Origin of the sequence: Bradyrhizobium cytisi, assembly GCF_008123515.1 — a bacterium.
Taxonomy (GTDB): Bacteria; Pseudomonadota; Alphaproteobacteria; order Rhizobiales; family Xanthobacteraceae; genus Bradyrhizobium; species Bradyrhizobium cytisi.
In genome coordinates, this window is record NZ_VSSR01000047.1 from 1 (window position 1) to 115343 (window position 115343).

Below are 115343 nucleotides of genomic sequence, written 5' to 3' on the forward strand. Positions count from 1 at the left end.
ACAGCTTCATCAAGCCGGCAACATCGCCGGCCGTGAGGCTATGCCTGGACATCTTCTCGCCTTTGCCAGGCGAAAGCGAGGTTATCAGCCAATTCGAACGACTCAGTTCCAGCGACACAAAAATTGCGCCAAACTGCGTGCGGATAGCGGTCGGTCCGTCGGAAGGATGATCGAGCAACATCGTCGTCTCCAGGTTGGGTGGTTTTGCAACCTCAGTCTGGCCTCAGACCTGGTCGCTATCCACTCCCCATGGAATCTTCGTCGCAAGGGCTCCTCGCAATGACGGGGAGGCGCGCTCGCCAACCTATCGCTTCTTCTTTTCCTTCGGAGCGGGAGCTGACGCAGGCTTGTGCGGCGCTGCGGGGCGTTGCGCGGCGGGCAGGTGCTGCTGCAGGCCGGGCTGGCGCGGTGCCGCGCCTTGTTGCGGCTGCATGCCGGGCTGCAATCCGGTGCGCGGCGTTTGCGGCTGTGGCGTCGTGCCCGGCCGGGGCGCGATCGCGCCGGGCGCTCGCGGAGATTGTCCGCTGCGCTGTGGCTGCGTCTGCGGCGCGCCGCCGGGCTGCGTGCCTTGTCCGGGACGCGGCTGGGTCGCGCCGCCTTGTCCCGGACGCTGCGGCTGTTGCGTGCCCGGACGGTTGTTCTGACCGGGCTGGCTGTTCGGTCGCTGCGGCTGCTGGTTCGGCGCCGTGTTCGGACGCAATTGCTGTTGCTGCGGCGGCTGCGCCGGTCGCGGAATGCGGCTGATCGCGGCCGGATTGGCGCGGCGGAAGTCGCGCTGCTCGGTGACGATCTGGCGGCCGGTGGTCTGCGCCGCGTGCACCTGGCTAACGAAGCCGCGGTCGCGCGCGATCTGCTGCGGTGGGATCGTGATCGGCACCGCGGCAAAGCGCATGCCGCCCGGGCCGGCCGCACCCGGCCGGATCGCAAAGCCGCTCGCGGCTTGCGTCAGCGCGCCGAGCCGCGTGCCGCTGGTGCGGTCGTTGACATCGATATGGCCGACCCGGCCGTCGGCGTCGGGATAGAGTTTGATGTTGACGTTATTCGCAGTGTTCGCGGTCGCGTTCTCAGGCACGTCGACCACGCCGGTGGTGCCGCGAATGCCGAGCGTTGCAGTCGGCGTTGCGATCTTCATGTCGCCGGTCTTCGCCACCGCCGCCGCGACGAAGGCGACCGTGCCCTTGCCGATGTCGTAGATCGCCGAGTTCTGCTTGCCGCCGTCCTCATAGACGTAATTGTCGATGGTGATCTTTGAGCCGGCGGAGAGATTGAACGTGGTTGCGTCGTTGAAGGTGATGCCGAGCGAGGAGTTCGAGGACGTCTGCACGACGTCGTTGAGATAAATGTCGTCGCGCACCTTCAGCGGATAGGAGTTCTTGTCGCGGATCACGGTCGCGATCCCCGTCACCGTCGCGACGTTGCCGATCGGCTCCACAGTGGCGGGCTGCGCATCGCCGGCCGGCGCAGGCGAGGCCGATGGCGTGGGGGAGGGGGCAGGCGCCGGTTGTGCCTGCGGCTGCGCTTGTGCCTGGGCTTGCGCGAGCTCGATTGCGTCGGACGCGCACGCCCTGTCCACGCCGGCCAGCGGCAGCGCCAGCAGCGGCAAAGCAAATACGACGCGGCGCCAAGCCACCATCAAAGTCACGAATGAGGTCCCGGTGAGAACAAGAGGCGAGATCGGTCGATATCAGCCGGAGCTGACTGAATGGCGGATGAACGTCTGTCGCACGGGACGGGCGAACGTACAAACGCCACGTCCCGGTGTCAGGGACGTGGCGCCATCTTGGGAACAAGAACGTTTGCCGGCGGCGAGGCCGTCGGCGTCAGCCCACCCGCTTCCAGGTCTGGCCGCCGCAGAACATGCCGCCGAAGGCGCAGCCCTGCACACGCATCGCGTTGGGACCCTTCATCGCGATCGTCGAGTCGTAGTTGCGGCCGGAGTCGGGATCGTGGATGCGGCCGCTCCACTTGGCGCCGTCGGGCTTCATGTTGATCAGGATCCGCTCATTGCTCTTCTCGGCATAGCCGCAGAGGTTGGTGCCGCACTGCTCGACGCGGACGTTGCCCTTGTTCTCTTCGGTCGCCCACACGCCGAGCGGCGTGTTCGCGGCCTGCACGGGCGCGACGGGAGCCGGAGCAGGTGCCGGAGCCGGCGCATAAGCGGGAGCAGCGGCGACCGGAGCAGGAGCGGCACCCGGCGCAGGCTGCGTGGTCGTGTCGACAGATGGCGCGGTGGCAACGGTCGTGGCGGGGGCAGCGGCAGCGGGTGCGACTGGCGCGGTGGCCTGCATCGGCGCGGGCGCCACGGGCTGCTGCTGCACCGGAGCCGGCGCGGGCTGCGCGGTCGTCGTCGACGGCGTGGTATCGTCATCGTCCTTGGAGCCGCCAAGGCCGTTGAGGTTGATGTCGTTCAGCTTGATCGGCTTGTTCGACAGGCCCGGCGCCACGATGGTGACGCAATCGAGCGAGGCGCAGTTGCGCGGCGTCTCGATGCGGATGCGCTGGCCTTCGATCTGGAACGAGAGCGAATTGCCGGCATGTGCGACGGCGGTTGATGCGAGGAAGACGGCGGTGGCGGCGATGGTGAGCTTGTTCATGACAACCTCCGAAATGGCGTGGTCCCGATATGGACTGAAGTCTGTCGTGGACCGGATGTGGTTCGACCCTATGCCCAATGCCTCCGCCCATCTGTGATGGACCTCACAACGGCTGCCTGGGTGAGACTGTGCAACGCTGCTGATCTGCAGCGCGATTTCAAGATTGGTGGCATCACCGGATCGAACCGTTCGAATTTCTGAGCAACGCAAAACGCCCGGCGGCCAGACAATCTGGCTTCAGCCGGGCAGGCCCGCGATGCGGTCGGTGGACGCTGCTAGATCATGCCGAGCACGATGGCGCCGACAAAGGCCATGGCAAGGTACGCGGTGACAACGCTCAGTCTCCCGACGAACGTCATGACGTTGCTCCTGAGATCCCGCTTGGGATCGCTCCCTCTGCGCGCCGCCTTGCGCGCAATCATTATGGTTAACAAAAACTCACCGCTGAAAAAAGTCAGCCTCATTGTCGTTCGCCTGCGGCCGCGGACGCGTCATGGTAAAGGAAAGCTGAAATCGACACGTTGAAGAGTCTTTAAGTAAATTCACCGAACGTGCGCGCATGACGCGCGGAGTTCGTTTGTATCTCGTCGGCTCCATCGTCCTTGTTTCGCTCGCGGGTTGCGGACGCGGCTTGTTCCAGGCCGAACGCGAACCGTGGCGGGCCGAGGCAGAAGCGGCGTGCCTGAAATCGGGCGCCGTGAAAGAGAGCGCCGACATCGTCCGGATCGAGCCGATCTCCGGCCCCGGCATGTGCGGCGCCGAGTTTCCGCTGAAGGTCGCCGCGATCGGCGAGGGGGCGAGCAGCTACGGTTTCGCCGATGAGGAGCTGCGCCCGCCCGGCAGTATCGGCAATCAGCCGCGCTGGCCGGTGACGCAGCCGCAATCGAATTATCCGGCGGCTGGCTATCCGCAGCGGTCGAACTATCCCGAGAGCGTGGCGCGCCAGCCGTCCGGCTATGGCGCCTCCTCCGGCCCGGTGTCGCTCAGCGCGCCCGGCGTGGCGCCGCAGGAAGACGAGATCGACCTGCCGCCCGAGGGCACCGACGCCGCGGGTGCCGCGCGCTACATGAATGCGCCGAGCTATCCGGCGCGGCAGCCCGGTCCGGCGCCTTATTCGCAGGCCCCCGCACAGCAGCCGCTGCCGCGTCTCGGTCCGGCGCAGGGCAATCCCGTCACCGCGGTCGGTCCGGTCGCGGTGAAGCCGCCGGCGACGCTGGCCTGTCCCATCGTCTCCGAGCTTGACCGCTGGTTTGCCGACAGCGTGCAGCCTTCGGCGATGCGCTGGTTCGGCGCCCGCGTGGTCGAGATCAAGCAGATCTCCGCCTATTCCTGCCGCGGCATGAACGGCAACCCGAGCGCCCATATCTCGGAGCACGCCTTCGGAAACGCGCTCGACGTCGCCGCCTTCGTGCTCGCCGATGGCCGCCGCATCAGCGTGAAGGACGGCTGGCGCGGCATGCCGGAAGAGCAGGGATTCTTGCGCGACGTACAATCCGGCGCGTGCGCGCATTTCACCACCGTGCTCGCGCCGGGCTCGAACGTCTATCACTACGATCACATCCACGTCGACCTGATGCGCCGCGCCAGCCGCCGCCTGATCTGCCAGCCGGCCGCAGTCTCCGGCGAAGAGGTCGCGGCGCGGGCGCAGCGGCGCAATCCGTATGCGAGCAATCGCGATCCCTCCGTGACCGGCGCGCTCGGTGCGCGCAAGAGCAAGCACGAGAAGATCAACGAGGAAGACGAGTTCTCGGACGATTAGACGGACACATTCCCAGAATGCCCGCCGACATCGTCGGCTATCTCACGCATCCGCAGGTGCAATCGATCCCGCCGGGGCGTAGCCCTGCACCGCGAGCGACCACACTTCGGGTCAGAACACGTCGACTGTCGGGAAGCGCGGCTCCCCGGTGATACAATCCCAGAGGTAGATCGCCAGGCCGACGTCGCCGGTCCAAAGCGAATAGCGTCCGCGGTCAACGACCGTCTTGGCGCCGCGATACTGCACAATGGCCGTCATGGCGAATTGGCGTGCACGGTCGAGCCAGACCGGATCGTTTGTGCGGCGGTAAAGCTTGAGGAATGCGTAGCCGTTCCCGCCGGCGCCGTGGCACAGGTTCGAGCCCTTGGTCAGCGGTCCGGCGGTCCAGGTCAACCGGCCGGCATCCAGCAGAAGTTCGTCAAAGTCCGGCGTCGCGAACGGCGCGTCGGCAAATGTCGTCACCATGCCGGGGGCGCCGTGGCAGTGCTGACACAAAGTCGGTGGCGTCTCGCGCTTGCTTCTCGCGCCCCAATTGGTTCCGAGCTCGGACGACCACGCATTCGCGGCCAAGGTCTGGGGCACAACATCGGCCAATTGCGCCTGCTGTGCCGGCGTCAACCAGTCCCATCCACGCAGCAACGGGATGATGTTGCCGGCGAAGCCATGCACAGGCCCGAGCCAGCGGTCCTTGGCGCCGTACAGATCCTGGGTCCAGAGCCGGCCTTGCGGCGTTTCCTCCAGATCATCCAACAGCCGGGCCGCTTGCGTTTCGAACAGGCCACGCCATCGCGGCTCCCGTGTCATCTCGGCCATGTGGATCGCAGCCAGCATGGATCCGGGCATGCCCCACATCAGTTCACGGATCGGAAGTTCGGTATTGGCTTCGGCGCGCGCATGGACGAGATCGGCCAAGCCCGGCGTGGGATCAAGGCGCATGGCGAGAAGTGCGGCTCCCATGTCGCCAAATAGCAGCGAGCCGTGCTTGGCATAGCCGGCCGGCGAAACCCTCTCGAACCCTGCGGTTGTCCGTTCGAGGAGTTTTGGCAGGACCGCACGAAAGTCCTTTGCAGCAGGGCTGGCGCCGACACGATGCAAATAATCGAGCGCCCAGATGACGCCGGCCGCGCCAAAGTAGAAGCTGGGGTTGCCGTCTCCCACCCCGTCGTCGCCGGGGTGACCGGGCCAAAACGTCTCGGGATCGAAATCAGCGTTGGCATCGGCAACGATATCTGCAATCGCGGTGCGGACGGCCAGCTCGCTCCAGGCATCTTGCACAAGTGCGCGGTGGCGACCGGCGGTGATCATGACCTGAGTTTTCCGACATCCGTCGACGGCGCCAACCCCATGCATAGCTGCACCTCGGCCGGGACGTTGTAGGTCCGCATGATGTGGCGGCTGTCGCGCAGGCCGGTCGCTTCACGTTGCACCACGAACATCCAGAGCGCCTGGCCGGCGGCCATCACCAGCTTGCGCCGGGCCGGCTGCAGCGAGGCCGGTATCTCCGGGCGCGCGTGCGTGGCATCGAATGCGCGCAATTCCGCGAGGGCCTGTTCGAGCGTGCGGCCCATTCGTCCAAGCGCTGAGGCCTGTTCCTGGACGATCTCATAATGGAGAATATCGACCGGCGGGCGAAGATCACGGGACATGGCGCTCAATATAATGTAGCGCGAACCGGATGCGCAACGCGTGGCCTGCCGCCGCTACTTCGCCTTGTACGCGGCCAGGAACATCCGCGTCGCGCTGTCGATCACTTCCATCATGCGCTGTTCCGACGGCGGCGGCGCGGCCTGGAAGACGAAAGGCAGAAAGAGTGAGGCCTTGCACAGTTCCATGAACTGCGAGGCGGCAAGGTCGCAATCATCGATCGCGAGATCGCCGGGGGCGACATGGGCTTTGAGATATTCGGATAGCCGGTTGATGGTCTTGTCCAGCACGCAGAAATAATAGCGTCGGCCGACGTCGGGCATGCGTTCGGCAATCGCCATCACGGTGCGGATCGCCGATCCGCCGCCGGGCCGGCAGAGCAGATGAAGATAGGCCGCGCCGAAATCCCTCAGCGTGGTCTCGGCGTCGCGCGCGGGGTCGAAATTGAACACGACCTGGCCGTGCTGGAGCGCTTCCTCCTCGAGGATCGCTTCGAACAGCGCACTCTTGTCGGCGAAGTAGACGTAGAGCGTGCCCTTGGAGACGCCGGCCGCGCGCGCGATCTCGCCCATGCTGGCCCCGTCGAAGCCCAGATCCATGAACACCTTGCGGGCGCCGGCAAGGATCTGGCGCCGCTTGGAGCTGTCCTCGTCCGGGAGGGCGTGCAATTGTTCGCGGTTTGCTGCAACCATTGGTTTAGCGTCTCGAAAGGTTTTGGGTCGGTGCTCGGTCCATGAAACCCAAATAGAGGATTCGGCCAGTAGGGTCAGCTCGGGAACATTAAGTATATTGACCGAACCGTTCGGTCAATGATATTCGGGATGGGCGAGCGGGACAGCGGCCGTGCGACGGCCGCCCCGGTTCGCGATTCTGTTGGGGAGGCCTTTATGGCCACATCGAGAGACCAGGCTGCGCGCGTCCTTCGCCAGGAAGCGGTGGAGACGACGACGGCGGACGGTGAAGCTGCGACCGGGCCGTCCGCAGTGCTCGCCGAGCAGCTGCGCTCTCATGGGGCTGAAGAAACCAAGCGCCGCACCGGCGAGGCGCCGGAGAAGCCCGTGACCGACAAGCCGGCTCCGACCGCACCCGCCGCTGCCGCGCCGAAATCCGGCAAGCGCAAATTCGTCATGATGGGCATCGGCCTCGTGCTGGCGCTCGCGGCGGCAAGCTATGCCGGCTACTACACGCTGGTCGGCCGCTTCTTCGTTTCCACCGACGACGCTTATGTTCGCGCCAACAACACCATGCTGGGCGCGCGCGTGGCCGGCCATATCTCCTCGATCCTGGCCCGAGACAACACGCTGGTGCATGCCGGCGACACCGTGCTGCGCATCGACGACGGCGACTACAAGATCGCGGTCGACGCGGCTGCGACCCGGATCGCGACCCAGCAGGCCACCATCGACCGCATCGGCCGCCAGGTCGCGGCGCTCGACAGCCAGGTCGCGCAGGCCAAGGCGCAGCTCGTCTCTGCCGAGGCGGGCCTCAAGCGCGCCGATCTCGACTATGAGCGCCAGCAGGCGCTGAGCAACAAGGGCTTTGCCTCGCGCGCGACCTTCGAAACCTCGGAGGCCGGTCGCGACCAGGGCGCCGCCGCGGTCAAGGCCGCTCAGGCCGCCTACGACGTTGCGGTGAGCAATGTCGATGTCGCCAAGGCGCAGCAGGCCGAAGCCCAGGCGCAGCTCGCCGAGCTCAAGACCACGCTCGCCAAGGCCGAGCGCGATCTCGCCTTCACCGCGGTGCGCGCGCCGGTGGACGGCATCTTCTCCAACCGCCTCGTCAGCGCCGGCGACTTCGTTGCCGTCGGCCAGCGCCTCGGCAATGTCGTGCCGCTCGACGACGTCTATATCGACGCTAATTTCAAGGAAACGCAGCTCAAGCGCATCCGTCCCGGACAGCCGGTGACGATCAAGGTCGATGCCTACGGCATGCGCAAGTTCTCCGGCGTCGTCGACAGCATCGCGGCGGGCTCCGGCTCGGTGTTCACGCTGCTGCCGCCTGACAACGCCACAGGCAACTTCACCAAGATCGTGCAGCGCGTGCCGGTCCGCATCCGCGTGCCGAAGGCGGTTGCCAAGCAGAACCTGCTCCGCGCCGGCATGTCGGTCTACGCGACGGTCGACACCAACAAGGGTGCCGCCGACGCCGACAGCGAGATCGATCTCGACGATCCAACCATGGTCCATCCGCAGTAAGCGCGCGACCCGGCGCTGCGAGGTCAGACCATGGCGAACGCCACCACCGCTTCACCTGCCATGATGGCGGCCGCCGATTCGGAGCGGATTGCGCCGAAGCGGATGATCGCCTTCATCATCATGGTGTTCGGGATGTTCATGTCGATCCTGGACATCCAGATCGTCTCGGCGTCCCTGAGCGAAATCCAGGCCGGCCTGTCGGCGAGCTCGAGCGAGGTCTCCTGGGTTCAGACCGCCTATCTGATCGCCGAAGTGATCGCGATCCCGCTGTCGGGATTCCTGTCGCGCGCTTTCGGCACACGGCTGCTGTTTGCGATCTCGGCGGCCGGCTTCACGATTTCGAGCCTGCTCTGCGGCTTTGCCACGACCATCGAGGAGATGATCCTCTGGCGCACGCTGCAGGGCTTTCTCGGCGCCGGCATGATCCCGACGGTGTTCGCCTCGGCCTACACGGTGTTCCCGCGGTCGAAATTCCACATCGTCGGCCCCATCATCGGGCTTGTTGCGACTCTGGCTCCCACGATCGGCCCGACGGTCGGCGGCTACATCACCGATCTGATGTCGTGGAACTGGCTGTTCTTCATCAACGTCGTCCCCGGCATCGGCATCACCCTCGGCGTGCTGGCGCTGGTCGATTTCGACGAGCCGCACTTCGAATTGCTCGACCGTTTCGACTGGTGGGGCCTGATCTTCATGGCCGGATTCCTCGGCACGCTGGAATACGTGCTGGAAGAGGGCCCGCAATATGAATGGCTGCAGGACACCTCGGTGGCGATCTGCGCCTGGATCGGCGCGGTCTCGGCGATCGCCTTCTTCGTGCGCGTCTTCACGGCGGCCGAGCCGATCGTCAATCTGCGTGCTTTCACCAACCGCAATTTCGCGGTCGGCTCCACGCTGCAATTCTGCATCGGCATCGGCCTCTACGGCCTGACCTACATCTATCCGCGCTATCTCGCCGAGGTGCGCGGCTATAGCGCGCTGATGATCGGCGAGACCATGTTCGTCTCGGGCATCACCATGTTCCTGGTCGCGCCGCTGGTCGGCCGGCTGATGGCGAGCCTCGACATGCGCTACATGATCGCGTTCGGCCTGATCGTGTTCGCGATCGGCTCCTACCAGATGACCTGGATCACGCGCGACTACGATTTCTACGAGCTCTTGATCCCGCAGATCCTGCGCGGCATCGGCATGATGTTCGCGATGGTGCCGACCAACAACATCGCGCTCGGCACGCTGCCGCCCGACAAGGTGAAGAATGCGAGCGGCCTGTTCAACTTGATGCGCAATCTCGGCGGTGCTGTCGGGCTTGCCGTCATCAACACCGTGCTCAACGATCGCGCCGACCTGCACATCACGCGTCTGCAGGAGCGCGTGACCTGGGGCAACGCAACCGCGACCGAAACCCTGACCATGCTCCAGCAGAAGTTTCAGGGGCTTGGGGACTCGACGCTGATGGCGATGAAGCAGCTCAGCCAGATCGTGCACCGCCAGGCCGTGGTGATGAGCTATGGCGATGCGTTTCTGATTCTGACCTTGTTCTATCTGAGCCTCAGCGTCCTGGTCACGCTGTTGAACAGGCCGGCCTCGCCGTTCGGTGCCGGCGGCGACTCGCATTAAGAGCTACACGCGGTGTCGTCGCCCGGCTTGACCGGGCGGCTGCGCACCAAAATGCAACACTCGTGCGTGATCTCGCGCAGGGCCCGTTGCAAATTGCGAATCGTGCATCTATAAAGCGCACCTCATTCATTCGAGCCGGGGAGAGATTTGCATGATTTCGTCGCATTCGCAGATCGCGTTTCCGCGCTCGATGATGATCTGGCTCGGTACGTTCTCGGCCTGCTAGAGGCCGCTTCCGCCAGCTTCGATGGGGCCAGGGTTTCGACCAGACGCCCCGATCGCTCCGCTTCCCAAGTCAAGTTCAGCTTTAAGTGACGCCGTCCCGGCCCTCGCGGCTGGCCTGCGTCCATCGATGGAGCCGGCCCGCGGCAATGCGGCCGGATGACGCCATGACCGCTTTGTCAAAAAAGCCCGCGGCTATCCGCGTGGTCCTGCCCTTCGTGTTCCGGCACTGGCTGAATCAGCCGGGGCGCACGCTTGCCATTGCCGTCGGTTTGTTAGGGGCGACCGTCGCCGACCTGTTCATGCCGGTGTTTTCAGGACAGCTGGTCGACGCGCTGACGCGTGGCCCGTCCGACCCTGCCGCCCGCCACGCCGCGCTGATGGCGCTGGGCGGCATCGTGGTGCTGGGCGCGGTGTCGATGGTGTTGCGCCTGACCGGGCTGCAAGTGATCGTGCCGTTCACGCTGAAGATCATGTCCGACGTGGCGCAGGACGCATTTCTGCGCGTGCAGCGCTTCTCGACCGACTGGCACGCCAACTCCTTCGCGGGCTCGACCGTGCGCAAGATCACGCGCGGCATGTGGGCGCTCGATTTGCTGAACGACACCATCCTGCTGGCACTGCTACCGTCGCTGGCGGTGCTGATCGGATCGATGATCCTGCTCGGCGTGCACTGGGCCTCGCTCGGCGTGGTGATCGCGCTTGGTGCGGCCATCTATGTCACGATGACGGTGCTGTTCTCGACGCGTTACATCGCGCCGGCTGCGCGTGTGTCCAATGCCTGGGACACCAAGGTCGGCGGCACGCTGGCGGATGCGTTGACATGCAATGCGGTGGTGAAATCGTTCGGCGCGGAGGCGCGCGAGGATGCGCGGCTTGGGCGCGTCGTCAAGCGCTGGCGTGCGCGGGTGCGGCGGACCTGGTTCCGCTACAACTACACCGCCATGGCGCAGCTCTCCCTGCTGCTATGCCTGCGGGGGTCGGTGATCGGCGGCGCGGTGCTGCTGTGGATGTACGGGCATGCCTCGCCCGGCGACGTCACCTATGTGCTGACGAGCTATTACGTCATCCACGCCTATCTGCGTGACGTCGGCATGCACATCAACAACCTCCAGCGCTCGGTCAACGACATGGAGGAGCTGGTGGGGATCCATGACGAGCCGATCGGCATCGCCGATGCAGCCCACGCGCGGCGGATCGCGATCGAAGGCGGCGAGATCGTGTTCGACGACGTCACGTTCCACTATGGCGGCCATCGCGCGCCGCTGTATGACGGGCTGTCGGTCAGGATCCGCGCCGGCGAGCGCGTCGGTCTCGTCGGCCGCTCCGGCTCCGGCAAGACGACGTTCGTCAAGCTGGTGCAGCGGCTCTACGACGTCACCGGCGGTCGCGTGCTGATCGACGGGCAGGACATCGCACTGGCCACGCAGCAATCGCTGCGCAGCCAGATCGCGATCGTGCAGCAGGATCCGATCCTGTTTCACCGCTCGCTCGCCGAAAACATCGCCTATGGCCGGCCCGGTGCCAGCCTCGAGGCGATCGAGCAGGCGGCGCGGCTGGCGAATGCGCACGACTTCATCCTGCGCCTGCCGAAGGGCTACGGCACGCTGGTCGGCGAGCGCGGCGTGAAACTGTCGGGCGGCGAGCGGCAGCGCGTGGCGCTGGCGCGCGCCTTCCTGGCCGATGCGCCGGTGCTGATCCTGGACGAGGCCACGTCGAGCCTCGATTCGGAATCGGAGGCGCTGATCCAGCAGGCGATGGAGCGGCTGATGAAAGGCCGCACCTCGATCGTGATCGCGCACCGGCTGTCGACGGTTCGCAGCCTCGATCGCATCCTGGTGTTCGACCGCGGCGAGATCGTCGAGCAGGGCACGCATGCCATGCTCGCGGGCAAGCCTGGCGGAATCTATCGCAGCCTGTTCGAGCGCCAGGTGGTGGAGCTCGGGCACATCGCAGCAGCGGAATGACGCGCGGCGGCAGGGCCAAGGCCCCGCCGTCACGTCGTCGAGGATGGAATGAGATGAAGGACCTGACGCGCGGCTCGATCGTGAGCCACATCGTGAGCATGGCGCCACCGATCGTGGTCGGCATGATCACGATCATGATCTGCCAGCTTGTCGACCTGTACTTCGTCTCCGGGCTCGGCGATGCGGCCGTGGCCGGCGTCGCCGCGGCCGGCAACGCCGGCTTCCTCGTCAACGCGCTGATGCAGATGCTCGGCGTCGGCACGGTTGCGCTGGTCGCGCATGCCGTGGGCCGCAAGGATCGCGATGACGCCAATCTTGTGTTCAACCAGGCGGTCGTCCTGTCGGTGCTGTTCGGGTTGCTGACATTGGCGGGCGGGCTTGCACTGTCGCGCCCTTATATGCGCGCGATTGCGGCGGACGAAGCCACGATCGAGGCCGGCACGACCTATCTGCTCTGGTTCATGCCGGCGCTGGCGCTGCAATTCGCGACACAGGTGATGGCGTCCGCATTGCGGGCGACCGGCATCGTGCGGCCGAGTATGCTGGTGCAGGTCCTTGCCGTGGCGATCAACATCGCGCTGGCGCCGGTGCTGATCACGGGCTGGGGCACCGGACATGCGCTTGGTGTCGCCGGAGCGGGCCTTGCAAGCTCTATCGCGGTCTTCATCGGCGTGCTGATGCTGCTTGTCTATTTCCTCAGGCGGGAGCGTTACGTCGCCTTTCATCCCGCGCAATGGCGGCCGCAGCTTCGGCAGTGGAAAAGAATCCTCAATGTCGGGCTGCCGGCAGGCGGCGAGTTCGTGATGGTCTTCATCATCATGGCCGTGGGCTATTACGTGCTGAGCATTTTTGGTTCGGCGGCGCAGGCAGGATTTGGCATCGGGACGCGTCTGCTCGGCTTGATCCAGATGCCGGCGCTCGCCATCGCGCTTGCTGCAGGGCCCATCGCCGGCCAGAATTTCGGTGCAGGCAATGGGGCGCGCGTGCGAGAGACCTTTGTCAAGGCGTCGCTTATTGCGACCGCCGTAATGATTGCTTTCCTGATCGTCGCGCAGTTCGCGCCCGGCCTGCTGCTTGCTGGGTTCTCGAACGATCCGGAAACGATGGCGGTTGCGTCGCTTTTTTTGCGCATCATCTCGTTCAACATGGTGGCGCAGGGGCTGATCTTTATCTGCTCCAGCATGTTTCAGGGGCTTGGCAACACCACGCCGGTGTTGTGGACCTCGGCAATGCGGGTCCTCACCTATTCTCTGCCGTCGGTCTGGCTCTCCACGTGGCCGGGCTTCCGGATGGAGCATGTCTGGTACTTGTCGATTGCGACCACCACGCTGCAGGCCGCCCTGAGCCTGTGGTTGTTGCGCCGCGAGTTCAGGAAGCGGCTGGTGCCTTCGAAGGAGAAAGCCGCAGAACTGGCGAGCCCTGAGCCCGTCGTGCCGCTCGCACGCGAGCCCGCGTAACGACAGCATGCTTCATCCCTGCAGCTCCGGCTTATTTGCCGGGCTGTCAGGCAGCTAAAGCGTGCTGATGCTGTTCCAGACGAGGGTGGCGCCCGACAGAAACAGCAGGCCGAGCACCACATCGCCGAAATGCTTGTCGCTCAGCGCGTGATAGACGCGCGCGCCGGCCCATGCGCCGATCAGCGTGCCCGGGAATGCGACCATCGCGAGCCAGACCACCTTGAACGCGACCAGGCCTGAAGCCGTCTGCAACACTAGCGCGGTCGCAAGCACCGTGAAATTGAAGAGCTGGAAGATGCCGCGCCGCTCGTGCTTGTTCCAGCCGCGGATGTTGGCCCACAGAATCGGCAGCGGCCCGGACAGTCCGGCGAGCCCGCCCAAAATGCCGCCGGCAAATCCGATCGCGCCGTCGGCGATGCGGCCGCCGAAGGCGATGGCGAATTGCTTCTTGTTCAGGTACAGCGCGCTCGAGAAGATCAGCAGCAGCACGCCGACGCTGAGCTTGAACACTTTTGGATCGGCGGAGGCGACCAGCATGGTCCCGAGCGGTACGCCGATCAATCCGCCGATCAGGAACGGCCACACCAGCGACAGGTCAAAGCTCTTCCACATCGAGGGCAGCGTCGAGGTCTGCGCGATCACCGAACAGATCAGCACCAGAGGCACCGCGAGCGAGGGCGGCAGCACGTAGAGCCAGATGCCGAGCGCCATCAGCGCCGTGCCGAATCCGGCCAGTCCCGACACGAAGCCGCCGGCCAGCGCGCCGAACAGGAGCAGCGCGTAAGTGAGCGTTTCCACCAATGAATCCCTGTCGCTACCGGCGATCCCAAAGCCGTGGTCGCATGGCGCATAGCACAGATGCGGCGCGGGAGGTCAATTTCAGAACCCTGCGTAAACGTGATTCCCTGGTTTGCTAGACGATCTGCCTGATGTCGGCGGGCTTCTGCAGCGCGCCGACCAGGATGCGCAGCGCCTCGGACAATTCCGATCTGTTGCGCGCTGCGCCGAGTGAAACGCGCGCCGCATGCGGCGACGTGCCGTCGACGGTGAAGGCGTCGCCGGCAACGATCGCGAGCCCGTTGCGCAGCAGATGCGCGGCGACGTCCGGTCGCCCCTCCGGCAAGTGCAGCCACAAATGATGTGCGGCGGGCTTCGCCTGGAACGGAAAACCCTTCAACGCGCGCTGTGCCAATTGCTGGCGTCCGACGGCCTCGTTGCGGATCGCTGCGATGATGCGGTCGGCGACGCCGGTTTCGAGCCAATGCGTCGCCAGCGCGACCATCAGCGGTGCCGGCATCTGCACGGTCGCCTGGAGATGGCCGCGCATCTGACGCTGCGCGCCGCTGTCGGGCGTGAGCAGATAAGCGAGGCGTAGCGCCGGCGCGATGCATTTTGACAGTGTGGTCGCGAGATATGTCCGCTCCGGAATGAGATTGGCGATCGGCGATGCCGAACGATCGAGGAGCCCGTAGGCGTCGTCCTCGATCAACATCGTATCGGCGTCGCGGATGATCTTGGCGATCGCGCTGCGCCGCTCGGCAGAGAGCGTCGCCGTGGTCGGATTGTGCAGCGTCGGAATGAGATAGACGGCCTTCGGCCTCTGCGTGCGGCAGGCCTTCGCCAGCGCATCGGGCAGCACGCCGCCGTCATCCATGGCGACGCCGACGAGCTTGACGCCGAGCTGTGCTGCTGCGGCCTTGATGCCGGGGAAGGTGAGGGCCTCAGTCAGGATGACGTCGCCCGGCCGCGCGAGATGGGCGAGCAGGTTGAACAGGATGGTCTGCGCGCCGGGAAAGATCGTGAGCTTGTCGGCGTGCGCATGCGGAACGCGCGTACGCATCCAGCGCGCGGCGACCTCGCGCTCATGCGCGCTGCCGCCGGGCGGCTGGTAGTTCAGGAATGCGGTGAGCCCCGATTGCGCGCGAATGGCTTCGAGGCCAGCGATGATGCGCTCGTCGAGCTGCGCTTCGAGGGGGTGCGGCGGCACGTTCATCGAGAGGTCGATCGCCACCGGATGCGGCAGGTCGACCGCGCGGCGTGCGCTGGTCTCCGACACGAACGATCCCTGGCCGACGCGGGCCTCCATGATGCCGCGGCGCCGCGCCTCGGTGTAGGCGCGTGTCACCGTGGTCAGGTCGATCCCGAGCGCCTTTGCGAGCGCACGCTGCGTCGGCAGTTGCTGTCCGCGCACCAGCCGGCCGGCGGCAATGTCGGCCTCCATGGCCTCGACGATACGCTGATAGCGCGGCCCGCTCAGCTCCGAGATTGTAGGGGTCCAATCCATGCAATTTAGGCTCGTATCCTTTGAATGTATGGATGCAAGAGATTATTGTATGGATCAGCAAAATGGAAGAGGTGTCGTCATGGCGACCGGTTCAGTCTCTCTGGCAAAGGCGATGTGGCGCGGTTTTCGCGGCAAGTGCCCGAACTGCGGCGATGGGAATATGTTCGGCCGCTTCCTGAAAGTGGCGGACAGCTGCGACCATTGCGGCGAGGAGCTGCTTCACCAGCGCGCCGATGACTTTCCGGCCTATCTGGTGATGGTCGTGGTCGGTCATCTCGTGGTGCCGGCGATCCTCGCGGTCGAGACCGCTTATGCCCCACCGGTCTGGCTCCAACTCGCGGTGTGGCTACCGGTGACGCTGTTTGCTTCGCTCGCTTTGCTGCAGCCGACCAAGGGCGCCATCGTGGGCTTGCAATGGCGGATCGGCATGCACGGCTTTGAGGCGGGCAAGCTGCGGCGCGAAGCCGGTCAGCTTGCGACCGTGCTCGTGAAGGCGCCGCGCGCGGCTTGACGCCCGGCGGCGTTTACATCGGGCGGCTGCCCGTTACACTCCATCGTATCCAACAAGAACGATGGAAACGCCGATGACTGAACGCGCGAAGACTTTCCTGCTCTGTCATGGCGCGTGGTCCGGCGGGTGGGCCTGGACGAAGATGCATCCGCTGATGGCGCAGGCCGGCCATCGTCTGATCGCGCCGACCTACACCGGGCTCGGCGAGCGTTCACATCTCGCCAATCCCGCGATCGATCTTGAGACGCATATCCAGGACATCCTCAACGTCATCACGTTCGAGGATCTCGGCGATATCGTGCTGCTTGGCCACAGCTATGGTGGCATGGTTGCAACGGGCGTTGCCGACCGCGCAAGAGAGCGCGTGAAGCAATTGATCTATCTGGACGCCTTCGTGCCGCGCGATGGCCAGTCGCTGTTCGATCTCAACGAGGCCGGGCGCGAACCGATGCGCAAGGCTGCTGCCGCCGGCGACGGCTACCGCATCCCGCCAAACCCGCCGCCGCCGGACACGCCGCAGGCCGATCTCGACTGGCTCAACGCGCGCCGCGTCAACATGCCGCTTAAATGTTTCGAGACCAAGCTGAAGCTTCAACACGGCGAGCCAGCGATGCCGCGCAGCTATATCTACTGCAAGCGCATTCCGCCGGGCGATGTGTTCGGGCAATTCGCAAGACGCACGAACAGCGAGGAGGGCTGGCGCTATTTCGAGCTCGATGCGAGTCATGCACCGAATGTCACATTGCCGGAGGCGCTGATGGGTGTGTTGCGGGAGATTGTGGCGTAGCTCTCGCCGTCATTCCGGGGCTCGCGAAGCGAGAGCCCGGAATCCATTCACCCACCGTCTCTGCCGCTTGATGGATTCCGGGTTCGTGCTCCGCACGCCCCGGAATGACGACCATTGAAAATTGGTGAGGGGTCCGATGCGCTAACATCGAACCCCTCGTCGCAAGATATCAGCCGGCCTGTAAGCCGGGTTCTGTAGGGCACCGTCCGCTTGCGCAAACGATACGTGACGGCCATTCCTCTGGGACCATGTTTGCACATGGCCTCGAGCAACCTACCCGGACGGCGGGCCTGACATCGCCCCGCGGCGTTATCGCTTGCGCGAACGGCCCGCGACGCCGTCCCTATTCGGTTTTGCTCCCGGTGGGGTTTACCATGCCGGCTCCGTTGCCGGACCCGCGGTGCGCTCTTACCGCACCTTTTCACCCTTACCCGCCTGCGCAGCTTGCGCTGCGTCGGCGGGCGGTTCGTTCTCTGTGGCACTTTCCCTAGGGTTGCCCCCGCCGGACGTTATCCGGCACCGTATGTCAAGGGAGCCCGGACTTTCCTCCCCGGCGGCCTTTCGGCACTTGCCGGAGCGGCCGTCCGGCCGACTGACGGGGTACGCATGGGCCATTTGTGACGGTTCCGTCAAGCGGAGATCGCCGCGCACGCCGCAGCGTAAATAATTTATCCTGAAGATGTCGTGGGGTGTACGCCCGGTTCGACTGGATGTCGGCATTCCAGCCGAGCAACAGGAGTTAGGCGATGCAGTATTTGCTGCTGATCTACCGAAACGAAGCTCAACAGAGCAAGATGGGCCCCGCTGACTACCAGAAACTGCTGGCGGAGTATTCCGCCTACACCCAGTCCATCGTTCAGAGCGGCAACTTCAAGGCTGGCGACGGGCTCCAGCCGACCTCGACTGCGACCACCGTTCGCGTTCGTGAGGGCAAGATCCTGGCGACCGATGGTCCCTTTGCCGAGACGCGCGAGCAGCTCGGCGGCTATTATCTGGTCGAGGCCAGGGATCTCGACGCCGCGATTGCAATGGCTGCGCGGATTCCCGGAGCCAGGGACGGGTCGATCGAGGTCAGGCCCGTCATGATCTACAAATGATCTCGTCCGCCGGCATCGAATAATTATCCCGAGGATGTCGTTTGAAGTTGGCCCCGTTCGACTGGATGTCGGCGATCAAGCCGAACAACAGGAGTAAGCCATGCAGTACCTGCTGCTGATCTACCGGAACGAACAGAAACTGATCAATATGGACGCGACCGAGCGTCAGAAAGTGTCGGCGGAGTACGGCGCCTACACCCAGTCCATCATCCAGAGCGGCCATTTCAAGGCCGGCGACGGGCTCCAGCCGAGCACGACGGCGACGACCGTGCGCGTGCGCGAGGGCAAGACCCTGACGACTGACGGTCCGTTCGCAGAGACCCGCGAGCAGCTCGGCGGCTACTATCTGGTCGAGGCCAAGGATCTCGACACCGCCATTGCGCTGGCCGCGCGGATTCCCGAAGCCAGGGAAGGATCGATCGAGGTCAGGCCGGTCATGATCTACAACAAGTGATCTCGTCCACCGACATCGACAGGATCTTCCGCGACGAGGCGGGGCGGGCGCTGGCTACCCTGATCCGCCTCGTCGGCGATTTCGATCTGGCTGAGGACGCGCTCCAGGACGCCTTTGCGGTTGCCCTTGAGCGCTGGGCCGCGGGCGAGGCCCCTGACAATCCGCGCGCCTGGCTGGTCAATGTCGGCCGCAACAAGGCGATCGACCGCGTCCGGCGGCAGGCCGTCTTTCGCGGCAAGCAGCAGGCACTCGTGCACGAGCTCGAGCTCAACGCAGACACGCCAGCCGAACCGCCAGCGATGCTCGACGACGACATGCTGCGGCTGATCTTCACCTGCTGCCATCCGGCGTTCGCCGCAGAAGTTCAGGTGGCGCTGACGCTGCGCACCGTCTGCGGGCTTTCGATGGCCCAGGTCGCTCGTGCCTTCCTCATCAGCGAGGAGGCGATGGCGCAGCGCCTCGTTCGCGCCAAGCAGAAGATTAGGCTCGCCGGCATTCCCTACGAAGTGCCGGAGCACGCCGCGCTGACGCCGCGGCTCAATGGCGTGCTCGCCGTGATCTATCTCGTCTTCACCGAAGGCTATGTCGCGACCTCCGGCGCGGATCTGATGCGGCCTGACCTTGCGGTCGAGGCGATCAGGCTCGGCCGCTTGCTCGACCGGCTCATGCCGGACCGCGCCGGGATCAAGGGACTGCTGGCGTTGATGCTGCTCCACGATGCGCGCCGTGCCGGTCGCGAGACCGCGGCCGGAGATATCGTTCTCCTGGAAGAGCAGGACCGCTCGCTCTGGGATCGCGCGCAGATCGAGGAAGGCCTGCGTCTCGTCGATGACGCGCTGCGCGTGCCGGGCCGGCCGCAGCCTTATGCGGTGCAGGCGGCGATCGCCGCGCTGCATGCCCGCGCACCGAGCTTTGAGGAGACCGATTGGCCGCAGATCGCCGGCCTCTATGAGGTGCTGCTGCGCATCAGCCCGTCTCCGGTGATCGAGCTCAACCATGCTGCCGCGGTCTCGATGGTCGACGGTCCGGCGCGCGCGCTCGATCTCGTCGACGCGATCACCGCGCGCGGCGGGCTGGACGGCTATGAGATGTTGCCGGCGGTACGTGCCGATCTGTTGCGGCGGCTCGGCCGCAACGACCAAGCGCGCGAGGCCTACGCGGCCGCGGCGGAGGCGACGCAGCTCGATCCGTTGCGGCGGCTGTATGCGCGGCGGGTGCGGGAGATGGATTGAGTTTCCGTCATGGCCGGGCTTGTCCCGGCCATCCACGTTCTTCGCGCGCGGAGACAAAGACGTGGATGCCCGGGACAAGCCCGGGCATGACGGAGCAAGGGGTCACGTTCTCGAAGACGTCTGCTATTTCGACGCGACTGTCGCCCCATCCGCCGGCAGGCTCGCCAGCAGCGCCTGCAACGTCGACAGGGTCGAATGATCGGCAACGCCATCCAGCCGCGCCGGGCGGAAGTGCCGCTGGAATGCTGTGATGACTTCCATCGTCGATGCGTCGTATTTGCCGGTCAGCGGCACGCCATAGCCGTAGCGCGCCAGCGCCTGCTGCAGGCTCAGCACCTCGTCGCTGATGGTGCCGAGCATCAGGCTTTCGCCGCGCACGACCGGCGCCGGCGTCACCCAGTGACCGACGCCGGAATTGGCCAGCGAATGCCAGGGAAATTTTTCGCCGGGATCCTTCTTGCGCGCGGGCGCGACGTCGGAATGACCGAGCACCCGTTGCGGCGCGACCTTGCGGCGGAGCATGATTCCGCGGCACAGCGCGATCACGGCGGCGATCTGGCGCAGCGGATATTCCGGATAGCCCCAATCATGGCCGCGATTGATGATCTCGATCCCGATCGAGCACGAATTGATGTCGTCCTCGCCCGCCCAGGACGAGACGCCGGCGTGCCAGGCGCGCCGCGCTTCGGGTACGCATTGCACAATGCGACCGTCTTCGAGCACGACGTAATGGGCCGACACCTCGGTGCCGGCCGTGCACAGCCGCGCCAGCGCGCCCTCGACGTCGGGCATGCCGGTGTAGTGCAGCACGATCATGTCGGGCTGCCGCCCCTTGGTGCGCTCGCCATGATTGGGCGAAGGGATGATGTCGGAAACGATCGACGAATCCGGCTCGAACGTCCGCATGTTCGCCGCGGCCTTGGGAACCGGAAGAACGCGCTGACGCTTCGAATCAGTTCCAGACGGCGTTGACGGACCGGACGACATAGACAGCTCAAGTCGGATAGGAGAGTGGGCCAGCCCTTCTCTTTACTATTTCTTTACTGTCCGGTCCGCGCAATCGCGCGGTGCGGTTAACGGCTGCATTTCGGGTGGGTGTGTGGATAGGGCATCACCGCCCAGCCACCTTTTCGACTTGTAACCAGCCGATCAACGTTTTCTTAACGCTAAGGGCCGTTACTGAGGGGTGAAGAGCCGACCCGCGTCCGGAGGCGGCCAAAAGCGTTTTTGGCTCGAAATCCCATGGCTGCCCGACATAATCCGCTGGGAACACCGGGTCTGCCGCCTGGGACGACCGGGCTCGGCGCGCATGCTGGCAAGCATGCTGGAGAGGGTTTGGGTCGTGGAACCGCCGCGACGCGGAGTTATTCGAGGCGTGATGGGCTGCTTCGCCCCCGATTTCATTTGGCCGTTCGCCTGCGCACCCGGCAGGCGCGACGCATGAGCGCCGCGCCGCACATTCCCGTGCTTGGCCGCGAGGCGATCGAGCATCTCGCGCCGCGCGAGGGCGGCATCTATGTCGATGCCACCTTCGGGGCCGGTGGCTACAGCCGCGCCATCCTGGATATTGCGGGAACTCGTGTCATCGCGATCGACCGCGACCAAACGGCGATCGCCGGCGGCGCGGAGCTGGTTGAGCGCGCCGCGGGCCGGCTGACGCTGGTCGAGGACCGCTTCTCGAATCTCGCCGAGGTGTGCGCGGCGCAGGATGTCGACGCGGTCGACGGTGTCGTGATGGATGTCGGGGTGTCCTCGATGCAGCTCGACCAGGCCGGTCGCGGCTTCTCGTTCCGCCTCGACGGTCCGCTCGACATGCGGATGGGGCAGGTCGGACCAACGGCGGCCGACGTCGTCGCGCGCGCCTCGGAAAGCGATCTCGCCGACATCATCTATCTCTTCGGCGAGGAGCGGCATTCGCGCCGTGTCGCCCGCGCCATCGTGGCTGATCGGCAGGAGACGCCGTTCACCACGACGCGCGCGCTCGCCGATCTCGTCGGCCGGGTGGTGCGCTCGAAGCCCGGTGACATTCACCCGGCAACGCGGACATTCCAGGCGCTGCGCATCTTCGTTAACGAGGAGCTCGAGGAGCTCCAGACCGCGCTCGCGGCGGCCGAGCGCGTGCTCAAGCCCGGCGGCCGTCTGGTCGTGGTCTCGTTCCATTCGCTGGAAGACCGCATCGTCAAGAATTTCCTTAGCCTGCGCTCCAAGACCGGCGGCGGCTCGCGCCATCTGCCGGAAGTGGCGCAAGGCGCACCGAGCTTCCGGCTTTTGACGCGGCGGCCCGTGGTCGCCGGCGAGGCGGAAGTTGCGCATAATCCGCGTGCCCGTTCCGCAAAGCTGCGCGCCGCCGAGCGCACCGCGGCGCCGGCGCATGACGATGCCGAGCCATCGTCCTGGCCCAAACTCTCCGACGTGATGAGGGGCGGCTAGCACATGCGCTTCATCCACCTTCTCGTCATCGGCGCGCTGATCTTCGCGGCCGCCTATGTCTACCGGATCAAGATGGATTCCACCGCCCGCACCGAGAAGGTGCTGCGGCTGCACGCGGAGATCCGCGAGCAGCGCGACGCGATCGCGCAACTGCGCTCCGAATGGGCCAGGCTCGATGCTCCGCTGCGCCTGCAGGGCCTCTCCGAGCGGCATCTGCCGCTCAAGCCCGTCAACGGCACGCAATATGATGCACTGAAGAACCTGCCGGACCGTCCAGCGCGGATGTTCAGGCCGGGCGAGCCTGATCCGATCGGAGCCATGCTCAATACCATCGAAGCTGCGAGCGATCCCGATACGGTGACGGGCTCCGTGCCTCACCCCGAGGACAAGCAATGAGCGCTGTTCCGGCCAAATCCACCGAGCGGCCAGCTGAGCCGTGGCGGCAGCGTCTGATCCGCAGCCTGCTCTACGGGCGCAATGTCGATCGCGCCGCGAAGGCGCGCGCGCGCGTCGGCCTCGCAATGCTCGCCTTTGCCCTGGTCTATGCCCTGATCGGCAGCCGGCTCGTGATGTTCGCGATCGGTGCCGACGCTCACAGTGCGCGTCGTGCCGCCTCGCAGGAAGTGGTTGCGACCGCGCGGCCCGACATCGTCGACCGCAACGGCGCGATCCTGGCGACCGACGTCAAGGCGGCCAGCCTGTTCGGCGAGCCGCGCCGCATCATCGACAAGGACGAGGCGATCGAGCTTCTGACCGCGACGGTGCCCGACCTAGATGAGGCCGAAGTGCGCGAGCGCCTGTCGTCGCGGAAAGGCTTCGTCTGGCTCAAGCGCGAGATCACGCCGAAGCAGCAGCAGGACATCCACAAGCTCGGCCTTCCCGGCATCGGCTTCCTGCGCGAGAACAAGCGCGTCTATCCGACCGGCAACGAGGTCGCCCACGTCATTGGTCTGGTCAACATCGACAACCAGGGCATCGCGGGCATGGAGAAGTGGCTCGACAATCAAGGGCTCGCCGATCTCCACCGCGCGGGCTTTGCCACCGACCGGCTGCAAAAGCCGATCGAGCTGTCGGTCGATTTGCGCGTCGAGCACGCGCTGCGCGACGAGCTTCAGAAGGCGAAGGAGAAATTCCACGCCAAGGCGGCTTCCGGCATCATCTCCAACGTCAAGACCGGCGAGATCGTGGCCATGGTCTCGCTGCCGGACTTCGATCCCAACAATCCGAAGGAAGCGCACGACCCAGACCGCATCAACCGCCTGACCACCGGCGTCTACGAAATGGGCTCGACCTTCAAGGCCTTCACGCTGGCGATGGCGCTCGACTCCGGCAAGATCAACCTGAACTCGTCGTGGGACGCACGTGGAAACCTGCACTACGGCAAGTTCACCATCCATGACAGTCACAACCTGGGACGTTTCATCAATACGAAGGAAGTGTTCACCTACTCGTCCAATATCGGCGCCGCGCGGATCGCGCTCAACCAGGGTGTCGAGGCGCACAAGGCGTTCCTGGCCAAGATGGGACAATTGACGCGGCTGCGCACCGAGTTGCCGGAGAGTGCGGCTCCGCTGGTGCCGCGCCACTGGGGTGAGCTGAACACTGTCACCATCGCGTTCGGTCAGGGCCTGTCGGTAGCGCCGCTCCAAGCGGTGATGGGCATCAACGCCCTGATGAACGGCGGCTATTTGATTCCGCCGACATTCATGAAACGCAGCGAAGACGAAGCGCGGGCGATGGCCAAGCGCGTGATCAAGCAGGAGACCAGTGACAAGATGCGGTATCTGATGCGGCTCAATGCCGAAATCGGTACCGCCAAGAACGCCGACGTGAAGGGCTATTACGTCGGCGGCAAGACCGGCACTTCCGAGAAGGTCATCAATGGCCGCTACGCCAAGAAGCGGGTGCTCAACTCCTTCACCGCGATCATGCCGTCCGACGATCCGAAATATCAGATTCTCGTCATGCTGGACGAGCCGCAGGCGTTGCCTGAAACGCATGGTTTCATCACCTCGGGCTTTAACGCGGTGCCCACGGGCGGCAAGGTGATCGAGCGGATCGCGCCGCTCCTGGGGGTCGAACCTCGGTTCGATTTGCCGCCGTCCGACCGCCTTATTCTTGCGGCATCCAGGGCAACCCAGTAATCAACGGGGTGGGCCACTGCCGCTGCTGAGTCGGGATTTTCCCGAAGATTCGGCTTTCCGGCACGGCATGTCGACTGGATGACCATGAAGCTGCGCGATCTTCTTGGCAATGATGCCGCAATCGAGCCCGCTGTCGCGGCGCGCGAGGTGATGGGGCTCGCGCTCGACAGTCGTGTAGTGAAACCCGGCGATCTCTTCTTCGCGCTCGCAGGCAGCAAGACCGACGGCGCGCGCTTCGTCGACGCTGCCATAGCCGCAGGCGCGGCGGCGATCGTCGGCGACCATGCGCCGGCCCCCTGCAAGGTGCCGTTCATCGCAACCGCCAATCCGCGCCGCGCGCTGGCGCTGGCCGCGGCAAAATTCTTCCCCACGCAGCCTGCGACCATCGCGGCGGTGACCGGAACCAGCGGCAAGACTTCGGTTGCCGCGTTCACGCGCCAGATCTGGGAGCGGCTTGGCCATGCCTCGGCCAGCATCGGCACCATCGGCCTCGTCTCGCCGAAACGCACGGTTTACGGTTCGCTGACGACGCCCGATCCGATCGCGCTGCATCGGCAGCTCGATGAGATCGCGCGCGAGGGCGTGACGCATCTCGCCTTCGAAGCATCGTCACACGGGCTCGATCAATATCGCCTCGACGGCGTGCGGGTCTCCGCCGCAGGCTTCACCAATCTCTCGCGCGACCACATGGATTATCATCCGACCGTGGCGCATTATCTCGCAGCAAAACTCCGGCTGTTTCGCGAGCTCGTGCCGCCCGGTGGCGCCGCGGTGATCTCGGCCGATCATGAATGCTCGGCGGAAGCGATCGACGCCGCGAGGACGCGCGGTCTGCGCGTGATGGCGGTGGGCCGCAACGGCGACGGGGCAGGTGAGGGCATTCGCCTCGTCAATGCCGAGGTCTCAGGCTTCTCGCAAGAGCTTTCGCTCGTACATCGCGACAGGGCCTATGCCGTCCGGCTGCCGCTGGTCGGCGAATTCCAGATCGAGAACGCGCTGGTCTCGGCCGGTCTGGCCATCGGCACAGGCAGCGATGTGGCCAGTGTCTTTGCGAGCCTCGAACATCTCGAAGGCGCCAAGGGCCGGCTCGAACGCGTCGGCGAACGCAACGGCGCGCCGATCTTCGTCGACTACGCGCACAAGCCCGATGCGCTGGCGAAGGCGTTGCAGGCGCTGCGTCCCTACGCCAGGCGCAGGCTGATCGTCGTGTTCGGCGCCGGCGGCGATCGCGACGCCGGCAAGCGTCCGATCATGGGCGAGATCGCGGCCGAGAATGCCGATCGCGTCATCATCACCGACGACAATCCGCGCAGCGAGAAACCGGAAGCCATTCGCGCCGCGATCCTCGCCACCGCAAAGGGCGCGCGCGAAATCGGCGACCGCGCGGCCGCGATCCGCGCTGCGATCGAGGAACTGGAAGACGGCGATGCACTGCTGGTCGCCGGCAAGGGCCACGAGACCGGGCAGATCGTCGGCGGCGAGGTCCTGCCGTTCAGCGATCACGAGGCGGTTGCCGCCGCACTAGCATCGAGGGTGGCATGAGCGCGCCATTATGGACGCTTGCCGAGGTGGCGCGTGCGCTTGGGGCGGCCGGCTCATTCCCGGACACGCCGATCGACTTCGTCACCCAGGACAGCCGCTTGGTGAAGCCGGGCAGCTTGTTCGTGGCGTTGAGCGGCACGCCGAGCGGCGGCTTCATCTCGGCCTTCGCCAGCGCGCGCGACGGCTGGGAGTTCGCGGACAAGGCGGAAGCGTCGGGCGCGGTCGCGATGATCGTACCGCATGAAATCGCGGGTGTTGGTATTCCGCAGATCGTCGTGAAGGACACGCTGATCGACGGCCTCTGGGGCCTCGCGCGCGCCGCACGCGCGCGCTTCAACCGGCCGGTGATCGGGCTCACCGGCAGCGCCGGCAAGACCAGCACCAAGGAGTATCTCGCGGCCTATCCCAATGCCTATGCGAGCCCTTCGAGCTTCAACAATTTCTGGGGCGTGCCGCTGACGCTGTGCAACGCCCGGCCCGATGCCAGCCTCTGGGTCGTCGAGATGGGCATGAATCAGAAGGGTGAGATCGCGCGACTCAGCGAATTGACGCGGCCGACCGTAGCGCTCGTCGTCAACGTCCAGCCGGTGCATCTGGAAAAGCTCGGCTCGCTCGACGCGATCCGCCGCGAGAAGGTGTCGATCGCGCTCGGCCTGCCGGAGAATGGTGTGCTGGTGCTGCCGGCCGGGATCAAGGCGCCCGACTGGAAGGGCAAGCTGGTGCGCTTCGGCGAGAAGGCCGAGGTGCACGAGGTCGCACACGCCCCGCATGGCGAGAGCTGGCAGGTCGTGGCCGCGATCGGCAAGAAAGAGATCGCCTTCAGCCTCACGCCGGGTGCACCGCACCGCGTGCAGAATGCGCTCGCCGCGCTCGCCTCGGTTCATGCCGCGCATCTCGATGTGGCGACGCTCGCGATCAAGCTCGATCGCGTCGGCATCATGACCGGCCGCGGCGTCGAGCAGGCAGTCGGCGGTGTCACCGTGATCGACGACAGCTTCAATGGCAATCCGGCGAGCATTGCCGCCGCGCTGCAAAGCCTGCAGGCGCGCAACGTCACCGGCGGCCGCCGCATTGCGGTGCTCGGCGACATGCTGGAACTGGGCGACGACGCACCAAGCTACCACACCGCGCTGGCCACGCATCTCGACGGCGTCGACGGCATCTATTGCGTCGGGCCGCTGATGCGGCACCTCTATGACGCGCTTCCCGCCGGCAAAGGGCTCGGCTGGCACGACGATCCTGCCACGCTGAAGCCGGGCGAGGTCGCGGTCCTGCTGAAGGCAGGCGATGTCGTGGTTGTCAAGGGCAGCAAGAAGATGTTCTGGGTCAACAAGTTTGTGCCGGGCCTAGTGGCCGCCTTGCAGGCAAAGGCGTAAACTGCTTGGAAGGCGCTGTTCCCGAATCCCACCGTTTTGCGGCGCCGAGCCTGCAGGTTTCTTGCCGGCAGGTTTCTTAAAGGTCGCCCGACCGATAATGAAGACCGGCGAATGCGCGTGAGGCGAAATCTGCGTCTGAAAAAGCCTGCGTGCGAAAGGCGCCATAGGACCGTCTGAATGTTTTACTGGCTGATCGAGCTCTCCAACACATTTCCGGGCTTCGGTGCAGTGCGCACCGTTCTGAACGTCTTCCGCTACATCACCTTCCGCACCGGCGGCGCCGTGGTCACCGGCGCGCTGTTCGTGTTCCTGTTCGGGCCCTGGATCATCGATCATCTGCGCATCCGCCAGGGCAAGGGCCAGCCGATCCGGACCGACGGTCCGCAATCGCATCTGGCCAAGAAGGGCACGCCCACCATGGGCGGGCTGATGATCCTGTCCGGCCTCACGGTCGGCACGGTGCTGTGGGCCAATCCGCTCAATCCCTATGTCTGGATCGTGCTGGCGGTGACGCTCGGCTTCGGCTTCGTCGGCTTCTATGACGACTACCTCAAGGTCACCAAGCAGACCACGAGCGGATTCGGCGGCAAGTTGCGCCTGCTGATCGAGGCGGTGATCGCGCTGGTCGCCTGCTATGCGCTGGTGCGGCTGAACCGCGATCCCGCCTCGACCGCGCTGACTATACCCTTCCTGAAAGACACGGTGCTGCATTTCGGCTGGTTCTTCGTCGTGTTCGGCGCCTTCGTCATCGTCGGTGCCGGCAATGCGGTGAACCTCACCGACGGTCTCGACGGCCTCGCCATCGTGCCCGTGATGATCGCGACCGCGAGCTTTGCGATGATCGCCTATCTCGCCGGCAACGCGGTGTTCGCCGATTATCTCCAGATCAAATATGTCGCGGGCACCGGCGAGCTCGCGGTGCTCTGCGGCGCGCTATTGGGCGCCGGCCTCGGCTTCCTCTGGTTCAACGCGCCGCCGGCCTCCATCTTCATGGGCGACACCGGCTCGCTCGCGCTCGGCGGCATGCTTGGGGCGATCGCGGTCGCGGTGAAGCACGAAATCGTGCTCGCGGTGATCGGCGGCCTGTTCGTGCTGGAGGCGGTCTCCGTCATCGTGCAGGTGGTGTCGTTCAAGCTCACGGGCAAGCGCATCTTCCGGATGGCGCCGATCCACCACCATTTCGAGCAGCTCGGCTGGACCGAGCCGCAGATCGTGATCCGCTTCTGGATCATCTCGGTGATGCTGGCGCTCGCCGGCCTCTCCACGCTGAAGCTGCGCTGACGGTACCACGATGATCCCGGTCACATCCTTCGCCGGCAAGACGGTCGCGGTGTTCGGCCTTGGCGGCTCGGGGCTTGCCTCCTGCCACGCGCTGAAGGCCGGTGGCGCCGAGGTGATCGCCGCCGACGATAGCGCCGAGAACGTCGCCAAGGCGGCGCAGGCCGGGTTCATCACCGCAGATTTGCGCAACGTTTCCTGGGGCAATTTCGCAGCGCTCGTGCTCGCGCCGGGCGTGCCGCTGACCCACCCGGTACCGCACTGGAGCGTGCTGAAGGCGCGCGAGGCGGGCGTCGAGGTGATCGGCGACATCGAGCTGTTCTGCCGCGAGCGCCGCCGCCACGCGCCGAACGCGCCGTTCGTTGCCATCACCGGCACCAACGGCAAGTCGACCACGACGGCGCTGATCGCGCATCTGACCAAGGTCGCCGGCTACGACACCCAGATGGGCGGCAATATCGGCACCGCGATCCTGTCGCTGGAGCCGCCGCGCATGGGTCGCGTCCACGTCATCGAGATGTCGTCCTACCAGATCGACCTCACGCCCTCGCTCGATGGCTCCGTCGGCATTCTGCTCAATGTCAGCGAGGACCATATCGATCGTCATGGCACCATCGCGCACTACGCCGCAGTGAAGGAGCGTCTCGTCGCCGGCGTGCAGGCAGGTGGCACGTCGATTATCGGCGTCGATGACGGCTATTGCCGCGACATCGCCGACCGGCTCGACCGCGCCGGCAAGAACGTGGTGCGCATCTCCGTCAGGAATCCGCTGGCGAGCGGCATTCATGTCGAGCATGGCACCATCGTGCGCACCTCGGGCGGCGCGCGTAGCGAAATCGCAACGCTCGGCGGCATCGGTTCGCTGCGCGGCCTGCACAATGCGCAGAACGCGGCCTGCGCCGCCGCTGCCGCGCTTGCGATGGGCATCAGCCTGGACGTGTTGCAGGACGGCCTGCGCAGCTTTCCGGGCCTGGCGCACCGCATGGAGCAGGTCGGCTGCCGCGGCAATGTGCTGTTTGTCAACGACTCCAAGGGCACCAACGCCGATGCCACCGCGCATGCGCTGTCGTCCTTTGCCGACATCTTCTGGATCGCCGGCGGCAAGCCGAAGGCGGGCGGCATCACTGGCCTCGCCGGCTTCTTCCCGCGCATCCGCAAGGCCTATCTGATCGGCGAGGCCGCGCAGGAGTTTTCCGGCACGCTCGGCTCGGTCGCGCACGAGATCAGCCAGACGCTCGACGTTGCCGTCGAGCACGCCGCGCGCGATGCGGAAGCGTCGGGGCTTACCGACGCGGTCGTGCTGCTGTCGCCGGCCTGCGCCTCCTTCGACCAGTATCGCAATTTTGAGATCCGCGGCACCAGGTTCCGCGAGCTGGTGCAGGCGCTGCCGGGTGTGAAGCGGGTGGTGTGAGAATGTCGCGGCGACGCTGGATCGGAATTGCCGTCGCTGTTCTTGCTGTTCCGGTCGCCGCGGGTTTCGTCTGTGTTGTCCTCATTGACAACATCATGGACGAATTCGGCGCGTGCCGGGTCGTCCGCCAGAGATCGTTCGCCTCCCCAAGCGGCAGCAAGCTGGTTGTCGTGGTCTGGAAGGAGTGCGGAGCGACGGTGCCGGATAGCACACAAGCCAGCATCGTGGCGCGGGGACGGACATTCTCGCCCGAGAACACGCCGACTTTTCTCAGCGTGCGTGAGCATCAGGATGTTCTCGTTGCCTGGAGCAGCGAGCAGGCCGTCAGGATTGGATTCATTCCCGGGACGGTCCAGATTTACAAGCGTGAGCGGAGTGCCGGGGGCGTCACGATCAATTACGACTAGGTCTCTCGTGTCCCGGACGCGCTGCAGCGTGCAACGCTGCGGCGCAGAGCCGGGACCCATAAAGACTGCTGGGCCCCGGCTCTGCAGCGCACCGCAAGGGCGCTGCGCTGCGTCCGGGGCACGAGACTCTCCACAACTTCATCCACTTCCTTAACCCCCCGGTAACCAACCTCGGCGACCAATGGGCCGACCTCTGTCCGAAAGCGGCCGCCCATGCTCTCCCGTGAAGAACGCACCCCCTTTACCGAGTGGTGGTGGACCGTCGACAAGCCTCTGCTCGGCGCGATCCTTGTGCTGATGCTGACCGGCGTCATCCTGTCGCTGGCGGCGAGCCCGCCGGTCGCGACCCGCATCGGGCTCGATCCCTTCCACTTCTTCAGCCGCCACGTGATGTTCCTGGCGCCGTCCTTCATGGTGCTGGTCGGCGTCTCCTTCCTGTCGCCGCGCTCGATCCGGCGAAGCGCGCTGATCATCTTCACGATCAGCATTATCCTGATCGTGGTGACGCTCGCGATCGGCCCCGAGGTCAAGGGCTCGCGGCGCTGGATCACGCTGCTCGGCGTCAACATTCAGGCCTCCGAAATCGCAAAGCCGTCGTTCGTCGTCATCGCCGCCTGGCTGTTCGCGGAATCGACCAAGCGGCCGGAGATGCCGGCGACCTCGATGGCGCTGGTGCTGCTGCTGATGCTGGTGTCGCTGCTGGTGATGGAGCCCGACTTCGGCCAGACCATGCTGATCCTGATGGTGTGGGGCTCGCTGTTCTTCATCGCGGGCATGCGCATGATCTGGGTGTTCGGCCTTGCCGGCGCCGCCGCCGCCGGTCTGTTCAGCGCATACCTTTTTGTTCCCCACGTTGCCGGACGCATCAAGCGCTTCATGAACCCGGCCTCCGGCGACACTTTCCAGGTCGATACTGCGATGGAGGCCTTCTACAACGGTGGCTGGTTTGGCCTCGGACCGGGCGAGGGCATCGCAAAACGCAGCCTGCCGGACAGCCATACCGACTTCGTGTTCGCGGTTGCCGCCGAAGAGTTTGGCATCATCCTGTGCCTGGCGATGCTGACGCTGTTCGCCTTCGTCGTCATTCGTACGCTGTCGCGCGCCTACGCCAATGAGGACATGTTCTCGCGCTTTGCGGCTTCCGGCCTTGCAATCCTGTTCGGCGTGCAGGCGGCGATCAACATGTCGGTCAACCTCCAGCTCATCCCTGCCAAGGGCATGACGCTGCCCTTCATCTCCTATGGCGGCTCCTCGATCATATCGCTGTCCTATGGCGTCGGCATGATGCTGGCGCTGACGCGGCTGCGCCCACGCACCGAGGTCGAGGCCAGCGGCCATGCCGAGGCGATGCGCAGCTACGCGTGACAGGTCTCGTGTCCCGGACAAGCGAAGCGCAGATCCGGGACCCAGAATGCCGCGACCATAGGCCCCGGTTCAGCAGCGCACCACGCCGAAAGGCGGCGCGCTGCGCTGCGCCCCGGGGCACGTGCACCCGGCTCGCAATGCCGGGAAAGTCCTTGTAAGATTCTTCATTATGGACAATTCCCCCTTGATTCTTCTCGCCGCGGGCGGCACCGGCGGCCATCTGTTTCCGGCCGAAGCGCTCGGCGTCGAACTGATCCGGCGCGGCTTTCGCGTGCGCCTGGTTACGGATGAGCGCGCGCTGCGCTATAGTGGGCTGTTCAGCAAGGACATGATCGACGTCGTCGCGAGCGAGACGGCGCGCAGTCGCAATCCGGTCCAGCTGGCTTATGCCGGCATCACGCTCGCCACCGGCACGCTGTCCGCTTACCGCCTGATCAAGCGATTGAAGCCCGCTGCCGTCATCGGCTTCGGTGGCTATCCGACATTGCCGCCATTGATCGCGGCAAAATTCGCCGGCGCGCCCGGCATCATCCACGAGGCCAATGCGGTGCTCGGCCGCGCCAACCGTTTCTTGTCGAGCCGCGTCCGCGCCATCGCGACGTCGTTGCCGGGCGTGCTCGATCGCGATCCAGCGCTGGCAGCCAAGACTACGACGGTTGGCACGCCGATGCGGCCGACGGTTCTCGCCGCTGCGGCCGAGCCATATGTCGCGCCCGAAGTGAATGGCTCGCTGCGCCTGCTCGTCGTCGGCGGCAGCCAGGGCGCCCGGATCATGGCTGACATCGTGCCGGGCGCGATCGAGCGGCTCGAGCCCGCGTTGTGGGGCCGGCTCATCCTCACCCAGCAGGTCCGCGACGAGGACATGGCGCGCGTGCGCGCGGTCTACGACAAACTCAAGATCAATGCCGAGCTCGCGCCGTTCTTCACGGATCTGCCGGCGCGGCTCGCTTCGAACGACCTGGTGGTGTCGCGCTCCGGCGCCGGCACGGTCGCCGAGCTCGCCGCGATCGGCCGACCCTCGATCCTGGTGCCGCTGCCGGGCGCGATCGACCAGGATCAGTTCGCCAATGCCGGCGTGCTGGCCAATGTCGACGGCGCCATTCGCATCCCGCAGACCGAGTTCACCTCGGATCGTCTCGCCGCCGAGATATCCGGTTTCGCGGCCGAGCCGGCGCGCCTTGCCGCCATGGCGGCCGCGGCGAAGGGGGCGGGCCGGCTCGACGCCACCGAGCGGCTGGCCGATCTGGTGGTCAAAGTCGCGGGAATCTGAGCCTAAACGGACCGATTTTCGTATTTTTGCCGTCATGGCCGGGCTTGTCCCGGCCATCCACGTCTTGCATGAAGTAGCTTGGGATTCGTGGATGCCCGGGACAAGCCCGGGCATGACGACGGAACCATGGGATAGAGCATGAGACTGCCGCGCGAGATCGGACCCATCCACTTCGTCGGGATCGGCGGGATCGGCATGAGCGGCATCGCCGAGGTGCTGGTCAATCTCGGCTATTCCGTGCAGGGCTCGGACGCCTCCGACAATTACAATCTCGACCGTTTGCGCAAGAAGGGCGCGAAAGTTTCGGTCGGCCATAAGGCCGAGAATGTCGACGGGGCCGAGGTCGTCGTGGTCTCCACCGCGATCAAGCGCGACAATCCGGAACTGATGGCGGCGCGTGAGCGGCGCATTCCCGTGGTGCGCCGCGCCGAGATGCTGGCCGAGCTGATGCGGCTGAAGAGCTGCGTCGCGATTGCCGGCACGCACGGCAAGACCACCACGACCACGATGGTCGCAACGCTGCTCGATGCCGGCGGGCTCGATCCGACCGTGATCAACGGCGGCATCATCAACGCCTATGGCTCCAACGCGCGTCTCGGCGCCGGCGACTGGATGGTGGTAGAGGCCGACGAGAGCGACGGCACGTTCCTGAAGCTGCCGACCGATGTTGCCATTGTCACCAATGTCGATCCCGAGCATCTCGATCACTTCAAGACCTTCGAGGCCGTGCAGGATGCCTTCCGGCATTTCGTCGAGAACCTGCCGTTCTACGGCTTTGCCGTGATGTGCATCGATCATCCCGTCGTGCAGACCCTCGTCGGCAAGATCGAGGACCGACGCATCATCACTTACGGCGCGAATCCGCAGGCCGATGTGCAGTTTGTCGATCTCACGCCGATGGGGGGCGGATCGAAATTCAAGGTCGCGTTCCGTGATCGCAAAACTGGGGCTGTGCACGAGATCGCCGATCTCATGCTGCCGATGCCGGGCCGTCACAATGCCTCCAACGCGACGGCCGCGATCGCGGTCGCGCGCGAGCTCGGCGTTTCAGATGACGCGATCCGCAAGGCGATTGCCGGATTCGGCGGCGTCAAGCGCCGCTTCACCAAGACCGGCGAGTGGAGCGGCATCACCGTGATCGACGATTATGGCCATCACCCGGTCGAGATCGCGGCGGTGCTGAAGGCGGCGCGGGAATCCACCAACGGCAAGATCATCGCCGTGGTGCAGCCGCATCGCTACACCCGCCTGCAATCGCTGTTCGAGGAATTTTGTACCTGCTTCAACGATGCCGATGCGGTCGTTGTCGCCGACGTCTATGCCGCCGGCGAGACGCCGATCGACGGCATCGACCGCGATCATTTCGTAGCTAGCCTGCGTGCGCATGGCCACCGCGAGGTGATCCCGTTGCCGGCAGCCTCCGAGCTTGCGGACATCGTCAAAGGCGTGGCGAAGTCGGGTGATCTCGTCGTCTGTCTCGGTGCCGGCAACATCACGCAATGGGCGTACGCACTTCCCGGCGAATTGAAGGCGCTGGGGTAGGGTGGTGGCATTCCCCGACATCACGCCCGATCTCAAAGCCGCGGTGCCGGATCTTCGCGGGCGGTTGCTGGCCAACCAGTCGCTGGCCGAGCTGACCTGGTTTCGCGTCGGCGGACCGGCGCAGGTGCTGTTCACGCCGGCGGACGAGGATGATCTCGGTTATTTCCTCGCGCATCTCGCCAAGGATATGCCGGTCTATGTCGTCGGTGTCGGCTCCAACCTCATCGTGCGCGATGGCGGCATTGCCGGCGTGGTGATCCGGCTGGCGCCGCGCGCTTTTGGTGAGGCCACTGCGAACGGTGACGTCGTCACCGCAGGTGCGGCTGCGCTCGACAAGCGCGTCGCGGAGGTCGCGGCTTCTGCCAATATCGGCGGGCTCGAATTCTATTCCGGCATTCCCGGCACGATCGGCGGCGCGTTGCGCATGAACGCGGGCGCCAATGGCGGCGAGACCAAGGACGTGCTGATCGAAGCGCGCGGCGTCGGGCGCGACGGCACGAAGCAAGTATTCTCCAACGCCGACATGAAATTCGTCTACCGCAATAGCGGCGTCGACCCCTCCATCATCTTCACCTCCGCACGCTTTCGCGGCGAGATCAGGGACACCGATGCGATCCGCGCGCGAATGGCGGAGGTGCAGAACCACCGCGAGACCGCGCAGCCGATCCGCGAAAAGACCGGCGGGTCGACCTTCAAGAATCCGCCCGGCCATTCCGCCTGGAAGCTGGTCGATGCCGCAGGCTGCCGCGGCCTGCGTGTCGGCGGCGCGCAGGTCTCCGAGATGCACTGCAATTTCCTGATCAACACGGGCGATGCCACCGCGCACGACATCGAGACGCTGGGCGAGACGGTGCGCGAACGCGTGAAGGCGAATTCCGGAATTGAGCTGCACTGGGAAATCAAGCGGATCGGGGTTTCCGCTTGAACGACGAGGCAAACAGGCGACAAGAGAACATGCGCACCACGATCCTCTTTGGCGGCTCCAATCGAGAGCGTCTGGTTTCCGTCGCTTCAGCCCAGGCGCTGCATCAGGCGCTGCCCGAGGCCGATCTTTGGTGGTGGGACGTCGAGGACAAGGTGCACGTCGTGCAGACCAAGCAGCTGCTCGAACATTCCCGGCCCTTCGAGGACGAGTTCAAGCCTGGCACGCGCGGCATTCCGCTGGCGCAGGCGCTCGACAGGGCCAGGACTGAAGACCGCGTCCTCGTGCTCAGCCTGCATGGCGGCAGCGCTGAGAACGGCGAATTGCAGGTGATGTGCGAGGCGCGCGGCGTGCCGTTCACAGGCTCCGGCTCGGCCTCCTCGCATCTCGCCTTCGACAAGATCGCGGCCAAGCGCTTTGCTGCGCTCGGCGGCGTGACGCCACCTGAGGGTATCGCGCTCGAGAATATCGATGATGCCTTCGCCGAGTACGGAAGGTTGATTGCAAAGCCGGCGCGCGATGGCTCCAGCTATGGCCTCATCTTCGTCAACGCCAAGCAGGATCTCGTCGCCGTCCGCAATGCCGCGAAACACGAGGAATATGTGATCGAGCCGTACATCGCCGGCGTCGAGGCGACCTGCGGCGTGCTGGAGCGCACCGATGGCTCGATCATCTCGCTGCCGCCGATCGAGATCATTCCGGGCGAGGGCAGTTTCGACTACGCCGCAAAATATCTTTTGAAGTCGACCCAGGAAATCTGCCCGGGCCGCTTCACCCCCGAGGTCACCGCCGCGCTCAAGACCCAGGCGATGCTGGCGCATCGCGCGATGTCCTGCGCCGGCTATTCCCGCTCGGACTTCATCGTCTCGGAGAAGGGGCTGGTCTATCTCGAAACCAACACGCTGCCCGGGCTGACCAAGTCCTCGCTCTACCCCAAGGCGCTGAAAGCCGAGGGCATCGCGTTTGTCGACTTCCTCCGCGACCTGATCGAGCTGGCGGTGCGGCGGGTGCGGAAATAGTTAGGATTGGTTAACGGCTGAGAGGGCGAAAACGGCCGGTTTGGTGCCTAAAACCGGTAAAATGCCGGATATCGTGGCATAACTGCCTCACAGAGCTGGGCAAAAAGCATTCTCCGTTAACGAACTTTACCTTTTGTTTACCAGGAAGTCCGAAGGTTAACGCTGGCGGCGCATATGGCGTTTTGGCTGCCGGTGCGTGAGCTGTTTCGGATTGTCCCCGACCGGCGAACGCTTTGAAGGGGAGCGGTTTCTTCTGCCGAAGACCCTCACCCGGCCCGGCAGACCGAGACGTCACATTCGCCAGGACCCGCGCGGTGTCGTGGGCAAACTGTTGACGAGCTCGTGCAATGGATGGTGCAGGAAGCCTCACCCGGTCGTTTTTGAGATCGCTGAGGCCCCAAGCTGACCTGAAGGCGGCCGCTATCGGAGCGGTCGTGCTTCTGCGCGAGTGGGTCCAGGACAAGCGCCAGGAAAGACTTGAGCAGACGCGCGCTGCTGCAAAGCAAAGGATCAAGGCCAAGGCTGTCGTCGAGCGCGAGCCGCCACCGCGCCTGGTCGCGCTGGTCGAGCGCTATCTGCCGCGCCGGGTCGGGATCAGCTTGACCGTGCTGCTGCTAATCGGCAGCTGCGGCCTCGGCACCGTCAAGGGCGGCCATCTCCAGGATTTCATCACGGCGGTCAGCGACGCGCGCAACGCCATGGCCAATTCGGCCGGCTTCCGCATCACCTCGGTCGTGATCAACGGCCGCAAGCAGCTCAGCCAGGACGAGATCCTCGCGATCGGCGGCGTCAGCGGCCGCTCTTCGCTGCTGTTCCTCGCTGCCGATGACGTCCGCGATAAGCTCAAGGCCAATCCCTGGATTGCGGACGCGACCGTGCTGAAGCTCTATCCGGGCCGGCTCATGATCGAGATCACCGAGCGCAAGGCGTTCGCGCTGTGGCAGGATGCCGGCCGGCTTTCCGTCATCGCCGATGACGGCGCGCTACTCGAACCCTATGTCTCGCGCCGGTTCCTGTCGCTGCCGCTCGTGGTCGGCAAGGGCGCCGACACGCAGGCCCGCGACTTCCTCGCGCTGCTCGCCCGCTATCCGCAGGTGAACTCGGTGACGAAAGCCGCGATCTATGTCGGTGAGCGGCGCTGGAACCTGAGGCTGAAGGACGGCCTCGACATTCGCCTTCCGGAGCAGGATGTCGGCAACGCACTGGCTGCGCTCTCCAAGCTCGATAAGGACGACAGGCTGTTCTCGAAGGATATCGTCGCGATCGACATGCGCCTGCCCGACCGTCTGGTGGTGCAGCTGTCCGATGACGCCGCAAAGGCGCGCGAGGATCTGTTCAAGGACAAGAAGAAAAAGAAGGCCGGGGACGCCGCATGACCGGTCTTGATCGCACCCAGACGCCGAAGACGCGCCCGATGCCGCACAAGCGCGGCGGTCTCGTCGCCTGCCTCGACATCGGCACCAGCAAGATCGCCTGCATGATCGCGCGGCTGAAGCCGTCGGCGCCGAGCGAGGCCTTGGGCGGCCGGACCCACGCGGTCGAACTGATCGGTTACAGCCAGATCCAGTCGCGCGGCATGAAGGCCGGCGCGGTGGTCGATCTCGCCGAATGCGAGCAGGCGGTGCGTCAGGCCGTCGGGCTTGCGGAGAAAATGGCCAAGGTCCGGGTCGAGTCCGTTTTGCTGTCAGTCTCCGGCGGTCGTCTCGCGGGCCAGCTGGTCGAGGCGGCAGCCGATATCCGCGGCGGCGCGGTGACGCCGGCCGATGTCAGCCGCGTCACCTCCACCGGCATGCGCCACGCCACCGGCGAGGGCCGTACCGTGCTGCATGCGCTGCCGGTCGGCTACACGCTCGATGGCGTCAAAGGCATCCGCGATCCTCGCGGCATGGTTGCGCATCAATTCGGCGTCGACATGAACGTTGTCACCTGCGACGCCACCGTGGCACGGAACCTTATGCTGGCGGTGGAACGCTGCCATCTCAACGTCGAAGCCATGGCGGCGAGCCCCTATGTGGCCGGCCTGTCGGTGCTAACCGACGACGAGGCCGATCTCGGCGCTGCCGTGGTCGAGATGGGTGCGGGCACCACCACCATCGCGGTCTATTCCGGCGGACGTTTCGTGCACGCGGCCGGATTTGCGGTCGGCGGGCAACACATCACGATGGATCTCGCGCGCGGACTCTCGGCGACCATTGCCGATGCCGAGCGAATCAAGACGTTATACGGCACCGTCATCACCGGCGGATCGGACTCGCGTGAGCTGATGTCTGTACCGACAGCCGGTGACGACCAGGATCTGCCGCAGATCGTTTCGCGCGCCACCATCGCCACCATCGTCAAGCATCGTGCCGAGGAAGTCTTCGAAATGGTTCGGGACAAGCTGAAGGATTCGCCCTTCGCGGCAGAGCCCAAGGGCCGTGTCGTGCTCTCCGGCGGAGCCTCGCAGCTCACCGGCCTCGTCGAGCTCGGAACCCAGATTCTCGGCCGGCCCGTGCGGGTCGGACGTCCGCTCGGTTTTGGCCGGCTGCCCAACGAGGCGAAGAACGCCGCGTTCGCGGTGCCGGCCGGACTTCTCGTCTACCCGCAATATGTTCACCACGAACATGTCGAACCGCGGCAAACGCGGCAGCAGGTCAGGACAGGAACAGGCGGTTATTTCGGAAGGGTCGGACGATGGCTACGCGAGGGCTTCTGATGACCGCTTTCCTCAATTGTCGATTTTCACCAACTCCCGCGGCCGCAGGCCGGGGCGAACCCACGCGCGCGTGATCGAGAGGCAAACATGACCATCAGCATCAATGCTCCTGATATTCACGAACTGAAGCCCCGCATCACCGTGTTCGGCGTCGGCGGCGCCGGTGGCAACGCCGTCAACAACATGATCACGGCCGGCCTCCAGGGCGTCGACTTCGTGGTCGCCAATACCGACGCGCAGGCGCTGACGATGTCGAAGGCGCAGCGCATCGTGCAGATGGGCACCGCGGTGACGCAGGGCCTCGGCGCCGGCTCGCAGCCGAACGTCGGCGCTGCTGCCGCGGAAGAAGTCATCGACGAGCTGCGCGATCATCTCTCGGGCGCCAACATGGTGTTCGTCACCGCCGGTATGGGCGGCGGCACCGGCACCGGCGCAGCTCCCGTCATCGCCAAGACCGCCCGCGACATGGGCATCCTCACGGTCGGCGTCGTGACCAAGCCATTCCACTTCGAAGGCGGCCGCCGCATGCGCACCGCTGAAGCCGGCATCAACGAGCTTCACAAGGTTGTCGACACGCTCCTGATCATTCCGAACCAGAACCTGTTCCGGGTTGCCAACGAGAAGACCACGTTTGCCGACGCCTTCGCGATGGCCGACCAGGTGCTCTACTCGGGCGTGGCCTGCATCACAGATTTGATGGTCAAGGAAGGCCTGATCAACCTCGACTTCGCCGACGTCCGCGCCGTCATGCGTGAGATGGGCAAGGCGATGATGGGCACCGGCGAAGCCTCCGGCGACAAGCGCGCGCTGACCGCCGCCGAGGCCGCGATCGCCAACCCGCTGATCGACGACAGCTCGATGAAGGGTGCCAAGGGCCTCCTCATCTCCATCACCGGCGGCAAGGACCTCACCCTGTTCGAGGTCGACGAAGCCGCGACCCGCATCCGCGAGGAAGTCGACCAGGACGCCAACATCATCGTCGGCGCGACCTTCGACGAAGCGCTCGACGGCCTGATCCGCGTCTCGGTCGTCGCCACCGGGATCGAGCAGGCTGCGATCGCCCGCAATACCCAGGGCACCAGCGCTCCGGTTGCGAACGCGGCACCTCAGGTCCAGCAGGCTCCCGCGGCTCCGGCCGCCGCTGCCGAGAGCCGTCTCGCCGACCTGACCGCGCGTCTCCGCGCCGACAACCAGCGCATGGCCGAGCGCGCTCAGAAGCTGGAGTCGCAGATCCCGGGTACCGCGCCGGTCGCTGCTGCTCCGAACGCGCCGCGTTCCAATGTCGAACGTGCGGCGCTTGCGGCCATCGCGGCTGCCGTTTCCGAAGTCCCGCAGGCGCCCGCGCCGATGCAGACCTATGGCGACGTCACCGTGCGTCCGATCGCGCAGAAGCCCACGCTGTTTCCGGAGCCCGAGCAGGCGCCGATGGCCATGCATGAGCCAATGACGCCGGAAACCTTCATCCCGCCGCAGGCCGAGCGTGCCCCGGCGCGCGCGCCGCGGATGCCGCGCCTCGACGAACTGCCGATGCCGGCTCAGGCCGAGCTGCGTCAGGCCCGTGGCGAGGTTGAGGAAGAGACGCCGCAAAAGACCCGCCTGTCGCTGCTCCAGCGCCTCGCCAATGTCGGCCTCGGCCGTCGCGACGAGGAAACCGAGGCCCCGATCGCCGCCCGCACCGCCGGTCCCGCCATGCCGGCGCTGCCCGAGCGCAAGGCGCAGCGAACGGTGCAGCAGCAGATCGCCGCCAGCGAACCGGTGTCGGAATATGCCCGCCGGCCCGCGCCGCAGGGTCTCGACGCCCATGGTCGCCCCGCGCCTGTTGCGCCGGCGCCACAGGGAGACGACCATCTTGATATCCCGGCCTTCCTGCGGCGGCAGGCGACCTGAGGATTGTTACAATAAGGCAGACGCAGAGAGGCCCCGGCGGGAAGCTTGCCGGGGCCTTTCCTTTGGTCCCGTGCATATCCGGATTGGGCGTTCAAGCAACTGATTTTAAATCATTAATTACAGGTTCGGTGCTTCAGTAAAGCTGCCGATAACGGCCCTAAACCCCGGCGCAATTTGGTTAAGCCTTGGCGCGAATACGGCTGGTTTGGGGTAACAATCGGTAAAAAAGCGTGAGTTGGCGCTGTTTAAGGCAGTGACTATGGTTCGGCGTGACTTGGGGATACGGAGATTCGGACGGTCGATCTCGATCGATCAGTCGGGTTTAGTATAAGTCGCAATGGGTCGTAGTGGGGCGGTTCCTGATGAAATTTAGCCGGCAAACAACGCTTCGCGCGCAAGCCAGTGTGGCCGGCGTCGGCGTTCATTCCGGTCTTCCAGTCACCCTTACGCTCGGACCTGCACCTGTCGATACAGGCTTTATTTTTGTCCGCACCGGGCTCGACGGACGTGACCGCGAGATCCAGGCGACCGCCGAGCAGGTGATCGCGACCGACTTCGCGACCGTCCTCGGTGATCGCAGCGGTCCGCTGGTTTCTACCGCGGAGCACGTGCTGGCTGCGCTGCGGGGCATGGGTGTCGACAACGCCACTATCGAGGTCGACGGTCCCGAGGTGCCGATCATGGACGGCAGCGCCGCTGCGTTCATCGCGGCGATCGATCAGGCCGGTATCGTCAACCAGCCGGCGCAGCGCCGGTTCATCCAAGTTTTGAAGCCGGTTTCGGTCAAGATCGGCGACGCCTTCGGCGAGATCCGGCCCTACGCCAACGGCTTCCGCGCCGAGGTGGAGATCGACTTCACCAATCCCGTCATCGGCCGGCAGAGCTGTGGCTTCGACGTGAGCCCCGAGCGCTTCCGCCGCGAAGTCGGCCGTGCCCGGACCTTCGGTCTGATGGGTGATGTTGCCCGGCTCTGGAGCGCGGGCTATGCGCTCGGCGCATCCTTTGAAAATACCGTCGTGTTCGACGACGAGCGGCTGCTCAACACCGAGGGCCTGCGCTACGCCGACGAATGCGCCCGCCACAAGGTGCTGGACGTGATCGGCGATCTCGCGCTGGCCGGCCTGCCGCTGCTTGGCGCCTATCGCTCGGTGCGTGGCGGTCACAAGCTCAACCACGCCGTCCTGACCGCATTGCTCGCCGACCGTACCGCCTGGCGGGTGGTCGAGGGCGAAGCGGCCCGCCGCACCACGCGTCCTGTGGCCGAAGTCGGCAGCGGTATTGTTGGCGGCCGGATCGCTGCGGCCTATGGGCCGGACGTGTCCTGAAGCCTGCTGCGGCTGGCGTTTTGTCCGGGAAACTCCTGGTAACCATGATCGGCTAGCATTGCGGCGTTTTCGCCTTAATCCGGGCGGAATGCCTGCCTATCCGATAGGTTAACAATCGTTTTTCGGTTACACCGACGTGGTCGCATGGCAGGCACCACGGTCACATTTCGCGCCCGTGACGGGGATCATGGGCTGGCGGGCACCGCATCACAGGGCGTCAGGTCTTAAATTCATGTCGGCACAGCGTATGACGCGCGGATATCTCTTGGCCTCTCCAAAAGCTCCGACCGGGATTCGTCGGCTGCTTCAGGCCGCGACCCTCTTTCTGCTCGCCTTGCCGCTGGCCGGCTGCGGCACCGGCTCGCTCTGGGACAAGTTCATCGCCAAGGACGATACCTTCGTCGAGGAGCCTGCCGACAAGATCTACAATGAGGGCTTGTACCTCATGAACGAAAAGAAGGACATGAAGGCGGCGAACAAGAAGTTCGAAGAGGTCGACCGCCAGCATCCCTATTCCGACTGGGCGCGCAAATCGCTGCTGATGTCGGCTTACGCGTCCTACCAGGGCGGCGACTATGACAGCTGCATCGGCGCTGCCACCCGCTACGTCACCCTGCATCCCGGCAGCCCGGACGCCGCTTACGCGCAGTATCTGATCGCCGCCTCGCACTACGACCAGATCCCGGATATCAGCCGCGACCAGGCCCGCACCGAGAAGGCGATCGCCTCGCTGGAAGAGGTGGTGCGCAAATATCCGACGTCGGAATATGCGACCTCCGCCAAGGCCAAGATCGAGGGCGCGCGCGATCAGCTCGCCGGCAAGGAAATGAATGTCGGCCGCTACTACATGCAGAAGCGCGACTACACGGCGGCGATCAACCGCTACAAGGCCGTGGTGACGCAGTACCAGACCACGCGCCACGTCGAGGAGGCACTCTACCGCCTCACCGAGGCCTACATGTCGATCGGCATCGTCGGCGAGGCCCAGACCGCCGCCGCCGTGCTCGGGCATAATTTTCCCGACAGCCGGTGGTACAAGGACGCCTATAATCTTGTAAAATCCGGCGGTCTCGAGCCGAGCGAGAATCAGGGGTCCTGGATCAGCCGGACCTTCAAGGGGATAGGCCTCTAGGTCTCGGCTAGGAAATCTGGTTCCATGCTGGCGCGTCTGTCGATCCGTGACATCGTCCTGATCGAACGGCTCGATATCGAATTCGCCACCGGACTTGCGGTTTTGACCGGCGAGACCGGTGCGGGCAAATCCATCCTGCTCGATGCCTTTGCGCTGGCGCTCGGCGGCCGCGGCGACGCCGGCCTCGTGCGCCATGGCGCGGAGCAGGGGCAGGTCACGGCCGTCTTCGATATCCCGAAGAATCATCCCTCGACGAAAATCCTCGCCGAGAACGGGCTCGACGATACCGGCGAGATGATTCTCCGCCGCGTGCAGCTCGCCGACGGCCGCACCCGCGCTTTCATCAACGATCAGGCGATCAGCGTGCAGACCCTGAAGGCGGTCGGCGCCGCGCTGGTCGAGATCCACGGCCAGCATGACGAGCGCGCGCTGGTCGATGCCGCCACCCATCGCCGCCTGCTTGATGCCTTTGCCGGCCTCGAAAAGGATGTCGCGGCCGTCGAAGCCCTCTGGGACGCGCGCCGCACCGCCAACACCGAGCTGGAAGAGCACCGCGCCGGCATGGAGCGGGCCGCGCGCGAGGCCGACTATCTGCGCCACGCCTCCGACGAGCTGAAGCGGCTCGCGCCGAAGGACGGCGAGGAGACCTCGCTCGCCTCGCGCCGCACCACCATGATGCAGGGCGAGAAAATCGCCTCCGATTTGCGCGAGGCGCAGGAGGTCGTCGGCGGCCATCATTCGCCGGTTGCCGCCCTTTCGACCGCCGTGCGCCGGCTGGAACGCCGCGGTGTCAATTCGCCGGCTCTGGTCGAGCCCGCGGTGAAGGCAATCGACATCGCGATCAACGCGCTGGAGGAGGCCGACCAGCATCTCCAGGCCGCACTTGCCGCGACCGACTTCGATCCGGCCGAGCTCGAACGCATCGAGGAGCGGTTGTTCGCTCTGCGCGCCGCCTCGCGCAAATATTCGACGCCGGTCGATGGCCTGGCGGCACTTGCCGCCAAATACGCCGCCGACGTCGTGCTGATCGATGCCGGCGCCTCGCGCTTGAAGAAGCTGGAGCAGGCCGCGATCGAGGCCGATGCACGCTATGCGGCGGCTGCGAAAAAGCTCTCGGCAGCGCGGCAGAAATCGGCCGAGAAGCTCAACAAGGCCGTCAATGCCGAGCTCGCGCCGCTCAAGCTCGAACGCGCGAAATTCATGACGCAAGTCGCCACCGACGAGGCCGCGCCGGGGCCGCAAGGCTTCGATCGGGTCGAGTTCTGGGTGCAGACCAATCCGGGCACCAGGCCGGGGCCGATGATGAAGGTCGCCTCCGGCGGCGAGCTCTCGCGCTTCCTCTTGGCGCTCAAGGTCGTGCTGTCCGATCGCGGCTCGGCGCCGACCCTGGTGTTCGACGAGATCGACACCGGCGTTGGCGGCGCGGTCGCGGATGCCATCGGCGGACGGCTGGCGCGGCTTGCCGGCAAGGTTCAGGTGATGGCCGTGACCCATGCCCCGCAGGTTGCGGCGCGCGCCGACCAGCATCTGCTGATTTCCAAGGATGCGTTGGACAAGGGCAAGCGCGTCGCCACCCGCGTCAACGCACTCGCCGCCGACCACCGCCGCGAGGAAATCGCCCGCATGCTCGCCGGCGCCGAAATCACGGCCGAGGCGAGGGCGGCCGCGGACCGGCTGCTCAAGGCAGCGACGGCCTGATTTTTTTGTCCCGGACGCGCGAAGCGCGAGCCGGGACCCAGAATGCCGCCCCCGTGGGCCCCGGCTCTGCAATGCACCGCTGAAGAAGCGCTGCATTGCGTCCGGGGAACAAGACCTCCGCCCACCTTTACCCTCCCGCCCGCTCCGTCGTATCCAAGCACCATGGCAAGAGCAGCAAAATCCAAGACGCTTCGTGACGTCGCCGACCTCACCAAGGCGCAGGCCAAGGTCGAGCACATGCGGCTGTCGCTCGAGATCGAGGGACACAACGAGCGCTACTACCAGGACGACGCGCCGACCGTGACCGACGCAGAGTATGACGCCCTGCGCCAGCGCCTCGATGCGATCGAAAAACGCTTTCCGGAATTCGTCAGTGGCGATTCGCCCTCACAGAAGGTCGGCGCGGCGCCATCCGGGCGCTTCAGGAAAGTCCGGCATTCCGTTCCCATGCTTTCGCTCGACAACGCCTTTGCCGAGGAGGACGTCCGCGACTTCGTCGGCCGCATCGTGCGCTTCCTCAAGCTCGACGACGACAAGGTCAATTTCTCGGCCGAGCCGAAGATCGACGGCCTGTCGATGTCGCTGCGCTACGAGGGCGGCGAGCTCGTCACCGCGGCGACGCGCGGCGACGGCGCAATCGGCGAGGATGTCACGGCCAACATCCGCACGCTCGAAGACGTGCCGCAGAAGCTGAAGGGCCGCAACATTCCCGATATCTGCGAGGTCCGCGGCGAGGTCTACATGACCAAGAAGGCCTTTCTCGCGCTCAACGAGCGGCAGAAGGCGGCTGGCGATACCATCTTCGCCAACCCGCGTAATTCGGCCGCGGGCTCCCTGCGGCAGAAGGATCCGACCATCACAGCATCGCGCCCGCTCGGCTTCTTCGCCTATGCCTGGGGCGAGATGAGCGCGATGCCCGAGGATACGCAGAGCGGCATGATCCACTGGTTCGAGCGCTGCGGCTTCAAGACCAATCCGCTGACAAAACTCTGTCACTCGGTCGAGGAGCTGATCGCGTTCCATCAGAGCATCGAGGAAGAGCGCGCCGAGCTCGACTACGATATCGACGGCGTCGTCTACAAGGTCGACCGCATCGACTGGCAGGAGCGGCTCGGTTTCGTCTCGCGCACGCCGCGTTGGGGCATCGCGCACAAATTCCCGGCCGAACGGGCCGTGACGGTGCTGCGCGACATCGAGATCCAGGTCGGCCGTACCGGCTCGTTCACGCCGGTCGGCAAGCTCGAGCCGGTCGGCGTCGGCGGCGTGATCGTGCAGAACGTCACGCTGCACAACGAGGACTACATCAGGGGCATCGGCAACAAGGGCGAGGTGCTGCGCGAGGGGCGCGACATCCGGATCGGTGATACCGTCGTAGTCCAGCGCGCCGGCGACGTGATCCCGCAGATCGTCGACGTCGTCCTCGACAAGCGCCCGAAGAGCGCCAGGGAATACCACTTCCCGAAGAAGTGCCCGTGTCCGCTGCATACCGACGTCGTGCGCGGGGAGACGGCCGCCGGCGAAGAGGAATCCCGCGCCCGCTGCACTGGCGAGTTTGCCTGCCCCTATCAGAAGATCGAGCATCTCAAGCTGTTCGTGTCGCGGCGCGCCTTCGACATCGACGGTCTCGGCGAGAAGCAGCTGCAGCATTTCTTCGATGAAGGATGGGTGAAGGAGCCCTCCGACATCTTCACACTGGAGAAGCGCAACGCGAAGCTCAAGCTCGAGGAGATCGAGGGCTACGGCGCGACCTCGGTCCGCAATCTGTTCGGTGCCATCGAGAGCCGGCGCAAGATCGCGCTGGAGCGCTTCGTCTATGCGCTCGGCATGCGCCATGTCGGTGAGACAACCGCCTTGGCGCTCGCGCGCGGCTACGGCTCCTGGGAGGCCTTTCACGATGCCTGCCTCAAGGTCGCCAAGGGCGACGAGGAGGCGAAGGCGGAGATGGATGCGCTCGACCAGATCGGCCACACCGTGATCAAGAGCATCGCCGATTATTTCGGCGAGAGTCACAATCGCGGCATTGTCGAGCGGCTGACCAAAGAGGTCGAGATCGTCGACGCGGAGAGGCCGAAGGGCAACTCCGCGGTCGCCGGCAAGACCGTGGTGTTCACCGGCTCCCTGGAGAAGATGACGCGCGACGAAGCCAAGGCGACCGCGGAGCGATTGGGCGCCAAGGTCTCGGGCTCGGTGTCGAAGAAGACCGATCTCGTCGTTGCCGGCCCCGGCGCGGGCTCGAAGCTCGCAGAGGCTAACAAGCACGGCGTCAAGGTACTGACCGAGGACGAGTGGCTCAAGCTGATCGGAGAGTGAGGTCTCTCCTCGTCATTGCGAGGAGCCCTTGCGACGAAGCAATCCAGACTGCATCTGCTGTGACAGTCTGGATTGCTTCGCTTCGCTCGCAATGACGAGGAGAGGGCGTACCGCGCCTCACATCATCACGCTCTCTTCCCCCTCCGCCTGCTCGATCAATTCCTCGCTCACCATCAGTTCGCGGCGGGGGACGACGAAGATCATCATGCAGGCGCAGAGCAGCGAGACGGCGAGCACGGCCGAGGTCAGCGGCAGCGTCGTTGCGGAGTGGCCGCCGAGATAGGCGCCGAATTGCGACATCAGCGCGCCGATCCCTTGCTGGAGAAAGCCCATCGCGCCTGACGCGGTACCGGCGGCTTCGGGACGGATGCTAATCGCACCGGCGGCGGAGTTCGCCATCACGAAGGCGTTGCCGACCATCACGATCATCTGCGTGCCGAACAGCCAGGCCGGCGCCTCGTTCCAGCCGGTAAAGCTCCAGAGCAGGTTCAACAGGCTGCCGCAGAGTTGCAGGCCGAGCCCGAACCAGATCAGCTTCTCCAGCGAGTGCCGCGGCGCAAAGCGCACGCAAAGCAGGTTGCCGACCAGATACGCAAATCCCGTTGTGGCGAACCACGCGCCGTATTCGGCACTGGTCCGGCCCATCTGCGTCACGACGATGTAGGGGCCCCCGCCGGCGAAGGTGAAGATGATCTGCGACGCCAGCACCTGGCACATCACATAGCCGATGAAGGCTCGGCTCTTGATCAGGGTGCCGACGTCGCTGCGAAAGCCGCCACTGCCGATCGCGCGGTCGCGGCGCGTCTCAGGCAACGCGATGGCGATGCCGACGGCGACTGCAAGCGCGCCGATCGTGACGGCGTAGAAGATCGCCCGCCAGCCAAACGCGGTCTCGATCAGGCCGCCGGTGAGCGGTGAGACCATCTGGCCGATCATCAGGGCGGCGATCACGAGGCTGATCATGGAGGCGACACGGTCGCGCTCGTAGATGTCGCGGATGATGGCCCGGCTGACCACCATGCCCGAGGCGCCGCCGAGCGCCTGGAAGAAGCGTGCTGCGATCAGCTGCGGCAGGGTTTCGGCAAAGATGCAGGCGACGCTGGCCGCGACCATCAACGCGAGGCCGCCAAGCAGTACCGGACGGCGGCCGAACCTGTCCGACAGCGGCCCCATGATCAGCTGCGACAGCGCGATGCCGACCATATAGAGCGACACCGTCATCTGCGCGATCGAGATGTCGCGGCCGAAATTCGTCGCCAGCACGGGCAGCGCCGGCACCAGGATGTAGAGCGAGATCGGCGCGATCCCGGTCATGACGACCAGCAGCAGCAACACCACGCGCGACGTCGCGATGTTCTTCGTCGCCGCCTCCGGCGGTCTGCTGATCATGCCGTGCATGTGCGTCCGTCTTTCGAATTTCGAATCGGACTGTAGCGTGCTTGCACAAGACGGAAATCGGCGTTTCGGAATGCGGCTATACCGATTCCGGGACGGTTATGCCGACGGTGCGAATGACCGCCCCGGCCTCCGCTGTCATTCCCCGCGAAGGCGGGGAATCCAGTACCCCGCGGCTTTTCCGCAGGCGTTTACTGCCTCTGGAATACTGGATGCCCCGCCTGCGCGGGGCATGACACTTCTCGTAGGATGAGAGTTGCGCAAATCGCGTAGCGCTATGCGCGGCGCTACGTCAGCTCGACCGTGGCCTGATCGAGCCACGCCTTCGTCACCTCGTCCAGCGCCGGCCCCACCTCGGCGCGGACGCGCGCGTGGTAGGCATTGAGCCAGGCGAGCTCTTCCTTGCTCAGCATCGCCGCGTCGATGAGCCGGCGGTCGATCGGCGCCAGCGTCAGCGTCTCGAACGCGTTCATCGATTTCTCGGCACCCTCGATGTTGGCGGCGACCACCAGCTCGAGGTTCTCGATGCGAATGCCAAAACCGTCGGTCTTGTAATAGCCGGGCTCGTTGGAGAGGATCATGCCGCGTTTCAGCGGCGTGGTGCCGAGCTTCGAGATCCGCGCCGGGCCTTCGTGCACACTGAGATAGCTGCCGACGCCGTGGCCGGTGCCGTGCTCGAAATCGACGCCGGCGGCCCAGAGATATTGCCGCGCCAGCGTGTCGAGCTGCGCGCCGGTGGTGCCGTCGGGAAACACCGCACGCGCGATCGCGATATGGCCGCGGAGCACGCGGGTAAAGCGGTCGCGCATCTCCTCGGTTGGCTCCCCCACCGCCATGGTGCGGGTGACGTCGGTGGTGCCGTCTTCATACTGCGCGCCGGAATCGATCAGCAGCAGGTCGCCGCGGGCGATCCGCCGGTTGCTCTTGCGGGTGACGCGGTAGTGCACGATGGCGCCGTTCGGACCGGTGCCGGATATGGTCGGGAACGATACGTCCTTCAGCGCACCGGTGTCGCGGCGGAACGTCTCCAGCGCCTCGACCGCATCGATCTCGGTGAGCTTGCCGCTTCCTGCCTCGCGATCGATGAAGGCGAGGAAACGCGCCAGTGCAATTGCGTCGCGCCGGTGCGCCGTCTGCGTCCCCTTGATCTCGGTCGCGTTCTTCACGGCCTTCAGCAGCGCAATCGGATCGCTGCCGCGCACCGGCTTGCCGCCGCCGCCCGAGATCAACCGGCTCAGCGCGTCGGCCGCGGTGGCGTTGTCGAGCGCAATCGCAGCGCCGCTCTTGGCGAGCGCCATCAGCGTCGGCGTCAGCGCATCGGGCTCGCGCACATCGGCCGACTGCTCGAGATGGTCGCGCGAGAGGTTGGAGAGCTTGCGGTGGTCGATGAAGACGGTTGGCCGGCCGACCTTGGGCACCAGCGCGTAGGACAGCGGCAGCGGCGTATGCGCGACGTCGGCGCCGCGGATGTTGAAGGTCCAGGCGACCGCGTGGCTATCCGACAGCACCAGCGCGTCGGCCCCCAATTTCTCGATCTCGCTCTTGATCTGGGCCAGCTTCTCGGCCTCGGCGACACCGGCATATTGCAGGCCGTGGATCGCGACCGGCGCGACGGGCGGCTGCGGCCGATCCTGCCAGACCGCGTCGACCGGATTGCTGTCGACCGCCACCAGTTCGGCACCGGCCTTCGCACAGGCGGCCGAGAGACGCTCGGTTGCCGCAAAAGTGTGCAGCCACGGATCAAATCCCAGGCGATCGCCGGATTTGAGATGCGCCAAGACCCAGCTCTCCGGCGGCGGATCGATCAGCGACTCCACCGCCCACGCCTTGGCGTCGATCTGCTTGGCCGCCTGGATCGTGTAACGGCCATCGACGAACAATGCAGCTTCCTGGCTCAGCACCACGGCGAGCCCGGCCGAGCCGGTAAAGCCGGTTACCCAGGCGAGTCGCTCTTCGGAGGGGGCCACATACTCATTCTGCTGCTGATCGGCGCGCGGAATGACGAAGCCGGTCAGCTTGCGGCGGACGAGCTCTTCACGGAGTGCGGCGAGCCGCGCCGCCAGTGCGACGCCGGCTTCGGGCTCCTCGAACGTCTGAAAGTGTGCTTCGAACATGGCTCAGTTTAGGATCATGAGGATCAGTCCGCAATGTAGACGCATTTGAGGTCGCATCTGGCATGGACCGTGCTTGAAATAGTTCCATTCGAATTGAGTGGAGTAAAGGATGCAGCAGTTGCGCTTCGTCCGAATAACAGGGAAATTCGAGCAAGTGGTTCATCTCAACGGCGAGGGGACACACGATGCCAGCGTTCACGTTTGAGAAGATTTCGCCGCCGGTGCGCCGCGCACCCGCAGCAACGACACCGAAGAAGCCGCGCGGCCTCATCAGCCAGATGATCGATCGCGTCGCCGAGCGGCGCGCCAAGCGGGCGTTGCGGGATGAGCGCGCGATGCGCCGGGACGACAAGCCGGCGGAGTAAAGCGGCCTTCCTTCCGCGGACGCAGCTTACCCCATCTTCCGCAGCAACAAGCTGCTCCACCCCTCGATCCGCAGATGCCGCAACGGCACGAGGCCGCGCGCGCGATAGGCGGCGATCACGGCGGGGGCCTGGTGGGTCAACAGGCCGGAGAGAATGACACGGGCGCGGGGCGCAAGATGTTGGACCATCGGACCTGCCAGTTGGCGTAACGGATTGGCAAGGATGTTGGCCAGCACCAGGTCGAACGGGCCGCTTTTGGCAAAGTCCGGCGCAGCGAAGCCGGTGGCCCGGATCACCCGCACGTATTGACCAGCTTCGTTCAGGGCCGCGTTCTCGGCCGCGACCCGCACGGAAGGCGGGTCGATGTCGGAGGCCAGCACCGCGCGATGCAGCGCTTTGGCTGCCGCGATCCCCAACACGCCGGTGCCGGTGCCGAGGTCGAGTACGCGCTTCGGCCGTGCGTGTTTCAGGACATGGTCAAGCAGAAGTAAACAGCCACGCGTGGTGCCGTGGTGGCCGGTTCCGAACGCGAGCGCCGCCTCGATCTCGATGGCGAGCTTGTTTTGCGCCACGCGGTCGCGGTCGTGGCTGCCATGGACGACGAATCGTCCGGCCGGCACCGGGACGAGATCCTCCAGGCTCGCCTTGACCCAGTCCTTGGCCTCGATCGTGTCGAAGACAAGCGTGGCGGCGATGTCATTTCCTGCTGAAGTTGCAACGAGTTCGCGGAGCAATTCCTGATCCGGCGCCTCGGCAAAATGCAGCGTGACGTCCCATTGTCCGTCGGGCCGCTCGAAGGCGGCGACCGCCGCATCGCCCTCGAAAAAGACCTCCGTGAGCACGTCGACGACACGCCTGGCGGCAGCCTCGTTGGGAAGCGAAAAATTGGCGCGATGGGTAGGGGAAGGCTGCATTCTAGGGGTCCGTCCGCTTCAATTTTTGGAACTTTTAGTCACAATTTTCCGCGTAACTTGCAGTTCCCAGATTAACCCCGCCGTAGGTTGTGGACCGTACTTTCCCGGATGTTAGACCCAACCAACACACCTTGAGATGGAAATGGAGGCGAATCTTGAAGCGCATGGTTTCGAAGTTCTGGTCCGATGAATCCGGTGCGACTGCGATCGAATACGGCCTGATCGCAGCCGGTATCGCACTGGCGATCATCACCGTGGTTAACAGCCTGGGCACCACCATGAACGACAAGTTCGGTTCGATTAGCAGCTCCTTGAAGTAATTTCTGCCTCCGATTTCCTAGCGGGGCCGCTTTCTTCATAGATGGCTTTTTCGACGACCGCCCGCTGGGGGGAATTGCTCCTGGCGGGTGAAGTCGTTTTTGAGCTCGTTTCGGTAGGAGCTCCACAGGTTGTCCGCTCATGGATCAGCTCGCGACCCGCCGGCTTATACGCGGCTTATCAACCCCTTCTCCACAGCTTGATCCCGGCCTGTACCAAGCCGCCCGGCCAGGTTTCCACGGCTTCACCACAGCTCTGCCAACAGGCCTGTCCACAGCCCGTCCACAGACCTATCCACGGCTTGCGAACAGGCCGCGGTGATCCCGCAAGATCGCCTGCGCCGCGTTGTGGCCTGGCGCGCCGGTGACGCCGCCGCCGGGATGGGCGCCGGAGCCGCAGTGATAGAGGCCCTTCAGGGGCCCGCGATAATCGGCATGGCCCAGCATCGGCCGCGCCGAGAACAGCTGGTTCAAGGTCAGTGCTCCGTGGAAGATGTCGCCGCCGAGGAGCCCGAACTGCCGTTCGAGATCGAGCGGGGAGAGGATCTGGCGCCCGAGCACGCTTGTTCCAAAGCCCGGCGCGTAGCTGTCCACCGTCGCGATCATCAGATCGGCGACCTCCTCGCGGTGGTCGTCCCAGGACTTGCCGTCCGGCAGCTCCGGCGCGACGTGCTGGCAGAACAAGCTCGCGACGTGTTGTCCCGCGGGCGCGAGCGTGTGGTCGAGCGTCGAGGGGATCAGCATCTCGACGATCGGTTGCCGGCTCCAGCCCTGCGCCCGTGCATCGAGATACGCGCGGTCCATATAGCCGAGATCAGGCGCCAGGATGATGCCGGAGGTGAGATGATCGCCATCGCCACGCAACGCGGTGAAAGAGGGCAGGCGATCCAGTGCCACGTTCATGCGGAAGGTGCCGGAGCCGTTCTTCCAGTGACGGATGCGGGCGAGGAAATCGGACGGAAGGGCATCGGCCGCGACCAGCCGGGTATAGAGCAGCTTTGGATTGACGTTGGCCGCGACATATCTGGCGCGGATCGTCGTTCCATTCTCCAGCACCACGCCGACGGCGCGGTCGCGCTCGACGATCACCTCGCGCACGCCGGCATCGGTGTCGATCGTGACGCCGCGCCCGCGCGCAGCGCGCGCCATCGCCTGCGTGATCGCGCCCATGCCGCCGATGGCGTGGCCCCAGACGCCCTTCTTGCCGTTCACCTCGCCAAAGGCATGATGCAGCATCACATAGGCCGAGCCGGCGGCGTAGGGGCTCGCATAATTGCCGACGATGGCGTCGAAGCCGAACAGCGCCTTGACGAGATCGTGCTCGAACCGCTCGTCCAGCATCTCGCCGGCGGAGCGGGTGAAGAGATCGAGCAGGCTGCGGCTTTGCTCCAGCGTCAGGCCGCGCAGGATGTTGGCCGTACTCAACGCGTTCGCGGCCTCGCGGATCGCGCCAATGCCAAAGCTGCCGAGCAGGTTCGGTGGCGCCCGCAGCACGAACTGCCGTAGCACGTCGGCGATGTCCTCGAGCTCGCGCGAAAACCCGTCGAGCGCATCGGCATCGCGCGCACTGAGCCGCGCGACGGAGGCCTTCGTCCGCCCCTCGCCGGTGAGGAGATAGTTGCCGTCAGGCGCGGGCAGAAAATTCTGGGCGCGCCGTTCGACGACGCGCAGGCCCTGCTCGGTAAGGCCCAGATCGCGGACGACCTTCGGGTTGAGCAGGCTCACGGTGTAGGCCGCGACCGAATTGCGGAAGCCCGGATGAAACTCCTCCGTGACCGCCGCCCCGCCGACCACCTTGCGGCGTTCGACCACATGCACGCGCAAGCCCGCCATCGCGAGATAGGCTGCGCAGGTGAGGCCGTTATGGCCAGCGCCGATGATGACGACGTCGGTTTCGCTCATGATTGATTTCAGAATGTTCCACCGTCATTCCAGATGGTCCAGAGGACCGCGCCCGGAATGACAGCTGTATATCAGGCATTTCCTGATGCAACATCACGAGACCATTTATTGCCCGTTCGGGCGCGGTGTGCTCCATTGCGCGCGCCCGGCAGCCGCCGGGGGTAAGCCGGAGCTTCCATGGATTCGATCGTGCAACCCGCCGCCACGGAGCAGCCGTCCACGTCGCGCAACCGGCTGCTGCTGACGGTCTATACCGCCGCGATCTTCGTCAGCGCGCTGCTGCTGTTCTCGGTGCAGCCGCTGTTCACGAAAATGGTGCTGCCGCGGCTCGGCGGCTCGCCGGCGGTGTGGTCGGTGGCGATGGTGTTCTTCCAGTCGCTGCTGCTGGCGGGCTACGCCTATGCGCATCTCCTCATGCAGATCAGGAATCGCGTGGTTCCGGTGGTTGTGCATCTCGTGCTGCTGATCGCGGCCTTCGTCACGCTGCCGCTCGGGATTGCCAGTGCTTATGGCGAGCCACCAGCGTCGGGTTACGCATTCTGGCTGCTCGGCCTGTTCGTGATGTCGATCGGCCTGCCGTTCTTCGCGCTTGCCGCCAACAATCCGCTGCTGCAGGCCTGGTTCGTCCGCACCGGCCATCCTGATGGCCGCGATCCCTATTTCCTCTATGCCTCCTCCAACATCGGCAGCTTCCTCGCGCTGTTGTCCTATCCGTTCCTGCTGGAGCCGATGTACACGCTGCACACGCAGAACCGGCTCTGGACCGGCGGCTATGGCGTCTTGATTCTTCTGATTGCGGCCTGTGGCGTGCTGTTGCTGCGCTCGCCGAAGCTCGCGGTGGCCGACGCGCGCACCGAGGACGCAAACGCGCCGGCGCCGACGCTGGTGACGCGGCTGCGCTGGATCTTCCTCGCCGCGGTGCCGTCAGGGCTTCTCATCGCAGTCACCGCGCATATCTCGACCGACGTCGCGGCGGCGCCGCTGCTGTGGGTGCTGCCACTGTCGCTATATCTGCTGACCTGGGTGCTAGTGTTCCAGTCGCGGCCACTGTTGCCGCACAAATGGATGCTGATGCTGCAGCCGGTCGCGATCGCGGGCGTCATCTTTCTGCTCGCCTTCGGCGGCGAGCAGAATTTGCTGCTCACGCTCGGCGGCCATCAATTGTGCTTCTTCGTCATCGCCATGGCCTGCCACGGCGAACTGGCGCGGACCCGGCCCGCAGCCAAATATCTCACCGGATTCTATGTCGCGCTGTCGTTCGGCGGCATGGTCGGCGGTCTCTTTGCAGGCCTCGTCGCGCCATTCACCTTCTCATGGATCGCCGAATATCCGATCCTGGTCGCGCTCGCCGCGCTCTGCCGGCCGTCGGCGAGCGAGCGTCTTGCAGGCGTCGTGAGATGGTACTGGCTGGCGCTTGCCGTTCTCGCGGCGGCGCTGGTTGCACCGACGTACATGACAGGGGATCTTTCGACCTGGTTCGAGGATCACCGCGTCTGGGTCGCCGGCGCCGTCGGCGTGCTCGCAGCGCTTCTGGCGCTGGCGCTCAATGCGGATCGCTGGAAGATCTTTGCAACAGTCGCGCTAGCGCTGGCCCTGATGCGGATCTATCCGGCCGACGAGGGCCGCGTCACCACGGTGCGCAGCTTCTTCGGCGTGCACAAGATCGTGGTGACGCCGGGCGGCTATTTCCACGTGCTGATGCACGGCACCACGATTCACGGCGCCGAGCGCTTCCGCAACAATGACGGCACGCCCGTCACCGGCCGGCCCGAGCCGATCACCTATTATCATAAGGATGGCGGCATCGGTCAGGCCGTCACCGCGATGCGCGAGCGCAAGGGCGCGCCGTTGAAGGTCGCGGCGATCGGTGTCGGATCGGGCACGCTCGCCTGCGCCGCGGAGCCCGGCGAGGACTGGAAATTTTTCGAGATCGACCAGTCCATGGTCGATGCCGCGCGTGACCCCAAAAATTTCCGCTACATCTCGAGCTGCCTGCCGGACCTGAAGCCGGTGATTGGGGATGCGCGTCTCACCTTCGCCAGGGAGCCCGACGGTGTCTACGACCTCATCATCGTCGATGCCTATTCGTCGGATGCGATCCCGATCCATCTCGCGACCGAGGAGGCGATGAAGATCTACAAGGACAAGCTCGCCCCGCACGGCGCCGTGGTGATGCACGTCTCCAACCGGCACCTCGATCTCGAGCCCGTCGTGGTCGGGATCGCCGATGCCAACGATCTGAAGAGCTGGGTCTACGACGAGGATTCGGGCCGCGACGCCGACTACATCTTCTCCACCGACGTCGTCATCTCCGCGCGCGAAGCTGGTGACGTCGGCAAGCTGGCGTCCTCCAAGCAATGGGAGGAGACCGACGCGGACGAGAAGGTGCGGGTCTGGACCGACGACTATTCCAACATCCTGGGCGCGCTGTATCGACGCTTGCGCTACGGCGAGCAGTAACGCTCGGACTTACGGCTCGACCGGCGTTCCCGCAGGCAGCGCAATTCCCTTCTCGCCGGCGACCTGCCGCAACAGGTCGGGCCGGTCGGAGATGATGCCGTCGACGCCGATCTCGATCATACGCGCCATGTCGTCGGGCTTGTTGACGGTCCAGACCACCACGCGCAATCCCTGAGTCTGGGCTTCAGTGACAAGCGCCGCGGTCACGTCGCCGAAATAGGGCGACCACACCGCGCCGCCCGCGGCCTTGATCGTGCGCGGCAGCGAGCCGCCGTGATCGGCCGGGCTGTAACCCGCCGTCCAGCTGGCGGCCTTGTCGAGGACGACGGTCGGTGCCGAGCCGCGCTGGAGCGTCAGGTACACGGTCGGAATTGTCGGGGCCTGCTGCTGGACCAGCAGCAGGGTCCGCCAGTCGAACGACTGGATCATGACGCGGTCGGAAAATTTCTCGTCTGCGATCACCCCGAGCAGCTTTGCGACGAAGGCCTGCGGGCCAAGCGATTCATCCGGATGATCCGGATCGATCTTGGTCTCGATATTGAAGCGCACGCGTTCGTTGCCGGATTTGCGCACCAGCGCGAACAGCTCCTTCAGCGTGGGAATGCGGGTCCCCGGCACGGCGCGCTGGTCGGGAAATTGCTTCGCATAGGCGCTGTCCGGCCGGATTTGGCCGACGTCGTAGGCCCTGGCATCGGCGAACCGCAGTTTCACGAAAGGCGTGCCGGGCGCCGTGACATAGGCGCCATTCGCATCCCGCGCGAGATCGGGATTGAGCCCGCGCTCATGCGACACGACGACCTCGCCGTCGGCGGTGACGCCGACGTCCAGTTCCAGCGTGTCCACGCCCATCGCGAGGGCATTGGCAAAGGCCGGCAGGGTGTTCTCCGGCAGCAGCGCCCGCCCGCCGCGATGCGCCTCGAGATCGAAAGCCATGGCCTTTCCCGAAATGAGAAGTGATAGCAAAGTCAATATTGTCGTAGTACGTGACGTCATCACAGTTCCGGTGGCAAGTGAAACAACAATGCTTGAACGCGGCTGAGCGCGTCCAGCCTGTTTTACAGCCTTTTGCGCCTGTTGAAACCTGGGGCCGCAGCTTGCGGTTGCGTCCGCTCTGCCGGTATGTACTCATAGACCTCGCCTTGGAATCCCGACCGTGCAACAGAAACGCGATCACCGCATCATTCGCAGTCGGCATTTTCACAAGATGCAGCGGCGGCATTTCATCATTTTCGACGTTTTGCCCTTTGTCGGTACGCTGATTGCGCTGGGCCTCCTCTTCTATCGTCCGATCGGCATCGTTGAGCTCAGCCTGTTGTTCGGCTTCTGGCTGATCACCGGGCTTGGGCTGACCGTCGGCTATCACCGCCTGTTCACCCATCGCGCCTTTGCCACCTCGACCGGGATGAGCGCGATCTTGATCGTGATGGGATCGATGGCCGGGCGCGGCCCGATGCTGTCCTGGGCGGCGATGCACCGGCGGCACCACGAATTGTCCGACCACGACGGCGATCTGCATTCGCCGCGTCTGCATGGCGGCGGCGTGCTGGGCCGCCTGCGCGGCTTTCTGCACTCGCATTTGACCTGGATGATCGCACACGACTATCCCAACGTCGCCCATTACGTGCCGGATCTGATGGCCAACCGCACCCTGGTTGCGGTCAACAGCTATTATTACAGCTGGGTCGCGCTCGGCTTGGTGCTGCCGGCGGCGATTGGCGGCCTCGCCACCATGAGCCTGTGGGGCGCGCTGACGGGCCTGCTCTGGGGCGGCGTGGTGCGCATGTTCGTGGTCGAGCAGACCATGTCCGCCATCAACTCCATCATGCACACGTTTGGCGCGCAGCCCTTCGTCACCCGTGACGATAACAGCCGCAATCTCGGCGTGATGGCCTGGCTCGCCTGGGGCGAGGGCTGGCACAACAACCACCACGCGTTCCCGTATTCGGCGGCCTTCGGCCTGCGCTGGTTCGAGTTCGATCCCGGCTTCATCTTCATCCGCGCGCTGGAGGCGCTCGGACTCGCCTGGGACGTCAAGGTGCCGAGCGAGGAGAAGATCGCCCGGCGCATGCTGCAGCAGCCGGGCGATGCCGCGCCCGATCTGGAAACGGGCTGAGGATCGGCATCCGGCGATGACGGCGCAGCGCTGAACCGATGCTGTTCAACGACTATCCCTTCCTCCTGGTGTTCCTGCCGGCGGCACTGCTGATCTACCGCCTGTTCGATCCCTATCCGCGCTTGCGCATCGTCGTGCAGGTGGCGCTGTCGCTGGCCTTCTACGCCTGGGGCAGTCCGTCCTTCGTCCTGCTCCTGATCGCCTCGATCGTCATCAACTGGCTCGCCTCGGTCGCCTATGGGCGGGTGAAGTGGAAGGCGGTGCTGACGCTCGTCATCTTGCTCGATATCGGCGTGCTCGCGCTGTTCAAATACGCCAACTTCATCCTCGCCAACCTCGGGCATGTGCTGGGTGCCACGTTGCCGACGCTCGACATCGGGTTGCCGCTCGGCATCTCCTTCTTCACCTTCCATCACATCATGTATCTGGTCGATCTCCGGCGCGGCAAGGCGCCGCTCTACGCGATCGATCGCTACGCGCTCTACATCGCCTTCTTTCCGCAGGCGATCGCGGGGCCGCTGGCGCGCTGGTCGGAGGTGATGCATCAGTTCGGCAGGCAGGTCTATGTGCCGGGCTGGCAGCGTCAATTCTGCATCGCGATCTGCTTCATCGCGCTCGGCCTGTTCCAGAAGATCGTGATCGCCGACAGCATCGCGCACCTGCTTGATCCCATCTACATGCAGGCGACGGCTGGGCCGCTTGCGAGCGGCGACGGCTGGCTCGCCTTCTGCTTCTCGTTCCAGATCCTGTTCGACTTCTCCGGCTATTCCGACATCGCGATCGGCCTTGGGCTGCTGTTCGGGGTGCAGCTGCCCTACAATTTCAATGCGCCGCTGCGCTCGACCAACATCCAGGATTTCTGGCAGCGCTGGCATATCACGCTGATGCTGTTCCTGCGCGACTATGTCTTCTACCCTCTGGTCAATCTGCGCATCCTGCCGCGGCGCTTTCTGCCGGTGCAGTTCTTCGGCGCAATGCTGATCACCATGGCGCTGTGCGGCTTGTGGCATGGCGCGAGTTGGGCTTTTGTCCTTTGGGGCGTGCTGCACGGTCTTGCGCAGGTGGTCTGCTCGTTGTTGCGGCGCTATGGCCCGCACTTCCCGTCATGGTTCGGCTGGGCTCTCACCGTGCTGTTCGTGCTGGCAACCGGCGTGATCTTTCGCGCCGGCTCGGTCGAGGCCGCCTGGCATGTTTTCGCCGGGCTCGCCCAGCCGCTGCCGCTCGCGCGCGGGCAGCACCTTTGGCCGCTGATCGTGGCGCCGTTGTTCGCCTTCTTGTTGCCGGCCAGTCAGGACATCGTCGCATTCTTCACGCGCCGCCCGAGTCCCTGGCTTGCGGGCGTGCTCGGGATCTGCCTTTTCGCTTTGCTGCTCCATATGGGTGGTCGGGATCTCCATGAATTCGTCTACTTCAAGTTCTGAGACCGATCCCGGCTGGGGGAGGGGCATCATAGCCTGCATGGGTACGCTGATCGGCGCGGCCGTGCTGGTGCTGGCGCTGATGGTGGTCGTCGATCCCTATGACAGCGGCAAGCTCGGCCTGCTCGGCATCAATGGCGTCGACAATCGTCTCACCCAGATCACGGCCGCGAGCCGCGCCAGAGATCCGAATTTCAACGCGGCCATCCTCGGCAACTCGACGGCGCAGCTGATCGCGCCGGCGGAATTGTCCGGCGCGACGGGCCTGCGCTTCGTGCAGCTCTACACCACCGGCTCGGCTCCGCGCGAGCAGCTCGCGGTGCTCGATTTCTTCCTGCGCAATCACAAGCAGGTCGGCGCGCTGGTGCTCGCGGCCGATCCCGGCTGGTGCGTTCATGCGCGGCCGAAGGAGGAGGGCGCTCCGTTTCCCTATTGGCTCTACGACCGAAGTGTCGTCACCTACGCGGTGCGGCTGATCTCCTGGCACGCGATCGAGCAGGCCTTTCAGCGGCTCAGCATCGGGCTCGGCTGGCGGCAGCGGATGAATCCGGACGGCTTTGTCAGCTATGAGGACATCTGGCCGCCTGGCCAATTCAAGGAGGTCGGCTGGCCCAGGGATCCGGCGCCGGCTACATCCGCCGGGACGCGGGCGACATTCCCGGAGATCGCTGCGCTGGTAGAGATCGTCAGGAAGCTGCCGGCCGACGTGCCGATCGTCATCATCGTGCCGCCGACTTTCGCGGCCACCGTGCCGAAGCCCGGCACGGATGTGGCGCTGGAGCGCGTCGCTTGCGATGCCGCGCTGAAAGCCGTCATCGCGGGGCGTCCGCGCAGCAATTTCATCAGCTATCGTGTCGACAACGCGCTGACCCGCGATCGCGACAACTTCGCCGACTTCATCCACTATCGCCCGAAACTCGCGCGCCGGATCGAGCAAGGCATTATCGCCAGCCTGCGCGATGGCGAGAGCGCGACGATCGATTTCTGAGCCGGCTCAGCCGATCTCCTCGAATCCACCGTCGAGCCAGAGCCTGCGCGCAAGCTTGCGCTGGATCTTGCCGCTGGTGGTTTTTGGCAGCGCGCCGGGACGGATCAGCGCGACATGTCGGGCGGAGAGCTCGTGGCTGTCGGCGATGGCCTCGCGGATCTGGCCCTTGATCTCGGCCGTGTCGATCGTATGGCGCGCAGTGCGTTCGACCTCGTGGACGATGACGAGACTTTCCTCGCCATGTTCATCCGGCACGGAAAAAGCGGCGCCGCAGTTCTCACGCAATGCGTTGTCCAGCGACTGCACGGTGCGCTCGATGTCCTGCGGATAATGGTTGATGCCACGGATGATGATGAGATCCTTGATCCGGCCGGTGACGAACAATTCGCCGGTACGATCGAGGAAGCCGAGGTCGCCGGTGCGCAGCCACCGGCCATCCTCATCCGCGATCTCCGCATTGAGCTCTTCGCGCGTCGCCGCATCGTTGCGCCAGTAGACGCGTGCGACGTTGGCGCCGCTGACCCAGATTTCGCCGACGCGGTCGGCCGGAAGCCGTCGGCGCTGCTCGGGGTCGACAATGGCGATCCGCTCGCCGACAAGCGCGCGGCCGCAACCGACGACGAGCTGCGAGTCGCCGGGATCCGCCGGCGCCTCGGCCGCATGGGCTTGAAGCGCGGCGCGGCTGACGCTGCGTGTGACGTGGCCGCCACCGCGCGTCCCGCCGGAGATCAGGAGCGTCGCTTCTGCCATGCCATAGGCGGGATACATCACGCGGGGATCGAATCCGTGCGGCGCAAACGTTTCGATGAAGCCCGCGATGGTATCGGCGCGCACCGGCTCGGCGCCGTTGAGCGCGACCCGGAGCGAGGACAGGTCCACGCCCTCCATCTGATCGGCGCGATAGCGGCTGACGCAGAGGTCAAAGCCGAAATTGGGCCCGCAGGCGACCTCCGCACGATAATGCGAGATCGCGCGCAGCCAGCCGAGCGGCCGCTGCATGAACGCGTTCGGCGCCATCAGCACGCAGGTCGCGCCGACATAGAGGGCCTGCAGCGCGTTCAGGATCAGCCCCATGTCGTGATAGAGCGGCACCCAGTTGACATAGGTCGATTGCCCGGTGTTGCCGAGCGCGATCCGGATCATCTCGAGATTGGCGAGCAGATTGGCATGGCTCACCATGACGCCCTTCGGCTCGGAGGTCGAACCGGAGGTGTATTGCAGGAAGGCGATGTCGTCGGGCGCTGGCTCCGGCAGATCGATCGTCGAGCCGGCCGCTTCAGTGAGGTCGACTTCGATCCACCGGATATCCTCCTGCGCAAAGCGCGCCTCCAGGTCACCGCGCATTGCGAATGCGGTGGTCGTCAGCGCGAGCGCCGGCGTGCAATTGGCGAGAATCGCTGCGCTGGAATCGCGGGCGCTGTTTCGCCGGGGCATCATCATCGGCACGGCGATGATCCCCGCCATCAGGCAGCCGAAGAACGCCACCATGAATTCGATGCCTGGCGGAAACACCAGGATCGCGCGGTCGCCGGGCCGTGCGGACGCGCTCAGGCGCGCGGCGAGGGCGGTTGCGGTCTCATGGAGTTGACGGAAGGTGAGGACTGCTTCCTCCGTCGCGCGATCGGAGACGAAGACATAGGCGCGATCGTCAGCCTGCCCCGCCGCGCGCCGCGCCAGCAGCGCGACGAGTGAGCGGAGATTGTCCATCTGGATTGCGCCGGCTTCAGCCGCCCTCAGGCGGCGGAGCGGAGCGCGCGCTTGTCGGCGAGAAATCGCGACAGCGCCTCAACTGTAGGGTGGTCGTAGAAGTCATCCGTCGACAGTTCGAGGTCGAGCTTCTCCTCGAGCTCCATCATGAGATAGACGAGCATCGCCGAATCGAGGCCGAGGCGGCTGAATTTCGTGCCGGTGTCGACACGGTCCTTCGAAATTCGCAGGATGTTGGCTAGCGCCGTAACGCAGAAATCCGAAATCTGCTCGCGTGTCATGTCATTTCCCAGAAACAGTCGGAACGACAATACGGGCGACCTCAAGGTTGTCAATTTGGCCCAAACGCCGCGGCGTTGAAGGTTGGGGACTGTTGCTTTCCTGCGTCGCCCGGCTGCTCATTTCGTGCACAGGTTGGCGCGATTTCCCCCGGTCGACAGCGGCAACGGCCGCCCTTATCCTCCCAAAATTGCAGTTTGACGCGCGTGACGGGATTTTTGCATGAACCGTGCCCGCTTGTTCGCCGACCTTTTCCTCGCGGCCCTGACCGTATCGCAGCCGGCCGCCGCCCCAGCGCGACAACGATTTTGATTCGCTGCCGGCGCAGATGAACGCAGCGACGCAAGGTGGGAGTAGCAGGCGGTCGGCGAGCTAGGCGACGTGCATGCGGCAGGCTACGCCAATTTCCTCGGCATGGCCGGCCGCCATCAAACCTTCCACACGCCGGCAGACGATCTTACCGCGACCGGCCCGATATCCTCGAGCCGGTCGCCCGCGCCTTCGTCGATGCAGTGCGAAAGATCATCGAAACGCGGCGACGCCGCGTTCAGATAACCTCAGTTTTGGTAATAATAATTGCGCGGCTGATAATACTGCCGGGGCTGTTGCTGCTGCTGATAGTAGTAGCCCTGCTGGCCATAGCCCTGGTCGTACGTCGGCTGCGGTTGCGGCAGCTGCTGGTAGACCTGCGTGCCATAGGGGCGGGTGACCGGGCGCGGCGCCGGATAGCGCGCGCCGGTGTCGCTTCCGTCGGCGGGATAGATGTAGTTGTCGTCCTGCGGCATGTAGCGGCGGGCCGGCTGCATCGGCGGCGTCAAATTCACGGGATCGCCCGAGGTCGCGTACTGCTCCTCAGCTGGCTGCTGGGCGCGGGCCACCGCATTGTTGGCGCGACCGCGCGGGTTGCGGGCCAGCGCCACCTGCGCCGAGCCGGTCAGCGTCACCGTGGTGTTGAGCACGCCCTGCTCCTGCACCAGCGCGTAGAGCGTCGAAGCGTTCTGGCGCGACAGCCGCACGCAGCCATGTGAGGCGGGCGTACCCAATCGTCCGACCGAGTCGGTGCCGTGGATGGCATGTCCGATCTTGGTGAAGAAGATCGAGTGCGGCATCGGCGCGTCGTCGAATTCCTTGGAGTAGTGATCCTCTTCCATGCGGAACGCGCGGAAGGCGCCGCCCGGCGTCTCGCGCGAGGGGATGCCGGTCGACACCGGCCAGTGGTAGCGCGTGACGCCGTCGACCACGACGGTCATCTGCTGATTGTCCTTGTCGATCGTAATGTCGACCTTGGCCTGCGCGGTGCCCGCGCTCAAAAGCATCAGGGACGTGAACGCAATGAAAAAGGAACGCATTTGAATTCTGGCCTCCGGCCTGTTCGCGCTAGAGCATGATCCGGAAAAGTGTGTAGCGGTTTTCCGAAAAGATCATGCTCAAACAATAACGCCGCGGCTCTCCGTCCCCCGGCGTGCACTATGGCTGCAATCCGGCTTTCGTTCCAGCGGCCTGCCGCACCCATCGTTAACGTGATGCCGGGCGTAAGCAAGGCCGCTTTGTGCCGCGCCGGCTCTGGCGATGCTGACATTTTCGCGAGCGGAAGCTGCGTTCACAGCGCCGACAATTCGTCACAAAGGCGCAACCATTTGGCCGCTTCGGGCGTTGAACACGGCCTGCCAATTGGCGGCTGTCGCCGCCGCCACTTACCCTTGGGGATTCAAGATGAACAAAGCTCGTATTGCCGCTGCGCAGTTGCCGGCGGGTCTGCCCGTCCGCCTGCTCTTCGCGGCCGCCGCCGTCCTTCTTGCCCTGGCTTGCGTGCCGCAAGCCAGCCACGCCCAGGGCATTGTGCGTGGCGCTCAGGAAGGTTCTTACGAGGGTAACCGCATCGCTGGTCCCGTGGGCGGCGCTGTCGGCGGTGTCGTTGGCGCCGGTGTCGGTGGTGCTGTTGGTGCTGTCGATGGTATTTTGGGTATCCCCTATCACGGCCACCGCCACTGTCGCGGCTATTATGATGGGTACCATCATTTCCGCTGCTACAGGTAACACGCCGTCATTCCGGGTGCGCGGAGCGCGCTCGGAATGACGGTCAGTTCTTTAGCCGATAGCCGGTCCGGAAAATCCACCAGATCACGGCGAGACAAATCACCAGGAACGCCGTCGTCATGCCGATGCTGACGGCGACGCTGACATCGGCGATCTCGTAGAAGCTCCAGCGGAAGCCCGAGATCAGATAGACGACCGGGTTGAGCAGTGCGACGGTGCGCCAGGTGGGCGGCAGCATGTCGATGGAATAGAAGCTGCCGCCGAGGAAGGTCAGCGGCGTCACCACCAGCATCGGGATCATCTGGAGCTTTTCGAACCCGTCGGCCCAGATGCCGATGACGAAGCCGAACAGGCTGAACGTCACCGCCGTCAGCACCAGGAAGGTCAGCATCCAGACCGGATGATGGATGTGCAGCGGCACGAACAGCCCGGCGGTGGCGAGAATGATCAGGCCGAGGATGATCGACTTGGTCGCAGCCGCACCGACATAACCAAGCACGATCTCGAAGTAAGAAATCGGCGCCGACAGGATCTCGTAGATCGTGCCGGTGAATTTCGGGAAGTAAATGCCGAACGAGGCGTTGGCGATGCTTTGCGTCAGCACCGAGAGCATGATGAGGCCCGGCACGATGAAGGTGCCGTAGCTCACGCCCTCGACCTGGCTGATGCGCGAGCCGATCGCAGCACCAAACACCACGAAATAGAGCGAGGTCGAAACCACGGGCGAAACGATGCTCTGCAGCAGCGTGCGCCAGGTGCGCGCCATTTCGAACAGATAGATGGCGCGGACGGCGCGGTAATTCATGACGCCCTCACGAGGTCGACGAAGATGTCCTCGAGCGACGATTGGGTCGTGTCGAGATCGTTGAAACGGATGCCGGCGGTGCGGAGGTCGCTGAGCAGGCTGGTGATGCCGGTGCGCTCGCCCTTGGTGTCGTAATCGTAGACCAGCGTCGCACCGCTGTCGCAAAGGTCGAGCTCGTAATGAGCGAGGCTCTCCGGCAGCGCGGCGAGCGTGGGCTGCAGATGCAGCGTCAGCCGCTTCTTGCCGAGCTTCTGCATCAAGGTGGCCTTGTCCTCGACCAGCACGATCTCGCCCTTGTTGATGACGCCGATGCGGTCGGCCATCTCCTCGGCTTCCTCGATGTAATGCGTGGTGAGGATGATGGTGACACCGGACTGCTGAAGCGTGCGGACCACCTCCCACATGCCCTTGCGTAGCTCGACGTCGACGCCGGCGGTCGGCTCGTCCAGGAACAGGATCTGCGGCTCGTGCGACAGCGCTTTCGCGATCATGACGCGGCGCTTCATGCCGCCGGACAGCGTGATGATCTTGTTGTCCTTCTTGTCCCAGAGCGACAGGTCCTTGAGGATCTTCTCGATGTGCGCAGGATTCTTCGGCTTGCCGAACAGGCCGCGGGAGAAGCTCACGGTCGCCCACACGCTCTCGAACGCGTCTGTGTGCAGCTCCTGCGGCACCAGGCCGATCAGCGAGCGTGCCTTGCGATAGGAGGTCTGGATGTCTTCGCCGCCGACGAGAACCTTGCCCTCGCTGGGATTGGCGATGCCGCAGATGATCGAGATCAGCGTGGTCTTGCCCGCGCCGTTGGGGCCGAGCAGCGCAAAAATCTCGCCGCGCTTGATGTCGAGATTGACGTTCTTGAGCGCCTTGAAGCCGGACCCATAGGTCTTCGACAGATTGGCGACGGAAATGATGGAGGACATGATGGCCGGTGGGGTGGGGAGGGAGGCGCCGGAACCCGCACCCTGTCGGGCGGGGAGCAGCGGAGCCCTGAAATAGGAATGCCGTTGCCCCGTCGCAATTGGCCGGAGAAAATTGGTCTCAAAACAGGCGCTTCGGTGGCAGGTTTCAGGCAAGTGTTGCGCGATGGTCACGGATTGCGGCTAAGATCGCCGTTCACGCGGCTCTTTGTTGCGTCTGCGAGCGGCCCGTGGCTACGATTCCGGCCAATCGCGAAGCGTATGTCCCCAGGGAAAAGATCGATGAGACCGAACGGCTGTCACACCGCCGGCGCCAGCCAGTTGTCCACCCTCCGTATGTGGGCGATCTGCCTGCTCCTGCTGTCAGCTGTTGCCATGAGCCCGACCACCGCCAAGGCGGCGCCGAGCCAGGCTGCCGCGACGACGCATGTCTATTTGCTCCGCGGCGTGCTCAACATCTTCTCGCTCGGGCTCGACACGATCGGCGCCCGCCTCCAGGCGCAGGGCATCCCGGTGACCGTCGCGAACTTCGTGTCCTGGTCCTCGCTCGCCGATGAGGCGGCTGCGAACTACAAGGCGGGCCGGCTCAAGACCATCGTGCTGGTCGGGCATTCATCGGGCGCGACCGCGCTGCCCGACATGATCGCCAAGCTCAACCAGCTCGGCGTGCCCGTAAAGCTCGCGATCGGGCTCGACTCCGTGTTCAAGACCAAGCTGACGACCGGTGCCGAGCGCTACATCAACATCTATATCGGCGACGGTCCGGGTGAGCCGGTGCGGGCCGCGTCCGGTCTCCGTGGCAAGCTCGACAATGTCGACGTGCGCGGCAGCGGCGTCGGTCACATCACCATCGACAAGAACGAGGCAATCCAGCGCCGCGTGATCGCCGAGATCGATGCCGCGATCGCCCGCTCGCGCGGTCCGGCTGGACCGGTCGCCGAACCCGGCGCTCCGCGGGCTGCGCACTCGGCCGCGGCTGTGGCGCCGGCGAGGAACTGAAGCTTTCGCCCGTAGCGGCTGACCTCATCATGCCGCCGTCGAAATCCATGTCGGCGGCGGCATTGTCTTGTCCATGCGGTGAAGGCACGCCGCCGCAGCGGACTGCTCTCGCTACGCCAGGAAGGCGCGAATGGCATCCGCGATCTCGCTTGCATGCGTCTCCAGCGCGAAATGACCGGTGTCGAGGAATTTGACGACCGCGTTGGGATTGTCGCGCTTGAACGCTTCGGCGCCGGGCGGAATGAAGAAGGGATCGTTCTTGCCCCAGACCGCGAGGAAGGGCGGCTTGTGCTTGCGGAAATACTCCTGGAAGGCGGGATAGAGCGCGACATTGCTTTTGTAGTCGCCGAACAGGTCGAGCTGCACGTCATCGGAGCCCGACCGCGCCAGATAGAAATTGTCGAGGTTCTGGCCGTCCGGTGACACCAGGCTCGGATCGGGTACGCCATGCGTGTACTGCCAGCGCGTCGTCTCCGGTGTGAGGAAGGCGCGCAGCGCGTCGCGATTGGCGGGCGATGGATCCTGCCAATAGGCCTTGATCGGAGTCCAGCCTTCGCTCAACCCATCCTCATAGGCGTTGCCGTTTTGCGAGATGATGGCCGTGACCCGCTCGGGACGGCTGAGTGCCAATCGGAAGCCGGTCGGCGCGCCATAGTCGAAGACATAGATTCCAAAGCGGTCGAAGCCGATCACCTCGGTGAAGCGCTCGATCACGCGCGCGATGTTGTCGAAGGTGTAGCTGAACGCTTCGCGCGACGGCATGTCGGACTGGCCGAAGCCGGGAAGATCGGGCGCGACCAGGTGAAACTTGTCGGCCAGCAGCGGGATCAGGTCACGGAACATGTGGCCGGCGCTCGGGAAGCCGTGCAGCAGTAGGAGCTTCGGTGCGCGGATAGGCCCGGCTTCGCGATAGAACACCTTGAAGCCGTCGATGTCGGCCGTGCGATATCTGGTGGAGGTCATGGCAGTCTCCGTCATTGGGGTTGCCTTAAGAAAGTTGGAACGGCGCCGGCGCGACGCCGGTGGCGCAGGCGCCTTAGTTGCCGCTCACGGTGCGGACCGCGTCGCGAATGATGTCGGTGACGGCCGCCGGTGCCGTGACGCTCGGTGTGTGATCGACGGGGAAGGCGCGGATGTTCGCCTTCATACGCTCCGCCATGTAGCGCTGCGTCTCTGGCACGATCATGCGATCCTGCTCGGCGATCAGGAACCAGCTCGGGATATCCTTCCAGAGCGGGCGGCCGGCCGGGACCGTGATGCAGTTCAGAGAGATCGGCCGCTGCACGGCCGCGAGCACGGCACGATCTTCCGCCGGGGCGTTCTGCGCGAACGCCGCTGCGAAGGCGTCCTCGGGCAGCCAGATCAGGCCATTGTCGTCGGGAGCAAGCTTCGGCGCCTGCGGATGCGGCGGAAGGCGATAGAACACGTCCGCAACCTTCTCGCTCTCGTCGGGGGCAAGGGCCGCGACATAGACCAGCGCCTTCACGCGGGCAGGACGTGCGAGTGCGATCACCGCGCCGGCATAGGCGTGGCCGGCTAGCACGATCGGCCCCTCGGTTCGATCCAAGCTGCGGTTCAGGGCCGCGATATCGTCAGCCAAAGAGGTCAGCGGCAGCGGCGCCGCCTGCGCCTTGATCCCCTCGGCCCCGAGCGCGGTGATGACGCGCGCCCAGCTCGATCCGTCCGCCCACGCGCCATGGGCAAGGACCACCGTGACATTGCCTCGGGCCATCTTCATCTCTCCATCGTAACCTGTTCAAGTCTATTTGTAGGTTACGTTCCTTGATAGTAACTTGTCAACGGCCATTTTACAGGTTATGTTAATGTATTCCGTCCGGCTGGGGGAGCCGCACATGCCAAACAGACCGCCTGCCATGTTTATTGCCGACGCGCTCGGTCTCGATTTCCTCAATTCGATTGCGACCCCGGTCGATACGCCCGTCGATTGGATCGACGATGGCGCCGGGCTGATTGACTGGCTAGGCCAGGCCAAGCTCGTTCCATCTGACGAGCTCGATGCGATGAGAGCGCGCGCCTTGCCGGGCGAGCTGGACAAGGTCGCCGATCAGGCGCGCGCCTTGCGCGAATGGTTCAGAGGCTTTGTTCGCAAGCATGCAGGCCGGCCGCTCACGGCGAAGGCGCTGCAAGAGCTTGGTCCGTTGAATAGTCTTTTGGAACGCGATGAAGCGTTCCGGCAGATCGTGTCACGTCACGGTGAGAGCAGTGACGGCCTCGCGCTGCAAAAGATACGGCGCTGGCGGTCGCCCGAGTCCCTGTTGCTGCCGGTCGGCGAGGCGATGGCGAAGTTCGTCTGCGAGGAGGACTTTTCCGGCGTGAAGGCGTGCGAGGGCCATAACTGCACGATGCTGTTCGCCGACCACACCCGCAGGCGCGCGCGACGGTGGTGCATCATGGCGGTCTGCGGCAACCGCGCCAAGCAGGCCGCGCATCGCAACCGACTCAAGAGCAGGCAGTGATGACGGCGGCCTCGGTTCCGTGCCCCAAAAACCACCCAATCGGTGGTCACTAAGCCCCCGGGGAGGCGTCTGCCTCCTGTGGTGGGACTGCGGGACTTGATGATTGATCCAAGGCGACTTGTGGTGCTGGCAGCGGTTGCGCTGCTCGCCTTGAACCCCGGCATGGCCGCGGCCTCGCCCGCCAAGCCGAAGCCGGCTGCGGTCCCGGCCGTCGCGCCACTTCCGCCGGCCGAGCCGTTGCCACCGCCGAAGATCTATCTGTTTCGCGGCGCGATGGGGCCGATCTTCTCGACCGGCATGGACCGGCTTGCCGAGAAGCTGACCAAGGCCGGCTTCTCGGCCGACGTCTACGAATTCACCATCTGCCGATGGATCGGCGATCGTGCGATTGCGAGCTACAAGGAAGCGCCGGCGCCGATCGTGCTGATCGGCCATTCCATGGGCGGGCTGTGCTCGGTGATCATCTCCGAGATGGCGGCCAAGGAGAACATCCCGATCAGCCTCGTCATCACCATCGACCCCGCCCATGCAACCGATGACGTGCCGCTCAATGTCGAGCGCTTCATCAACATCTTCCTCTCCGACAGCGTGCTCGGCGGCGGCAATGTGGTCGCGGTGCCGGGATTCCGCGGCCATTATGCGAGCTACGACCTCAAGGAGAACTCGCGGGTCTCGCACATCAACATCGAGAAGTCCGACGACATCCACCGCCAGATCGTCGACATGGTGACGCAGTTGCCGCGCATCCCGCCGCAGATCCAGGTCGATGCTGTGCCGCTGCGCTATCTGGTGCCGGGGGATACGCTGGTCGAGTTGTGGGATAGCGGCGTGCGGCTGCCGGTCCGCCGCGGCGACACCATGGCAAGCATTGCTGCCGCCAATCGCGTGCCGCTGTGGACGCTCGCGCAGAGCAACTCGCTGCCGGAGAATGCGACGCTCACCCCCGGCCAGTCGATCATCGTCCCGCGCCATTTGACGCCGCCGGACGCCGCGGCCGCGATGGCGGCGCCGGCGCCTCCGCCGGCTGGGCGAAAGTAGTGCTTCGTCACCTCATCACCTTGCCTTGCTTGCGAGGGGAGGGAGAAGATCACACGTTCGAGCCGTGGATCGCGTCGATCACGGCATCCGTCACGTCCTTCGTGCTCGCCTTGCCGCCGACATCAGGTGTCAGCACGCCAGCGGCGCAGACCTGCTCGACGGCCTTCATCAGCCGTGCGGCTGCGTCCTTCTCGCCGAGATGCTCGAGCATCTGCGCGCCGGTCCAGAACGTCGCGACCGGGTTGGCGATGCCTTTACCGGTGATGTCGAAGGCCGAGCCGTGGATCGGCTCGAACATCGAGGGAAAGCGGCGCTGCGGATCGATGTTGCCGGTCGGCGCCACGCCGAGGCTGCCCGCCAGCGCGCCGGCGAGATCTGAGAGGATGTCGGCGTGGAGGTTGGTCGCCACGATGGTGTCGAGGCTCTTCGGATGCAGCGTCATGCGCACAGTCATGGCGTCGACCAGCATCTTGTCCCAGGTGACGTCGGGGAATTCATTGGCGACTTCGGCTGCGATCTCGTCCCACATCACCATGCCGTGGCGCTGCGCGTTCGACTTGGTCACCACGGTCAGGAATTTGCGCGGACGCGATTGCGCGAGCTGGAATGCGTAACGCATGATGCGGGTGACGCCGACGCGGGTGAACACCGCGACTTCGGTGCCGACCTCTTCCGGCAGGCCCTTGTGAGCGCGGCCGCCCATGCCGGCATATTCGCCCTCCGAATTCTCGCGCACGATCACCCAGTCGAGATCGCCGATGCCGACATTGCGCAGCGGCGAGGCGACGCCGGGCAAAATCTTGGTCGGCCGCACATTGGCGTATTGGTCAAAGCCCTGGCAGATCGGCAAGCGCAGGCCCCACAGCGTGATGTGATCAGGCACGTCGGGCGCGCCGACCGCGCCGAAATAGATGGCGTCGAACTTCTTCAGTTCAGTGAGGCCATCGGCTGGCATCATCACGCCGTGCTTCTTGTAATAGTCCGAGCCCCAGTCGAAGGTCTTGATGGTAAAGGCGAGGTCGCCGCTGCGCTTGGCCAGCGCCTCCAGCACGCGGATTCCGGCCGAGATGACCTCGGGACCGATGCCGTCGGCGGGAATGGCTGCGATCGAATGGGTGCGCATGAGAAAGCTCCGTTGGAGAGATCAGTGGGATTGCGGGACGGGTTCGACGGGCGCGGTCTGCGCGCGCGACAATAGCAGGGTCAGCACCGCCGAGAGAACGAGCAGGCCGGCGACGAAATAGAGCCCGCCGACAAAACTCCCGGTCTGGTCCTTGATCCAGCCGATCATGGCAGGACCGACGAAACCGCCGAGATTGCCGATCGAATTGATGGTGGCGATGCCGGCCGCAGCCGCGGGACCGGACAGGAACAGCGTTGGCATGCTCCAGAGCGGCGGCTTGGCCGAGGAGATACCGATATTGACCAGCGCCAGTGCCACCAGCACCGCGACGACTCCGGCCGCAAGACCGGCATAGACGAGGCCCACGGCGGCGATCAGGCAGGCCCACACGACGTGCCAGGTGCGCTCGCCGGTGCGATCCGAATGCCGCGCCCACAGCACCATTGCGACGACGGCAGCCGTGGCCGGCAACGCATTGAGGAAGCCGACCTGAAGCGTGGACAGGCCGAACTGCTTGATGATCTGCGGCGCCCAGACGCCGAGCGTGTAGAGGCCGGCCGAAGTGCCGAAATAGATCAGCGACAGCGCCAGCACGCGCGGATCGGCGAGCCCGCGCCAGATGCTATGGCTCGCGGTCGCGGCCTTGCTGGTGGTCTCCTCATTCATGGTCTCGACCAGCCATCGCCGCTCGTCGTCGGCGAGCCACTTCGCCTTCTCGGGCCGGTCGGTGAGGAACGCAAGCACGACGAAGCCGAGCAGCACGGCCGGCAGCGCCTCCAGCACGAACAGCCACTGCCAGCCCTTGAAGCCGAATAGTCCGTCCATCTCCAGCAGCGCGCCGGAGACCGGTGAGCCCAGCACGGTCGAGAGTGGTGCTGCCGCCATGAACAATGCGGTCACCGCGGCGCGCTGGCGAGCCGGGAACCAGTAGGAGAGATAGAGGATGATGCCGGGAAAGAAGCCGGCTTCCGCGACGCCGAGCAGGAAGCGCAGGATGTAGAAGCTGGTCGCACCCTGCACGAACGCCATTGCCGCCGAGACCAGGCCCCAGGTGATCATCACCCGCGCGATCCAGATCCGGGCGCCGACCTTGTGCAGGATGATGTTGGAGGGCACCTCGAACAGAAAGTAGCCCCAGAAGAAGATGCCGGCGCCAAAACCGTAGACGGTCGGCGACTGGCCGATGTCCTTGTTCATCGTCAGCGAGGCGAAGCCGATATTGACGCGGTCGATGAAGGCCACGAAGTAGAGCAGCATGATGAAGGGAACGATGCGCCAGGTGATCTTGCGCAGCACGCGCGTCTGAATCTCGCTCGCCACTCTGGCCTCCCTCAAGTCCTGATTCTCGTTGTGTGGCAGCGAGCCTAGGCGTGGGCAGGAGTGGGACTCAATTGCCGCTGGTTTATACAAAAAAATGATATAATCCTCCTACGGTGAGACGAGGGGATCCGCGAATGGAATTGCATCAGCTCCGATGCTTCGTGGCGGCGGCCGAGCATCTGCATTTCGGCCGCGCCGCGCAGCATCTCCAGATGCTGCCGTCCGCGCTCGGGCGCCAGATCAGGCTGCTGGAAGAGGATCTGGGGACGCGGCTGTTCGCGCGCACCACCCGCGCGGTCTCGCTCACCGAGGACGGCACGACGCTGCTGCGCGACGCCCGCGCCATCCTCGCCCGGGTCGAAGCCGTGGAGAGTAACCTGCGCAACCGCTCGCGCGCCGGCGCCGCGCGGCGGCTGCGGGTCGGCGCCATCGACAGCGCGGCGGCGGGGTTGCTGCCGCCGTTGCTGCGTGACTTCCGCGCCGGACATCCCGAGGTCGCGGTCCAGCTGCTGGAGGACAAGACCGTCCGGCTGTTGCCGAAAATCCTGACCGGCGCGCTCGATCTCGCCTTCGTTCGTCCGCCCGACCGGCCGGACAAGCGGCTGGAGTTCCGGCCTCTGCTTCAGGAGACCGCGATCGTGGCGTTTCCGCAGCGCCACGCGCTCGCTACGCGCAAGTCGATCACGCTGGCCGACATCGCCGACGAGCCGATGCTGGTCCCGGACCGTCGCTCGCGGCCGCACAGCCATGACCTCACGATAAAGCTGTTCGAGCAGGCCGGATTGATGCCGCGCATCGTGCAGGTGGCCGACGAGAAGCAGACCATCATCCATCTGGTGGCAACGAAGCTCGGGGTTGCGATCGTGCCGCGCTGGACCACGCGGATGGCGGTCTCCGGCGTACGCTTCGTACCGCTCCGTCCGAAGCAGAGCGGCCCTGTCGGCCGGCTGCCGCTGGCGGCGGCCTGGTTGCGCGGATCGCGCGATCCGGCCCGCGATGCGATACTGTCGGTGTTGGAGGCGCGCCTGCGCAGCTATGCGCGGGAAGCGTGAGCGGCTATGACAGTGGCCTGGACAAACGGTGGATGCGATGACTGATCAGAAGGCTCAGAACGAATTGCGGGTTGCCATCGCAGGCCTGGGCTCGATCGGCAGCAAGATTGCAGCTGCGCTTGATCAGGGCATTGAGGGGCTGACGCTCTCTGCCGTGGCGGTACGCGATCCCGCGAAACACCAGAGCTTCCTGAGCAGCCTGCGCCGTCCGCCGCAGGTTTTGCCGATCGACCAGCTCGGCGACGCCGCCGACATCGTGGTCGAATGCGCGCCGAGCAGCCAGCTGCGCTCCATCGTCGAGCCGGCGGTGACGCGCGGCAGGTCCGCGGTCGTGGTCAGCGTTGGCGGATTGCTCGATAATTTTGATCTCGTCGATATCGCCCGCTCCAATGGCGGCCGCATCCTCGTCCCGACCGGTGCGCTGATCGGGCTCGATGCGGTCAACGCAGCTGCGGTCGGCACCGTTCATTCGGTGAAGATGGTTACGCGCAAGCCGATCGACGGGCTGAAGGGCGCACCGTTCATCGTTCAGAACAAGATCGATCTCGACAATCTGCGCGAGCCGCTAAAACTGTTCGAGGGCAGCGCGCGCGACGCGGCGAAGGGCTTCCCGGCGAACGTCAATGTCGCCGTTGCGCTGTCGCTGGCGGGTATCGGCCCCGATCGCACCCGGATGCAGGTTTGGGCCGACCCCACCGTGACGCGCAATGTTCACCGCATCGAGGTCGAAGCGGATTCGGCGCGGTTCTCGATGGGCATCGAGAACATCCCATCCGAAAATCCCAAGACCGGGATGATCACCGCGCTGTCCGTGATCGCGCTGCTGCGCAAGCAGCGCGCCACGCTTTGCGTCGGGACGTAACTCTCTAAGCGCCGGTGACGCGCCAGATCACGTTGCCGACGTCATCGGCCATCAGCAGCGACTTCTTGTCGGGGCCGATCGCGACGCCAACCGGGCGGCCGTAGGATTCCTTCTCGTCCGGGGACAGGAAGCCTGACAGGATGTCGCGACCGGGGCCGGAGGGTTTGCCGTTCTCGAACGGGATGAACACCAGCTTGTAGCCGGACAGCGTGCTGCGATTCCACGAGCCGTGCTGGCCGATCACCATGCCATCGGGGAAGCCCGGCAGGGTGCCGGCAGGCATCCAGCACAGGCCGAGCGAAGCGGTGTGGCCACCGAGCGCGTAGTCCGGTTGAAGCGCCTTGGCGACCATCGCTGCATCCTGCGGCACGCGGTCGTCCACCGTCTTGCCCCAGTAGCAATAGGGCCAGCCGTAGAAGCCGCCGTCGCGCACCGAGGTCAGGTAGTCCGGCGGCGTCTCGTCGCCGAGCCCGTCGCGCTCGTTGACGACGGTCCAGAGCACGTTCGTGTTCGGCTCCCACGCGAGTCCAACCGGGTTGCGCAGTCCCGCACCAAAAATGCGATGCGTGCCGGCGGCGAGATCGAGCTCGTAGACCGCCGCGCGGCCTTCCTCGACCTCCATGCCCATCTCGGCGATGTTGCTGAGCGAGCCGACGCCGGCGTAGAGCTTCTTGCCGTCGGGGCTGGCGAGCAGGCTGCGCGTCCAGTGGCCGCTCGGCTTGAAGGTGGTGAGCCGCTTGCCCGGCGCGGTGATGCGATCGGCATTGGCGACGTAAGGAAAGGCCATCACGCCGTCGGTGTTGCCGACATAGAAGGTGTCGCCGACCAGCGCCATGCCGAACGGCTGGCTGAGGTTCTCCATGAAGGCGCCGCGATATTCAGCGACGCCGTCGCCGTCCTTGTCGCGCAGGAGCGTGATGCGGTTGGCGGACTCGCCGAGCGCCGCGGCGCGCCGCATCGTCGCCTGCATCGCGTAGTGGAACACCGACCTCGGGGCGCCCGCGATCTGCGTCGCTTCCGCGATCAGCACGTCGCCATTGGGCAGCACCTCGATCCAGCGTGGATGGTCGAGCCCGGTCGCAAACGCATTGACCTTGAGCCCGGGTGCGACCGTCGGCTTCTGGCCCTCGCTCCAGCCGCGGGCGGTCGGCATCTTCAGCGTCGGCAGCGCGCCTTGCGGCTTCGCTTCGGGAATCGCCGGCGCTTGGCCCCAGGCCGGCGCGGGTGTGGTGCCCGACAGCTTTCGCCATTGCAGCGCGATGCCGCCCACGAACGCGACGAACTGCGCAAAGATGCTGGAAAATGTCATGAAAATCCCCTGTCGAACCCTGCGGCGCTGTCCAATGCGGATCGCCCAAAGCCCCGCGCGGGCCAGGACCTGATCTCTGCCTGATCGTCGAACTCTCCAGATCGACGATGAACTGTCGCCGTGCCGTTTTGCGCGCGCATCCAACTGGGTCGCGGTCAAAAGGTCAACCGCGGCGGAACTCCGCGGAGGTCTATTCCCGTGGAATGGCTGCTGATCGAATTTGCATGGGCGAGGGGACTAGCGGCGGACCTGCAGCTCCAGCCGTCGCGGCGCGCGGAAACGATCGAGGTGACGGATGTTCGGCGCGAGCGCGGCCTCCTTGGAGAGGAGGTGATAGACGCGCGCGACCGTGCGCTGCTTCAGCTTCGGCCGTCCGGGCGGCAACGCCCGCGCCTTGCGGACGGCCGCAATCGCGTGCGCGCGAAAATAATCGTAGGTGTCCGACATGGCTCGATGCTCTGCGGTGCATGCGTCGAGGCGTAAACGGACGAATGAAGGGGCGGTTCCCGTCAGCGCGTCGAACTGTGCGCTGTGCCCCGGACGCAGCGTAGCGCGCCTTCCGCGGTGCGCTGCTGAGCCGGGGCCCATCTTACGACGGCCATCTGGGTCCCGGCTCTGCGTCGCAACGCCAAGAGCGTTGCAACGCGTCCGGGACACGAGACTAAACTTCAGCGCGGCGAGAGGAAGGGGATGATCATCGGGACGCGACGGCAATAGGCGCCGTAGGCATCTTCGCCGAGCTCCTTCGACAAAAACACCTCTTCCATCCGGCCCTTCTGCCACATGCCGAGTGAGATCAGGATTGCGCCGAGGATCGTCGTCACTGTACCGATCGCTATGCCGGTGACGAGCATGCCGAAGATCAGCCCGGTGTAGATCGGGTGCCGCACGATGCCGTACGGGCCGGTGTCGATGACGCGGTGGTCTTCCTTGTGGGTGATGGTGTTGGACCAAAACTTTCCAAGATGCAGCCGCCCCCACCAGGCGAAGGCGATGCCGGCGACCGAGAGAACCGCGGCGATGGAGATGCCCGTGTTGCTGAGCACCCAGAGCGGCTTCCAGCCCATGACTTCCGCAATCCATGGCGTGTACAGGATGCCGCCGACCAGGATCGGCAGACGATAGCGCTGCGACTCCAGCGTCATGACCTGCTTCTTGGTGCGGCCCTGCCAGAACGAGGCGCCCACCCAGCTGGCGAGAAAGGCGAGCCAGATCAGGGCCAGGAGTTCGGTCGGCCAGGTCGTGGTCCAGCCGCCCCAGGCGACAGAGAGAAGCTTGCTGAAATCGAAGGACATGCGGAAAGGTTCTTTGGGTTGGGGAGCAGATCAGCTCGCGCGCGACGACAGTGCGTGATGCTCGATGGCATTGGACGCGGCCTGGCCGCCGCGGGCGAGCAGATGGGTGATGGTTTCGCGCAGCACCGGCTCGATCGGGCGCGGCGCATAGCCGAGCTCGTTACGGGCCTTGCCAATTGAAAGGTCGCTCGCGGCAAGCGCAATGCGCACGCCCTCGGCGGTACCGTTGGGCGGACGGCGCGTGATGCGGTCGGAGATCGATTCCAGCATGATGGCGGAGAGCTCGGCGATCTTGCCGGGAACGACCACCGGATATTGCCGCCGTCCGCTCATCGCTGACATCATCCGCAGGATCTGGCCGAGCCTGACGCAATCGCCGCCGAGGATGTAGCGCTGGCCGGTGCGGCCGCGCTCCATCGTCAGCACCAGGCCCATGGCGACGTCGCGAACGTCGACGAGGTTGACCAGGAAGTCGAGATGCGGCTGCACCTTCTTCTGCAGGAAGTACCACAGCATTGCGGTGGGCGGCGTCAGATTGTGGTCGGCGGGACCGATCGGCATGGTCGGCGTGCCGATCACGAGCGGGAAGCCCCTGGATGCGGCCTTCGCCGCGTGGTGCTCGGCGAGCGACTTCGAGCGCGTGTAGGCGCCGGGCATCGCGTCGGCCGGCTGCAGCGCCTCCTCGGCGGCAACGCCGTCGAGGTTCGCATAAGGAAACAGGATCGATTCCGTCGAGCAGTGCAGGAAGCGCGACACACCGCGCTTCATCGCAGCCGCAAGCACGACCTCGGTGCCGCGGAAATTGACGTCATGAAAATCCCGCTTGTTGGCGACCCACATGCCGGGCAGGCCGGCGAGGTGATAGACTTGGTCTATCCCGGAAAGCGCAGCATCGACCGCGGCGCCGTCCAGCACCGAGCCGTGCAGATATTCAACGTCCGCGTTCGCGGCGGCCGGCGGCCGCACATCGAGAACACGTACCCGCTGCCCACGGTCGCGGAGCGCTTCGACGAGATGCTGTCCGATGAAACCGCTGCCACCGGTAACCAGTACGAGAGTCATGAAGTAGGTTTTGCTGTTCCGCTTCGAGAAAGCTATCGGGTTGAAAGGGAGTTGCTCGGAAGAGGCGCGAGAATCGCGGCAAGGTCGCGACGAAAACCCAGTGCAATGTAAAATTTTGCCATCACGAACATCGGTCCAAGCAGAAAATGCGTGGGGTGGTCGACCATCGACGGCTGCCGCTCCTCGAACACCCTGTGGCCGACGATCTGCGATGCGACGCCGAGCACGATCAGCACCGCAAAAATCGACCACATCATGGCAAGCGAGACCTGATTGCCGATCGCGGTTGCGACCGAAAGCAGCACGATCATCGACACGAGGATGCCGAGCCCGACCCCGGCGTCCAGCATCAGCCAGTAGACCAGCACCGGCAGGGCCAAAATCACCGCCAGGCTGACCTCGAACCCGAACACGGAGAAATGGACCAGCGTCAGCGGCAGCGTCGCGCCGGTGAAGAGCAGGAGAATGCCGACCACATGCATCGCGCAATTCCAGGGATCGCGATGGTATTCGACATAATCGGCCAGTTGGCGTTGAAAATGGCCAGCCATCTTGGTCTCATACGGCACGGGGGCGGGGAAGGGCGAAGACTGCCTATAGCACCTGATAGGGCAGTGCACAAACTGGCGCTATTGTCGCGCAGGACCGCGCTGTCGCGCTGTGAGACAGGTCACAAATCAGCCAAGACTTCAACGGGTTCCGCCAGGCGCGAAGGCCGCGCGCTCAATGCTTCCTGGCGGGCTTTTTCGCCGCAGGCGCAGGCCCCGCTGCCGGATGCGCAGGCGCCTCTTCGGGCACTTTGGCAAAGGTCAGGATTTGCAACTGGCCGTTGACCGCCGAGGTCGGCTTGGCGCGGTCGAGGAGCTGCTCCTCGCCGAGGCCGATCGGCTGCAGCCGCTTGGTCGAAATCTTGAACGTGTTGACCAGTACATCGCGGATCGCATCCGCCCGGCGCTGGCTCAGGATCGCGTTGGCTTCCCGCGTCTTCTGATTGGACTCGACATGGCCGGCGATCAGGAACGTGTAGGGCAGCAGCGAGGCGTGAACCATTGCGTCGGCGATCCGGCCGACGGTCTGGTAGGAGTCCGGCTGGATGATCGGCGTGTCGGCGTCGAACTGGATCTGGGCGTTGAAGGCGGGCAGCTTGGCCAGATCGGGCGCGATCAGCGGCCGGTTCACCGGACCCGGATCGTTCTTGATCCTGGCCTTGGCTCGCTCCATCACCTGCCGCTTCAGCGCGGGAAGGTCGAGCTCGGGGGCCTCCTCGAAATGATTGAGCTTGCCGACGATGTCGTCACGGGTCGGCGCCGTCTGTGCGCCTGCTGCGCCCGCGAGCAGAGCGAGGCCCAATGCGAAACCGAGTCCGGCGGTGATGTGCCCGGCTGCGCGCATCATCGGTACCCCGCGTCGTCGACGGCCTTCAGGCAGTTGTTGCTGATGCCCTTGGGCGTCGAGATCAGGCAGGGGACCGACTTGCTGGTCTCCTTGGTCGAGCCGCCGCAGACCTTGACGATCTCGCGCTGGCAGGCGTTCGCGACCGTGACACGGGCGGCGACGCGCTTCTGGATGGCGTCGAACGCGGTGAGGTAGTCGCTCTGGCACTGCTGGGAGAGCACGTCCCGGTTGCGGGACAGGCACTCCTTCAGCCGGGTGGAATCCGGATTGACGCCGCGGCAATTGGCGACGATTTCCGCACCGCAGCTTTTTGCCAGCAGGCCGATCGAATCGCCAAAGCTCATGGTCTCCGCCGTCGCAAGCGACGGCATCCCCAATGCAAGCACGATCAGTGTGATGGAGCCCCGGACCATGGTTGCATCTGATACGGGGAAGTTCGCCATGGTCAAGGGGCGTTCGCCCGGGAATTGTCGAGAGTCCGGCCAATGCGGCGAACAGTCCTCACTCGGCAGCGTGAGCGCGGCTAGGCAACTCTATCAGGGCGACCATGTAGTTCCTGAGGTCCTCGGCAACCTCTGGATCGGCCTTAAGTTCGGTCAACGTCCTCGGCGAGGGAAGCTGGCGGCCGTCCCCGATCAGCTCCTGCGCGTAGAGCTCAAGCGCTTCCGGTGCATTCTCCAAGGCTTCGTCGATGTCGTCGCCGCCAGAAATGCAGCCGGGTAGGTCTGGAAACCACACGCCGACGGCGTGGTCCGGGCCTGCGTCCTCAATGATGGCAATGTAGTGAGCCATATCGACCTCAATCGGGCTTCCAGCCCGCCATAAATGGCACGGACCAAGCCCTTTCCCAAGTCCTTCTCGGGATGCGGAACGACGATCGTTTCGCCCGAAGCGGGACTTTTGAACACGTGATGCGACCTGGTCACACGCACGAGTTTCCAGCCCTCTCGCTCCAGACGACGAATAATGTCGCGGCTTGCGGTCAGCATGACTTTCTCCCCAAGGAATCATCTGACCGGAACACTAAAACGTAGCCGCCGGGGTTAAATGCGGGCGACGCGGGTGTACTCACGCCCGCTGCACAAAGCTGTCCACGACCTTCTTCTCGCCGGCCTTGTCGAAGGCGATGGTGAGCTTGTTGCCGTCGATCCTGGTGACGCGGCCGTAGCCGAACTTCTGGTGGAAGACACGGTCGGAGAGCGAAAACTCGGATGTCGTGCCGGTCGATTTGGCGACCAGCTCGCCCTCGATCGTCAGCGGCCCGCGGCGGCGCGAGGAGAAGCTGCCGAAATCAGGGCCGGATGATGAAGAGGACGAGAAATTCGAGGCCTCTTCCTCGAAGCCGCCGCGTCCGCCGCCGCCATTGCGGCTGCCGCCTTTGTTGCGGTTGGCCTGGGCGCGCTGCCAGCCCGGCGTCGAATAGGTCGAGCCGAACGCCTCCATGTCGTCGAAGCGCGAGGCGCCGTAGCCGCCGGTGCCGCCCCAGGCTGAACCGCCCTTGGACTCCGTGATCTCGACATTGGCCGCCGGCAATTCGTCGAGGAAGCGCGACGGGATCGTGGTCGACCAGGTGCCATGGATCCGGCGGTTGGTCGCAAAATAGATTTTCGCGCGCCGCCTCGCGCGGGTGAGGCCGACATGGCCGAGCCGGCGCTCTTCCTCAAGGCCGGCGCGGCCCTGTTCGTCGAGCGTGCGCTGGCTCGGGAACAGGCCTTCCTCCCAGCCGGGCAGGAACACGTTGTCGAATTCGAGACCCTTGGCCGAATGCAGCGTCATCAGCGACACCGCGTCCTCATCGGCGCCGCTGTCGCGGTCCATCACCAGTGAGATGTGCTCCAAAAACCCTTGCAGGTTCTCGAACTCCTCCATCGAGCGCACCAGCTCTTTGAGGTTCTCCAGCCGGCCTGCGGCGTCCGCCGAACGGTCCTTCTGCCACATCTCGGTGTAGCCACTCTCGTCGAGCACGATCTGGGCGAGATCCGTGTGGGCGGTGACCTCGCGCTGGGCGCGCCAGCGGTCGAACTGGGCGACGACGTCGCGCAGACTGCCGCGCGCCTTCGGCTTCAGCTCGTCGGTCTCGACCACGGCCCGCGCCGCCTCGAACAGCGGAATGCGGCGCTTGCGGGCGTGGTCGTGCAGCATCTGCACGGTGGCATCGCCAAGCCCGCGCTTGGGCACGTTGACGATGCGCTCGAAGGCGAGATCGTCGGCCGGCGAGTTGATGACGCGCAAATAAGCCAGCGCATCGCGGATTTCGGCGCGCTCGTAGAAGCGTGGGCCGCCGATGACGCGATAGGGCAGGCCGAGCGTGACAAAACGGTCTTCGAATTCGCGCATCTGGTAGGACGCGCGCACGAGAATGGCGATCTCGTTGAGCTTCTCGCCCTGGCGCTGAATCTGCTCGATCTCCTCGCCGATACCGCGGGCTTCCTCTTCCGAGTCCCACGAGCCGGTCACCGTGACCTTCTCGCCGTCCTGGTCCTCGGTGCGCAGCGTCTTGCCGAGCCGGCCTTCGTTATGCGCGATCAGGTGCGAGGCGGCCGCGAGGATGTGGCCGGTCGAGCGGTAGTTGCGCTCGAGACGGATGACTTTTGCGCCGGGAAAATCGTGGTCGAAGCGCAGGATGTTGTCGACCTCGGCGCCGCGCCAGCCATAGATCGACTGATCGTCGTCGCCGACGCAGCAGATGTTTTTTGTGGGGCCCACCGCCGTCATTCCGGGATGCGCCGAAGGCGCAGACCCGGAATCTCGAGCTGAGGACTCATCTCCGGATTCCGGGTTCGGCTCTTCGAGCCGCCCCGGAATGACAGTCGGCGAGGCTGGCTTCGCCGGCGCCTGCGACAGCAGCCGCAGCCACAGATACTGCGCGACGTTGGTGTCCTGATATTCGTCCACCAGGATGTATTTGAAGCGCTGCTGGTACTGCCGGAGAATATCCGGGTGCTCGCGGAAGATGCGGATGTCTTCGAGCAGCAGGTCGCCGAAATCGGCGGCGTTCAGGATCTTCAGCCGCTCCTGGTAGCTCGCATAGAGCTTGCCGCCCTTGCCATTGGCGAAGACGGCGGCCTCGCCTGCCGGCACCTGTGACGGCGTCAGGCCGCGGTTCTTCCAGCCGTCGATCAGCCCGGCCAGCATGCGCGCCGGCCAGCGCTTGTCGTCGATATTGTCGGCCTGCAGGAGCTGCTTCAGCAGCCGCACCTGGTCGTCGGTGTCGAGCACGGTGAAGTTCGACTTGAGCTGTGCCAGCTCTGCATGGGTCCGCAGGATGCGGCCGCCGATGGAGTGGAAGGTGCCGAGCCACGGCATGCCTTCGACGGCCTGCCCGAGCATCTGGCCGAGCCGGTGCTTCATCTCGCGCGCGGCCTTGTTGGTGAAGGTCACTGACAGGATCTCGGAGGGGCGGGCGCGGCCCTGGCTCAGGATGTGGGCGATGCGGGTGGTCAGCACGCGCGTCTTGCCGGTGCCGGCGCCGGCCAGCACCAGAACCGGGCCATCCAGTGTCTCCACGGCGTCGCGCTGCTCGGGATTGAGCCCGGTCAGGTATTTCGGACCCACGGAGGCGCGCGCACGCGCGGCGATGCCGCCGGCTGCGGGCTGATGGTCGGGGACGCCTGTGATCTTGCTCGGCTCGGTCATGCGAATCATTGGCCCCACGATGGCACCGCGGGGTCGCGGAAGGGAGCCTTCATAACAGGGATTGCTGCCTATATGGGGCGGCCGGAACGGGTTTTCCACGTGCGCGGCAGGCCAATTTGTTCCTGACGCCGGCGCGAATTTCGCTCCTGCACGAGCCGGAACCATCGTTTCCGCGTCGAGATTGTCTCGTCAGGTGGCGCGGCCAGCCGCGCCGAACGCAGACAGACATCAAGACGAGGGTTTGACCATGCTTGGCTGGGTTGTGACGTTTCTGATTATCGCACTGATCGCCGGGATCCTGGGCTTCGGCGGCATCGCCGGCGCTTCGGTCGAGATCGCCAAGGTCATCTTCTTCATCGCGGTCATTCTGTTCCTGGTTTCGGCCGTGTTCGGCGTTGCCCGCCGCCGCACCAGGATATAGCGCGCCTACCGCTTCGAGGGCATCGCCACGTTCCGGCCGATGCCCTCGGGCCGCGGCACGGCACTGTGGGCCTTGGCGATTTCCGCGATGCGTTGCTGGATGTCGGGCGGAAACGACGCCACGCGCCGCGCATTCATGTCCATGTGCAGCGACATGTTCTCTGATGTCGCCGACAGCCAGCCTTCGGTGGCGTGCCGCATCTCCTCGAAGGTGTGCAGCCGCTTGTCATCGGCTTCGAGCAGCCACACGAAGATCTGCACGGGATCGCCGAGGTGAATTTCGCGCAAGTACCGCACATGGCATTCGGCGGTGAAGGTCGAGCCGTGGCGCTCCTTCTTGTAGGCGGGCCCTATCCCGAGCTCGAGCCAGAGTTCGTCGATCGCCCGGTCGAACATCACGTTGTAATAGGCCATGTTGAGATGACCGTTATAGTCGATCCATTGCGGCTCGATCTGCATGATCGAGCTGCGGAACGGCTTAGGCGTAGGGGCGGTGGCGGCACTCTCCGGCATGTCTCATTCCCTGGCTATGCGTCCGGTCGCTTGACTTGACCGGTGAGATGTCCTTTGCCACGGTTTCCTGTGTCGGGAGGAGTGTCCGTGGGTACGACCATCACCAATAATCCGCCGCGGCCGGCGCCGAAAGCCCTCGCAAGCGCGCTGGAGCAGCTTGCCGCACGCTTCGGCAACCGCCTCATCACCTCGCAGGCCGTCCGCGAGCAGCACGGCCATACCACCACATGGATCGTCAACCAGCCGCCGGACGGCGTGGTGATGGCGCAGGAGACCGCCGACATCCAGGACGTGGTGCGGATCTGCGCCAGCAACGGCGTGCCCGTGATTGCCTTCGGCACCGGCACCTCGCTCGAGGGCCAGGTCAACGCGCCCGCCGGCGGCATCTCGATCGATTTGCGCGACATGAACAAGGTGCTCGCGGTGCATGCCGAGGATCTCGACTGCGTGATCCAGCCCGGCGTCACCCGCAAGGCGCTCAACGAGCATCTGCGCGACCAGGGCCTGTTCTTCCCGATCGATCCCGGCGCGGACGCCTCGCTCGGCGGCATGGCCTCGACGCGCGCCTCCGGCACCAATGCGGTGCGCTACGGCACCATGCGCGACAGCGTGCTGGCGCTGAAGGTCGTGCGCGGCGACGGCGAGATCATCACCACAGGCACGCGCGCCAAGAAATCATCCGCCGGCTACGACCTGACGCATCTGTTCGTCGGCGCCGAAGGCACCCTCGGCATCATCTCCGAACTGACCATTCGGCTGCGCGGAATTCCCGAGACGATCGCGGCGGCCGCAGTGTCGTTCGAGACCGTGCATGGGGCGTGTCAGGCCGTGATCATGGCGATCCAGACCGGAATTCCCGTGGCGCGCATCGAGCTGCTCAACGCCGCGCAGGTGAAGGCCTGCAATGCGTATTCGAAGCTGACGCTGCCGGAGACGCCGCTGCTGCTGATGGAATTTCACGGCAGCGAGATCGAGGTCGATGCGCAGTCGAAGGCGTTCGGCGAGATCGCCAGGGATTGCGGCGGCGGCGATTTCTCCTGGACCACCAAGCCGGAGGATCGCACAAAACTGTGGCAGGCGCGGCACGATGCCTATTGGTCCGTCAAGGCGCTGCGGCCCGGCGACAGCATCGGCGTGGTCGCAACCGACGTCTGCGTGCCGATCTCGCGGCTTGCTGATTGCGTCAGCGAGACCGAGGAAGATCTCGAGCGGCTCAACCTGTTGTCGCCGATCGTCGGCCATGTCGGCGACGGTAATTTCCACTGCTCGCTGGTGTGTGACACCAACGACGCGGCCGAGATGGCGCGCGGCGAGGAGTTCATGCATCGCCTGGTCGAGCGTGCGCAGGCGATGGACGGAACCTGCACCGGCGAGCACGGCATCGGCCAGGGCAAGCAAAAATACCTCAAGGCCGAGCTGGGCCCAGAGGCGCTGGATGCGATGCGTGCGCTGAAAAAGGCACTCGATCCGCAAAACATCTTCAACCCCGGCAAGATCGTGCCGGAGGCGTAGCGCACGGCGCTGCATCGCGGTCGCGGAACTTTCGCCCACCACGCCGGTTCCAATTCCCGTCAACTTCCGATGCCTTAATGGCGCGGCTCTGCGGGAGGATGCGATGTTGCGACCGGTCATTGGAATTGCCGTGATGGCGCTTGCCTGCATGCTGGCAGGCGCGGCTCTGGGAAAGGGCGGCGGCGGACATGGCGGTGGGCACGGAGGCGGTCATGGTGGTGGCCATGGCGGTGGCCATCATGGTGGCGGCCATTTTGGCGGTCATGGCTTCGGACACGGGCATGGCGGCAGCGGGCATCATGGCGGGGTGCGGTTCGCAACCGGAGCTCGACATGGTGGTCCGAACTTCGGTCGGATCCGCAATGCGGGCGTCCGTCCTGCGCATTTCCGCAATGCCTTCAACGCGCACTCCAGCGCGTTCCGCAACGGCCGACTGATCAGCAATCCGGCGGCGCGGGCCCAGATCGCAGCCGCGGCCGCACTTGCCGGCTGGCATGGCGCAAGCAGCGGATGGTGGCAACATGCGGGGGGCGGCTATGGCTGGGTCGGACCGTTGTTCTGGCCGTTCGCCTATAACGATCTCTACGACTACACGATCTGGGGCGACGGTCTCGGCTTCTGGGGCTACGGCTACCCGGACATCTATGCCGGCATCTTCGGGCCCTATGGCTATGACGGCCTGTCGGCCTATCTGCCGCAGCGTCCGCAGGGACGACGGCAAGCGCGAGGCGTTGCGCTCGATCAGCTTTGCGGCAGCGACCGCCGCGAAATCGTCGGCCTGCCGATCGACCAGATCGCAGCCGCGGTGCAGCCGACGGAGACGCAAGGTGCAAGCCTCGACGAGCTCGGCAATGCCTCGATCCAGGCGGCGGGGATGATCCGGGCGTCCTGTCCGGCGCAGGTTGCGGCGACGGCGCCCGGTCGGCTGGCGGCGATGCAACAGCGTATCGAGGCGATGGCGAAAGCCGTCGATCTCGTTCAGCCCGCACTGGATAAATTCTATGGCTCGCTCACGGACGAGCAGAAGGCGCGCTTCAATGCGCTGGCCGAAGATCAGCGTCGCGCCACGGCTTCCGGCAATACCAATGGATCGCTGGTCCAGAATTGCGGGGCGTCTGCTGCGCTCGATTGGCCCGGCGCCGACATCGAGGCGAGGCTCCATCCCAACGACACCCAGCGCGCTGCGCTACAGGTGCTGCAGGATACCAGCGGCAAGGTCAGCGCATCGCTCAAGGCGGCCTGCCAGCCCAACGATGTGATGACGCCGCCGGCGCGCATGGCCGCGGTCCGCAAGCGGCTCGACGTAATGGTCGATGGCGTCAAGTCGGTTCGCGCGGCGCTGGAGGATTTTTACGCCACGCTGAACGACGAGCAGAAAGCGCAATTCGAGGCGATCGGGCCACGTCGGACGTCCTGAATGCGCCGCAAGCCAAGGAGTATGACGGAAAAAACCGCCTCGCCGATCTCGCTGCGGTTCTCTATGCTGGGTGGACTGAAGCACGACAACACGGTGGCGGGAAGACCACGGGTGGCGGGGTCATGAAGTGGTTCGCGAAGCAGAAGCGGGGGGACGTCTGGGACGAGGTGATCCAGGGCCCGCTCGGCGACATCGAAGGCGCCGCGCGCATCCGCACCATTTGTGACGCTGCGACTGCGAGCGCAGCGACGGTCGGAGGTTCGGCGCGCAACGACAGGCGCGAGAGCGAACGCTATGAACGTGCGGCGCGCGCCGCGATGGAAATCGCGATGAAGATCTCCGACGATCTGATGCGCGACGACGCGGTCCGCCGCATCGTCGATCTCTGCATGAAGGCCAATGACGTCAAGACCGGGCAGATTTTGTCGCGCGCGATCCAGGCCAGCTGGATTCGCGAGGCGGTGCAGCGGGACTATCCCGTGCTGTTGCAGTGAACGCTGCTATTTCGCCAGCTTGCGGACGGCCTCATCCACGCTGTGGAAGACGTGCTCCTTCGGCAGTACATCGAACAGTTTGAAGCGCTCGAACGCATCCTGCGCGCGCACCGATTCCAGCCGCGCCAGCGCGACCGTGACGCCCTGTTCATTGCACGTCTTGAAGACGTCGAGCAGGATCTGCGCGGCGGTGAAGTCGATCTCGACCATGCCGCTTGCCTCCAGTACCAGCAATTGGGGTGTCGCCGTGCCCAGGACTTTCGTCACGTCGCTGCGGAAGCCCGGTGCGTTGAGGAAGGACAGCGGTGCCTGAAGCCCGATCACGGCGACACCGGCGATGCGCTCGCCGGTGATGTGCGGATGTGCCGGCCACCAGATCGTGGTGCCCGGCACGCGCTCGAACTCGATGAGCCTTGCGCGCGTCGTGCTCCAGATGCCGTGCAGCAACGACAGCACGATGCCGAGGAACGCGCCCTGCTGGATCGGCAGCACGATGATCAGCGCGGCGGTGGCGACGATCAGCAGGAATTCGCTGAAGGACTGGCGATAGATCGTGAGGATCTGCTTGATGCGGATGATGCGCAGCGCGACGAACAGCAGGATGCCGCCAAGGGCTGCATCCGGGACGTGCTGCAGCAGCCCCGTTCCGAACGCGAGCAACAACAATACGATCACTGCAGCCGCAAGGCCCGCAAGCTGCGATTGTCCGCCGGTCTCGGCGACGATGCCCGTGCGCGGCGGGCTCGCATTGACCGGAAATGCGCCGAACAGGCCTGACAGGACGCTGCCGGCGCCGGCGCCGAGGAAGTCACGATCGACATCGGCGGGCTTATCGGGATCGGACGGAAACGACCGAGTCGTTGCCGCGGTCTGCACCATCACGACGACCGTGATGACGAAAGCGAGTGGCACGAGGCGCACCCAGAGCTCCGGTGCAAGCTCGGGCAGGGTCGGCCGCGGCAGCGTGCCCGGCACACTGCCGACGACGTTGACGCCCTTGCTCTCGAGGCCGAGTGCGATCGTGGCCAGGGTCGCGGCGGCGAGCCCGACCAGCGCGCCGGGAATCTTTGCGCTGATTTTTTCGGAGATAATGACCACGGCCAGCACGCCGAAACCGATGCAGAGCGTCACGGGATTGGTGCGGCCGAGCTCGGTTGCGAGCACGCCGATGCGATCGAGCGTCGGCCCGCTCGGCGATTCCAGTCCCAGCACGCCAGGCAATTGCGACACGATGATGTGGACGGAGATGCCGGCGAGGAAGCCGACCATCACCGGCATCGACAGCAGGTTGGCGATGCCGCCGAGCCGAAACGCGCCGCCGGCCAGCATCATTGCGCCGACCATCAGCGCCAGCGCGATCGCGAGCCCCTGATATTCGGGTGAGCCGGCAGCGGCGAGCGCTGCAAGCCCGCCGGCGAAGATCGGCGTGATCGTGGAATCGGCGCCGCAGGACAGGAATCGGTTGCCGCCGAGGAGTGCAAAGCCGAGCGAGCCCGCCATGAAGGCGAAGAAGCCGATCTGCGGCGCGAAGCCGCCGAGCCGCGCGGTCGCCATCTGCTCGGGGATCGCGATCGCCGCCAACGTCAGCCCCGCCATGAGATCGCCGGGCAGGGAATAGGAGGCGAGCGAGCGGAAGAGCGGCCATGCATGCTTGGCGTGAGTGTCTTGCGGCATCGATGTGGAATCCCCGGAAGCGTGCGTCGGTCGATCAGACTACAGCATTTCCGGATTGGGAGTCGGTAGACGTAAATTCTCTACATCCGTCGTCATTGCGAGCGCAGCGAAGCAATCCAGAATCCTACCGCGGAAAGGCTCTGGATTGCTTCGCTGCGCTCGCAATGACGGAGGAGAGATGTGTCCTCCGTATCTCGCGGGAGCCTCAGTACCTGCCGCGGTTGTAGTCGCCGCCGCGTCCCATGCCTCCGCCATGGCCGCCCATGCCCATGCCGAGACCAATTCCGAGACCGATCCCGACGCCGACGGCTTCAGGCGATGGCCCCGGCGGGGCGCGCTCGACGACCTCGTCAGGCGGCGGCCGGCGCGGTTTCGGCGGCGTGTCGACGACCTTGCGCTTCGGCGGCGTGTCGTCGACGCGCTTCTTGATGACAGGCGCGACAATCGGATTGATCGGCGTCGCCGGGGTCGACGGCGCTGTGCACGGACAGGTCGGCGCCAGCGCGACGGCAATCGGAGCAGGGACCGCAGCGGCTGCGACGGGCAAACTGTAATTGCGGTTCTGCACGCGGAGCAGCAGCCGGCGCGCGGTCGCGGCGAGATCGCTGTTGTCCCAATTTGCCAGATAGGCCTCGAAAGAGGCGCGGGTGTTGATCGCTACCGCACGGTCCCACGCCAGCATCTGGCGCCGCCGCTCCAGCACGGTGCGCAGACGCGGCGTGTAGGAAGCCTGCGCGTAAAGCTCGACATACGCCTGATAGGCTTCCACTGTGTCGTCGGCAATCACGAGGTCATAAGCGACCTTGGCATCCTTGCCTTGCAAATCCTTGCGCCAGTCCGCGACACTGCGCGTGGCGCTGGCGAGCGCCATCGCGTTTGCGCCCGGAGCAGCGGGCTGGCCGCTGCTGTCACCGAAGAATTTGAAGTCGGTCGTCAGCGACGAGCTTTCCCAAGGGATCTGCCGCCCGTCGGTCGATTGTGCCACTGCGATGCGAATGCGCTTGAATACCTCTTCGATCGGGATGTTCGGTTGCTTGGCAACCGTTAAAGCCGCGGTCGTGTAGGGGCTGTCGGCGCCGGAGCCGTCCTCGGCTTCCGCACCGGGCGATGTCGAATAGGAAATGAAGGAACCGGGCGCGCCGGCCTTGGTGTCGACGATCGCAAGCCCGTGGCCGGCGCCGCTGAGCGCGGGGAACGGATTGTTGCGGCAGGCATCGAGCATGAAGATGCGCGCGCGCGTCGGCAGCGCGCCGAGCGTGTTGAGGAGATCGTTCAGCCGCACGCCCTGGAGCGGAATGTCGGCCCCGCGCTTGGGATCGAGATCGACCGGCACCAGATAATTCTCGCCGTCGATCTGCAAGCCGTGGCCGGCATAGAACACCAGCGCGACGGTATCGGCGCCGCTGGCGCTGACCTTGCCGGCGAAATCGGAGATCGTCTGGCGCATCTCGTTCTGTGACAGGTTTGGCGCCGTGGTGACGTTGAAGCCGGCATTGCCGAGCAGCTCCGCCATGCCCTTGGCGTCGTTGGCGGCGTTGGGTAGCTCCGGCACCGTGCGATAGGCGGACTGGCCGATCACCAGCGCAAGCCGCGCTTCGGCCGCGGCATCTATCGGTGTCATCAATTGCGAAAGCGCAAGGAGGCTGGAGGCAACAATCAAATTACAAAGAAGTGGACGGCGCATGGTGTCACCTCCATTGGAAATGGCGCGAGGATGTCATCTTTTCTAATTGCGCGCCATGACCCTGTCTGTGCACTGGATCACGTAGGCGCTGCGGCAAAATTGGGCAGCGCGACTGCCGGGGTGCGCCGTCAGAATAGCCCACGGTCCCAGGGCGTAACGGGCGCAAAGCGTGCGGCGAGGAAATCGATGAAGGCGCGCACCTTCGCCGGCGGCCGGCGATCGGGCAGGTAGACGGCATGCACCGCGGAGGACTGCATCTCCGGCTGATCGAGCGGAAGCGCGACCAGCGTGCCGGCGCGTAAATCGTCAGCGATGATGAAGGTCGGCTGCCGGGCGAGGCCGAGGCCGGCCAGCGTCGCGGCGCGCAGCGCATCGCCATTGTTGGCGCGCAAGGTGCCGCTGATCTGGATGCGGATCTCGCCATCGACGCCGAACGGCCATTCCGCGGCGCTGCCCTGCTGCGTGAGCGTGTAGCCGAGACAATTATGCGCGGCGAGGTCGGCGACGGTGCGCGGCGTGCCGTGCTTTGCCAGATAGGACGGGGCGGCACAGACCACCAGGCGGTTTGGCGCGAGCTTTCGCGCCACCATGCTGGAGTCGCGCAAGCGTCCGATGCGGATCGCGAGGTCCCAGCCTTCCTCGGCGAGGTCGACGAGGCGATCGTTGAGGCCCAGCTCGATGGTGACCTCGGGGTAGCGTTCCGAGAAGCCTGCCATGAGGGGCGCGACCTGCCGCGTGCCGAACACGACGGGCACGTTGACCCGCAACAATCCGCGCGGCTCGGCGCGCTCCCGCGCGACGGCGGCATCGGCCGTCTCCATGTCGGCAAGGATCCGCTCGGAGGATTCCAGATAGAGGCGGCCGGCTTCGGTGATCGACAGCCGCCGCGTGGTGCGGTGGAACAGCTTGATGCCGAGCCGCGCCTCCAGCGAGGCCACGTGCTTGGTGACCATGGTTTGCGACAGGCCCATCGCCCGGGCCGCACCGGACAGGCTGCCGTTCGCCGCCACCTTGGCGAAGACTTCCAGGCTGGTCAGCCGGTCGAGCATCTATCTCACTCCATTAGTGTGAAGTATATTTTCAGAATAGGCGATTATCATCCTAATAAGAATAGATCATAGGTGCGGCCAACAATGGAGACCACCATGATCGATTCCCGTACCGCTCCCTACGCCGCGCTGGTGCTGCGCGTGACGCTGGGCGCGCTGTTCCTGGCCCATGCCAGCCTGAAATTGTTCGTTTTCACCCCGGCCGGTACGGCAAAATTCTTTGGCAGCCTCGGTTTCCCGCCGGAGCTCGCTTATCTCATCATGACGGTTGAAGTGCTGAGCGGCATCGCGCTCATCCTCGGTGTCTGGACTCGCTATGCGGCGCTGGCCGGGATTCCGATCCTGCTCGGAGCCATCTTCACGGTACACGGCGCCGCCGGCTTCTTCTTCACCAATCCGAAGGGCGGCTGGGAATTCCCCGCCTTCTGGGCGATCGCGCTGGCCGCGCAGGCGCTGCTCGGCGATGGTGCTTTCGCGCTGCGGCCTTCACGCGATGTCGAGGCGGCGAATGGACAATTGAGCGTCGCGTCGTCGCGCTGACGTCGTCGCATCATTGCAACGCGAGAGCTGCGGGATCACGGTCCCGCAGCTTTTTGTTACCTGCCAACGTGTGTGCAGCAGGCCAAAGCTCATCAATCTGCGTTCGGCATTGATCCATACCTGAATTGGATCGATCTGCGTAGTCTTGCATCGCCCGCCGTTCGGTCGCGATACGGCATGATCGAGAACATCGGCAAATATAGGCATTCCGCGGCAGTCTCTGCCGGCGCGCCTTGCTCCCTCGCGCTTGCATCCCCCGGTCGCAACCCTTGCCTGCCCTGTCGCTTTGGCCATACAGTCCGCGCAACAGGCCGTGGCTACGACCGCGGCCGCGAACAAAAAATATCGGGGAGAGACACCATGACTATCGTGCCCGTCAGCCGCCGCACGTTCATCAAGTCGTCGACGGCAGTGACCGCCGGCCTCGTGCTCTCTCCCGCCATCATCGGCCGCGCCGAAGCCGCGACCCTGAAGCTGAAATGCTCCTCCTCGCTGCCGAACGATCCGAAATTCGCCAACGGACGCGTCTACTACGACAACCTCGTCAAGAATTTGAAGGGCAACGGGCTCGGCGAGCAGGTCGAGGTCGCCTTCTTCCCGGACAACCAGCTCGGTCAGGAGATCGACGTCATCAATTCGGTGAAGCTCGGCGTCATCGACCTCATGGTGTCGGGCTCGTCGATCTCGGCTAATCTGGTGCCGCTGGTCGGCACCTACGACCTCGGCTTTCTGTTCTCGAGCTTCCCGCAGCAGACCAAGGCGTTCGACGCCGGTTCCGCCAAGCCGATTGAGGACGCGCTGCTCAAGGGCAGCAACATCCGCATCATCGCCTGGGCCTATAATTTCGGCTCGCGCAGCGTCTTTGCGAAGAAGCCGGTGAAGACTCCGGAGGATCTCGCCGGTCTCAAGATCAGGACGCTGCCGAATCCCGTCATCACGGAATGCCTGCGGCTGATGGGGGCAGCGGCGACGCCGCTGGCGTTCGGCGAAATCTACACGGCGTTGCAGGCCGGCGTGCTCGATGGCCTGGAGCATGATCCGCCGACGATCCTCGCCAGCAAGTTCTTCGAAACGGCGAAGTTCTATGCGCTGACGCAGCACAACTTCTCGCCGCTCGCGGTCTACTTCAGCGACATGACCTTCAACCGCATGGATCCGAAGCTGCGCGAGGGGTTTCTCGACGCCGCGAAGAAGGCCGCGGTCGACACGCGGGCCCATGGGCTTGCGGTCGAGAAGGAAGCGCTGACGGCTCTGACCGAGAAGGGCGTGACCGTGGCCGAATGCGACCGCGAGGCGTTCAAGAAGCGCGTGGCGCCGCAGATTGAGAACTTCATCAAGGCGCGCCCGGAGTCCAAGGCCGTCATCGACATCATTCGTTCGACCCAAGCCTGAGATGGTGGTGACAGAAGCCGTGCCGCTCGCGGGCGGTCGCCACGGAAGCATCGCCCTTCTGCTTCGCCTGAGCGACGCGATCGCGGCCATCCTTCTGGCCGCCGATCTCGCGGTCGTCTGCGGATCCGTGCTGCTGCGTTTCTGCTTCAACGCGCCGGTCGAATGGTCGGACGACGTCGCGCGCGGATTGATGGTCGGATCGGCCTTCTTCGGCGCAGCAAGTGCGCTGGCGCGCGGCGAGAATGTCGGCGTGTCCTTCTTCCGCGATCTGCTGGCGCTGCGGCTACGCACCTTGGTCGACGCCGCCAGCGCCGTGCTCGTCGTGCTGATCTCCGGCTACGTCGCCTACAACGCCATCAAGCTGGGCTCGCTGACGGCGGGACAGACCACCGGCTCCGGCCTGCCGCTGGAGCTGACCTTCTATCCGATGGGCGTCGGCGCGTTGTTCATGACGGTGTTCGCGATCGACCATCTCTGCGCACGGCCGCTGCCTGAGATCATGAGAGGCCTTGTTGCCGTCGCCGTCGTGACCGTCCTCTATCTCGCCTGGGATTATCTGTCACCGTCCTCGGTGCCGTCGGCGGGCGTGCTGATGCTGATCGGCTTCTTTGCCACGCTGTTCGGCGGCCTGCCGATTGGTTTTGCGCTGGCGCTGGCCGCGCTGATCTTCATCTGGGTCGAGGGCGCGCTGCCCGGTGTCATTTTCGCCCAGCAGATGGCGCGCGGCATCGACAATTTCGTGCTGCTCGCGATCCCGTTCTTCATCCTCGTTGGCTACCTCATGGAAGCCAACGGCATGTCGGTGCGTCTGATCGAGCTGTTGCAGCGCGGGGTCGGCCGCATGCGCGGCGGCTTGAACGTGGTGATGGTGGCCTCGATGGTGCTGTTCTCCGGCATCTCGGGCTCGAAGATGGCCGACGTCGCGGCCGTAGGCTCCGTGCTGATCCCGGCGGCGCGCCGCTCGAAGCAGAATCCGGGCAGCGCGGTGGCCCTGCTCGCGGCGTCCGCGGTGATGGCGGAGACGATCCCGCCCTGCATCAACCTGATCATTCTGGGTTTTGTCGCGAACCTGTCGATCGGCGGCCTGTTCATGGCGGGGCTGTTGCCGGCAGCGCTGATGGCGGCGGTGCTGATCGCCTTCTCCATCATCTTCGGCAAGACGCCAGCGGACGCCGCGGAGGTCGAGCCACAAGTGCCGGTGTCAGGATTGTGGAGCGGCGCGATCGCCTCGTTCGGCCTGATCTTCATGATCTTCTTCGGCTTCAAGAGCGGCTTTGCCACCGCGACCGAGATCTCGGCCTTCGCGGTCGCCTACGCGCTCGTCGTTGGCAGCGTCGTGTTCCGCGAGCTCAGCTTCAGATCGGCGACGCATAGTTTCGTTCAGGCGGCGACGCGAGCCGGGCTGGTGCTGTTCATCGTCGCCGCCGCGCAATCGCTGGCGTTTACGCTGACCTTGCAGCAGGTGCCGCATGCGGTCGGCGACTTCATGCTGGGACTGTCCAAAACGAGCGGCACCTGGCTGTTCATCCTGCTCGCGATCGCCGTGCTGATCGTGATGGGCTCGGTGCTGGAAGGCGCGGCTGCGCTCATCATCTTCGGCCCGCTGCTTCTTCCCGTGGCGGTGCAGCTCGGGATCGATCCGCTGCATTTCGGCGTCGTGCTGGTGATCGCGATGGGCGTCGGCCTGTTTGCGCCGCCGCTCGGGCTTGGGCTCTACGGCGCCTGCCTGATCGGCAACGTGCCGATCGAGCAGACGGTGAAGCCGATCCTGGGCTATCTCGGCCTGCTGTTTCTCTGCCTGCTCGTCATCGCCTTCGTGCCATGGCTCTCGACCGCGTTGCCGCGCGCGTTCGGCTACTGAGGGAGTGTCGCCGTGAAAGTCCTGCTGGCCCACACGCCGGAGATGCGCCGCAATTATTACGGCGATCGCAGCCTGAGCGGCCTGCGGGCGATTGCGGACGTGATCCTGCACGAAGGCGACCGGGCGCTCGATGCGGCAAGCCTCGTGAACGCGGCAAAGGACGCCGACATCATCGTCGCTGATCGCATGACGGAAGGGCGCGGCGAGATATTTGCGCAACTGCCGCGCCTGCGTGCCTTCGTCCGCTGCGCCGTCGATATCCGCAACGTCGATGTCGATGCCGCCTCGCAAGCCGGCGTGCTGGTGACGCGCGCCGGTCCCGGCTTCGTGCAGGCGGTTGCAGAGCTCGCGGTCGGCTTCATGGTCGATCTCTCCCGCGGCGTGTCGCGGGCCACCGCCGACTACCATGCCGGCCGCAAACCCGAGGCGCGGATGGGCCGTCAGCTCGCCGGCAGCACAATCGGCATCATCGGCTATGGCAGCATCGGTCGTTACCTCGCCGAGATCGCCAAGGTGATGCGCATGGAGGTGCTGGTCTCAGATCCCTTCGCTGATGTCAGCGACGGCGCGATCAAGCAACTCGGCCTCGACGAGCTCCTGGCGGCTTCCGACTACGTCGTCTGCCTCGCAATCGCCAACGAGCAGACCGAGAAGATGATCGGGGAGGCGGCACTGGCGCGCATGCAGAAGCACGCCGTCTTCATCAATCTCTCGCGCGGCAATCTCGTCGACGAGGCCGCGCTCGCGAAGGCGCTGCTGGAGAACCGCATCGCTGGTGCTGCGATGGATGTCGGCCGCGCGCCCGACCAGATGCCGACGCCGGAACTGGCGAAGCTGCCGAACGTCATCGCCACGCCGCATGTCGGCGGTCTGACGCCGCAGGCGATCGAATATCAGTCGCTGGAAACCGTGCGGCAGGTCGACGCCATCGTCAAGGGCGAGGCCCCGCAGGGCGCCGTCAACGCCGACCGCTGGACGCGGCGTCCAGGGATGAAATAAACAAAAATGCGGCTTCCGTTGTTCTACGGCTGGATCGTGGTTGCGGTGACGTTCGTCACCATGGCCATCGGTGTCAACGCGCGCACCTCCTTCTCGCTGTTCTTTCCGCCGATCATTTCCGAATTCGGCTGGGAACGCGGCGTCACCGCGGGCGCTTTCTCCTTCGGGTTCGTCGCATCCGGCGTGGCCAGTCCGTTGATCGGACGGCTGATGGACCGCGCGGGACCGCGCGCCGTGATGGAGCTTGGCGTGTTGCTGATGGCCGGGGGGCTGCTGCTCGCGCCTCTCACCAGCCAGCCCTGGCATCTCTATCTGACGATCGGGGTCATGGTCGGCGCCGGCTCGGTGTGTCTCGGCTATTCCGGCCAATCGCTGTTCCTGCCGAACTGGTTCATCCGCAAGCGCGGCTTTGCCATCGGCATCGCCTTTGCCGGCGTCGGCATCGGTTCGATGACGCTGCTGCCATGGGTGCAGCACATGATCGAGCAGACCGGCTGGCGCACCGCCTGCACCGCGATGGGCCTGACGATCCTGATCGTGCTGGCGCCGATCAATCTGCTGCTGCACAAGCGCCCCGAAGACATCGGCCTGCAGCCGGACGGCGACGCGGCGCCGGCCGCAGGGACCGCAATGCCGGTCTCCAACATCGTCGACCCCGTCTGGGCCGCCACCGACTGGACGCTGAGGCGGGCGGTTGCGACGGCACGCTTCTGGTGGCTCGCGCTCGGCTATTTCTGCGGCCTCTACATCTGGTACGCGGTGCAGGTGCACCAAACGAAATTCCTGCTCGACATCGGCTTCAGCCCGAGCGTTGCGGTATGGGCGCTCGGCGCCGTCAGCCTGCTTGGCATCCCCGGCCAGATTTTCCTTGGCCATATCTCCGACCGGATCGGGCGGGAATGGGTGTGGGCGATCAGCTGCGCCGGCTTTGCGATCTGCTTCGCGGCGCTGATGGCGCTGAAGTTCCAACCCTCGTTCTGGCTGGTCTGGTTGATGGTGTTCACGCAAGGCGCGCTTGGTTACGGCCTCACCTCGATCATGGGCGCGGTGGTGTTCGAGATTTTTCAGGGCCGGCACCAGGGCAGCATTTTCGGCATGATCATGCTCGCGGCATTGGCGGGTGGCGCGGCCGGCCCGTGGGTGACCGGCCTGCTCTACGATCGCGCCGGCGACTACACGCTCGCCTTCGGCATCGCCATCGTCGTCAGCCTGCTGTCGGCGCTGTCGGTCTGGCAGGCCTCCCCGGGCAAGGTGCGGGCCGTGGCCGGGCGGCTGCATAAGCTCCAAGCTGCAAAGTAGGTTCCGTACGCACCGCATTACCGGCGCCGCTTTCGCGGAATGTTAAGCATGTCGCGGCTTGGCGGAGCGCGAGCCGGTTGCAAAAACGCCTTGGACACCATCGGAGCATTAGCTTGGGGCCGATTGCGGCATTTTCCTGATGCTGCCGAGCCCAACGATGTCCGCCTCCGATTGCCCAGTGACCGAAATGCCGGACGTGCTGCGCGCGGCGCTCGAATGCGCCGACGACGGCATCGTCATTGTCGATGGTGCGCATCGCGTCACGCACTTCAACGCCGGTGCCGAGCGGATATGGAAGCTCGCACGCGCCGATGTCCTCGGCCGCGATGCCGAAATTCTCTCGCTGAGATGCCTTCAGGCCGATCCGATCGCGGATTTTCGCGACGAGATCAGCCTGGTGCGGCGCGACGGCAGCCGGATCAAGGCGACGATCGCGCTGTCGTCGGCGACGATCGACGGCGCGACCCATCACATCGTGTTCGCGCGCGACGTCACGGCCGATGCCGAGCGTCGCGTCAGGATCGGGCTGCTCAACGCGGTCTCCGACCAGACCAATCGCGCGGTGATCATCACCGACGTCGAGCAGAACATCCGCTACGTCAATTCGTCCTTCACGACGCTGTTCGGTTACACCAGCGAGGAAGCAGAGGGACGGCGCGCAGGCGAGCTCATCGCCGGCTGCCATACCAATCGCACCGGCATTGCAAAGCTGGTCAAGCGGCTCCTCGACGGAGGCCGGCGCGGCGAGGTCGAGACGCTGGTTTACACCAGGGACGGTGAGGAGATCTGGGTCTGTGCCCGGGTCGACGCCTTCCGCGACAAGAAGGGCCGCGTCAAACACATCTTCGCGCTGCTCGAGGACATCACCGAGTCCCGGCAGCTGCGCTCGCTCCAGCAACTCATCACGAGCGCGCTGGCCGACGAGGTGCCGATCGCCGAGATCGCCGACCGGCTGTGCCGCCGCGTCGAAGAGATTGCGCCCGATGTCGTCTGCTCGCTGCTCCATGTCGATTCCGCCGGACTGATCCATCCGCTCGGCGGCCCGAGCCTGCCCGAGGATTATTCCCGTGCGCTCGACGGCATCCCGATCGGCCCCAATGTCGGCTCCTGCGGCACCGCCGCCTTCTACGGCGAGCCGGTGCTGGCTGAAGATCTCGACACCGATCCGCGCTGGCAGCCCTACAAGGCCATGCCGCTCGAAATCGGCCTGCGTGCCTGCTGGTCGACGCCGGTCAAGGCCAAGGACGGCCGCGTCATCGCCACCTTCGCCTTCTACTTCCGTGAGCCGCGGGCGCCGAGCAATTGGCACCGGCGCATCGTCGATGCCTGCGTCAACCTCGGCGCTTTCGCGATCGAGCGCAAGGAAGCGCGCGCCGAGATTGCGCGGCTCGCCTATCACGACATCCTCACCGGGCTGCCCAACCGCGCACAATTGCGGCACCTGATCACCACCGCGATCGATGCCTGTCCGACTGGCAGCCACGTCGCGCTCGCCTTCCTCGACGTCGATCATTTCAAGGACGTCAATGACACGCTCGGTCACGCCGCGGGCGACGAGCTGCTGATTCAGCTCGCGCAGCGTTTGCGCGAGCAGATCGGGCCCGAGGACATGCTGGGCCGGCTCGGCGGCGACGAATTCGTCATTCTGCTGCCGAACCGCAACGCCGAGAGCGCCGCGCGCGTCGCGGCCGACGTTACCCAAGCGCTGGCCGCGCCGTTGCGGCTCGGATCGAAGCTGATGCCGATGTCGGCCAGCATCGGCATCAGCCTCTATCCCGACCATGCCACCGATATTGACACACTGATGCAGCAGGCCGACGCCGCCATGTACATGGCCAAGCAGGCGGGCCGATCGACCCATCGCATGTTCAGTGCTGAAATGAACGGATTGGCCGAACAGCGGCTGGCGATGATCGCAGCACTCCGCCGCGCCATCGCCGACAATGCGCTGAGCCTTAGTTATCAGCCGCAGATCCGCAGTGGCGACGGCGCCATCCACGGCGTCGAGGCGCTGGCGCGCTGGCACGATGCGGAGCTCGGCGATGTCTCGCCGGCAAAATTCATTCCGCTCGCCGAAGAATGCGGCCTGATCGAGCAGATCGGGCTGTGGTCGGTGCGCGAGGCTTGCCGGCAGATGGCGAGCTGGCGCCGCGCCGGGCTCAACATTCCCTCCGTCTCGGTGAATCTGTCGCCGCTCAATTTCCGCAACGTCACCTTGGCCGCGCGGCTTGCCGACGTCCTCGCCGAACACCAGCTGCCGCCGGATGCCCTGATGCTGGAGATTACCGAAGGCACCTTCATGCAGGACGGCGCTGCCGCGCTCGAGACGATGCACGCGATCCGCGCGCTCGGCATCGGCCTGTCCGTGGATGATTTCGGCACCGGCTATTCGAGCCTCAGCCGGCTCGCGCAGCTGCCGATCCGCGAGCTGAAGATCGACCGCAGTTTCATGCGCGACATCGAGAAGGACGCCGGCGCACTCGCCATCGCCACCGCCGTGGTGCGCGTCGGCCAGGGCCTCGGCATGACCGTCGTCGCCGAAGGCGTCGAGACCGAAGGCCAGCGCAAGATGCTGGCCGAGCTCGGCTGCGACGTCGTGCAGGGCTTCCTCTATGCCCCCGCGCTCGCGCCGGGCGCCTTCGAGCGCTGGCTGATCGAGCATTGCGCCGCGCAGGCGAGGGCGATGCTCGGCCGGCTCGACGTCAAGCCGGCGGGAGTGCCCGCGGTGAAGCGGCTGGCTTAATCGCCTTTCGCCGCTCCGGACCGAATGAAAAAAGTTGCCCGCGGGCTGCAGGCAGCAGGCCGTGAGGATTTTTCGGTGAATGTTCGTGAGAGAGCCCCGCCAGAGGCGGGGCTCCGAGCGCGTTGCCGGCCGGATTATTTCTTGGCCGGCTGCTCTGACGTCGTCGAAGGCGGCGGGGCATTGTTCTGGTTGGTTTGTTCAGTTTGCGGGTTGGCGCCGGGCTGACTGGTGGACTGATTGTTGCTCTGGCTGTTGCTCTGGGCCGGGGCCTGGCCGGTGGTCTGGCCCGACGGGTGATTCGTATTAGCCTGGCCCGAGTTTGCCGGTTGGTTCTGCTGAGCCTGGCCGGTTGTGGACGGCTGGTTCTGCGGAGCCTGACCCGTGGTCTGGTTCTGCTGCGCCGGCGCGTTGCTCTCGCCGGTGGCTTGCCCGGTCGTGTTCTGCGGCGCCGACTGGTTATTTCCGCCCTGGCCAACGGTCGTCGACTGGCCCTGGGTAGCGCTGATCTGGTTGGATACGCCAAGCGCAGCGACGGTGCGGGTATCGATCGAGCCGGTGGCCTGGAAACCTTCCTGTCTCTGGAACGTCATCAGCGCACGGCGTGTACCGGGTCCGAGGACGCCGTCCGCTTCGCCGGACAGCATGCCGCGTTCAATCAGGACACGCTGAACGATGCGGATCTCATCGGGGCTGAGATCCAGTGCGGCGAGGCCGCTGCTGCCACCGCTCGAGCCGCCGCGGTGGGCATAGTGTGTCCGCGGGCCGGCGGGAATAACGTCGACAATCCGGCGGCTGCGGTCGGTGACGACGATCTCGTCATCCACGACGAAGAAGCTGTCGTCGCGGTAGTCCGGATAGACGTCGATCAGCGCAGGATAATCCGAGACCGAAACCACGGAGATGTTCCGCGGCACGACCACGCCGGCATTGACGCGGAAGTTGATCGCATTGTCGTTGACCCGCACGCGCTCGATATTGCGCGAGCTCAGCACCGACTGTTGCAGCTGCGTCTGCTGCTGCGCGCTCACCTGCACGCGGCCGGACATGCTCTGGGTGGCCCCGCCCGCTGTCTGCGCCTGGGCGTTGGCCTGTCCTTGCGTGTTGGCGCCGGTCGTTGTGCCCTGAGCGTTCTGGCTCTGGGCATTGCTGCCAGTGTTCGCGCCGGTGGTCGTCTTGCTCTGATCCTGCGCGTTCCTGTTCTGGGCGCCGCTCCTGGTGTTCGCGCCGGTCGTGGTGGTGGTCTGGCCCTGCGCATTCTTGCCTTGGGCATTCTTGCCCTGGGCATTCTTGTCTAGTGCGTTCTTGCCTTGCGCATTCTTGTTTTGCGCACTCTTATCCTGGGCATTGTCCCGGGCATTGGCGCCCGTGGTCGTGCTCTTGCTCTGCTCTGCGCCTTGCGACTGACGTGTGTGGTCGCGGTCGCTGCGGCTCTGTCCGACGGTCTGGTCCTTCTGTCCGCTCTTGTCGCTCTCGGACTTGGACTGATACGCGCGGTTGCGATCGCTGTGCGACTGACCGACCGTCTGCTCCTTGCCTTGCTTCTGGTGCTCGGATTGCGACTGACGCGAATTGTCGCGGTCGCGGCCCATGGTCTGCTTGTCGCCCTTGTCGGAGGCCCGGCTGCTCTCTTGCGCCGCAGAGGGCCCCTCGGCCCGGCCGCCGGCGCGGCCCTGCGTCATTCCTTGGTTGTGCGAGCCTTCGCTGTGCAAGGCGCCACCTGCACCGTGCGACGTCGCGCCGCTGGGGCGTTCCGCAGCACCACCAGCACCACCGCTGGCGCTGCCGCCGGCTCCTCCGCCTGCGCTCATTCCGCCGCCGGCTCCTTCACGCATGCCTTGCGCCGATCCTTGCACCGACGCCAGGCTGACGCCGGCCAGCAGCACCGCTGTAGTCAGCAGAAACTTGTTCTTTCCAATGGTCATCTCAATCTCCCTTCAGTCTCCCTGGGTTTGCTCCTTGGGTTTGCCTGGTTGCTGTTGCGCGGCTTCGTCGCGCCGCGACCGCTCGTGCTCTCTCCGTCGAAGCCGGAGGCATCGACCTGGTGTATGATATCGGGGGCTCAGCGGCCGGCGCCGGCCCCATCTTGCCGCTTCACATCACCAACGATGGTAATAGAAGTGCCGTCGCGGGAACGGTGCGCCGTAATAGGCGAAGGCCGGACGCACGACGCGGCGATAGCGGTAGCCGTAATAGGCCGGGGCATAACCAGTGCTGTAGTAGGTCGTGGTGTAGCCGCCCCAGGAATACGGCTCGTAGCCGCCGTAGTACGCCGGTGCGTAATCGCCGTCGTAATAGCGGGGGTATCCGTAGTAGCCGTAATCCGGACCATCCGCGTAAGCGGAAGAGGCCAGGCCGCCGAATATCGCGCCTGCAATCAATCCGCCTGCCAGCGCTGGACCGAAGCCGCCATGCCAGCGGGCTTCCGCGGGCGTTGGCGCTGCCACGGCGCTCAGGCCGAGCGTGCCGACGGTTGCCAGAACCACCGCGGTCTTCTTCATGTGCTTTCCTCCCGGTTGGTGTTGTAATGTCGTGCCAACATCAACGACGGGCAAAAGTTGCAAGCGCAGGTTCGGGAGAGACAAAGAGTCATGAAGATAAATGCGCGTTCATTTCGATGGTTGCGCGTCTCCCCATGGCGGCTTTGCAGGTGATCGCGATGGCTGACGAGATAGGCGCGTTCCAATGTTCCGCATTCGCGGATCGCGTCACGCTTGTTCCCCTGACTGCGACGGTTTAGCGCAGGCGAAAGGTCGCTGGCGTGTCCCCTCGAATCGGCAGGACTCAGCGATTGGCCGGTTCGGTCGTCGTATCCTGCTCGCGCTCGCCCTTCAGGACCTGTCCGTTCTGCCTGAGCGTCAATGCCACGATCTTGCCGCCGCTATCACGGGCAAAATCGATCTCCGCGCCGACCGATTCGGCGACGAAGATATCCGGCTCGACCGGCGCGAGCTTGAGTGGCCGCTGGTTGGTTCCCTGCACAGAGAGCTGTGCATCGGCGACGAAGATGCGCAGCCCGAATTTCGGCGTCAGCGGATAGAGTCCGACATAGTCCGGGAGTTGCGCGTCGGTTGGCATCCACTTGCTCGCCGTCGCCGGAAGCGGATCAATGCGTTTGGCCTCGACTGCGCCTCCGCCCTGAAACCAGGTGAATCCATAGGTTCCGTCCGCTTTGCGCTTGGGCCGCAACACCGCGTCAAATTTGTGCGGATAGAAATCGCCGGCGCTGTCATAGCCCATCTCGAATTCGCTCTGACCGTCGGCCTGGATGGTCAGGCCGCTGTCCTTGTGCCGCAATTCGATGCCGAGGCCGCCCCGCAGGCGATACTTGCCCACCAGCGCGTCGATCAGCTTGGCATCGGCTGTTGTCGCGGTGCGCGGTTCGCCGGCCGAGCGTGAGGGGTCCAGCAGATGCAATCCGAATTGTCCGAGGCCGCCGAGCGTGACCAGGGACGTATCGCTCAGCAGGACCACGGCGCGCTTCGCGTTACGATCGAATCCCACAAAGGACGAGTAGCCGCCGGTCGCACCTTCGTGGGTGGCTATGGTGTGTCGGTTCATGACGAGCAGATTCCAGTTCATGCCCATGCGGTGTCCGTCGACATACGCAACCTCTTGCTGTGTCAGCGTCAGCGCCGGCGTGATCGCGCTGTCGCGGGTGCCGAGCTCGCCTTCCATGTAGCGCAACATGTCCGCGAGCGTCGCGCGCACCCCTCCGACGCCGGCCATGTCGGGATGAAAATCCCAAGGCGGTGCGGTCTCGCCGTTGGGATAATGGCCTTGCGCCAGATGCACCTGCAGCGGGCGCGTGGCCACGTAGGTCTCGTTCATGCCGAGCGGACCGAGCAGGCGTTCGCGAAGCAGCGTCTCGTAATCCTTGCCCGCGCGTTTGGCGAGCGCATAGGACAGGACGATCATCGCGGGATTCGAATATTCCCATTTCGAGCCCGGCTCGCGCGTCAGCTTGATCGCGGCCAGAGTGTCGACCAGGTCGCGCTCGGTTGCGCCGGCATAGGGATTGCTGGGGTCCGGCGGGTGATAGTCGGGGAGGTTCGCAGGAATGCCCGACGTGTGCGTCACGATTTCGCCGACGGTGATCTCGTGGCCGTTGAATGACGGCACGCTTGTGCCCGGAGGCAAAAGCTTCGCGATCGGATCGTCGAGCGCGATGTCATGCGTTGCGATCAGCTCGGCGAGCAGCGCCGCGGTCATGGTCTTGGTGACGGAGCCGATTTCGAAGGCCGTGTGTTCGTCAAAGGAGCGCGCGGATTTGGGACCGGCGCAGACGTAAGCTGTCGCGACGATCCCGTTGTCGATCACGCCGGCCGCAACACAGGCGCCGGTACGATCGCCGCTGAAGCGCTGCGACAGCGCGGCCTTCAGATCGCTATCGCTGATGGCGAACGCGGGCGAGGTGCCGAGCACGACCGCCAAAACAAGCCAGAACCAGACCTTCATGGTGTCTCGCGACCTCGACTTGCAGGCATGCCGCCATCGCTTAATGCTACTGATCGTAACGCTACAGTCGTGCGTTTTCAGCGTCAAGCTGTCCGCAACGCATAATACGGCCTCTCCTTTTATTATTTATGAGCTGCTGTCCGACGCCAGTCCCGTCCTGCGTCGCAAATCCGTGATCGCGCGCAAGAAGCTGTCGGCCGGCGTCGTCTCCGGATCGATCAGCCGGTGCAGGCGGAAGCCGTCCTCCAGCGCCAGCACGACGGAAGCCATCCAGGGCGGGTTCAGCGTGTCGCCCTTCGCATTGTCTTTCAACGTCGCCTCGACGATGTCGGCGATCAGCTTGCGCCGCGCGCGCAGGCGCTTGGCGAGCTCGGGCCGGCGCTTCTCGGCGCGCGCGACGAACAGGATCATCTCCATGTGCAGCAGCGGCGAGCGGCCGAGGGGATCCTGTCGGGTGCGGTCCATTGCCTTCAGCGCTGCAATGAAGTCGTCGAGATTGTTGTGTTGCGCAAGGATCTCCATGTTGCGCCGGATCGATTGCTCGACGTGGTCCTCGAGCATGGCGATGATCAATTCGTCCTTGCTTTTGAAGTTCGAATAGAATGCGCCGCGGGTGAAGCCGGCTTCCACCGCGATCGCCTCGATGCTGGCGCCGCCGATGCCGTCTTGCTCGAACACCCGCGCGGCCGCCTCGAACAGCTTGTCGCGCGTGTCGTCCCTGGTCGGCCTGGTTCTCACCCTTGACATCGGGCCAGTTTAGGGCAGAATGCAACTCGATACAACAATGTATCGAGTTGAAAATTAACAGGGATGGTTACGCCGGGCGTGGGGCAGCCTCGCGTATTCGTGTCATGCGGCAACCGATGTGAGGTCCACCATGAACGAGCAAGTGCAAGACGTCGCGAGCGATCCGCTGTTCAATCCGTTGGCGCCGGACTTCATCCGCAATCCCTATCCGTATTACGACCGGCTGCGCACGATCGATCCGATCCACGAGACGCCGTTCGGCCAGTTCGTCGCCAGCCGTCACGCCGACGTCAGCCTCGTCATGCGCGACAAGCGTTTCGGCAAGGATTTCGTCGAGCGCACGACGCGCCGCTACGGCCCCGAGATCATGAACGAGCCGGTGTTCCGCAGCATGAGCTGCTGGATGCTGCAGGCCGATCCGCCCGACCACACCCGCCTGCGCGGCCTCGTCGTGAAGGCGTTCACCGCCCGCCGCGTCGAGGACATGCGGCCTCGCATTCAGGAGATCGTCGACCGGACCATCGACGCCGTGATCGACCGCGGCCACATGGACCTGATCGAGGATTTCGCCTTCCGCCTGCCCGTGACCATCATCTGCGATATGCTCGGCATTCCCGAGGATCATCGCGAGGTCTTCTACAAGAGCTCACGCGACGGCGGACGGCTGCTCGATCCGGTGCCGATGACGCCCGAGGAGATCGCGAAGGGCAACGCCGCCAACATGATGGCGCAAATGTACTTCCAGCAGCTGTTCGAGTTGCGCCGCCGCAGTCCCGCCGACGATCTTACCACCCAACTGGTGCAGGCCGAGGAAGACGGCAACAAGCTCACCAACGAGGAACTGACGGCCAACATCATCCTGCTGTTCGGCGCCGGCCACGAGACCACCGTCAATCTGATCGGCAACGGCCTGCTGGCGCTCCATCGCAATCCGGACCAGCTCGCGCTCTTGAAGGCGCGGCCGGACCTGATCACCAACGCGATCGAGGAATTCTTGCGCTACGATTCGTCGGTGCAGATGACCGGGCGCGTCGCGCTGGAGGAGATCGACGATCTCGGCGGCAAGCGGATCCCGAAGGGGGAGAGCGTGCTCTGCCTGCTCGGCTCGGCTAATCACGATCCGGCGGTCTATCTCGATCGGCCTGATAGGCTCGACATCACCCGGCCGAACGTCCGGCCGCTGTCGTTCGGCGGTGGCATCCATTTCTGCCTGGGGGCCCAATTGGCGCGCATCGAGGCCGAGATTGCCATTGCGACGCTGCTGCGGCGGCTGCCCGATCTGCGCATCGACGACGTCGAGAACCCGGCATGGCGGCCGACCTTCGTGCTGCGGGGCCTGAAGCAGCTGCCGGCGAGCTGGTGAGCCGGGGCGCGCATTAACCTCCGCGCGCAACAGTCGCTGTGACTTCGCCACACTTCCCCTTATATAGGGGCAGTTCCGGTGCGCCTGAAGCTTGGTTGTAGGCTTGGGTTTGACCCGGGTGCCGGCTTGGCCGAGGGGAGACCCGTGCAGACGACGCTGCTCGGATTGGCGATTGCCTTTATCTTAGCGCTGCTGGCCGCGCTGATCGGGCCGTATTTCGTCGACTGGAACCAGTTCAGGCCCCAGTTTGAGGCGAAGGCGAGCCAGATCATCGGCGTGCCGGTGCGCGTGGCGGGCGAGCTCGATGCGCGGCTCTTGCCGGCGCCGACGCTGCGGCTGCGCTCGGTCAGCTTCGGCGGCAACAACGATCTCGGCCGGCTGCGTGCGGACAAGCTCGACGTCGAGTTCAGCCTGAGCTCGCTGATGCGCGGCGAATGGCGCGCCACCGAGCTTTCGATCGGCGGCATGGCGGTGGATCTCGGCCTCGACGCCAAGGGCAAGGTCGAGTTGCCGTCTATCGCAAGCGGCACCTTCAATCTCGCTTCGCTCGCCATCGAGCGGCTGAACCTCACCGGCCGCATCGCGCTTCATGACGCTGCCAGCCGCTCGACGCTCGAGCTCAACGACATCGCTTTCTCCGGCGACGTGCGCTCGCTCGCGGGCTCCGTGCGTGGCGACGGCAATTTCACCGCCGCAGGCGTGCGCTACCCGTTCCGCGTCTCCTCCGGCCCGAGCCCCGACGGCAGCGCCACCCGTCTTCACCTCAACATCGATCCCGGCGAGCGTGCCATCCTGGCCGATCTCGAAGGCGTGCTTGCCTTCGACAACCGCCAGCCGAAATTCGACGGGGTGCTGACGCTGGCTGTGCCGCCGACGAAGAAGCCGGGCGAGGCGGGACCGACACCTTGGAAGCTCGCCGCGAAACTCAAGGCCGATCCGGCTGGCGCCAGGTTCGACCAGGTCGATGCGAGCTTTGGCCCCGAGGACACCGCGCTGAAGCTCGGCGGCGTCGGCGATCTCAGGTTTGGCGCCTCGCCGCTGCTGCGCGCGGTGCTGTCGGCGCGGCAGGTCGATGCTGACAAGCTCGCCGGCCGGAACGACGCCGAGCCGCTGCGCATCCTGCCGAGCTTGCGCGCCGCTCTCGCCGCGATCCCGCAGGCGCCGATCCCGGCGCAGATCGAGTTCAACTCCGACCAGATCATGCTGGGCGGCCGTCCGCTCCAGAACATCACGGCCGAGCTGCAGACCGACGGCCGGTCCTGGACCTTCCAGCGGCTCGAGCTGCGCGCACCCGGCATGACGCAGTTGTCGCTCAACGGCGCCGCGCCCGGTGCCGACAGTTTTAGCGGCCACCTCAGCGTCGAGTCCTCCGATCCCGATACGCTGGTGGCCTGGCTCCAGGGCCGCAGCGAGGTCAACCGCCGCAGCACGCGGCCGCTGCGCCTTGCCGGCGACGTGACGATCGCCGCCAATCGTCTCGCCATCGACAAACTGAAAGCCGACATCGAAGGCGGCGCGGTCGAGGGCCGCATTGCCTTCGCGCAGACGGGCGCCAGCAAAGGCTCGCGGATCGATGCCGATCTCAAGGCCGACCGTCTCGATCTCGATGCCGCCGCGAGTTTTGTCCGCGCGTTCGCCGGGCCGCAGGGCGAATGGCCGGAGGAGGCTAAGCTTTCGCTTGATGTGGGGCGCGCGATCTCGGCCGGCCAGGAGTTGCGGCCGTTCGCGGCCAGGCTTGGCTACGGTCCGGCCTCGCTATCACTGGAGCAGTTGCGCTTCGGCCAGGCCAGCGGCGTGACCACGGAGGCGAGCGGCAGTTTCGATCGCACCAGGGCCACCGGCAAGCTCGCGCTGAAATCATCCGCCAATTCGCTGAGCGATCTCACCGCGCTGCTGGAGCCGATCGCGCCTGCGCTGCGTGCACGCTTCGACGCGATCGCACCGCTGCCGGGCGCAACCCGCCTGAAGCTCGACCTCAGCCTCGACAAGAACGCCGAACATGCCGATCGCAGCGAGGCCCGCGCCGTGCTCGACCTCGATGCGCCGCAGCTCAAGGCCACCGCGACGCTCGCCGCGCAGCCGCCGGTGGCGGCGGTCAACGGCATCGACATCGAAAAATTGCGCAACAGCGACTTCACGCTGGAGTCGAAACTGTCATCGCCGCAGGCCGCTTCGCTGACGGCGCTGCTCGGTCTCGATCGCTTGGTCGCGGCAGGCGAGGGCGCCTCGCAGATCGAAGCCAGACTGAGCGGCGCGTGGCGCCGGCCGTTGCAACTGAACGCCAAAATCAGCGGCGGCGGGCTGGATGCGGATGCGCAAGGCAGCGTCGAATTGTCGGCGCCGGAGCCGAAGGCCAGCGTCAATCTGCGCGTGCGCAACGCCAATCTGGCGCCGCTGTTCGGGGCCAGCCCGGCCGACAAATCGGCCCGGAACGTGAGCCTGTCCTCCCGCGTCGGGTTATCGGGCAATCGCCTGACATTCGACGATCTCGACGGCACCGCTTCCGGCTCGCATCTGCGCGGCCATCTCGTCATGACGCTCGATCAGGAGAAGAACGTTGACGGCGAGGTCGGGCTCGATACGCTCGATCTGGCGCCTGCGCTCGCGCTTGCCGTCGGCGCGGCCGGACGTGACGCGGGCGAGCCGCTGAGTGCAGGTCTCGTCAGCGGCTGGCGCGGCCGCATCGCGTTCCAGGCCTTGCGTGGTAGCCTGCCTGGTGGAATCGAGATGCGTCCGTTCAGCGGCACGATTCGGAGCGACGGTCAGTCGCTCGCGCTCGATGCACTCAAGGGCGGCGTCGGCGGTGGCGAGATGACGGCAAGTCTCGATGCGCGCAATGGCGCCAACGGGCTGGCGCTGAACGCACGTCTCGATCTCACCAATGTCGACGCGGCCTCGCTGCGCTACCGCGATCTCGCTCTGCCCAAGGGGCGCGCCTCGGTGCAGATGACGCTGACGAGCCAGGGCCGCAGCGTCTCGGCGCTGACCGGCGCGCTCGCCGGCAGCGGCACGGTGACGCTGGACGCGGCCGAGATCAGCGGGCTCAATCCGCGCGCCTTCGAGCTCGCCATCCGCGCCAGCGATGGCGGGCAGGTCTCCGACGACAACCGATTGCGTCAGCTCGTCGAGCCCGCATTGTCGGCCGCTCCCATCGCTGTCGCCTCGGCGCAGATCGCGTTCACGATCCGCGACGGCCGCCTGCGCGTCGGCGCAACGCCGCTGGAGGCGAAGAACGCGCGCGCCATCGTCTCCGGCGGTTACGACATCCCCGCCGACCAGGCCGACATCCGCGCCAGCCTGACACCGATCATGACCGGTCTCTCCGGCGCGCCGCCGGAGATCCAGCTGTTTGCGGCAGGCCCGCCCGACAAGCTCAATCGCACCGTCGATCTCACGCCGCTATCGTCGTGGCTTGCGGTGCGCACGATCGATCGCGAGACGCGAAGGCTCGATGCCATCGAGCGCGGCGAGCCGCCGCCGGCGACCGCCGCGCTGCCGGCGCTGGTCTCGCCCGAGCCCGCGCCCGAGCCGGCGCTGACCGACGTGCCGATGCCCGGCCGCGATCCGCGCCGCCTGCCGCCGAAGGCAAAGGTTGAACCGAGGGTCGAGCCCAAGGTGGCACCGACGCCGAAGACGCCGCTTGCCGCGCCTGCCGTGCCGAGCCCGCCGCTGGCAAGCCAGCAGGTCGCGCCCTTGCCGCCGCCCATCGACGTGCGGCCCGCCCCGGGCCCGCCGCCCGCAAAACCCCGGCCGAAGCCGCCGCTGGTCCTGACGCCGTCGAATCCGTAGGGGCGAGGCAGCTTGCGCGCGAGTAAACGCATTCGCTCGCATTTGAAGGAATTTTGCCCGGCAAAACTGATCTGCCGGTTTTACTGGATTCTCGCGTTTGATCCCTAGTGTTGGTTCCCAGAGGAATTCGGAGTCCCGCCCGCACAAGTAGGACGGCTCGCCAAGAACTTAGATTCCAAGAACTTAGATTCCAAGAACTGGGGTTATCGAGATGAACGGGGCACCATCGCTTCTACAGGATCTGGACGACGCGATCGCGCGCGGCACCGATGAAAGCCGGGCGAAGGCGTTGTGGCACGCGACCGATCTTTTGATCACCGGTCGCTACGTCGACGACGAGATCAGCATGTTCGGCGAGGTCATCGGCCGGCTTGCCGACGAGATCGAGGTCGCCGCGCGGGCGCAGCTCTCCGAACTGATGGCGGGCTGCGATCATGCGCCGCTCAACGTCATCGAGAAGCTCGCCCTGGACGACGAGATCGAGGTCGCGGGTCCCGTGCTGCGCGACTCGACCCGGATCGACGAGAAGGTGTTGGTCGAGAGCGCCATGACCAAGGGCCAGGCGCATCTGCTCGCGATCGCCCAGCGCAATGCGATCGGCGAGGCCGTGACCGATGTGCTCGTCAAGCGTGGTAACCAGGAGGTTGTCACCTCGGTCGCCAGGAACGAGGGCGCGCGCTTCTCCGGCTCCGGCCTGCTGCACATGGTCCGGCGCGCCGAGGGAGATTCAATTCTTGCCGAGCAGCTCGGCCTGCGCAAGGACGTGCCGCGCCACATCTTCCAGCAGCTCATCTCCAAGGCGTCGGAGGACGTCCGCCGCCGGCTCGAGACCGAGCGCCCCGAGATGATGTCGCAGATCCAGAGCTCGGTCACCGGGGTCACCGGCGATTTGCAGTCCAAGTTCGGCCCGTCCTCTCGCAGCTATTTCGTCGCCAAGCGCGTGGTGACGACGCAGTACCGGCAGGGCAATCTCAACCAGGTCTCGATCTCGAACTATGCGCGCCAGCACCGTTTCGACGAGGTGCAGATCGGCCTCTCGCTGCTGTCGTCGCTGCCGGTCGACGTGATCGAGCGCGCGTTGATGGACCGCAACCGCGAGATGATCCTGGTGCTGTGCAAGGCGCTCGACTTCTCCTGGGAGACGACGATGTCGCTGTTGTTCCTCGGCGCCAAGGATCATCTGATCACGGCGCGCGAGCTCCACGACAATGAGCGCGATTTCGGCCGGCTCAAGATCGAAACGTCACGCAGCATTCTGAAATTCTACCAGTCGCGCAAGAACAGCGCCGGCACCGATCCCGCGACGGGTCGTCAGCCCGAGCTCCAGGTTCACTGAACGGGACATCGAGGGAGTATTTGCAATGTTGCCTCAATTCGGCACCGCAGTTCGCAAGACCAAGAGCCTCACCAAGAACCTCGCCGCCGAGACCGGCGGATCGGCTCCGGAGAGGGCCACGGTCGACGCCGCATGGCTCGTGCTGGAAGCCGCCAACGATCTCGGCGACCACGCCGCGATCGAAGCCAGCCGCCGCGTCATCGACGCCGAGCTGAACGGCAAGGTCGCCGCCAGCGCGGATACCGATCTCGTGCTGGGTTATTTCCGGTAACGACGCGGAAACCGCAGTATCGCGCTTCCCGGCAGCGCGTCCTGATGCCCCATCTCTACCTTTGCGCTTATATCTGACATGATGTAGCCTGTACTTGCGGGCGCCGGAAGTGCGGCCGCAGGCAATGGGGTTCGGAGCGGTCGCTATGGGGCGGCGTGTCTTCCTTGCTGGTGGTACGGCACGAGCGCATGCGCTCGCTGCGCATTGTCATTTGCTCGAAAATATCTGGAACACGAAATTATCTGGAAGGCCTCTGGTGCTGCGCGTAGCGCCATCGGTGGCGCACGATTGCTGATTGCGATTTAGCGACGGCATTCATGCCGTCATGATTGAGCGCTTCACAATAATTGGAGCCAATGATGAAATTTGATGTGCGCGTACCGTTGATTGCCGTCGCCACCCTTCTTGCCGCTTTCATCGCCGCATCAGCTGAAGACAGGCCCGCGCCGGCTGGTCCCGTCCATCTGCAACAGGGCTGGAGCGACGAGACCGCCGATCGCTGGCATTTCATCTCGCAGGGAACGGCGCTGATCCCCTATGAATGGTTCGTCGCGCTGGAGCAGCCGGGGCGGCCTTCCGGCCAAACCGCGCTGATCAAGGCGCCCGACAATTTGCAGCGTCTGGGTTTCCTCCCCGAACCCGTCAGCCCGACCAACAATCCGGACGGTCTCGCGATTGGTCTTTACAGCACCCCGGTCGACCTTCCCGACGGCAGGCACGCGTGCTGGAAAGGCAACTGGCTTGGCCTCGGCTGTGCCGGCTGTCATACCGGGCAAGTCAGCTACCGCGGCCAGCAGATCCGCATCGAGGGCGGTCCTTCCCACATCGATATCGACGCGTTCGTCGGACAGCTGGTCGGATCCATTACCGCGGTCCTGCAGAATCAGGACGGGGCCGGACAGCGCTTCATGGC

The 115343-nt window shown here is 65.2% G+C and carries 97 protein-coding genes, 1 other RNA gene and 2 pseudogenes (1 of these 100 running past the window's edge); 57 read left to right on the forward strand and 43 right to left on the reverse strand.

Going from position 1 to position 115343, the window contains the following annotated elements; translation table 11 throughout:
* The 4 genes and pseudogenes from FXB38_RS27485 to FXB38_RS27500 form a co-directional block, all read right to left on the reverse strand.
* Nucleotides 1-181 (reverse strand): annotated as a pseudogene (locus tag FXB38_RS27485) (IS110 family transposase); the annotation flags it as partial.
* 123 nt (nt 182-304) lie between these two features.
* Nucleotides 305-1633 (reverse strand): FecR domain-containing protein, encoded by a 1329-nt coding sequence (locus FXB38_RS27490; protein WP_187435196.1) that lies wholly within the window; start codon nt 1631-1633, stop codon nt 305-307.
* Between the two features lie 187 nt (nt 1634-1820).
* On the reverse strand, nt 1821-2594 hold the full coding sequence (locus FXB38_RS27495; RefSeq protein WP_148754065.1) for a DUF2147 domain-containing protein: 774 nt from the start codon (nt 2592-2594) through the stop codon (nt 1821-1823).
* Nucleotides 2595-2869: 275 nt separating this feature from the next.
* The gene (locus tag FXB38_RS27500) at nt 2870-3058 is read right to left on the reverse strand and encodes a hypothetical protein (RefSeq protein WP_148754066.1); all 189 of its coding nucleotides are present in this window, start codon (nt 3056-3058) and stop codon (nt 2870-2872) included.
* Between the two features lie 95 nt (nt 3059-3153).
* Here FXB38_RS27500 and FXB38_RS27505 point away from each other — a divergent pair, with 95 nt between their 5' ends.
* Nucleotides 3154-4353 carry an extensin-like domain-containing protein gene (locus tag FXB38_RS27505; RefSeq protein ID WP_148754067.1) on the forward strand — a complete coding sequence of 400 codons (1200 nt, stop codon included), beginning with the start codon at nt 3154-3156 and terminating at the stop codon, nt 4351-4353.
* 111 nt (nt 4354-4464) lie between these two features.
* Here FXB38_RS27505 and FXB38_RS27510 read toward each other — a convergent pair whose 3' ends face one another.
* From FXB38_RS27510 to FXB38_RS27520, 3 genes are read right to left on the reverse strand one after another with little or no spacing between them, the layout of a single operon-like run.
* Complete coding sequence (locus tag FXB38_RS27510) at nt 4465-5658, reverse strand: lanthionine synthetase C family protein (RefSeq protein WP_148754068.1); 1194 nt, start codon at nt 5656-5658, stop codon at nt 4465-4467.
* Nucleotides 5655-5999 (reverse strand): DUF6665 family protein, encoded by a 345-nt coding sequence (locus FXB38_RS27515; protein WP_148754069.1) that lies wholly within the window; start codon nt 5997-5999, stop codon nt 5655-5657. Before FXB38_RS27515 ends, FXB38_RS27510 begins: the two co-directional genes overlap by 4 nt.
* 54 nt (nt 6000-6053) lie before the next feature.
* Nucleotides 6054-6689 carry a TetR/AcrR family transcriptional regulator gene (locus FXB38_RS27520; RefSeq protein WP_148754070.1) on the reverse strand — a complete coding sequence of 212 codons (636 nt, stop codon included), beginning with the start codon at nt 6687-6689 and terminating at the stop codon, nt 6054-6056.
* Nucleotides 6690-6884: 195 nt separating this feature from the next.
* Here FXB38_RS27520 and FXB38_RS27525 point away from each other — a divergent pair, with 195 nt between their 5' ends.
* The 4 genes from FXB38_RS27525 (at nt 6885) to FXB38_RS27540 (ending at nt 13455) form a co-directional block, all read left to right on the forward strand.
* A complete protein-coding gene (locus FXB38_RS27525; RefSeq protein WP_148754071.1) occupies nt 6885-8192 on the forward strand; it encodes an HlyD family secretion protein in 1308 nt (435 codons plus the stop codon).
* Between the two features lie 30 nt (nt 8193-8222).
* The gene (locus tag FXB38_RS27530; protein ID WP_148754072.1) at nt 8223-9809 is read left to right on the forward strand and encodes a DHA2 family efflux MFS transporter permease subunit; all 1587 of its coding nucleotides are present in this window, start codon (nt 8223-8225) and stop codon (nt 9807-9809) included.
* Between the two features lie 389 nt (nt 9810-10198).
* Complete coding sequence (locus FXB38_RS27535; protein ID WP_148754073.1) at nt 10199-11998, forward strand: ABC transporter ATP-binding protein; 1800 nt, start codon at nt 10199-10201, stop codon at nt 11996-11998.
* Between the two features lie 53 nt (nt 11999-12051).
* The gene (locus FXB38_RS27540) at nt 12052-13455 is read left to right on the forward strand and encodes an MATE family efflux transporter (protein WP_148754074.1); all 1404 of its coding nucleotides are present in this window, start codon (nt 12052-12054) and stop codon (nt 13453-13455) included.
* A 54-nt stretch (nt 13456-13509) separates the two neighbouring features.
* On the opposite strand, the gene FXB38_RS27545 is transcribed toward FXB38_RS27540, so the two are convergent.
* Nucleotides 13510-14253: a sulfite exporter TauE/SafE family protein gene (locus tag FXB38_RS27545; protein WP_148754075.1), complete on the reverse strand. Its 744-nt coding sequence runs from the start codon at nt 14251-14253 to the stop codon at nt 13510-13512.
* Nucleotides 14254-14368: 115 nt separating this feature from the next.
* Nucleotides 14369-15739 carry an aminotransferase-like domain-containing protein gene (locus tag FXB38_RS27550; RefSeq protein ID WP_148754076.1) on the reverse strand — a complete coding sequence of 457 codons (1371 nt, stop codon included), beginning with the start codon at nt 15737-15739 and terminating at the stop codon, nt 14369-14371.
* 49 nt (nt 15740-15788) lie between these two features.
* On the opposite strand from FXB38_RS27550, the gene FXB38_RS27555 reads away from it, so the two are divergent.
* Together FXB38_RS27555 and FXB38_RS27560 are read left to right on the forward strand one after the other, a co-directional pair.
* The gene (locus FXB38_RS27555) at nt 15789-16250 is read left to right on the forward strand and encodes a DUF983 domain-containing protein (protein ID WP_187435182.1); all 462 of its coding nucleotides are present in this window, start codon (nt 15789-15791) and stop codon (nt 16248-16250) included.
* 73 nt (nt 16251-16323) lie between these two features.
* Nucleotides 16324-17037 (forward strand): alpha/beta fold hydrolase, encoded by a 714-nt coding sequence (locus FXB38_RS27560; protein ID WP_187435183.1) that lies wholly within the window; start codon nt 16324-16326, stop codon nt 17035-17037.
* A gap of 165 nt (nt 17038-17202) precedes the next feature.
* Here FXB38_RS27560 and rnpB read toward each other — a convergent pair.
* Nucleotides 17203-17633, reverse strand: an RNA gene (gene rnpB, locus FXB38_RS27565) — RNase P RNA component class A.
* 150 nt (nt 17634-17783) lie between these two features.
* Here rnpB and FXB38_RS27570 point away from each other — a divergent pair.
* The 3 genes from FXB38_RS27570 (at nt 17784) to FXB38_RS27580 (ending at nt 19820) form a co-directional block, all read left to right on the forward strand.
* Nucleotides 17784-18134, forward strand: a complete 351-nt coding sequence (locus FXB38_RS27570) for a YciI family protein (protein WP_148754079.1) — start codon at nt 17784-17786, stop codon at nt 18132-18134.
* Between the two features lie 100 nt (nt 18135-18234).
* Nucleotides 18235-18588, forward strand: a complete 354-nt coding sequence (locus tag FXB38_RS27575) for a YciI family protein (protein ID WP_148754080.1) — start codon at nt 18235-18237, stop codon at nt 18586-18588.
* Nucleotides 18585-19820, forward strand: coding sequence for an RNA polymerase sigma factor (locus FXB38_RS27580; RefSeq protein WP_148754081.1), 1236 nt, complete (start codon nt 18585-18587; stop codon nt 19818-19820). The genes FXB38_RS27575 and FXB38_RS27580 overlap by 4 nt, the downstream gene beginning before the upstream one ends.
* A 123-nt stretch (nt 19821-19943) precedes the next feature.
* Here FXB38_RS27580 and FXB38_RS27585 read toward each other — a convergent pair whose 3' ends face one another.
* On the reverse strand, nt 19944-20726 hold the full coding sequence (locus FXB38_RS27585; protein WP_148754082.1) for an N-acetylmuramoyl-L-alanine amidase: 783 nt from the start codon (nt 20724-20726) through the stop codon (nt 19944-19946).
* Between the two features lie 534 nt (nt 20727-21260).
* On the opposite strand from FXB38_RS27585, the gene rsmH reads away from it, so the two are divergent.
* The 20 genes from rsmH (at nt 21261) to ligA (ending at nt 47573) form a co-directional block, all read left to right on the forward strand.
* Nucleotides 21261-22250 carry a 16S rRNA (cytosine(1402)-N(4))-methyltransferase RsmH gene (rsmH, locus tag FXB38_RS27590; RefSeq protein WP_187435184.1) on the forward strand — a complete coding sequence of 330 codons (990 nt, stop codon included), beginning with the start codon at nt 21261-21263 and terminating at the stop codon, nt 22248-22250.
* Between the two features lie 3 nt (nt 22251-22253).
* A complete protein-coding gene (gene ftsL / locus FXB38_RS27595) occupies nt 22254-22646 on the forward strand; it encodes a cell division protein FtsL (RefSeq protein ID WP_148754084.1) in 393 nt (130 codons plus the stop codon).
* Nucleotides 22643-24394: a peptidoglycan D,D-transpeptidase FtsI family protein gene (locus FXB38_RS27600; protein WP_148754085.1), complete on the forward strand. Its 1752-nt coding sequence runs from the start codon at nt 22643-22645 to the stop codon at nt 24392-24394. Before ftsL ends, FXB38_RS27600 begins: the two co-directional genes overlap by 4 nt.
* Nucleotides 24395-24478: 84 nt before the next feature.
* Nucleotides 24479-25936 carry a UDP-N-acetylmuramoyl-L-alanyl-D-glutamate--2,6-diaminopimelate ligase gene (locus FXB38_RS27605; RefSeq protein WP_148754202.1) on the forward strand — a complete coding sequence of 486 codons (1458 nt, stop codon included), beginning with the start codon at nt 24479-24481 and terminating at the stop codon, nt 25934-25936.
* Nucleotides 25933-27312, forward strand: coding sequence for a UDP-N-acetylmuramoyl-tripeptide--D-alanyl-D-alanine ligase (locus FXB38_RS27610; RefSeq protein ID WP_148754086.1), 1380 nt, complete (start codon nt 25933-25935; stop codon nt 27310-27312). The genes FXB38_RS27605 and FXB38_RS27610 overlap by 4 nt, the downstream gene beginning before the upstream one ends.
* Nucleotides 27313-27489: 177 nt before the next feature.
* Nucleotides 27490-28593, forward strand: a complete 1104-nt coding sequence (gene mraY, locus FXB38_RS27615) for a phospho-N-acetylmuramoyl-pentapeptide-transferase (protein ID WP_148754087.1) — start codon at nt 27490-27492, stop codon at nt 28591-28593.
* Between the two features lie 10 nt (nt 28594-28603).
* Nucleotides 28604-30001: a UDP-N-acetylmuramoyl-L-alanine--D-glutamate ligase gene (gene murD, locus FXB38_RS27620; RefSeq protein WP_148754088.1), complete on the forward strand. Its 1398-nt coding sequence runs from the start codon at nt 28604-28606 to the stop codon at nt 29999-30001.
* Between the two features lie 95 nt (nt 30002-30096).
* Nucleotides 30097-30408, forward strand: coding sequence for a hypothetical protein (locus FXB38_RS27625; protein ID WP_148754089.1), 312 nt, complete (start codon nt 30097-30099; stop codon nt 30406-30408).
* Nucleotides 30409-30621: 213 nt separating this feature from the next.
* Nucleotides 30622-31773 carry a putative lipid II flippase FtsW gene (gene ftsW, locus FXB38_RS27630; protein WP_148754090.1) on the forward strand — a complete coding sequence of 384 codons (1152 nt, stop codon included), beginning with the start codon at nt 30622-30624 and terminating at the stop codon, nt 31771-31773.
* A gap of 169 nt (nt 31774-31942) precedes the next feature.
* Nucleotides 31943-33043, forward strand: a complete 1101-nt coding sequence (gene murG, locus FXB38_RS27635) for an undecaprenyldiphospho-muramoylpentapeptide beta-N-acetylglucosaminyltransferase (protein WP_148754091.1) — start codon at nt 31943-31945, stop codon at nt 33041-33043.
* 138 nt (nt 33044-33181) lie between these two features.
* Complete coding sequence (gene murC, locus FXB38_RS27640) at nt 33182-34585, forward strand: UDP-N-acetylmuramate--L-alanine ligase (protein ID WP_148754092.1); 1404 nt, start codon at nt 33182-33184, stop codon at nt 34583-34585.
* A 4-nt stretch (nt 34586-34589) separates the two neighbouring features.
* Nucleotides 34590-35510: a UDP-N-acetylmuramate dehydrogenase gene (gene murB / locus FXB38_RS27645; RefSeq protein WP_148754093.1), complete on the forward strand. Its 921-nt coding sequence runs from the start codon at nt 34590-34592 to the stop codon at nt 35508-35510.
* Nucleotides 35511-35539: 29 nt separating this feature from the next.
* Nucleotides 35540-36526 carry a D-alanine--D-alanine ligase family protein gene (locus FXB38_RS27650; protein WP_148754094.1) on the forward strand — a complete coding sequence of 329 codons (987 nt, stop codon included), beginning with the start codon at nt 35540-35542 and terminating at the stop codon, nt 36524-36526.
* Between the two features lie 347 nt (nt 36527-36873).
* Nucleotides 36874-37902, forward strand: coding sequence for a cell division protein FtsQ/DivIB (locus tag FXB38_RS27655; protein ID WP_148754095.1), 1029 nt, complete (start codon nt 36874-36876; stop codon nt 37900-37902).
* Nucleotides 37899-39221 (forward strand): cell division protein FtsA, encoded by a 1323-nt coding sequence (gene ftsA, locus FXB38_RS27660; RefSeq protein ID WP_148754096.1) that lies wholly within the window; start codon nt 37899-37901, stop codon nt 39219-39221. The genes FXB38_RS27655 and ftsA overlap by 4 nt, the downstream gene beginning before the upstream one ends.
* A gap of 87 nt (nt 39222-39308) precedes the next feature.
* Entirely contained in the window at nt 39309-41108 is a 1800-nt protein-coding gene (gene ftsZ / locus FXB38_RS27665; RefSeq protein WP_148754097.1) for a cell division protein FtsZ, read from the forward strand.
* 362 nt (nt 41109-41470) lie between these two features.
* Nucleotides 41471-42433 carry a UDP-3-O-acyl-N-acetylglucosamine deacetylase gene (gene lpxC / locus FXB38_RS27670; RefSeq protein ID WP_148754098.1) on the forward strand — a complete coding sequence of 321 codons (963 nt, stop codon included), beginning with the start codon at nt 41471-41473 and terminating at the stop codon, nt 42431-42433.
* Nucleotides 42434-42665: 232 nt separating this feature from the next.
* Nucleotides 42666-43565, forward strand: a complete 900-nt coding sequence (locus FXB38_RS27675) for an outer membrane protein assembly factor BamD (protein ID WP_148754099.1) — start codon at nt 42666-42668, stop codon at nt 43563-43565.
* A gap of 24 nt (nt 43566-43589) precedes the next feature.
* On the forward strand, nt 43590-45263 hold the full coding sequence (gene recN, locus FXB38_RS27680) for a DNA repair protein RecN (protein ID WP_148754100.1): 1674 nt from the start codon (nt 43590-43592) through the stop codon (nt 45261-45263).
* A gap of 162 nt (nt 45264-45425) precedes the next feature.
* Complete coding sequence (gene ligA / locus FXB38_RS27685) at nt 45426-47573, forward strand: NAD-dependent DNA ligase LigA (RefSeq protein WP_148754101.1); 2148 nt, start codon at nt 45426-45428, stop codon at nt 47571-47573.
* Nucleotides 47574-47690: 117 nt separating this feature from the next.
* Here ligA and FXB38_RS27690 read toward each other — a convergent pair whose 3' ends face one another.
* Both FXB38_RS27690 and FXB38_RS27695 read right to left on the reverse strand, forming a co-directional pair.
* Entirely contained in the window at nt 47691-48971 is a 1281-nt protein-coding gene (locus tag FXB38_RS27690) for a multidrug effflux MFS transporter (protein WP_148754102.1), read from the reverse strand.
* 284 nt (nt 48972-49255) lie between these two features.
* Complete coding sequence (locus FXB38_RS27695) at nt 49256-51082, reverse strand: aminopeptidase P family protein (protein ID WP_148754103.1); 1827 nt, start codon at nt 51080-51082, stop codon at nt 49256-49258.
* 185 nt (nt 51083-51267) lie between these two features.
* Between FXB38_RS27695 and FXB38_RS27700 the strand changes: the two genes are divergently transcribed.
* On the forward strand, nt 51268-51447 hold the full coding sequence (locus FXB38_RS27700) for a hypothetical protein (protein ID WP_148754104.1): 180 nt from the start codon (nt 51268-51270) through the stop codon (nt 51445-51447).
* A 26-nt stretch (nt 51448-51473) separates the two neighbouring features.
* On the opposite strand, the gene FXB38_RS27705 is transcribed toward FXB38_RS27700, so the two are convergent.
* Nucleotides 51474-52361 carry a 50S ribosomal protein L11 methyltransferase gene (locus FXB38_RS27705; protein ID WP_148754105.1) on the reverse strand — a complete coding sequence of 296 codons (888 nt, stop codon included), beginning with the start codon at nt 52359-52361 and terminating at the stop codon, nt 51474-51476.
* A gap of 164 nt (nt 52362-52525) precedes the next feature.
* Between FXB38_RS27705 and FXB38_RS27710 the strand changes: the two genes are divergently transcribed.
* Nucleotides 52526-52681 carry a Flp family type IVb pilin gene (locus FXB38_RS27710; protein ID WP_148754203.1) on the forward strand — a complete coding sequence of 52 codons (156 nt, stop codon included), beginning with the start codon at nt 52526-52528 and terminating at the stop codon, nt 52679-52681.
* A 288-nt stretch (nt 52682-52969) separates the two neighbouring features.
* On the opposite strand, the gene FXB38_RS27715 is transcribed toward FXB38_RS27710, so the two are convergent.
* Nucleotides 52970-54580 (reverse strand): phytoene desaturase family protein, encoded by a 1611-nt coding sequence (locus FXB38_RS27715; protein WP_148754106.1) that lies wholly within the window; start codon nt 54578-54580, stop codon nt 52970-52972.
* 177 nt (nt 54581-54757) lie between these two features.
* Between FXB38_RS27715 and FXB38_RS27720 the strand changes: the two genes are divergently transcribed.
* Nucleotides 54758-57040: a spermidine synthase gene (locus FXB38_RS27720; RefSeq protein WP_148754107.1), complete on the forward strand. Its 2283-nt coding sequence runs from the start codon at nt 54758-54760 to the stop codon at nt 57038-57040.
* 9 nt (nt 57041-57049) lie between these two features.
* Here the strand turns inward: FXB38_RS27720 and FXB38_RS27725 are convergent, their stop codons facing one another.
* Nucleotides 57050-58033: a glycerophosphodiester phosphodiesterase gene (locus tag FXB38_RS27725; protein ID WP_148754108.1), complete on the reverse strand. Its 984-nt coding sequence runs from the start codon at nt 58031-58033 to the stop codon at nt 57050-57052.
* Between the two features lie 160 nt (nt 58034-58193).
* Between FXB38_RS27725 and FXB38_RS27730 the strand changes: the two genes are divergently transcribed.
* The 3 genes from FXB38_RS27730 to FXB38_RS27740 are packed head-to-tail and all read left to right on the forward strand — an operon-like array spanning nt 58194 to nt 61559.
* A complete protein-coding gene (locus FXB38_RS27730; protein WP_246230194.1) occupies nt 58194-59153 on the forward strand; it encodes an acyl-CoA desaturase in 960 nt (319 codons plus the stop codon).
* Between the two features lie 38 nt (nt 59154-59191).
* Nucleotides 59192-60574: an MBOAT family O-acyltransferase gene (locus FXB38_RS27735; RefSeq protein ID WP_148754109.1), complete on the forward strand. Its 1383-nt coding sequence runs from the start codon at nt 59192-59194 to the stop codon at nt 60572-60574.
* 37 nt (nt 60575-60611) lie between these two features.
* Nucleotides 60612-61559, forward strand: a complete 948-nt coding sequence (locus tag FXB38_RS27740) for a hypothetical protein (RefSeq protein WP_246230196.1) — start codon at nt 60612-60614, stop codon at nt 61557-61559.
* 6 nt (nt 61560-61565) lie between these two features.
* Here FXB38_RS27740 and FXB38_RS27745 read toward each other — a convergent pair whose 3' ends face one another.
* From FXB38_RS27745 to FXB38_RS27760, 3 genes are all read right to left on the reverse strand, one after another.
* A complete protein-coding gene (locus FXB38_RS27745) occupies nt 61566-63266 on the reverse strand; it encodes a fatty acyl-AMP ligase (protein WP_148754111.1) in 1701 nt (566 codons plus the stop codon).
* Nucleotides 63267-63292: 26 nt separating this feature from the next.
* Nucleotides 63293-63547, reverse strand: a complete 255-nt coding sequence (locus tag FXB38_RS27750; protein ID WP_148754112.1) for an acyl carrier protein — start codon at nt 63545-63547, stop codon at nt 63293-63295.
* A 555-nt stretch (nt 63548-64102) separates the two neighbouring features.
* On the reverse strand, nt 64103-64894 hold the full coding sequence (locus tag FXB38_RS27760) for a L,D-transpeptidase (RefSeq protein ID WP_148754113.1): 792 nt from the start codon (nt 64892-64894) through the stop codon (nt 64103-64105).
* 364 nt (nt 64895-65258) lie between these two features.
* Here FXB38_RS27760 and FXB38_RS44045 point away from each other — a divergent pair, with 364 nt between their 5' ends.
* Nucleotides 65259-65582: a hypothetical protein gene (locus FXB38_RS44045; RefSeq protein WP_148754114.1), complete on the forward strand. Its 324-nt coding sequence runs from the start codon at nt 65259-65261 to the stop codon at nt 65580-65582.
* A 43-nt stretch (nt 65583-65625) separates the two neighbouring features.
* Here the strand turns inward: FXB38_RS44045 and FXB38_RS27775 are convergent, their stop codons facing one another.
* Both FXB38_RS27775 and FXB38_RS27780 read right to left on the reverse strand, forming a co-directional pair.
* Nucleotides 65626-66387: an ABC transporter permease gene (locus FXB38_RS27775; protein ID WP_148754115.1), complete on the reverse strand. Its 762-nt coding sequence runs from the start codon at nt 66385-66387 to the stop codon at nt 65626-65628.
* Entirely contained in the window at nt 66384-67307 is a 924-nt protein-coding gene (locus FXB38_RS27780) for an ABC transporter ATP-binding protein (RefSeq protein ID WP_148754116.1), read from the reverse strand. The genes FXB38_RS27775 and FXB38_RS27780 overlap by 4 nt, the downstream gene beginning before the upstream one ends.
* Before the next feature lie 279 nt (nt 67308-67586).
* Here FXB38_RS27780 and FXB38_RS27785 point away from each other — a divergent pair, with 279 nt between their 5' ends.
* Nucleotides 67587-68303 (forward strand): hypothetical protein, encoded by a 717-nt coding sequence (locus FXB38_RS27785; RefSeq protein ID WP_148754117.1) that lies wholly within the window; start codon nt 67587-67589, stop codon nt 68301-68303.
* A gap of 111 nt (nt 68304-68414) precedes the next feature.
* Here FXB38_RS27785 and FXB38_RS27790 read toward each other — a convergent pair whose 3' ends face one another.
* Nucleotides 68415-69266, reverse strand: a complete 852-nt coding sequence (locus FXB38_RS27790) for an alpha/beta fold hydrolase (protein ID WP_148754118.1) — start codon at nt 69264-69266, stop codon at nt 68415-68417.
* A gap of 73 nt (nt 69267-69339) precedes the next feature.
* Nucleotides 69340-70035, reverse strand: coding sequence for an alpha/beta fold hydrolase (locus FXB38_RS27795; protein WP_148754205.1), 696 nt, complete (start codon nt 70033-70035; stop codon nt 69340-69342).
* 121 nt (nt 70036-70156) lie between these two features.
* Between FXB38_RS27795 and FXB38_RS27800 the strand changes: the two genes are divergently transcribed.
* Complete coding sequence (locus tag FXB38_RS27800) at nt 70157-70780, forward strand: CGNR zinc finger domain-containing protein (RefSeq protein WP_187435199.1); 624 nt, start codon at nt 70157-70159, stop codon at nt 70778-70780.
* Nucleotides 70781-70879: 99 nt separating this feature from the next.
* Nucleotides 70880-71818 (forward strand): LysM peptidoglycan-binding domain-containing protein, encoded by a 939-nt coding sequence (locus FXB38_RS27805; protein WP_148754207.1) that lies wholly within the window; start codon nt 70880-70882, stop codon nt 71816-71818.
* Nucleotides 71819-71867: 49 nt separating this feature from the next.
* Here the strand turns inward: FXB38_RS27805 and FXB38_RS27810 are convergent, their stop codons facing one another.
* Both FXB38_RS27810 and FXB38_RS27815 read right to left on the reverse strand, forming a co-directional pair.
* The gene (locus FXB38_RS27810) at nt 71868-72941 is read right to left on the reverse strand and encodes a tartrate dehydrogenase (protein ID WP_148754119.1); all 1074 of its coding nucleotides are present in this window, start codon (nt 72939-72941) and stop codon (nt 71868-71870) included.
* A 21-nt stretch (nt 72942-72962) separates the two neighbouring features.
* The gene (locus FXB38_RS27815; protein ID WP_148754120.1) at nt 72963-74261 is read right to left on the reverse strand and encodes an MFS transporter; all 1299 of its coding nucleotides are present in this window, start codon (nt 74259-74261) and stop codon (nt 72963-72965) included.
* A 134-nt stretch (nt 74262-74395) separates the two neighbouring features.
* On the opposite strand from FXB38_RS27815, the gene FXB38_RS27820 reads away from it, so the two are divergent.
* Entirely contained in the window at nt 74396-75313 is a 918-nt protein-coding gene (locus FXB38_RS27820; RefSeq protein WP_148754121.1) for a LysR family transcriptional regulator, read from the forward strand.
* A 37-nt stretch (nt 75314-75350) separates the two neighbouring features.
* The gene (locus FXB38_RS27825; RefSeq protein WP_148754122.1) at nt 75351-76175 is read left to right on the forward strand and encodes an aspartate dehydrogenase; all 825 of its coding nucleotides are present in this window, start codon (nt 75351-75353) and stop codon (nt 76173-76175) included.
* A gap of 4 nt (nt 76176-76179) precedes the next feature.
* Here the strand turns inward: FXB38_RS27825 and FXB38_RS27830 are convergent, their stop codons facing one another.
* The 10 genes and pseudogenes from FXB38_RS27830 to FXB38_RS27870 all read right to left on the reverse strand — a co-directional run bounded on the left by FXB38_RS27830 (nt 76180) and on the right by FXB38_RS27870 (nt 84881).
* Nucleotides 76180-77484 (reverse strand): PQQ-dependent sugar dehydrogenase, encoded by a 1305-nt coding sequence (locus FXB38_RS27830; protein WP_148754123.1) that lies wholly within the window; start codon nt 77482-77484, stop codon nt 76180-76182.
* Nucleotides 77485-77721: 237 nt separating this feature from the next.
* The gene (locus tag FXB38_RS27835; protein WP_148754124.1) at nt 77722-77931 is read right to left on the reverse strand and encodes a hypothetical protein; all 210 of its coding nucleotides are present in this window, start codon (nt 77929-77931) and stop codon (nt 77722-77724) included.
* Between the two features lie 221 nt (nt 77932-78152).
* Entirely contained in the window at nt 78153-78779 is a 627-nt protein-coding gene (locus FXB38_RS27840; protein WP_148754125.1) for a methyltransferase family protein, read from the reverse strand.
* Between the two features lie 30 nt (nt 78780-78809).
* Nucleotides 78810-79841 carry an NAD-dependent epimerase/dehydratase family protein gene (locus FXB38_RS27845; protein ID WP_148754126.1) on the reverse strand — a complete coding sequence of 344 codons (1032 nt, stop codon included), beginning with the start codon at nt 79839-79841 and terminating at the stop codon, nt 78810-78812.
* A 32-nt stretch (nt 79842-79873) separates the two neighbouring features.
* Nucleotides 79874-80392, reverse strand: a complete 519-nt coding sequence (locus FXB38_RS27850; RefSeq protein ID WP_148754127.1) for an Mpo1 family 2-hydroxy fatty acid dioxygenase — start codon at nt 80390-80392, stop codon at nt 79874-79876.
* Nucleotides 80393-80564: 172 nt separating this feature from the next.
* Nucleotides 80565-81233, reverse strand: a complete 669-nt coding sequence (locus tag FXB38_RS43060; RefSeq protein WP_187435200.1) for an OmpA family protein — start codon at nt 81231-81233, stop codon at nt 80565-80567.
* Nucleotides 81233-81649, reverse strand: coding sequence for a hypothetical protein (locus FXB38_RS43065; RefSeq protein WP_187435187.1), 417 nt, complete (start codon nt 81647-81649; stop codon nt 81233-81235). The genes FXB38_RS43060 and FXB38_RS43065 overlap by 1 nt, the downstream gene beginning before the upstream one ends.
* Nucleotides 81650-81737: 88 nt before the next feature.
* On the reverse strand, nt 81738-82028 hold the full coding sequence (locus FXB38_RS27860) for a type II toxin-antitoxin system HicB family antitoxin (RefSeq protein WP_148754129.1): 291 nt from the start codon (nt 82026-82028) through the stop codon (nt 81738-81740).
* 92 nt (nt 82029-82120) lie between these two features.
* Nucleotides 82121-82225: pseudogene (locus tag FXB38_RS44665) on the reverse strand (type II toxin-antitoxin system HicA family toxin); the annotation flags it as partial.
* 79 nt (nt 82226-82304) lie between these two features.
* Entirely contained in the window at nt 82305-84881 is a 2577-nt protein-coding gene (locus FXB38_RS27870; protein WP_148754130.1) for an ATP-dependent helicase, read from the reverse strand.
* Nucleotides 84882-85119: 238 nt separating this feature from the next.
* Here FXB38_RS27870 and FXB38_RS27875 point away from each other — a divergent pair, with 238 nt between their 5' ends.
* Entirely contained in the window at nt 85120-85293 is a 174-nt protein-coding gene (locus FXB38_RS27875; protein ID WP_148754131.1) for a DUF1328 domain-containing protein, read from the forward strand.
* Between the two features lie 5 nt (nt 85294-85298).
* On the opposite strand, the gene FXB38_RS27880 is transcribed toward FXB38_RS27875, so the two are convergent.
* Nucleotides 85299-85805: a thioesterase family protein gene (locus tag FXB38_RS27880; RefSeq protein WP_148754132.1), complete on the reverse strand. Its 507-nt coding sequence runs from the start codon at nt 85803-85805 to the stop codon at nt 85299-85301.
* Between the two features lie 87 nt (nt 85806-85892).
* Here FXB38_RS27880 and FXB38_RS27885 point away from each other — a divergent pair, with 87 nt between their 5' ends.
* The 3 genes from FXB38_RS27885 to FXB38_RS27895 all read left to right on the forward strand — a co-directional run bounded on the left by FXB38_RS27885 (nt 85893) and on the right by FXB38_RS27895 (nt 89228).
* Nucleotides 85893-87317, forward strand: a complete 1425-nt coding sequence (locus FXB38_RS27885; RefSeq protein WP_148754133.1) for an FAD-binding oxidoreductase — start codon at nt 85893-85895, stop codon at nt 87315-87317.
* 103 nt (nt 87318-87420) lie between these two features.
* Nucleotides 87421-88734, forward strand: coding sequence for a Spy/CpxP family protein refolding chaperone (locus tag FXB38_RS27890; protein WP_148754134.1), 1314 nt, complete (start codon nt 87421-87423; stop codon nt 88732-88734).
* 122 nt (nt 88735-88856) lie between these two features.
* On the forward strand, nt 88857-89228 hold the full coding sequence (locus FXB38_RS27895) for a hypothetical protein (protein WP_148754135.1): 372 nt from the start codon (nt 88857-88859) through the stop codon (nt 89226-89228).
* Nucleotides 89229-89234: 6 nt separating this feature from the next.
* On the opposite strand, the gene FXB38_RS27900 is transcribed toward FXB38_RS27895, so the two are convergent.
* The 3 genes from FXB38_RS27900 to FXB38_RS27915 all read right to left on the reverse strand — a co-directional run bounded on the left by FXB38_RS27900 (nt 89235) and on the right by FXB38_RS27915 (nt 93635).
* Nucleotides 89235-90902: a SulP family inorganic anion transporter gene (locus FXB38_RS27900; RefSeq protein WP_148754136.1), complete on the reverse strand. Its 1668-nt coding sequence runs from the start codon at nt 90900-90902 to the stop codon at nt 89235-89237.
* A gap of 205 nt (nt 90903-91107) precedes the next feature.
* A complete protein-coding gene (locus FXB38_RS27910; protein WP_148754138.1) occupies nt 91108-92586 on the reverse strand; it encodes a caspase family protein in 1479 nt (492 codons plus the stop codon).
* A 128-nt stretch (nt 92587-92714) separates the two neighbouring features.
* Nucleotides 92715-93635, reverse strand: a complete 921-nt coding sequence (locus FXB38_RS27915) for a LysR family transcriptional regulator (protein WP_148754139.1) — start codon at nt 93633-93635, stop codon at nt 92715-92717.
* 96 nt (nt 93636-93731) lie between these two features.
* Here FXB38_RS27915 and FXB38_RS27920 point away from each other — a divergent pair, with 96 nt between their 5' ends.
* The 6 genes from FXB38_RS27920 (at nt 93732) to FXB38_RS27945 (ending at nt 102469) form a co-directional block, all read left to right on the forward strand.
* Nucleotides 93732-94175, forward strand: a complete 444-nt coding sequence (locus FXB38_RS27920) for a DoxX family protein (protein ID WP_148754140.1) — start codon at nt 93732-93734, stop codon at nt 94173-94175.
* Between the two features lie 360 nt (nt 94176-94535).
* On the forward strand, nt 94536-95567 hold the full coding sequence (locus tag FXB38_RS27925; protein ID WP_148754141.1) for a TRAP transporter substrate-binding protein: 1032 nt from the start codon (nt 94536-94538) through the stop codon (nt 95565-95567).
* Between the two features lies 1 nt (nt 95568).
* Nucleotides 95569-97428 (forward strand): TRAP transporter large permease, encoded by a 1860-nt coding sequence (locus FXB38_RS27930; RefSeq protein WP_148754142.1) that lies wholly within the window; start codon nt 95569-95571, stop codon nt 97426-97428.
* A 12-nt stretch (nt 97429-97440) separates the two neighbouring features.
* Nucleotides 97441-98427 (forward strand): hydroxyacid dehydrogenase, encoded by a 987-nt coding sequence (locus tag FXB38_RS27935; protein ID WP_148754143.1) that lies wholly within the window; start codon nt 97441-97443, stop codon nt 98425-98427.
* A gap of 6 nt (nt 98428-98433) precedes the next feature.
* Complete coding sequence (locus FXB38_RS27940; protein WP_148754144.1) at nt 98434-99726, forward strand: MFS transporter; 1293 nt, start codon at nt 98434-98436, stop codon at nt 99724-99726.
* A gap of 157 nt (nt 99727-99883) precedes the next feature.
* Nucleotides 99884-102469: an EAL domain-containing protein gene (locus tag FXB38_RS27945; RefSeq protein ID WP_148754145.1), complete on the forward strand. Its 2586-nt coding sequence runs from the start codon at nt 99884-99886 to the stop codon at nt 102467-102469.
* Between the two features lie 134 nt (nt 102470-102603).
* Here the strand turns inward: FXB38_RS27945 and FXB38_RS27950 are convergent, their stop codons facing one another.
* The 4 genes from FXB38_RS27950 to FXB38_RS27965 form a co-directional block, all read right to left on the reverse strand.
* On the reverse strand, nt 102604-104391 hold the full coding sequence (locus FXB38_RS27950; protein WP_148754146.1) for a peptidoglycan-binding protein: 1788 nt from the start codon (nt 104389-104391) through the stop codon (nt 102604-102606).
* A 174-nt stretch (nt 104392-104565) separates the two neighbouring features.
* Nucleotides 104566-104952: a hypothetical protein gene (locus FXB38_RS27955; RefSeq protein ID WP_246230202.1), complete on the reverse strand. Its 387-nt coding sequence runs from the start codon at nt 104950-104952 to the stop codon at nt 104566-104568.
* A gap of 298 nt (nt 104953-105250) precedes the next feature.
* On the reverse strand, nt 105251-106924 hold the full coding sequence (locus tag FXB38_RS27960; protein WP_148754148.1) for a serine hydrolase: 1674 nt from the start codon (nt 106922-106924) through the stop codon (nt 105251-105253).
* A gap of 126 nt (nt 106925-107050) precedes the next feature.
* Nucleotides 107051-107671, reverse strand: coding sequence for a TetR/AcrR family transcriptional regulator (locus FXB38_RS27965; protein ID WP_148754149.1), 621 nt, complete (start codon nt 107669-107671; stop codon nt 107051-107053).
* 130 nt (nt 107672-107801) lie between these two features.
* Between FXB38_RS27965 and FXB38_RS27970 the strand changes: the two genes are divergently transcribed.
* From FXB38_RS27970 to FXB38_RS27990, 5 genes are all read left to right on the forward strand, one after another.
* The gene (locus FXB38_RS27970) at nt 107802-109034 is read left to right on the forward strand and encodes a cytochrome P450 (RefSeq protein WP_148754150.1); all 1233 of its coding nucleotides are present in this window, start codon (nt 107802-107804) and stop codon (nt 109032-109034) included.
* Between the two features lie 144 nt (nt 109035-109178).
* The gene (locus FXB38_RS27975) at nt 109179-112823 is read left to right on the forward strand and encodes an AsmA family protein (RefSeq protein WP_148754151.1); all 3645 of its coding nucleotides are present in this window, start codon (nt 109179-109181) and stop codon (nt 112821-112823) included.
* Between the two features lie 211 nt (nt 112824-113034).
* Nucleotides 113035-114159: a DUF2336 domain-containing protein gene (locus FXB38_RS27980; RefSeq protein ID WP_148754152.1), complete on the forward strand. Its 1125-nt coding sequence runs from the start codon at nt 113035-113037 to the stop codon at nt 114157-114159.
* Between the two features lie 25 nt (nt 114160-114184).
* Nucleotides 114185-114430: a hypothetical protein gene (locus FXB38_RS27985; RefSeq protein ID WP_148754153.1), complete on the forward strand. Its 246-nt coding sequence runs from the start codon at nt 114185-114187 to the stop codon at nt 114428-114430.
* Nucleotides 114431-114786: 356 nt separating this feature from the next.
* Nucleotides 114787-115343, forward strand: the beginning of a protein-coding gene (locus tag FXB38_RS27990) for a di-heme-cytochrome C peroxidase (RefSeq protein WP_148754154.1). 1126 nt of this gene lie beyond the right edge of the window; the window shows 557 of its 1683 coding nt (coding positions 1-557); its start codon is at nt 114787-114789; the stop codon falls past the right edge of the window.

Coding starts and splice junctions, on each gene's coding strand:
- FXB38_RS27490 (WP_187435196.1), bottom strand. CDS start 1,633: ATGGTGGCTTGGCGCCGCGTCGTATTTGCTTTGCCGCTGCTGGCGCTG.
- FXB38_RS27495 (WP_148754065.1), bottom strand. CDS start 2,594: ATGAACAAGCTCACCATCGCCGCCACCGCCGTCTTCCTCGCATCAACC.
- FXB38_RS27500 (WP_148754066.1), bottom strand. CDS start 3,058: ATGAGGCTGACTTTTTTCAGCGGTGAGTTTTTGTTAACCATAATGATT.
- FXB38_RS27505 (WP_148754067.1), top strand. CDS start 3,154: ATGACGCGCGGAGTTCGTTTGTATCTCGTCGGCTCCATCGTCCTTGTT.
- FXB38_RS27510 (WP_148754068.1), bottom strand. CDS start 5,658: ATGATCACCGCCGGTCGCCACCGCGCACTTGTGCAAGATGCCTGGAGC.
- FXB38_RS27515 (WP_148754069.1), bottom strand. CDS start 5,999: ATGTCCCGTGATCTTCGCCCGCCGGTCGATATTCTCCATTATGAGATC.
- FXB38_RS27520 (WP_148754070.1), bottom strand. CDS start 6,689: ATGGTTGCAGCAAACCGCGAACAATTGCACGCCCTCCCGGACGAGGAC.
- FXB38_RS27525 (WP_148754071.1), top strand. CDS start 6,885: ATGGCCACATCGAGAGACCAGGCTGCGCGCGTCCTTCGCCAGGAAGCG.
- FXB38_RS27530 (WP_148754072.1), top strand. CDS start 8,223: ATGGCGAACGCCACCACCGCTTCACCTGCCATGATGGCGGCCGCCGAT.
- FXB38_RS27535 (WP_148754073.1), top strand. CDS start 10,199: ATGACCGCTTTGTCAAAAAAGCCCGCGGCTATCCGCGTGGTCCTGCCC.
- FXB38_RS27540 (WP_148754074.1), top strand. CDS start 12,052: ATGAAGGACCTGACGCGCGGCTCGATCGTGAGCCACATCGTGAGCATG.
- FXB38_RS27550 (WP_148754076.1), bottom strand. CDS start 15,739: ATGGATTGGACCCCTACAATCTCGGAGCTGAGCGGGCCGCGCTATCAG.
- FXB38_RS27555 (WP_187435182.1), top strand. CDS start 15,789: ATGGATCAGCAAAATGGAAGAGGTGTCGTCATGGCGACCGGTTCAGTC.
- FXB38_RS27560 (WP_187435183.1), top strand. CDS start 16,324: ATGACTGAACGCGCGAAGACTTTCCTGCTCTGTCATGGCGCGTGGTCC.
- FXB38_RS27570 (WP_148754079.1), top strand. CDS start 17,784: ATGCAGTATTTGCTGCTGATCTACCGAAACGAAGCTCAACAGAGCAAG.
- FXB38_RS27575 (WP_148754080.1), top strand. CDS start 18,235: ATGCAGTACCTGCTGCTGATCTACCGGAACGAACAGAAACTGATCAAT.
- FXB38_RS27585 (WP_148754082.1), bottom strand. CDS start 20,726: ATGCGGACGTTCGAGCCGGATTCGTCGATCGTTTCCGACATCATCCCT.
- rsmH (WP_187435184.1), top strand. CDS start 21,261: ATGAGCGCCGCGCCGCACATTCCCGTGCTTGGCCGCGAGGCGATCGAG.
- ftsL (WP_148754084.1), top strand. CDS start 22,254: ATGCGCTTCATCCACCTTCTCGTCATCGGCGCGCTGATCTTCGCGGCC.
- FXB38_RS27600 (WP_148754085.1), top strand. CDS start 22,643: ATGAGCGCTGTTCCGGCCAAATCCACCGAGCGGCCAGCTGAGCCGTGG.
- FXB38_RS27605 (WP_148754202.1), top strand. CDS start 24,479: ATGAAGCTGCGCGATCTTCTTGGCAATGATGCCGCAATCGAGCCCGCT.
- FXB38_RS27610 (WP_148754086.1), top strand. CDS start 25,933: ATGAGCGCGCCATTATGGACGCTTGCCGAGGTGGCGCGTGCGCTTGGG.
- mraY (WP_148754087.1), top strand. CDS start 27,490: ATGTTTTACTGGCTGATCGAGCTCTCCAACACATTTCCGGGCTTCGGT.
- murD (WP_148754088.1), top strand. CDS start 28,604: ATGATCCCGGTCACATCCTTCGCCGGCAAGACGGTCGCGGTGTTCGGC.
- FXB38_RS27625 (WP_148754089.1), top strand. CDS start 30,097: ATGGACGAATTCGGCGCGTGCCGGGTCGTCCGCCAGAGATCGTTCGCC.
- ftsW (WP_148754090.1), top strand. CDS start 30,622: ATGCTCTCCCGTGAAGAACGCACCCCCTTTACCGAGTGGTGGTGGACC.
- murG (WP_148754091.1), top strand. CDS start 31,943: ATGGACAATTCCCCCTTGATTCTTCTCGCCGCGGGCGGCACCGGCGGC.
- murC (WP_148754092.1), top strand. CDS start 33,182: ATGAGACTGCCGCGCGAGATCGGACCCATCCACTTCGTCGGGATCGGC.
- FXB38_RS27650 (WP_148754094.1), top strand. CDS start 35,540: ATGCGCACCACGATCCTCTTTGGCGGCTCCAATCGAGAGCGTCTGGTT.
- FXB38_RS27655 (WP_148754095.1), top strand. CDS start 36,874: ATGGATGGTGCAGGAAGCCTCACCCGGTCGTTTTTGAGATCGCTGAGG.
- ftsA (WP_148754096.1), top strand. CDS start 37,899: ATGACCGGTCTTGATCGCACCCAGACGCCGAAGACGCGCCCGATGCCG.
- ftsZ (WP_148754097.1), top strand. CDS start 39,309: ATGACCATCAGCATCAATGCTCCTGATATTCACGAACTGAAGCCCCGC.
- lpxC (WP_148754098.1), top strand. CDS start 41,471: ATGAAATTTAGCCGGCAAACAACGCTTCGCGCGCAAGCCAGTGTGGCC.
- FXB38_RS27675 (WP_148754099.1), top strand. CDS start 42,666: ATGTCGGCACAGCGTATGACGCGCGGATATCTCTTGGCCTCTCCAAAA.
- recN (WP_148754100.1), top strand. CDS start 43,590: ATGCTGGCGCGTCTGTCGATCCGTGACATCGTCCTGATCGAACGGCTC.
- ligA (WP_148754101.1), top strand. CDS start 45,426: ATGGCAAGAGCAGCAAAATCCAAGACGCTTCGTGACGTCGCCGACCTC.
- FXB38_RS27690 (WP_148754102.1), bottom strand. CDS start 48,971: ATGCACGGCATGATCAGCAGACCGCCGGAGGCGGCGACGAAGAACATC.
- FXB38_RS27695 (WP_148754103.1), bottom strand. CDS start 51,082: ATGTTCGAAGCACACTTTCAGACGTTCGAGGAGCCCGAAGCCGGCGTC.
- FXB38_RS27700 (WP_148754104.1), top strand. CDS start 51,268: ATGCCAGCGTTCACGTTTGAGAAGATTTCGCCGCCGGTGCGCCGCGCA.
- FXB38_RS27705 (WP_148754105.1), bottom strand. CDS start 52,361: ATGCAGCCTTCCCCTACCCATCGCGCCAATTTTTCGCTTCCCAACGAG.
- FXB38_RS27710 (WP_148754203.1), top strand. CDS start 52,526: ATGGTTTCGAAGTTCTGGTCCGATGAATCCGGTGCGACTGCGATCGAA.
- FXB38_RS27715 (WP_148754106.1), bottom strand. CDS start 54,580: ATGAGCGAAACCGACGTCGTCATCATCGGCGCTGGCCATAACGGCCTC.
- FXB38_RS27720 (WP_148754107.1), top strand. CDS start 54,758: ATGGATTCGATCGTGCAACCCGCCGCCACGGAGCAGCCGTCCACGTCG.
- FXB38_RS27725 (WP_148754108.1), bottom strand. CDS start 58,033: ATGACGTCACGTACTACGACAATATTGACTTTGCTATCACTTCTCATT.
- FXB38_RS27735 (WP_148754109.1), top strand. CDS start 59,192: ATGCTGTTCAACGACTATCCCTTCCTCCTGGTGTTCCTGCCGGCGGCA.
- FXB38_RS27740 (WP_246230196.1), top strand. CDS start 60,612: ATGGGTACGCTGATCGGCGCGGCCGTGCTGGTGCTGGCGCTGATGGTG.
- FXB38_RS27745 (WP_148754111.1), bottom strand. CDS start 63,266: ATGGACAATCTCCGCTCACTCGTCGCGCTGCTGGCGCGGCGCGCGGCG.
- FXB38_RS27750 (WP_148754112.1), bottom strand. CDS start 63,547: ATGACACGCGAGCAGATTTCGGATTTCTGCGTTACGGCGCTAGCCAAC.
- FXB38_RS27760 (WP_148754113.1), bottom strand. CDS start 64,894: ATGCGTTCCTTTTTCATTGCGTTCACGTCCCTGATGCTTTTGAGCGCG.
- FXB38_RS44045 (WP_148754114.1), top strand. CDS start 65,259: ATGAACAAAGCTCGTATTGCCGCTGCGCAGTTGCCGGCGGGTCTGCCC.
- FXB38_RS27775 (WP_148754115.1), bottom strand. CDS start 66,387: ATGAATTACCGCGCCGTCCGCGCCATCTATCTGTTCGAAATGGCGCGC.
- FXB38_RS27780 (WP_148754116.1), bottom strand. CDS start 67,307: ATGTCCTCCATCATTTCCGTCGCCAATCTGTCGAAGACCTATGGGTCC.
- FXB38_RS27785 (WP_148754117.1), top strand. CDS start 67,587: ATGAGACCGAACGGCTGTCACACCGCCGGCGCCAGCCAGTTGTCCACC.
- FXB38_RS27790 (WP_148754118.1), bottom strand. CDS start 69,266: ATGACCTCCACCAGATATCGCACGGCCGACATCGACGGCTTCAAGGTG.
- FXB38_RS27795 (WP_148754205.1), bottom strand. CDS start 70,035: ATGGCCCGAGGCAATGTCACGGTGGTCCTTGCCCATGGCGCGTGGGCG.
- FXB38_RS27800 (WP_187435199.1), top strand. CDS start 70,157: ATGCCAAACAGACCGCCTGCCATGTTTATTGCCGACGCGCTCGGTCTC.
- FXB38_RS27805 (WP_148754207.1), top strand. CDS start 70,880: ATGATTGATCCAAGGCGACTTGTGGTGCTGGCAGCGGTTGCGCTGCTC.
- FXB38_RS27810 (WP_148754119.1), bottom strand. CDS start 72,941: ATGCGCACCCATTCGATCGCAGCCATTCCCGCCGACGGCATCGGTCCC.
- FXB38_RS27820 (WP_148754121.1), top strand. CDS start 74,396: ATGGAATTGCATCAGCTCCGATGCTTCGTGGCGGCGGCCGAGCATCTG.
- FXB38_RS27825 (WP_148754122.1), top strand. CDS start 75,351: ATGACTGATCAGAAGGCTCAGAACGAATTGCGGGTTGCCATCGCAGGC.
- FXB38_RS27830 (WP_148754123.1), bottom strand. CDS start 77,484: ATGACATTTTCCAGCATCTTTGCGCAGTTCGTCGCGTTCGTGGGCGGC.
- FXB38_RS27835 (WP_148754124.1), bottom strand. CDS start 77,931: ATGTCGGACACCTACGATTATTTTCGCGCGCACGCGATTGCGGCCGTC.
- FXB38_RS27840 (WP_148754125.1), bottom strand. CDS start 78,779: ATGTCCTTCGATTTCAGCAAGCTTCTCTCTGTCGCCTGGGGCGGCTGG.
- FXB38_RS27845 (WP_148754126.1), bottom strand. CDS start 79,841: ATGACTCTCGTACTGGTTACCGGTGGCAGCGGTTTCATCGGACAGCAT.
- FXB38_RS27850 (WP_148754127.1), bottom strand. CDS start 80,392: ATGGCTGGCCATTTTCAACGCCAACTGGCCGATTATGTCGAATACCAT.
- FXB38_RS43060 (WP_187435200.1), bottom strand. CDS start 81,233: ATGCGCGCAGCCGGGCACATCACCGCCGGACTCGGTTTCGCATTGGGC.
- FXB38_RS43065 (WP_187435187.1), bottom strand. CDS start 81,649: ATGGTCCGGGGCTCCATCACACTGATCGTGCTTGCATTGGGGATGCCG.
- FXB38_RS27860 (WP_148754129.1), bottom strand. CDS start 82,028: ATGGCTCACTACATTGCCATCATTGAGGACGCAGGCCCGGACCACGCC.
- FXB38_RS27870 (WP_148754130.1), bottom strand. CDS start 84,881: ATGATTCGCATGACCGAGCCGAGCAAGATCACAGGCGTCCCCGACCAT.
- FXB38_RS27875 (WP_148754131.1), top strand. CDS start 85,120: ATGCTTGGCTGGGTTGTGACGTTTCTGATTATCGCACTGATCGCCGGG.
- FXB38_RS27880 (WP_148754132.1), bottom strand. CDS start 85,805: ATGCCGGAGAGTGCCGCCACCGCCCCTACGCCTAAGCCGTTCCGCAGC.
- FXB38_RS27890 (WP_148754134.1), top strand. CDS start 87,421: ATGTTGCGACCGGTCATTGGAATTGCCGTGATGGCGCTTGCCTGCATG.
- FXB38_RS27895 (WP_148754135.1), top strand. CDS start 88,857: ATGAAGTGGTTCGCGAAGCAGAAGCGGGGGGACGTCTGGGACGAGGTG.
- FXB38_RS27900 (WP_148754136.1), bottom strand. CDS start 90,902: ATGCCGCAAGACACTCACGCCAAGCATGCATGGCCGCTCTTCCGCTCG.
- FXB38_RS27910 (WP_148754138.1), bottom strand. CDS start 92,586: ATGCGCCGTCCACTTCTTTGTAATTTGATTGTTGCCTCCAGCCTCCTT.
- FXB38_RS27915 (WP_148754139.1), bottom strand. CDS start 93,635: ATGCTCGACCGGCTGACCAGCCTGGAAGTCTTCGCCAAGGTGGCGGCG.
- FXB38_RS27920 (WP_148754140.1), top strand. CDS start 93,732: ATGATCGATTCCCGTACCGCTCCCTACGCCGCGCTGGTGCTGCGCGTG.
- FXB38_RS27925 (WP_148754141.1), top strand. CDS start 94,536: ATGACTATCGTGCCCGTCAGCCGCCGCACGTTCATCAAGTCGTCGACG.
- FXB38_RS27930 (WP_148754142.1), top strand. CDS start 95,569: ATGGTGGTGACAGAAGCCGTGCCGCTCGCGGGCGGTCGCCACGGAAGC.
- FXB38_RS27940 (WP_148754144.1), top strand. CDS start 98,434: ATGCGGCTTCCGTTGTTCTACGGCTGGATCGTGGTTGCGGTGACGTTC.
- FXB38_RS27945 (WP_148754145.1), top strand. CDS start 99,884: ATGTCCGCCTCCGATTGCCCAGTGACCGAAATGCCGGACGTGCTGCGC.
- FXB38_RS27950 (WP_148754146.1), bottom strand. CDS start 104,391: ATGACCATTGGAAAGAACAAGTTTCTGCTGACTACAGCGGTGCTGCTG.
- FXB38_RS27960 (WP_148754148.1), bottom strand. CDS start 106,924: ATGAAGGTCTGGTTCTGGCTTGTTTTGGCGGTCGTGCTCGGCACCTCG.
- FXB38_RS27965 (WP_148754149.1), bottom strand. CDS start 107,671: ATGTCAAGGGTGAGAACCAGGCCGACCAGGGACGACACGCGCGACAAG.
- FXB38_RS27970 (WP_148754150.1), top strand. CDS start 107,802: ATGAACGAGCAAGTGCAAGACGTCGCGAGCGATCCGCTGTTCAATCCG.
- FXB38_RS27980 (WP_148754152.1), top strand. CDS start 113,035: ATGAACGGGGCACCATCGCTTCTACAGGATCTGGACGACGCGATCGCG.
- FXB38_RS27985 (WP_148754153.1), top strand. CDS start 114,185: ATGTTGCCTCAATTCGGCACCGCAGTTCGCAAGACCAAGAGCCTCACC.